Origin of the sequence: Brevundimonas sp. UYEF29 (genome assembly GCF_040546195.1) — a bacterium.
Taxonomy (GTDB): Bacteria; Pseudomonadota; Alphaproteobacteria; order Caulobacterales; family Caulobacteraceae; genus Brevundimonas; species Brevundimonas huaxiensis.
On record NZ_JBEPNH010000001.1, the window covers coordinates 1 to 108,572 of the forward strand.

Here is a 108,572-nt window from a genome sequence, read left to right on the forward strand (position 1 = left end):
ACCCCGATCGCGATGGACCAGGGCCTGCGCTTCGCCATCCGTGAAGGCGGCCGCACCGTCGGCGCCGGCGTCGTGGCCAAGATCATCGCCTAAGCCAAACGGCCTCAAGCCGTGCGCCTCCACGAGGCGCGCATAGGCCAAAGACAAAGTCGCGTAACAGAGCGGCCTCCGGAGCCATCCGGGGGCTGTTTTGCTGTTTGGGAAGCATACACGCCCGCAACGGGCCGGACGCTCGGGCGTTGATATCGTCTGCCCAACAGCCAAGGTTCACGATGCGTCTGATTTCGTTGCTTGCGTGCCTTGTCGCCCTGTCGGCCTGCGCCACCCATCCCGGCAAGGTCGATCAGGTCCGGTTCGCCAAGGACGCCGAACCCGTGTTGGCGGCGACCGAATCCGGGACGGTGCGCGGCGTCGACGGGGCGGGGACGCGCGCGTTCCTCGGCGTGCCGTTCGCGGCGCCGCCGGTCGGCGATCTGCGCTGGCGCGCGCCGCAGCCCGTCCAGGCCTGGCAGGGCGTTCGGGATGCGACGCGGATTGGATCGGACTGCACCCAGGCGCTCGGGCGTCGTTCGATCCTGGGCGGCGGCGGCGGGATCGTCGTCGGGTCAGAGGACTGTCTGTATCTGAACATCTATGCGCCGGGCGGAGACGCGGCCGAGGCGCGGCCGGTGATGGTCTATATTCCCGGCGGCGCCTTCACCGTGGGGGCGGGCGCCAACTACGATCCGTCGAAACTGGCGCGCGAGCAGGGGCGGGTGGTCGTGACGATGAACTATCGGCTCGGCGCGCTGGGCTGGCTGGCGCATCCCAGGTTTCAGGCGACTGGCGAAGGCTTCGGCGGCAACTTTGGCCTGATGGATCAGCAGGCGGCGCTGAAGTGGGTGCATCGAAACATTGCGGCCTTCGGCGGCGACCCGGGCGACGTCACCCTGTTCGCCGAAAGCGCCGGGGCCTGGACGGCCTGTTACCTGATGGCGTCGCCGCAGTCGGAAGGGCTGTATCAGCGGGTCATCATGCAGAGCGGCGGATGTCTTGAGCCGTCGTCCCTGGTCAGGGCGCAGGACGCGGCCCAGTCGGGGCCGATGTTCGCCGAAAGGCTGGGCTGCACCGGCGAGGATCAGATCGCGTGCCTGAAGGCGCTTCCGGCCTGGCGGCTGTCGCGGGCGGCGTCATTGAGGGCGGGCATCAACGGGCCGGGGTCGTGGGGACCGGTGCACACAGACGCCACTGTGCCGGAAAGCCCGGCGGTCGCGATCCGCGAAGGGCGGTTCACGCGCGTGCCCGTCCTCGTCGGGACGAACCTCGATGAGGGGCGGCTGTTCGCCAACGAGGTGCAGGACATGGATCGCTATCAGAAGGAGACGATCTGGATGTACGGCGACCAGGGTGAGCGGGTGCTGGCGCGCTATCCCGTGGGTGAGGACGGGCCCGCCTATGCCATAGCTGCCAACTTCACGGACCAGAGGTTCGCCTGTCCGTCACAAGCCTTGCGACGCCTTTTGGCTCGGCATGTGCCGGTGTGGGGCTATGAGTTCGCCGATCGCGAGGCGCCATTCGTGCTGCCTGACTGGATCGTCGGTCTGGACCTGGGCGCCTATCACGCCAGCGAACTGGCCTATGTGTTCGGAACGCGCTGGGTGTTCGCAGATCCCAAACGGTTCACGCCTGAGCAGAAGGCGCTGTCGGAGCGGATGCAAAGGCTGTGGGCGACGTTCGGCCGTTCGGCCTTCGCCGCCGAATGGCCCCGCGTCGAGGGTGCGGGGCCGGTGCGGGTGTTCAAGCCGGAGGGCGATATCCTGGACGACGGCTTCTTCGAGCGTCACCACTGCGACTTCTGGGATGGGACGCCGTTTGGCGCCGTCCACTAGATAAAGCGGACGGTGACGCCCGGCTTGACCTTGTCGGCCAGCATCCAGGCGTCCCAGTTGGTCAGGCGCACGCAGCCGTGCGAGGCGGTCTTGCCGACCAGATGCGGGTCCGGCGTGCCATGGATGCCGTAGCTGGGTTTGTTCAGATCAATCCAGACGACGCCCACCGGATTGTTCGGACCGGGTTTGACGACGACCTTCTTCTTGCCGTCGCCATAGCTGAGTTTCGCCGGGTCGTAGGTGTAGTCCGGGTTTCGCGCCACGCCGTTGACCTTGACCGTGCCGGTCGGCGTCGGGTTGTCGCCGCTGCCGATGGTGGCCGGGAAGTAGGCGATCAGCTTGCCGTCGGCGTCGAACGCCTTGACCGAACCTTCACTCTTGTCCACGTCGATGTGGTCCACGTCGGCGGGCAGGGGGGCGGTGTTGACGGCGGGGACAAGCCGGCCCTGGCCCACGCGATTGAAATCGGCGCCGGGGTTCATGGCGCGCAGCAAGGCCTCGGTGACGTGGAAGCGTTCGGCCAAGGCCTCGACGATATTGGCGTAGCCCATGTGGGCCGCCTGACCCTGAGCTTCCAACTCAGTGGGAACGACGCCAAGGTAGGGTCCGGCGATGTCCTGCTGGGTGATGGTGTAGGTGGTGGTCACAGCGCCCGGTCCGGCGGCGGCGCGCAGTCGGCCCATCACGTCGGCGTTCAACTCGCCGTTCACCGTCATGCCGTTGGCCTCCTGAAACGCCGAGATCGCCTGACGCATGTTCGACCCCGCCAGCCCGTCGATCGCGCCGGGCGAGAAGCGGGCGCGTTCCAGAAGAACCTGGGCGCGGATCAGGGCAGGCTGCGGCTGCTGCTGGGCGGCATTAGGGGCGGCGGGCTGGCCTTCTTGCGCGCCAGACGACGGCGCATAGGCGGTGTTTTCGATAGCGTCTCGAGAAAGCGGGCCGGTTTGGCCCACTCGCGCGGCCTCGGTCGTCTGCGCCGCTGGGGCGGCTGTGTTCTCTTCCTTCGGCGAACAGGCGCCCAGAGAGAGAACAGCGAGTGCGGCGAAGTAGGCGGGACGGTTCATAAGAGACTTTCGAGACGGTAAGTGCAGGCGGGCAGCGTTCAGTTGGGTTCGCCGGTCGCGGGGTCGGTTTCGGTCTTGTCGGAGTTGGACGACTCCTTCGAACCCTTGGGCTCGGTCGCCGGGCGCGGCGGCTGGCCGTCAGCGTCCGGCCGTAGGTTTTCGTTCTCGACGGCTTGGCTGTCAGGACGTTGATCGGTCATGGTCTTCTCCTTGGGTCACTCAAACGCGCCAGGGCGACCGCGGCTCCGTCAACGCGCGTTCACCATGCCGGTGAACCCTGATGAAACGCGCATGGGGCAGGGTGCGGTCTGGAATGGACCTTGCTGCGCAGGGCCCTAAGAGGATGCGTATGGCCGGAATGCTGCAGGTCGAGATCATGGACGCGGCGGCGATGGACGCCGCCGCCGTCGCCCTGTGGCGTGCGTGGACGGCTGGCAATCCTGATCTGGCCAGCCCGTATTTCCGCTGGGACTATGCCGGGATCGCCTCGCGGGTCTGCCCCGGCGCGGCGATCGCCGTGTTCCGGCGAGATGGCGAGATCGTCGGCTTCTTCCCGCATCAGCGACGCGGCGGAGCGGTGCAGCCGCTGGGCGCGCCCATGAACGACTATCATGGCGTCATCGCCCCGGCGGACGAGACGATCACGCTGGAAGAGGTGGCGCGGCTGTTGAAAGCCAAGCGGCTGAACGTGCCCGGCTGGATCGGCGCGGGCGAGACGGGGCAGGCGCGCGAGACGGTGCAGGTCGCGATGCCCGAGACGGGCTATGACGACTGGTACGCCGAGCGGCGCAAGACGTTCGCCAAATACTTCAAGGATAAGGAGCGGGCGCGCCGCAGCCTGGAGGCCGAACTGGGCCCGATCCGGGTGGAGCGGGGTCTCAGAGATCCTGCGCTGCTGGATCATCTGATCGCGCTGAAGGCGGCGCAGTATCGCCGCTCGGGCCTACATGACATCTTCGCCTGCGGCTGGACGCGCGACCTGCTCCACGCGCTGATGAGCGAGCCGAGAGAAGGCTTCGGCGCCTCCATGGCGGCGATGCATGCGGGCGACAAGCTGGTGGCGATCGAGTTCTCGCTGCACGCCGAGCGGCATTACCATTTCTGGTTCCCGGCCTATGAGCCGACGCTGGCGCGGTGCTCGCCGGGCATCCTGCTGAGCATGGATACGATGCGGCTGGCGGCGGCCGAGGGTTTCCGGGTGTTCGACTTCGGCTTCGAGGGCGAGACCTACAAGAAATATTTCGTCAACGCGCGGCAGACGGTGCGCGAGGCCGTAGTGATGCAGCCGGGCGTGACCCAGGCGCTGGGCGACATCACGGTGGCGGCGTTGAACAGGGCGGGCGGGCGCGGCGAGGCGGTGCGGGCGTCGCTGCGTCGGCGCTGGGCTACCATCGAAGCCTGCGAGGCGACGCCGGTCGGGCGGCTGAGGGGCGCGGCGGTGGCCGCACGGTCGGCCGTGCAGAAGGCGGCTGCGAAAAAGAAGACGCCAGCGCGCGTCGCCCACGTTTGAGGACATCGGCATGACCCAACGTCGCACACGCTATCCGGGCCCGATCGCCGAGGCCAAGACCCACGCCCACACCCTGGTCGAGCAAGGGTTCGCCGAGGATGCGGCGCTGGCCGCGGTGCTGGATCGCTATCCGGCGGAGTTGTTCGACATCAACCTGTATGACTACGACGACGAGGGGCAGGTGTCGCTGCGCACCGGCGCGCGGGGGCGGCTGTCAGGCGAGGAACTGCTGGAGGCGATCAAACAGGGTCGGCTGTGGGTCAATCTGCGTGGTGTCGAGACGGGTTGGCCCGAGCTGTGGGCGGCGGCGATGAAGGATTTCGCCGCGATCCAGGCGACCTATCCGGGAATGCGGGCGGTGCGGAACGCGGGGCAGCTGATCCTGTCGTCGCCCAAGGCGCGGGTGCCCTATCATTTCGACGCGGCGGGCGTGGTGCTGTTCCACCTGCGTGGGCGCAAGCGGCTGTTCGTCTATCCCGGCGACGAGGGGCATCTGCCCGAGCGAAACATGGAACAGGTGGTCACGCGTCAGACGACCGAGGAACTGCCTTACACGCTGGCGTTCGAACAGGACGCGCAGGTGATGGATCTGGAGCCAGGCCGCGCCCTGACCTGGCCGTTCTATGCGCCGCACCGTGTGGAGAATCTGGATCGCTTCTGCGTCAGCCTGTCGATGGATTTCCAGACCTGGCCGTCGCGGTTCCGCAACGGGGCGCTGTTCACCAATGCGGTGATCCGCAGCCGGGGCGGACGGCCGCGCTTCACCGACGGGATGACGACGCCGGAGCTGGCGGCGCGCTGGGCCGCGTCGCTGGCGCTGAAGAAGGCGGGTGCGATGAAGAGCAAGATCGCCAACTTCGAACGTGACTTCGAGCCGGAGATCGGCGCGGCGGACGGCGCGGGCGCGCTGAACGCCTCGTCATGAGCTCGGGGCGTTAATTCGAGTTCATGACCTCGAGTTAAAATGACTTGGGCGCGGGCGGCGCGCACCTTCTCTTCACATTCGGGAAGGGAACACCGCTCATGAAAACCGCACTGATCGCCGCCGCCGCCGTCGCCACCCTGACCGGGTTCGTCGCCGCGCCCGCTTCGGCCGCCGAGGTCGAGATCCGCAACGCCGTCGCCCGCGTGGTGGTCATCGTCGAGGATCGTCAGGATATCGGCGTCGAGGTCACGCAAGGCCAGACGCGCTTGCCAGCCATCCAGGTTCGCCGCGACGGCAATGACGTCAAGATCGACGGCGGCCTGCGCCGCAACGGCATGTGGGGCGGCAATAGCGCCATTCGCGGCTGCAACTCCGGCCGCAGCGATTCGAGCCAGCCGGGGCAGGGCGCGACGGTCGAGGTGCGCGACCTGGGCCGCATCCGTCTGGAAGACGCGCCTCTGATCGTCGTGCGCACGCCGCGCGCGGTGGATGTCAGCGCCAGCGGCGCGGTCTTCGGCTCGGTCGGACGCGGCGCGCGGTCGGTCGAGTTGGACAATGGCGGCTGCGGCAACTGGAACGTGGCCAATGTGGATGGCGATCTGGAACTGGGACTTGGGGGCTCGGGCGCGATCCGCGCGGGAACGTCGCGATCGCTGAACGCTAGCGTCGGCGGATCGGGCTCCATCTCAGCCGGGGCGACCGGAGCCCTGAAGGCGGCTGTCGGCGGATCGGGCAATGTCGAGGTAGCCAGCGCCGGCGGACGCAGCGAACTGTCCATCGGCGGCTCGGGCGGTGTGAACGTACGGCAGGGCCGAATGGACAAGCTGTCGGTCGCCATCGGCGGCTCGGGCGATGTTCGCTACGGCGGCGCCACGCGCGACCTTGACGTGGCGATCGCCGGATCGGGCAGCGTCCGCGTCGCCTCGGCCACGGGATCGGTTTCTCGCTCCGTCGTCGGATCGGGAACCCTGCAGATCGGGCGATAAGACCCGAGCGACGAGAAGGCCCCCGGTCGTGGAACCCCGGGGGTCTTTTCCGGCCAAACAAAAAGCCCCGGCGGATCGCTCCACCGGGGCTTTTCGCATGGATCAGGTCCGAGACGCTTAGAAGACGCTCAGGACGCTGGAGATGGCCGAGACGCCCAGGTTGGCGCCGGCGCGGTCACGCGCTTGCAGACCGCCGCCGAACGAGTAGCGCAGGCCGACCGACCAGGTGTCGACGTCCAGCGAATCGATGTCGGCGCGGGTGTAGGCGGCGCCCAGCGAGAACGGGGTGTTCTCGAACTCGTATTCGGCGCCCACGCCGTAGGTCCAGGCGTCGGTGTCGCCGCCCGAGAAGTCGACGTTGTTGTAGGCGACGCCGGCGTTCAGGCGCAGGTTCGGCATGACGTAGAAGGCGGCGTCGGCGCCGACGGTCCAGATGTCGGCGTCCACGTTGTCGGCGGTCGTGTAGGCGACTTGGCCGGTCAGGGTGGCGTTCGACAGATACTTCTGCGCTTCAGCGCCGACGGTCCAGATCGGCTCGTTGCCGCTGCCGATGCCGTTGGCGGCGACGAAGGCGCCGGCGCGGACGTCGGAGGACCACATCTTGGTCAGGTGAGCGGCGGCGGCGCCGGTGACGTCTTCTTCGCCAAAGGCCTTGGTGTAGTCGATCGCGCCGTTCAGGGTCACGGTCCAGTCCTGGGCCGGCAGGGCGACCGAGCCGTCAACGGTCCAGACGTCGGCGTCGACGTCGTCGCCGGCGACTTCGATCGACGGGTTGGAATAGGTCACGCCGACCGAACCGATGGCGTCTTGGGCGAAGGCCGGGGCGGCGAACAGGGCGGCGGCGGCCGTGGCGAGGAGGATCGTCTTCATTTTTCTTTTGTCCTTAGCAGTCTGCACCCGGATGGGGGTCCGGGGAGGGCGCCTGCTATCAGCCTAAGACGAAGCGGAGCAATAAACCGACGTTCGATTGGCCTGAGATGGCAAGGTTGTTGCGCGACAGCCACGCGTTGCGGCCAGAATGTGTCACGACTTGGCGCTCTGTGGGGCAAGTCGTTAATCGCGCGCCGCAGTCGCGCTCGTGCACTATGCCGCAGTCGCGCTCGTGCACTATAAAGAGGCGTTCACTGCCGCCGACATCGCCGGCGAATGTCCCGCCGCACCGTGCACGAAGATCGCGTCGAAATCCTGTGTCAGCCCGGGTTTGCGCGCTTGACGAAATCAGAATCGATAGGCATAAGCCACCACTCTTGTTGGACCGGCTGTGCAGTTCGCTGCAAACGCGGTTCGCAAGAACGACCTAAGTCACTGTTCTTTGCAGCTTCTTGGGATATCAACGGCCTTCGCGGGCAACTGCGTGGGCCGATCGTTTTTGCGGATTTGCGTTCCCTGAGGGCTTTTTGCCCGAAGGCCTTCGGTCTTTGAAATGGTTCACAGGGACGCGGTCCTCCGACCGCATTGGAAGTAAGCACCGATATGGATCAAAGCATCCGCATCAGGCTCAAGGCCTTTGATCACCGCGTCCTCGATTTTTCGACGCGCGAGATCGTTAATACCGCCAAGCGCACCGGCGCGACCGTTCGCGGTCCGATTCCGCTGCCGACCCTGATCGAGAAGTTCACCGTGAACCGCTCTCCGCACGTCGATAAGAAGTCGCGTGAGCAGTTTGAAATCCGCACGCACAAACGCGTGCTCGACATCGTCGACCCCACCCCGCAGACCGTGGACGCGCTCATGAAGCTCGACCTGTCCGCCGGCGTGGACGTCGAGATCAAGATTTAAAGTAGAAAGAGGCGGGATCCGATGCGCACGGGCGTGATCGCCAAGAAGCTGGGCATGACCCGCGTGTTCGCCGATGACGGCGCGCACGTACCGGTCACTGTGCTGCAGCTCGACGGCTGCCAAGTCGTCGGCCAACGTACCCAGGAGCGTGACGGCTACGTCGCTCTCCAGCTGGGCGCTGGCACGAAGAAGGCTAAGAACACTAACAAGGCTCAACGCGAGACCTTCGCCAAGGCGGAAGTCGAACCGAAAGCCTATGTGACCGAGTTCCGCGTCGATGCGGACGGTCTGCTGGACGTGGGCGCCGAACTGTCGGCCGAACACTTCCTGGTGGGCCAGAAGGTCGACATCCAGGGCGAGACCATCGGTAAGGGTTTCGCCGGCGCCATGAAGCGCTGGAACTTCGGCGGCCTTCGCGCCACCCACGGCGTTTCGGTCTCGCACCGTTCGCACGGTTCGACGGGTAACCGTCAGGACCCGGGTCGCACGTTCCCCGGCAAGAAGATGGCCGGCCACTACGGCGCCGAGACTGTCACCACCCAGAACCTGACCGTCGTCCGCGTGGACGCCGAGCGTGGCCTGATCCTGATCAAGGGCGCTGTCCCTGGTCACGACGGCAGCTACGTCAAGGTTCGCGACGCCATCAAGAAGGCTCGTCCGGCCGACGCTCCGTTCCCCGGCGCGCTGAAGTCGAGCAAGTCTGCTGCTCAACCCGCCTCGACCCCGGCTGAAGAAGCCCCCGTCGAAGCGACCGAAGGCGGTGAAGCGTAATGAAACTCTCTGTCATCCAACTCGACGGCAAGGCTGCTGGCGACGTGGAGCTGTCGGACGCCGTCTTCGGCATCTCCGACATCCGCGGCGACATCCTGGCCCGCACCGTCAACTGGCAACTGGCCAAGCGCCGCGCCGGTACGCACAAGGTTCAAACCCGCAACGAGAACTCTCGTACGGGTAAGAAGATGTACAAGCAAAAGGGCACCGGCGGCGCTCGTCACGGTTCGCGCCGTGCACCGCAGTTCGTCGGCGGTTCGCGCGCCTTCGGCCCGATCGTTCGCGATCACGGCTTCTCGCTGCCGAAGAAAATCCGCGCCCTGGCTCTGCGTCACGCCCTGTCCTCCAAGGCCAAGTCGGGCGACCTGATCGTGGTCGACACCGTCTCGGTTAAGGAAGCCAAGACCGCTTCGCTGCGTGAAACGCTCGGCAAGCTGGGCTGGACCAAGGCGCTCATCATCGCGGGTCCCGAAGTCGACACGAACTTCGGCCTGGCCGCACGCAACATCCCGCACATCGACGTGCTGCCGAACGCCGGCCTGAACGTCTATGACGTCCTGCGGGCTGACAAGCTGGTGCTGACGAAGGCCGCCATCGAGGCCATCGAAGCCCGCTTCAGCGATAAGGAAGCCGCGTAATGGCCGCTCAACCTACCGCCAAGCACTACGACACCATCCTGGCACCGGTGATCACCGAAAAGGCCACGATCCTGTCCGAGCAGAACAAGGTCGTCTTCCGCGTCGCCGACACGGCGTCCAAGGACGAGATCGCCGCTGCGGTCGAAAGCCTGTTCAAAGTCAACGTCGTCAAAGTCAACACCCTGGTTCAAAAGGGCAAGACCAAGCGCTTCCGGGGCATCCTGGGTCGTCGCGTCGACATCAAAAAAGCGATCGTGACGCTGGCCGACGGCCAGTCGATCGACGTCACCACGGGGCTCTGATCAGATGGCCTTGAAAACCTACAATCCGACTTCGCCGGGCCGTCGCGCCCTCGTGCTGGTCGACCGTTCGGAACTCCACAAGGGCCGTCCGGAAAAGTCGCTGACCGAAGGCCTGACCAAGTCGGGCGGACGCGGGCAGGGCGGTCGCATCGCGGTCCGCTTCCGTGGCGGCGGCGCCAAGACTCTGTACCGCAAGATCGACTTCAAGCGTCGCAAGTGGGACATGGTCGGCACGGTCGAGCGTCTGGAATACGATCCGAACCGCACGGCCTTCATCGCCCTGGTCACCTATGCCGACGGCGAGAAGACCTACATCATCGCGCCGCAACGCCTTAAGGCGGGCGACACGATCGTCGCAGGCGAAAAGACCGACGTGAAGCCGGGCAACGCCATGCCGCTTCGTTCGATGCCGGTGGGTACGATCATCCACAACATCGAAATGAAGCCGGGCAAGGGCGCTCAGCTCGCCCGTTCGGCCGGCGCCTACGCCCAGCTGGTCGGTCGCGATCAGGGCTACGCCCAGATCCGTCTCGGCTCGGGCGAACTGCGCATGGTCCTGGACGGCTGCATCGCCACGGTGGGCGCGGTTTCGAACCCCGACCACATGAACCAGAACCTGGGCAAGGCCGGTCGCAAGCGTCACATGGGCTGGCGTCCGCACGTTCGCGGCGTCGCCATGAACCCGATCGACCACCCGCATGGTGGTGGTGAAGGCCGGACCTCTGGTGGTCGCACCCCCGTCACGCCGTGGGGTAAGGACACCAAGGGCACTCGTACCCGCAAGAACAAGGCTACGGACAAGTACATCATCCGTACCCGCCACGTTAAGAAGGCTCGCTAAGAATGGCCCGCTCCTCCTGGAAAGGCCCGTTTGTCGACGGGTATCTGCTCAAGAAGGCCGACGCCGTTCAATCGTCGGGCCGCAAGGACGTGATCAAGACCTGGTCGCGCCGCTCCACCATCCTGCCGCAGTTCGTCGGTCTGACGTTCGGCGTCCATAACGGTCAGAAGCACGTGCCCGTGTCGGTCTCGGAAGAGATGGTCGGCATGAAGCTCGGCGAGTTCGCCCCGACCCGGAACTTCCCGGGTCACGCGGCGGACAAGAAGGCCAAAAGGAAGTAACCGATGGCCCAGACAAAAAACGAGCGTCGGGTCGCCCCGACCGAGGCCCGCGCCAAGCTGGTCAACGTGCGCATCAGCCCGCAAAAGCTGAACCTGGTCGCCGCTTCGATCCGCGGCATGCCGGTCCAGAAGGCGCTGAACGAGCTGGAATTCAGCCGTAAGCGCATCGCCGGCGACGTCCGCAAGGTCCTGTATTCGGCGATCTCGAACGCCGAGAACAACCACAACCTCGACATCGACAATCTGGTCGTCGCCGAGGCGTTCGTGGGCAAGAACCTGGTGATGAAGCGTTTCGCGAGCCGTGCTCGCGGTCGTTCGTCGCGCATCCTGAAACCGTTCAGCGAGATCACCATCGTGGTCCGTGAAGCCGGCGAGGCCGCCTGATGGGACAGAAAATCAATCCGGTCGGTCTGCGCCTCGGCGTGAACCGCACGTGGGACAGCCGCTGGTTCGCCGCCGGCGCCGACTATTCCCGCCTGCTGCACCAGGACCTGAAGCTGCGCGAGTGGCTGCGGGAACGCCTGGCCGCCGCCGGCGTGTCGCGCATCATCATCGAGCGCCCGCACAAGAAGTGCCGCATCACCATCTACGCCGCCCGTCCGGGCGTCGTGATCGGCAAGAAGGGCGCTGACATCGAGAAGCTCCGTAAGGACATCTCGGCGCGCACCGAGGGTGAAGTTCACCTGAACATCATCGAAGTCCGCAAGCCGGAAACCGATGCGCAGCTGATCGCCGAGAACATCGCGCAGCAGCTGGAGCGCCGCGTGGCCTTCCGTCGCGCCATGAAGCGTTCGATGCAGTCGGCCATGCGTCTGGGCGCCAAGGGCATTCGTATGAATGTCTCGGGTCGTCTGGGCGGCGCGGAAATCGCACGTATGGAATGGTACCGCGAAGGTCGCGTGCCGCTTCACACGCTGCGCGCCGACATCGACTATGGCTTCTACGAAGCCAAGACGACCTACGGCATCATCGGCGTGAAGGTCTGGGTCTTTAAGGGTGAAGTGCTGGAGCACGATCCCATGGCGCAGGACAAGCGTTGGGCCCAGGAAGCGTCGGGTCCGTCCTCGAACGAAGGCCGCGAACGCGGCGGCCCCCGTGGCGACCGCGGTCCGCGTCGCGACCGGGGACGTGAGAACTAAGTCATGTTGCAACCGAAGAAGACCAAATACCGCAAGGCCTTCAAGGGCCGGATCCATGGCTCGGCCAAGGGCGGTTTCTCGCTGAACTTCGGGTCGTATGGCCTGAAGACGCTGGAGCCGGAACGCATCACCGCGCGTCAGATCGAAGCGGCTCGCCGCGCGATCACTCGCCAGATGAAGCGTCAGGGCCGCGTCTGGATCCGCGTCTTCCCCGACCTGCCCGTCACGGGCAAGCCGGCCGAAGTCCGGATGGGTAAGGGCAAGGGTGCCGTGGACCACTGGGCCGCGCGTTGCCACCCGGGCCGCATCCTGTTTGAAATCGACGGCGTGCCGGACGATGTCGCCCGCGAAGCACTCCGTCTCGGCGCCGCCAAGCTGCCGGTCCGCACCAAGGTCGTGACCCGTATCGACGCCGGCGTCGCGCATGTGGAGGCTGCCGCCTAATGACCAAGATCGCCGATCTGCGGTCGCAAACGACCGACCAACTGTCCGACGAGCTGCTGAAGCTCAAGAAGGAACAGTTCAACCTGCGCTTCCAGGCGGCCACCGGCCAAATGGAAAAGACTCACCGCGTTGGTGAAGTCCGCAAAGACATCGCTCGCATCTCGACGCTTCTGCGCGAGAAGCGTGCGGCCTCGTAAGGAAACGAATATGCCCAAGCGAATTCTTGAAGGCGTGGTCGTGTCCGACAAGGGCGAGAAGACTGTCGTTGTGAAGGTGGAGCGCACCCTGCTTCACCCGCTTCTGAAGAAGACCGTCCGGTCGTCCAAGAAGTACCACGCGCACGACGAAGCCAACGCGCTCAAGGTCGGCGACATCGCTCGCATCGTCGAGTGCGCCCCCAAGTCCAAACTGAAGCGCTGGGAAGTTCTTTCCAACGCCTCCGCCTCGTAATCAGAAGGATCTGATCTTATGATCCAGATGCAAACTAACCTGGAAGTGGCCGATAATTCGGGCGCCCGCCGGGTCATGTGCATCAAGGTGTTGGGCGGCTCCAAGCGCCGCTACGCCTCGATCGGCGACACAATCGTCGCCTCCGTGAAGGAAGCCATTCCGCGCGGCCGTGTGAAGAAGGGCGACGTCGTTCGCGCCATCGTCGTGCGCACCGCCAAGGACATCCAACGCAAGGACGGCTCGGTCATCCGCTTTGACAAGTCGGCCGCCGTCATCGTCAACAAGCAGAACGAGCCTGTCGGCACGCGGATCTTCGGCCCGGTTCCCCGCGAACTGCGCGCCAAGAACCACATGAAGATCATCTCGCTGGCTCCGGAGGTCCTGTAACATGGCCGCCAAGATCAAGAAGGGCGACCGCGTCGTCGTCCTCACCGGCAAGGACAAGGGCCGCACGGGCAACGTGCTGAAGGTCCTGCCCACCGAAAACCGCGTCCTCGTCGAAGGCGTCAACATGGTTCAGCGCCACACGCGCCCGAGCCAGGCTGACCCGCAGGGCGGCATCAAGAACAAGGAAGCTTCGCTTCACCTGTCGAACGTCGCGATCGCCGACGCCAACGGCAAGGCGACCCGCGTCGGCTTCAAGATCGATGGGGACAAGAAGGTCCGCATCGCCAAGACGACGGGAGACGTCATCTGATGGCTACCGAGAAGTACACCCCGCGCCTCAAGGACGAGTATCACGTTCGCATCCGCCAGGTGATGAAGGAAAAGTTCGGCTACACGAACGAAATGCAGGTGCCCAAGCTGGACAAGATCGTCCTGAACATGGGCATCGGCGAAGCCGTCGCGGACTCCAAGAAGGCGAACACCGCCCTCGAGGATCTGACCGCCATCGCCGGTCAGAAGGCCGTCGCCACCAAGGCCCGTAACTCCATCGCCGGCTTCAAGCTGCGCGAAGGCATGGTCATCGGCGGCAAGGTCACCCTGCGCGGCGACCAGATGTACGAGTTCCTGGACCGGTTCATCACGATCGCGCTGCCGCGCGTGAAGGATTTCCGTGGTCTGAAGGGCACGTCCTTCGATGGTCGCGGCAACTACGCCACGGGTCTGAAGGAGCACATCGTGTTCCCGGAGATCAACTACGACCAGATCGATCAGATGTGGGGCATGGACATTGTCGTCTGCACCACGGCCAAGACCGATGAGGAAGCCAAGGCTCTCCTCACCGAGTTCAAGTTCCCGTTCGTGAAGAACTGAGCGGGAAGGGAAGAGCACAATGGCTAAGAAAAGCGCCGTAAACCGCAACGAAGCCGTCAAGGCCCTGGTTGCGAAGTATGCCGCGAAGCGGGCCGCCCTGAAGGCGACCGCCAACGACGAAAACCTGCCGCTGGAGGAGCGCTTCGAGGCGCGCCTGCAACTGGCCGCCCTGCCGCGCAACTCCGCGCCGAGCCGCATTCGCAACCGCTGCGAAGTGACGGGTCGTCCGCGGGCGTTCTACCGCAAGCTCAAGATGAGCCGTATTGCGCTGCGTGAACTGGGCAACCTGGGCCAGATTCCCGGCCTGACGAAGTCCAGCTGGTAAGGGGAGCGAACAGACATGATGATCAACGATCCCCTGAGCGACATGATCGCTCGCATCAAGAACGCGGCGACCCGCAAGCGTTCCAAGGTGCTGACCCCGGCCTCCCGTCTGCGCCAGCGCGTCCTCGACGTGCTGCAGGACGAAGGCTACATCCGCGGCTACAACCTGGTTCAGAACCCGGGTGAGTTTCCGCAGTTCGAGATCGAGCTGAAGTACTTCGACGGTCAGCCCGTCATCGCTGAGATCGCGCGCGTGTCCAAGCCGGGCCGCCGCGTCTATTCGGCGATCGGCGATCTGAAGCCCGTCAAGAACGGCCTCGGCATCTCGATCCTCTCGACTTCGAAGGGCGTCATGTCCGACGCTTCCGCCCGCGACGCTAACGTCGGCGGCGAAGTCCTCTGCAGGGTCTACTGATATGTCCCGTATTGGCAAGAAAACCATCGCCGTGCCGAAGGGCGTGACTGTCACGCTCGACGGCCAGAACATCACCGTCAAGGGACCCAAGGGCGAACGCGCCTGGACCGTCGCCGACGAGATCGAAGTCAAGCAGGAAGGCGACGAGGTGTCGCTGACCCCGCGTTCGGACACGCCTCGCGCTCGCGCGATGTGGGGTCTGTCGCGCACCCTGGTCGACAACATGGTCACGGGCGTCACCTCGGGCTTCGAGAAGTCGCTGGAGCTGGTCGGCGTGGGTTACCGCGCCGCGATGAAGGGCGACGCCCTGTCGCTGCAACTCGGCTTCTCGCACGAAGTCGACATCGCTCCGCCGTCGGGCGTCAGCTTCGCCGTGCCGAAGCAGACCGAGATCAAGATCTCGGGCGCTGACAAGCAAGCCGTCGGTCAGATCGCCGCGGTCATCCGCAAGCTGCGTCCGCCGGAGCCCTATAAGGGCAAGGGCGTCCGTTATGCGGGCGAGACCGTCCGTCGCAAGGAAGGCAAGAAGAAGTAAGTCATGGCTCTTTCTCTTCGACAACAAGCCAAGCGTCGCTCGGAGCGCACGCGTCGCCGCCTGAAGGCTGTCGCCAACGGTCGTCTGCGCCTGTCGGTCTACCGTTCGGACAAGAACATCTCGGCCCAGATCATCGACGACGCCCAGGGCGTGACCGTCGTGGCTGCCTCGTCGCTGGAAGGCGGCAAGGGCAAGCGCGGTTCGGACACGGCTGCGGCCGCCGCGATCGGCAAGCTGATCGCCGAACGCGCCATCGAGAAGGGCGTCAAGGACGTCGTCTTCGACCGTGGCGAGTACATCTATCATGGACGGGTGAAGGCGCTGGCGGAAGCCGCGCGTGAAGCCGGCCTGAACTTCTAAGGGACGCGACAGATGGCGCAACAACCCCAACGCGGCGGCGGCGGCAACGATCGCAACCGTCGTGACAACCGCAACGGTCCCGCTGTCGATGGTCCGGATTCCGACATCGTCGAGAAGCTGGTTCACATCAACCGCGTCGCCGCCACCGTCAAAGGCGGCCGTCGCTTCAGCTTCGCAGCCCTGATGGTCGTCGGCGACGGCAAGGGTCGCGTCGGCTTCGGTCACGGCAAGGCGCGCGAAGTGCCGGAAGCCATCCGCAAGGCGACCGAAGAAGCCAAGAAGACGATGATCCGCGTTCCGCTGCGCGAGAACCGCACCCTGCACCACGACGGCAACGGCCGTTGGGGCGCCGGCAAGATCATGATGCGGGCCGCCCCTCCCGGGACCGGCGTCATCGCGGGCGGTCCGATGCGCGCCGTGCTCGAAACCCTCGGCGTCCAGGACGTCGTGGGCAAGTCGACCGGTTCGTCGAACCCCTACAACATGATCCGCGCGACGTTCGAAGCGCTGAAGGTCCAGTCCTCGCCCCGCCAGGTCGCGTCCAAGCGCGGCAAGAAGGTCGCGGATCTGATGGGCCGCCGCAACGACGGCGCCTCGGCGCCCGAAGCCGTGGAGTCCTAAGTCATGGCTGAGAAGAAAACCCTCACCGTCAAGCAGACCGGTTCGCCGATCCGCCGCAAGAGCGACCAGCGCGCCACTCTGGTGGGCCTGGGTCTGAACCGCCTGGGTCGTGAATCGACCCTGGAAGACACGCCTTCGGTTCGCGGGATGATCGCCAAGGTCGCCCACCTGACCGAGATCGTCGAGAAGTAAGCCGTTTCGCCCTCTCCCGAACCCGGGGGAGGGCGTTTCTGCACTTGCGAATACCCGAGGGGTCGCTTATCAGCGGCCCTTCATTTTTTCCAAGCCGAGTCCGGACAATGTCCGGGCGCTAGCACCCGAAAGGATCAGGCACATGAAACTGAACGAAATCCGCGACAACGAAGGCGCCCACAAGAAGCGCATGCGCGTCGGCCGTGGCCCCGGATCGGGCAAGGGCAAGACCGCCGGCCGTGGCGTCAAGGGTCAGAAGTCGCGTTCGGGCGTCGCCATCGGCGGGTTCGAAGGCGGCCAAATGCCGCTGTACATGCGCATGCCCAAGCGCGGCTTCAACAACGCCAATGCTCTGAAGCTGGCTGAAGTGAACCTGTGGCGCCTGCAAGACGCCGTCGACGCCGGCAAGCTGGACGCCAAGTCGGAACTGAAGGGCGACGCCCTGGTCGCCGCCGGCGTGATCCGTCGCGTCAAGGACGGCGTGCGTCTGCTGGGCACCGGCGAGCTGAAGCAAGCGCTGAACCTGGTCGTCTGGTCGGCCACCGCCGGCGCCAAGAAGGCCATCGAAGCGGCTGGCGGCTCGGTCGTCGAGCAACGCATCGAAGCCGAAGCCAAGGCCGCCGCGCGCGTCGAGAAGCGCAACGCCGCCAAGGGCAAGGCTCCGGCCGCCAAGGCGCCGCGCGGCGACGAGAACAAGATCTCGGCCCGCACCAAGCGCACCGCCGCCAAAGCCTAAGTCACGCGTCGTCGCGGCGATTAGGTCGTGACCTGATTACATCTGCGACGACGAAAGAACGGAAGCGGCCCTCGCATGAGGGCCGCTTTCCGCCTATCTGACGACTCAATCAGTCGTGGGGACGCATAATGGCTTCGGCCGCAGAACAACTCGCCGCCAATATGAACATGGGCTCGTTCGCGAAAGCGACCGAGCTGCATAAACGCCTGCTGTTCACGCTGGGCGCGCTTCTGGTCTATCGCATCGGCACCTATGTGCCGATCCCGGGCATCAACTCGCAGGCCTTCCTGCAGTTCTTCCAAAACCCGGACGGTCAGCGCGGCATCCTGGACATGTTCAACATGTTCTCGGGCGGCGCGGTCGAGCGTATGGCCATCTTCGCCCTGAACGTGATGCCCTACATCTCGGCCTCGATCATCGTGCAGCTGATGGGCACGGTGTATCCGCCCTGGGAGAAGCTGAAGAAGGAAGGCGGCGAAAGCGGCCGCAAGCAGCTGAACCAGTACACCCGTTATCTGACGGTGTTCCTGGCGCTGGCCCAGTCCTTCGGCATCGCGGCGGGTCTGAACAGCACGGCCGGTCTGGTCGACAACCCCGGCATCTTCTTCATCATCTCGACGGTCGTGACCCTGACCGGCGGCACCATGTTCCTGATGTGGCTGGGAGAGCAGGTGACGGCGCGCGGCGTCGGCAACGGCATCTCGCTGATCATCTTCGCCGGTATCGTGGCCGTTCTGCCGTCCACCATCGCCCGCCTGCTGGGCCTGGCCCAGCAGGGCCAGATGTCGGCCTTCGCCCTGCTGTTCATCGCCATCCTGGCCGTGGCCACCGTGGTCTTCATCGTCTTCATGGAACGCGCCCAGCGCCGTCTTCTGATCCAGTATCCGAAGCGCCAGGAAGGCAACCGCATGGCGGGCGGCGAGCGTTCGTTCCTGCCGCTGAAGGTCAACACCGCCGGCGTGATCCCGCCGATCTTCGCCTCGTCGCTGCTGATGCTGCCGACGACGGTTGCGACCATGACGGCCAACGCCGACCTGCCCAGCTGGATGAGCTGGCTGCCGCTGGTGACGGCGCAGCTGACGCACGGCCAGCCGCTGTTCATGGCGCTGTATGCCGCCCTGATCGTCTTCTTCTGCTTCTTCTACACCTCGATCACCTTCAATCCCGAAGACACGGCCGAGAACCTGCGCAAATACGGCGGCTTCCTGCCGGGGATCCGTCCGGGCAAGCGCACGGCGGAATATCTGGACTATGTCCTGACCCGCCTGACCGTGATCGGCGCCGCCTACATCACTGCAGTCTGCCTGCTGCCCGAGTTCATCGTCAGCCAGTTCGGCAACAGCCTGTATTTTGGCGGAACGTCTATCTTGATCGTCGTCTCGGTCACCATGGACACTGTGGCGCAGATCCAGTCCCAACTGCTGGCGCACCAGTACGAAGGCCTGATCAAGAAGGCCAAGCTGCGTGGTCGTGGCGGTCGCGGCGCTCCCACGCCCGTCCGCCGCTAAGTCTTAGGTTGTCAGACGCCCAGGGGAGGGCTGAAGCATGAACTTGATCCTGTTCGGACCGCCGGCGGCGGGCAAGGGCACCCAGGCCAAGCGGCTGGTGGAAGAGAAGGGCATGGTCCAGCTTTCCACCGGCGACATGCTGCGCGCGGCGATCGCCTCGGGCTCGGAGCTGGGGCTCAAGGTCAAGGACGTGCTGGCGCGCGGCGATCTGGTCACCGACGAGATCGTCATCGCCCTGATCGAGGATCGCCTGACGGAGGCCGAGGCCGCCGGCGGCGCCATCTTCGACGGCTTCCCCCGCACCGTGGCCCAGGCCGAGGCGCTGGACGAGATGCTGGCCAAGCGTGGTGTTCAGATCGACGCCGTCGTCCGCCTGAAGGTGGACGACACCGCCCTGACCGAACGGATCGCCAAGCGCTTCGCCGAACAGGGCCGTCCGGACGACAATCCGGAGTCCTTCAAGGTCCGGCTCGAGGCCTACAACCGCAACACCGCGCCGCTGCTTCCCTACTACGAAGCCCAGGGCAAGCTGACCGAAGCCGACGGCATGGGCTCGATCGAGTCCGTTGCCAAGGCGATCGACGAGGCCTTGGCCTGATTTGCGTTTTCGGGCGTTGATCGCCTGATGACTGAATTAGACGACCCCAAACCTGAGAAGACCCGTCTGCGTCGATGGCGCATGGCGGGCATATTCGTCGCCGTTGCGGTCGCCGAAATCGGCTTGTTTCTGTTGCTGGGGCAGGTGAGGGGGCCGACGCAGACGCCTGTGGTTGAGCCGCCGCCGTTCGAGGTCGTGCTCTACGATCCGCCGCCGCCCATTTCCAACGAACCCCCGGCGCCCAAGACCGGCGGCGGCGCACCCGCTGCGCCATCCGTCATTCACACGCCGCCGCCTCCGCCCAAGGAACGCCCGCGCGAAGTTCCCGCACCGCCTGTCAAGGCGCCGGAACCCGCGCCCGTCGTCGGGGTCGCGCCGGCGCCGTCGCCGCAACCCGGCTTCGGCCAGGGCGGGCAGGGGACAGGCAGCGGATCCGGCGTCGGCTCTGGATCCGGCCCCGGCAGCGGCTCGACCGGACCGCGTCTGGTCACCGGTCCCACCATCGGCCAGATTCGCGCCAATCACCCGCCGGGCGCCCGCAGCCGTTACGGCCGGGTCGAACTGTCCTGCGTCATTCGCCAGGACAGTAGGCTGGACGGTTGCCGCGTCGTTCAAGAGACACCCCCCGGCCTGGGCTTCGGCGCGGCCGGCTTGCAGGTGTCCGGCTATTTCCGCTTCCAGCCGCCGACCGAAGACGGTCGACCGGTCGAGGGCCAACGGGTCACCGTCGGCGTCGATTTCGGCCGCCCGCCACGCTGAAGCGGCGCCGTGCGGGAGCGGATGTTGACGCCCGGTGAATCATCTGTATAAGGGCGCCTTCCCGCGAAGGGCGCCACGCTCCTGGTTTGTTAACCGGAGCGTTTGTTGCGTCTGAATAACGCGTATCTGGAGAATTTCGTGGCCCGTATTGCTGGCGTCAACATCCCGACCAACAAGCGCGTAGAGATCGCGCTTCAGTATATCCATGGCATCGGCCCGGCCGCCGCCAAGGACATCACCGAAAAGGTGGGCATCGAGCCCGCCCGCCGGGTGAACCAGCTGACGGACGCCGAAGTCCTGTCGATCCGCGAAACGATCGACAAGGATCACACCGTCGAGGGCGACCTGCGCCGCGAGACGTCGATGAACATCAAGCGTCTGATGGATCTGGCCTGCTATCGCGGCCTGCGTCACCGCAAGGGCTTGCCGGTCCGCGGTCAGCGCACCCACACGAACGCCCGCACCCGCAAGGGTCCCGCCAAGCCGATCGCCGGCAAGAAGAAGTAAGACAGACACATGGCCAAGGAACCGGGTCGCGTAAAGAAGCGCGAGCGCAAGAACATCACCTCGGGCGTCGCCCACGTGAATGCTTCGTTCAACAACACCATGATCACGATCACCGATGCCCAGGGCAACGCGATCTCGTGGTCTTCGGCGGGTCACATGGGCTTCAAGGGTTCGCGTAAGTCGACTCCTTACGCCGCTCAGATGGCTGCGGAAGACGCTGGCAAGAAGGCCCAGGAACACGGCGTGAAGACGCTGGAAGTGAACGTTTCGGGTCCGGGCTCCGGCCGTGAATCGGCCCTGCGCGCGCTGCAGTCGGTCGGTCTGACGATCACGACGATCCGCGACGTCACCCCGATGCCGCACAATGGTTGCCGTCCGCCCAAGCGTCGTCGCGTCTAAGCGATAGCGTTTTAAGGCACCCCCAATCTCCGTCCGCTCCATCATGGCCTCGTCGACAAGGCCGGAGCAGGCGAAACCCGTTCGAGGGACAAAATGATCGAAAGAAACTGGCAAGAGCTGATCCGTCCCGAGAAGCCGCAGATCGAGACCGGTTCCGATGCCCAGCGCAAGGCGCGCCTGGTCGCCGAACCCCTCGAGCGTGGCTTCGGCGTGACGCTCGGCAACGCGCTTCGTCGCGTTCTGCTGTCCTCGCTGCAAGGCGCGGCCGTCACGGCCATCCAGATCGACGGCGTGGTCCATGAGTTCTCGTCGCTGGAAGGCGTGCGCGAAGACGTGGTCGACATCGTCCTGAACATCAAGCAACTGGCGCTGCGCATGCACGCCGAAGGCCCCAAGCGCATGACGCTGCGCGCCACGGGCCCCGGTCCGGTGACGGCCGGTCAGATCGACGTGCCAGCGGACATCGAGGTTCTGAACCCCGATCACGTCATCTGCACGCTGGACGACGGCGCATCGGTGCGCATGGAACTGACCGTCCAGAACGGCAAGGGCTATGTCGCCGCCGAGCTGAACCGTCCGGAAGATGCGCCGATCGGCCTGATCGCCGTCGACGCCCTGTATTCGCCGGTCAAGAAGGTGGCTTACCGCGTCGAGCCAACCCGTCAGGGTCAGTCGCTGGACTACGACAAGCTGCTGCTGGAAGTCGAAACCAACGGCGCGGTCACGCCGGTTGACGCCGTGGCCTACGCCGCGCGCATCCTGCAGGACCAGCTCCAGATCTTCATCACCTTCGAAGAGCCCAAGAAGGCTGTCGAGCAGTCGGACGGCAAGCCCGACCTGCCCTTCAACCCGGCGCTGCTGAAGAAGGTCGACGAGCTGGAACTGTCGGTTCGTTCGGCCAACTGCCTGAAGAACGACAACATCGTCTACATCGGCGACCTGATCCAGAAGACCGAGGGCGAAATGCTTCGCACCCCGAACTTCGGCCGCAAGTCGTTGAACGAGATCAAGGAAGTTCTCACGACGATGGGCCTCAGCCTCGGCATGGACGTGCCGAACTGGCCGCCCGAAAACATCGAAGATCTGGCCAAGAAGTTCGACGACCAGATCTAAGTTCAACCCTCCGCCCGTCTCCTTCGGGAGAATGTCGGGGCGGTTAGAAGATTACGGTTCCAGGTCCCTGTCGGGATACCGGTTCCGGAGTAGGAGAGACCCAGATGCGCCACGGCGCCGCCCATCGTAAACTCGGTCGCACGACCAGCCACCGCACCGCCATGTTCGCCAACATGGCCGCCTCGCTGATCAAGCACGAGCAGATCACCACGACCCTGCCCAAGGCGAAGGAACTGCGTCCCTTCGTCGAGAAGCTGGTCACCCTCGCCAAGAAGGGCGACCTGCACGCGCGTCGTCAGGCCATCAGCCAAGTTCGCGACGTGCCGCAAGTCGGCAAGCTGTTCGAAACGCTGGGCCCGCGCTACAGCGAGCGTAACGGCGGCTATATCCGCATCATGAAGGCCGGCTTCCGCCACGGCGACAACGCTCCGATGGCCGTCATCGAGTTCGTCGACCGCGACGTCGAAGCCAAGGGCAAGGACTCCGGTCCGGTCCTGGCCTTCGAAGGCAACGACGAAGACTAAGATTTGGTCGTTTGACCAAACGCCGGAAGGGCGGTCGGAGTGATCCGACCGCCCTTTTGCTTTGCGTTCAAACCAGTCATGACGGTTGAATGACCGTCGCCATCGTCGATTTCCGTCCCGATCACGCCGCCGCCTGGGCGCGGTTGAGCATCGCCTGGCTGGTCGAGGGCGGGTTCGCCATCGAAGCGAAGGATCGGCTGGCGATCGATGATCCGCAGGGCGTGTTCCTGGACAAGGGCGGGCGCATCTTCATCGCGCAGAGGGATGGGGAGGCCGTGGGCTGCTGCGCCATGGTCCCGACCCATGACGGGGTGGAGGTCTGCAAGATGACCGTCGCGCCCGCCGCGCGCGGCCTGGGGCTGGCGCGACGCCTGCTGGAGGCCTGTGAAGCGGCGGCGCGGCAAGCGGGCTCTGACCGCCTCTATCTGGAAACGAACAGCGCCCTGAAGCCCGCGATCGCGCTGTATGAAAGCGCCGGCTTCGTTCACCTGCCGCCACGTCCTACGACCTATGTGCGCGCGGACGTCTTCATGGAGAAGCGGCTTTAGCCGTCCCAGAGCGCGGCGATCGCCATGCTCCATATGAGCAGAATGCACAGGCCATAGGCGATCTGATCCTGAGGCGAGCGGCGGGGCGGCTTGGGCGGTGGGTTCGGGAGCGGCATCGCCAAGCTTGAACCTGATAGGCGACGACCGCGAAATCGATTAAGCGGGTGACGGTCTGTGAGGAGAGGTCACATGTCGGGTCGCGCGCCGCCGCCGCTGAATGCGCTGCGAAACTTCGAAGCGTTCGCTCGGCACGGCAGCATGACGCGTGCAGCGGCCGAGTTATGTGTCACCCACGGGGCGGTCAGCCGTCAGATCGCGGCCTTGCAGGCCTCGCTGGGCGTGACGTTAGTCGTCGGGCCGCGCCATGCGCTGACGTTGACCGAGACCGGCGCCAAACTAGCCGAAGGCCTGACGCCAGCGTTTAGCGCGATCGGCGATGCGGTCGAGGGCGCGCGGCAGGGCGCGGTTCGGGAGATCGAGATTTCCTGTCTGGGGACCTTCGCTCTGAAATGGCTGATCCCGCGCTTGCCGTCCTTTCTGGAGACGCATCCTGAGGTGCGTGTGAAGCTGTCGGAATCTTATGCGTTGGTCGATTATCGGCGCGACCGTTTCGACGGCGCCATCCGCATCGTGGAGCCGGATCAGGTTCATGCGCGAACCGAAACGACGCCTTTTCTGGCTCAACATCAGGGACCTGTCGGATCGCCATCCATGATGGCCCAGCTGCCAACGATAGACGCCTTAGCCCGCGCGCCGCGGCTGCATTCGGCGACCTTCCGTCGGGCGTGGTCGGTTTGGGCTGAACGGGTCGGCGTGACCCTGCCGCCGGCGACGATGGAGCGGGAGTTCGCGCACAATCATTCGCTGGTGGAGGCGGCCATCGCGGGATTGGGCGTCGCCATCGCGCCCTGGGCCTTCGTGGCGCCCGATGTCATGGCCGGTCGTTTGGCCGCGCCGTTCGGTTTCGTCGAGCGGCCGTCCCGGTTCATCTTTCTGCGGCCGGAAGGTCGCAAAGATGCGGCGGTGGACGCCTTCCGCGACTGGCTGGTCGCGGAAGGCGCGCGCAGTCCGTCGCCGCCTATTCCTTCGACAGATCCTGGCGGTTGAACCAGACGATGGAGGCGATGAGCGGCACGAGTGTCCACAAGGCCAGGCTGACTGTGCTGGGCCACAACGAGGGAGCATTCGGCACATTCGAAACCATGGCTTTCAGCGTGTCGTAGGCCAACCCGGGCAAAAGCAACTGAGCCTTCCAACTGGCGTGATCCCATCCGATCATGGGCAGAACGGTTCCGAAAAGGGACTGGGCGAAGCCCAGCGCCCAAGGAACGAACAGGGCGGCTATGAGCGAACGGGTCAGCACACCGGTCAGCAGGGCGATCAGCGTGAATTGAATGATGCGCACCCACGACAGCAGCCAAAGTAATGCGAACTCAGCCCATGCCGACCCGTCTGCCGAAAATGTCAGGCTCCGCTCGAAGATGCCGGCCTTCATCAGGTTGAATATGATCGCAGCGATCAGGAATGCGACCATGCCGGCAAAAGCCAGAGCTTTCATGACGGCGATCTTACCCAACAGCAGGGAGGGGCGGCTGTTGCGCGCGCTGATCAGACGCCAGGTTTCCCAGCGATAGTCGCCAGCGTAGAGGGTCGCGGCTGCGACCAACATGAAGATCAGCAGCAGGCCGTTGGCGCCCTTGTCTGCGCCGAACGTCAGCGCTTCCATCAGATTGACGGGCGTGCCGGGCATGTTTGGGTTTATGCCCGCAGCTATCGCCATAGGACCGCCCTTCTCCTTGGCTTGGAATAGAAAGAAGGTCCCTCCGGCGATGAAGAGAACCGGAACGATCAAGGTGGCCAGGACCACTTGGACCCAGTTCTTGGACAGGCGGTAGGTTTCGGAACGGATCGCGTCAGCCAGCACGGTTTTGCTCCTGCACGCCGGTCCAGCCGGTTTCGCTCATGAAGATGTCTTCCAGGTCCGCGCCGATCCAGCGGGCCTCTTCGATATCGACGCCGCCCTCGACCAGGGCCTTGATGGCGGCGGCAGCTTCGCTACGGGGCACGGCGGCCACGACCGCGTCGCCCTCGAGCGTCGCGCGGTCGCCCAGCACGGACATGGCCTTGGCCAGAGGCGTGACCGACAGGCGCAGACGCTCGCCCGAGGCAGTCAGGTCGGAGACGCGGCCCTCGGTGATCACCTTGCCCTTGTTGAAGATGGCGACGCGGTCGCAGACGCGCTGGACCTCCTGAAGCTGGTGGCTGGCCAGGATGACGGTCACGCCGTCATGGTCGGCCAGGCTGCGGATCAGGGCGCGCATCTCCTGGATGCCGGGCGGATCCATGCCGCTGGTCGGTTCATCCAGGATGACCAGGTCCGGCTTGGTCATCAGGGCGGCGGCGACGCCCAGGCGTTGCAGCATGCCGACCGAAAAGCCCTTCACGCGCCGGTTGGCCGCCTCGGTCAGGCCGACGCGTTGCAGCCAGTTGTCGATCTCGGCCGAGGACACGCCGCCGTGGGCGCGGGCCAGCCATTCCAGCACCTGGCGGGCGGTCATGAACGGCGGAAAGCGCGGCGTCTCGATCATCGAGCCCATGCGACGCATGGAGGCCGGATCGCCGATCCGACCGCCCATCACCGTCGCCTCGCCCTCGGTCGGCCGAATCAGACCCAGCAGGGTGCGAAACAGCGTCGATTTGCCCGCCCCATTGGGACCCAGAATGCCGTAGACCCCGCCGCGCGGGATCGACAGGGTCAGGCCGTCCAAGGCCTTTACCGTCCCGTAGGTCTTGGTCAGGCCGCGAATGTCGATGACGGTTTCCATCCGCCAAGCTTGGCGAGTGAACGCCGGTCGCACAAGCCGTCGCGTGGCTGTCGTCCATTAAGTTTAGGCAATGGTTCAGTGTCGCCTTGGAGTAAGTTCATGTCTCGTTTCGTCGCCGCCAGCCTGGCCTTAGCCGCCGCCTTCGCCGTCGCGTCCTGCGCCGGGGCCCCGCAATCCGCCCGCACATCGCCGGTGGTCGAGCAGGCCGCGCAAACGACCCGTCCCGATCTGGTCATCCTGGTGTCGATCGACGGCTTCTCGCCGGGTTATCTGGGCAAGGGGCAGACGCCTGTGCTGGATGGACTGGTCGCCGGCGGCTCGTTCGGACCGATGCGGCCGTCGTTCCCCAGCGTGACCTTCCCCAACCACTATACGCTGGTGACGGGGCTGCACCCGGACCACCACGGCGTGGTCGGCAACCGGTTCACCGACGTGAAACTGGGCGCCTTCACCATGGCCAGCAAGGAAAGCGGCTTCTGGGATCAGGGCGAGCCGATCTGGGTCACGGCCGAAAAGGCGGGCGTGCGCACCGGCACCATGTTCTGGCCGGGATCGGAGGTCGAGATCCACGGCGTGCGGCCCAGCCAGTGGGCGCCGTTCGACCAGGGAATGCCGGGCGATGCGCGCGCAGATCGTCTGCTGTCGTGGCTGGACCTGCCAGTGGCTCAGCGACCGAAGCTGGAGACGCTGTATTTCGACATCGTCGACACCGCCGGTCATCGCAACGGCCCCGATGCGCCCGAGACCCGCGCCGCCGCCGCATCGGTCGACGCCTCGATGGGACGGTTGATCGAGGGGCTGAAGGCGCGGGGGCTTTATGATCACACGATGCTGGTCGTGGTGTCGGATCACGGCATGGCGGCGACCTCGCCGGACCGGGTCGTGTGGATCGACGACATCATCGATCCGGCGGCGCTGAAGATCGGCTATGGCGGAGCGGTCCTGACCGCCGATCCGGCGCCGGGCCGCGAGGCCGAGGTGCAGGCCAAGCTGGTCGGGCGCCATCCGCATATGGAATGCTGGAACAAGGCCGATGTGCCGGCGCGGCTGGCCTATGGCTCCAATCCACGCGTGGCGCAGATCGTTTGTCTGGTCGAAACCGGCTGGCTGACGGCGACGCGGGATCGGCCGGTGACGCGGGCGGGCGGCGCCCACGGTTATGATAACCAGGCGCCGGAAATGGCGGCGATCTTCATCGCCCATGGGCCGGGCGTGGTCGCCGGGCGTCGGCTAAACGATCTTGACAGTGTCGATGTGCAGCCCTTCCTGGCGCGGATGCTTGGGATCGTGGCGCCGGCCGGCGACGGGCGGGCGCAAGACACCTTGCCCGTAACCATGCCCTGAGGGGGTGATTGGCGAGCCGACGATTTGAGCGCACACTGGTCGCCAGAGGGGGAGGCGAAGATGCGCAAGAGTCTGTGGATCGCGACGGTTTCGGTCGCCTGTCTGATTGCGCCCGTGGCGGTCGCCGACGCCACAGCGACGGCGGCGACCGTGGCCCTGATCACCAATCCGCAGGTCTGCGGTCGGGTCGGGGTCGTCGGCGATGTCCAGCCGACACGCGACATGGTCATGGCGCCGGGCTTTGGCGACGCGGTTTTCGCGGTCGACACAAAGAACCCCGAGGCCCAGGCCTGGTTCGACCACGGGGTTCGACTGCGCTGGGCGTTCGAGCATTCGGAATCGGTGCGGGCGTTCAGGAAGGCGAGGCAGTTGGACCCGTCGTGCGGCATGTGCGCCTGGGGCGAGGCCTGGGCGATCGGGCCGAACCTGAATGGCGGCGGCGGCGATCCCGAATCGATCGCCACAGGCCTGAGCGTTGCACGCGATGCACGGCGTCTGGCCCGCGACGCCACGCCGATGCAGCGCCAGATGATCGACGCCTTGATCCAGCGCTATTCCGGCAAGGAGAAGACCCGCGCGCTACGCTTCGCCCGCGCCATGGACCGGATCGCAAGGCGTCACGCCGACGACGTATCGGTCGCCTCGATCACCGCAGACGCCTGGTTGCTGCAGCCCGAGGGCGAATGGTGGGACAAGGACGGCAAGGCGACCGATCCGGCCGTCACCCGCGCGATGGCGATCCTGGAGCACGCCCTGACGGTCAAGCCGAATGATCCGGGCGCCATCCACCTGTACATCCACCTGACCGAATGGTCGGACGATCCGCACAGGGCGCTGGCCTATGGCGAGCGGCTTGCCCTGCTGGCGCCGGGCGCCAGCCATCTGGTGCATATGCCGTCGCACACCTTCTATCGGGTCGGGCGCTACAAGGACGCGATGATGTCCAACGTCAACGCCGTGGCGCTGGACAAGAGCTACGTCCAGCTGGTCGGGCCGCCCGGCGGCATTCGCGGCATGCGGCTGCATGCCCACAACATCCATTTCGGCATGGGCGGCGCCCTGATGGCGGGCGGGGCCGAGCGCGGACTGGAGCTGGCCGACTGGTATATGGCGACCTATCCGCAGCTGGCGGGACCGCCGGAGGCGGGCGAGGACGGCTATGTCGTCTATCGTCAGGTGATGGCGGCGGACGCCTATGCGCTCTACGGCCGGTTCGGATCGGACGCTCAGGTCGCGGCGCTGGCCGAGCCGGACGCAGGCCGTCCGCTGATGCGGGTCGGCTGGCGTTATGCGCGGGGCGAGGCGGCGGCACGGCGCGGCGATGCGGCGGCGGTTCGGATCGAAGCCCAGGCGATCGCCGCCCTGCTGGCGGACAAGGCGTTCAAGGGTCCGATGGCGGATCGTCAGACCGGTTTCGCCGAACTGTTCCAGAAGGTGCTGGAAGGCCGCGCGGCCATGATTGATCAGGACTATCCCGCCGCCATCGCCGCCTATGGGCGGGCGGCGGCGATTCAGGCCATGGCGCCCGAGGGCGGCGATCCGCCGATGATCTGGTATCCGACACGCCGAAGCCTGGCCGCCGCCATGCTGGCGTCCGGCGATGCGGCGGGGGCCAAGGCCAAGATCGGCGAACTGCTGAAGGATTGGCCGAACGATCCCTACAGCTATTACGTTCTCTACCGCGCCGAACAGGCGCTGGGCGACGAGACGGCGGCCAATGACGCCCTGCGCCAGGCCGGCGTCGAATGGATCGGCGGTCAGATGAGTTTGGCCGAGGCCTGACGCCTCGGCCGCGGGTTGATCAGCGCTTGGCCGCTTCGATCAGTTTGCCGATCTCAGCCGGGTCGATGCCGGGGCTGGCCTTGCCGTTGACAAAGAAGGTCGGCGTGCCGCGCAGACGCAGGGCGGCAGCCGTTGTGTGGATGTCGGCGATGTGGCGGGTGGTGTCGGGCGCGGCGATCGCGGCCTTGGCGCGGGCCATGTCCACGCCATGCGCGGCCAGGATGGCGTCGATCGCTTCGATCGATAGCGCCCGCTCGGTCATCAGGGCGTCATAGACTTCCAGATACTTGCCCTGCTGGTGCGCGGCCAGGGCGGCGCGGGCGGCGTATTGCGAGGTGATGTCGTCGCCACGGTCCAGGATGGGCCAGTCCTTGAAGACGAAGCGAACCTCGGGATGGGCGGCCATCAGGGCGCGATAGTCGTGGGCCACGGCCTTGCAGCCGGGGCAGCGGAAGTCGAAGAACTCGATCACCGTGACCTTGGCGTTCGCCGGACCGAAAGCCGGATCGCGGGCGTCGGGCGCCAGAAGGCCGGCGTTGGCGGCGGCGGCCTGGTTCGTCTCCTCGACGGCGGTCTCGGCGTCCTTGGTCTGAAGCGCCATCTGCGCCTCCTGCAAGACCTCGGGATGCTCCAGCAGATACGCACGAACGTTCGATCCGCCGGTCAGATAGGGCGCCGCTGAAAAGCCCAGCGCGATGACCGACAGGCCCAGCGCCAGATAGCCGGCGCGGCCGCCGCTGAGCCATCCCGGCTTGGCGGTCTTGGGTTCGGGCGCAGGCGTGGGGGCGTCGTCGGTCATTCAGGCTCGCAGTCGGCGTAAGGGGTCAGTTGAGGGTGGCGGGCCGGCGCGCGGCGTCGCGGCGGTCCAGGTCGTTGAGATCGTCGGGCGTGGCGCCCGAGGCCAGGACGATATCGACGGCGCGGCGCCATTCGATCGAGCCGGGATTCAGCATGGAGCGGGCGCGCAGAGCGAACTGGGTGGCCTGTTTCTCGTCCCCGCCGGCGAAATAGTATTCGGCCGAGGCCAGCCGCGCCTCGCCCTCCTTGCCCTGAGAGGCATAGGCCTGGGCCAGAAGGCGCCAGGCCATGGTGTTGTCCTTCTCGGCGACGACGGCGTGTTTCAGCTGGTCGATCGCCTCGTCCAACTTGGCCTTGTCATTGGTTTCGATCAGGGCGTGGGCCAGGTTGACGCGCAGGAGAGGGGCATCGGGCTTCAGGCGGACCGCCTCGCGGTGGGCGGCGACGGCCTCGGCCGGGCGACCTTCCTCGAACAGGATCTGGCCCTTCAGTTCCTGGAAATAGGGGTTGTTCACGTCGCCGGCGATCAGCGCGTCTACCGCCGTCAGCGCCTTGTCGGTCTGGCCGTCTCGATACCAGGCGATGGCCCGCGCATAGCGGCCGGGCAGAGAGGTGTCGGTCGACGGATAGTCGCGCAGGGTGGCGTTCGGCGGATCCATGAAGGCGTGAATCTTGGCCAGGATCAGCGCGTGCTGCGCCATACGTTCGGGGCTGTCGCGATGGTCGTAGTGCGGCTGTTCCTGCACATAACGGCGCAGGCTCTCGATCCGGTTCGACGACAGGGGGTGGCTGCGGAAATAGGGATAGCGGCGGGCGTCGGAGAAGACCTCCTGCGAGCGGAAGTTCTCGAAGAAGGACACCAGCCCGGCGCCGGATTCGCCGGCCGCCTCCAGCGCCCGAGCGCCCGAGATGTCGGCCTCGCCTTCCTGGCTTTGCATGTAATGCAGCGCGCCCAGAGCGCCGAAATACTGGCTGGAGCCGAGCAGGGCGACGCCTGCGTCCGGCGCGCCGGCGGCGATGGCCAGGGCGCCGAGCGCCATGGTCATGAACATCGGCTGTTTGCCGGCGTTCTCGGCCCCGTCTCGCAGAGTGTGGCGGTTTTTGATGTGGCCCGCTTCGTGCGCCATCACGCCCAGCAATTCGCCGGGCGTCTTGGTGCGCAGGATCAGGCCGGTGTTGACGCCCATGATCCGCCCGCGTGTCGCAAAGGCGTTCAGGTCGTTGTCGTTGACCAGCAGGACTTCGATATCGTTCGGGTTCAGCCCCATGGCCACGAAGACCGGGTCGGCCCATTCGCGCACGATGCCCTCGACCTCGGTGTCGCGGATCAGGCTTTGCGCGGAGGCCTGGCCGGCGACGGAAACAGCCATCAAGGCCGTCGCCGCCGCCGCCAGAACGCGGGATGCAGATCGGGGAAGCCACCTCATGGCTCTACTCCAACAACGACCGGCCCCCGCCTGTATCCAGACAGTCTAATCGTGACCGATCAGCGGCGCCACCACCCGCGCTTGGGCTTTTCGGGCGGTGCGACGATCTGGTTCGGGTCTTCGGCGATGATGGCCTGAACGTCGATCTCCGGCGTGGGGGCGACGAAGGGCTCGGCCAAGACGGCCTCGGTCACCGGAACCGCCGTCGGCGCGGCGACCGGGGCGACTTCGGCCGGTTCGGCGGCCAGCGCCTCGTGCGGGGTCACGTCCAGCTCCACCGCCGCGCCTTGGACCGTAGCTTCGTTCGACTCGATGGCGGTGTCGGGATGCGGTTCGGTCGCGATCTCGACATTGGCGCTGGCCGACTTGCGGCGCACGCGACGACGCTGAGGCTCAGGCGCGATGGCCGGGGCGGCGGTTTCGACGGCCTCGGTCGGCTCGACCATGACGGCCATCGGCGTCTCGGGCGACCCGTCAGGCGGCATGCCTTCGTTGGTGGCGCGGTTCTCGACCTTGATCTCATGGCTGACGGAACCTTCGCCACGGCCGCGACCGCGACGACGGCGACGGCGCGAACGCCCGCCTTCCTCGCCAGAGCCTTCGCCGGCGCCGCTATGGGCGACGGCATCCAGGCCTTCGCCCTCGGACTGAGCGAAGGCGGGGCGTTCAGACCGCTCATGGCGCTCGCCGCGTTCCGGGCGACCTTCCGAGCGGCCGGGGTTTAGCGGGTCGAACCAGACATAGGGGTCGTCCAGCGACGGCGTGCGGCCGCGAACCCAGGTGTAGACGTCGCGCTCGCCATCCTCGCGGACGCGGCGACCGCCACGGCGGCCACGGCGACGGCGGCGGCCGTTTTCGTCTTCCTCATCGTCCGAGGCGTCGTCGGCGCTGACCGTATCGACGGCCTCGACGTCGGAGGTTTCCTCGTCGCGACGACCGCCGCGACGGCGACGGTTGCGCCCACGACCCCGATCGCGACCACCGTCATGACGCTCTGAGCGTTCGCGCGGTTCGTCGTCGTCGCTGTCTTCGCGATCCAGGGATTCGACCGTGTCGTCATCGTCGTCGGCGATGATCTCCTCGTCGTCGTCCTCATCCTCGTCTTCGTACAGCGAGGCGTCGAAGTCGTCGTCGAGGTTGGGCATCTCGATCTCGGGCGCGACGAAGTCCTCGTTGGTCTCGGTGCGCTCGATAGTGTGCTCGCCCTGGCCCAGGCTGTCGTCGATCTGGACGATAACGTTGAGGCCGCGACGTTCCAGGAGCGACTGCAGATAGGCGCGCTTGTGGTTCAGGATATACAGGCCGACGGCGGTGCAGACCTTCAGCACCACGACGCCTGCGCCGTTCTTGCCGGCCTCGATGTCGACCGCGCGCAGGGTCATCAGGGCGGCGGATTCGGCAGAGCGGATGCGGCCCGTGCCCTGGCAATGCGGGCAGGCTTCGGTCGCGCCCTCGATCACGCCCAGGCGGCGACGCTGACGGCTGATCTCCATCAGGCCGAAGGGCGAGATGCGGCCCATCTGGATGCGGGCGCGGTCGGAGGACAGAGCCTCCTTCAGCACGCGCTCGACGGCGCGGTTGTTCTTGCCCTCATCCATGTCGATGAAGTCGATGACGACGAGGCCGGCGAGGTCGCGCAGGCGCAGCTGGCGGGCGGCTTCCTCGGCCGCTTCCATATTGGTCTTGAACGCTGTCTGTTCGACGTTGCGTTCTTTGGTGGCGCGGCCCGAGTTGACGTCGATGGCCACCAGGGCCTCGGTCTGGTTGATGACCAGATAGCCGCCGGACTTCAGCGGCACGACCGGTTGGTGGATCTGCGTCAGCAGTTCCTCGATGCCGTTGGCCGCGAACAAGGGGCGCGAGCCGCGATACAGGTGAACCTTCTTGGCCTGGGCCGGCATCAGCACGCGCATGAAGTCGCGTGCCTCCTTGAAGCCCTCGACCCCCTCGACCTGGATGCCGTCGAAATCCTTGTCGAACATATCGCGCACGGCGCGGCGGACCAGGTTCTCTTCCTCGTAGATCACCGAGGGGGCGTGAGAGGCGAGGGTGGTCTCGCGGATCGTCTCCCACAGGCGCAGCAGATATTGATAGTCGCGCTTGATCTCGGCCTTGGTGCGCTTGGCGCCCGCCGTGCGGATGATCAGGCCCATGCCCTTGGGCACTTCCAGGGCCGAGACGGCGCTTTTCAGGCGACGACGGTCCGAGGTGTTGGTGATCTTGCGCGAAATGCCGCCGCCCTTGCCGGTGTTGGGCATCAGCACGCAATAGCGGCCGGCCAGCGAGAGCCAGGTGGTCAGGGCCGCGCCCTTGGCGCCGCGCTCATCCTTGACGACCTGGACCAGCAGGATCTGGCGGCGCTTGATCACGTCCTGGATCTTGTAGCGGCGCATCAGGCGGCGCTTCAGACGCTCCTCGTCGGCCAGCGCCGATTCGGGATCGACGTCGTCGCCGGTCGATTCGCGGTCGAGATCGTCCTCGTCCTCATCGTCGTGCGCCTCGGCCATGATGGCTTCGCGGTCGGCGACGGGGATCTGGTAGTAGTCGGGGTGGATTTCGTTGAAGGCGAGGAAGCCGTGACGATTGCCGCCGTATTCAATGAAGGCGGCCTGCAGGCTGGGCTCTACGCGGGTGACCTTGGCGAGGTAGATATTGCCGCGAAGCTGGCGCTTCGCACGGGATTCGAAATCGAATTCCTCAATCTTGCGCCCGTCCACGATGGCGACCCGGGTCTCCTCGGGATGCGCCGCATCGATCAGCATTGTCTTTGACATGGAAAGTCTCTCTCTGGCGCGCGCAGGCCGACCGTCCCGGATCTCCGGACAGGGTCATGGCGGCTCGCCGAATGAAGGTGAGGGCCGGCGCGCGCGACATCCCCTCGCCGAGAACGGCGAAGAAGGCTTGATCAAGCCGTTGGGGAACGCAGGCGGAAAGGCCCATTAAGTCGTCGGTCCTGAACCGGGCGCGCCAATCCCTTGGGAAGGCCGCGTCCCTGGTCCACTCTTCGAACCATCGGCCAGGCCGGGGCGGTTCTAGGATTGGTGAAAGTCAACGCCGCGAGGAGGGCGCGCCAAGATCCGCAAAGGCGAAATCGGCGCGATCGGTTCGCGAGCGGTCACAGCATAGTCATGCAACGGGAGAATTAAAAGGCGCTCGCCTTAACCCCCTGAATACGAGCCTCTGTCATGATGAGGTTCAAGTAGGCTTAAACCGGGTTCGCCGACGCAGATGAGCGGTCGCGTTTTGACAGGTCTGATGCGCTGGGGCGCGAAGGAGTGGGCGATGACCGCCCTGGCCTTTGTGGTCATCTGCATGGTCGGTCTGTCTGCAACGCGCGGTTTCGCCTGGGGCGCGCAGGGCGATGTGCTGGCGGTGCGCTTCGGCGCCGACGGCGATCGGACCCGCGTCGTCATCGATCTGGACAAGACGGCGCAGGGACGCGTCATCGACGCGGGCGGCGAAGGCCTGGTGGTGCTGGCTCTGAGCGGCGTCGCGCCGGGGCGTGGTCTGAATGGCGGCGGTTCGGGTCTGGTGCGCTCCTACGAGGTCACGTCGTCCGGCGGTTCGTCGCGGGTTCAGCTGGAACTGGCGCGCGGCAGCGAGATCGAACGGCGCTTCCTGCTGCCGCCCGGCGACGGTGTCAGCCATTATCGTTATGTCGTCGATCTGAAGGCGACAGGGACCGCCGCGCGCGCCACGACCACGCCGGCGCCGCGCGCCAGCGCGCCGCCGCGCCGCGCCGAGCGCCCCCTGATCGTCATCGACGCCGGCCATGGCGGCAATGATCCGGGCGCCAGTGGCGCAAGCGCTCAGGAAAAGCAGGTTACCCTTGCCGCCGCCCTGGCGTTGAAGGCCGAGCTTGAGAAGAACGGCCGCTATCGCGTCAGGCTGACCCGGACCGACGACCGCTACGTCGACCTCTATCGCCGCGTCTCCATCGCGCGTCAGGCCGACGCCGATCTGTTCATTTCCTTGCACGCCGACGCCGGCTCTGACCCGGCGCTGCGCGGGGCCAGCGTCTATACCTTGTCGGAGCAGGGCGCCGGCCGGGCCGTGCGCGAGTTCACGCGCGGCGACAACTGGCACCGCGAACTGCACCTGCCGGGGCGCGACCCGTCGGTGGATCGCATCCTGCTGGACATGACCCAGCGCGCGACCCAGAACCGCTCGGCCCAGTTCGCGCGCGTCTTGCTGACCCATCTGGAAGGGTCGGACCATCCTCTCTTGCGCCGCAGCCATCGCGATGCGGGTCTGGCTGTCCTGTTGGCGCCCGACGTGCCGGCCGTGCTGCTGGAAATGGGCTTTATCACCAATCCCGAGGACGAACGGCTTCTGACCGACGAGCGCGCGCGCCGTCGCCTGATGAAGTCGGTCGCGGACGGAATCGATCGTTATTTCCGCGAGCCGTCGAGCCCGATGATGGCCGCCGCGAACAGCCAGGCCGCCGGTCAGCCCTGACCCCGCGCAACCAAGCCGGCCCTCGCCGGTTTCCGGACCATGAAAAAAGCGATTGTCACAGGCGGATCAGGCCTGATCGGAACGGGCGTTTGTGACGCCTTGCTGGCGAAGGGATGGGAGGTCGCCTCCTTCGATCTGAAGCCGGGTGAGGGCGAAGCCCGTCATATCGACTGCGATCTGGGTGATGAGGACTCGGTCACACAGGCGTTCGAGACCTTGGGCTGGTCGTCGCTGGACCTGCTGGTCAACAACGGGGGTATCGCCGATCCGGTGAACGGCCCGCTGGCTGAACTGTCGCTGGCGGACTGGCGCAAGACGATCGACAGCCATCTGACCGGCGCCTTTCTGATGAGCCGCGCCGCCATTCCGCTGCTGAACGAGGGCGGCGCCATCGTGAACATGATCTCGACGCGCGCCTTCATGTCCGAGCCGCACACCGAGGCCTATGCGGCGTCCAAGGGCGCGCTGTTCGCCTTGACCCACGCCCTGGCGATCAGCGAAGGCCCTCGAATTCGCGTCAACGCCATCGCCCCCGGCTGGATTTCGGACGGCGAGGATTTGCGTCCTGTCGATCACGAACAGCATCCGGTCGGCCGCGTCGGCCGCGCCGAGGATATCGCCGGGGCCGTGCTCTATCTCGCCGAAGCGGGCTTCGTCACGGGCCAGGTGCTGACGGTTGACGGCGGCATGACGCGCAAGATGGTCTACGCCGACTAGGCCGTCAGGCCAGGCCGGCCTTCTTCAGCGTCTTCCAGGCCTTGATGACGCGTTGCAGCTTGGCCTCAGCGCTGCGGTCGCCGCTGTTGGTGTCGGGGTGAAACCGCTTCAGCAGCTCATGATATTGAGCCTTGATCTTCGCCTTGTCCGCGCCCGGATCCAGATCGAGGTCGGCGAGGGCGGCGCGTTCCAGCTTGCCGATGCGGCGGTCCTCGGTCGCGGACTGCGGCGCCTGATCGCCCTTGCGCCCGAACAGGCCGAAGCTGTCGCGCCATGAGCCGGCGCCAGTGGTGTTCGAGGTGCCCATCTTGGCGGCGAAGGCGGCGGCCTCGCGCGTGAACTTGCCGGCCTGCATCTCCCAGGTCGGGCGGCCGCCGGTCATGGCCTCGTTTTCCTGAGCGGCGCGAATCTCACCCTCGGTCATGCCGGCGTAGAAGTTCCAGCCCTTGTTGTATTCGCCGGCGTGCGGCTGGCAGAACTCATAGAAGTCGTTCAGCCGTTCGCGCGACTTGGGCGCCTTGGCCGCAGCAGCCCGGCGACAGTCGGGCCACTGGCACGGCTTTTCGCCAGGCTTCAGGTGCAGGACGTCGGCTTTCGCCGCCTCTTCCTCGGGCTTGGGCGGCTTCACCCGAATGTCGGTGAAGCGCGGCTTGTATTGAAAGGAGGCGGACATCAGCCGAAGTGTAAGCCCGATTGGGACAGCATCAAGGAATCGATCATGTCTGAAGGCCCGGTGGCGACGATTATTCGTGCAAAACTGACGGCAGGGCTGTCGCCCCTGCGTCTGGAGGTCGAGGACGACAGCTGGCGCCACGCCGGTCATCATCATGAAGGCGGAATGGACGCCAAGCCTGGCGGCGAAAGCCACTTCAATCTGGTGATCGTGTCCGCTGCTTTCCAGGGGCAATCGCGGCTGGCGCGACAGCGCGCGGTGAACGCCCTGCTGAAGGACGAGATGGCCGGACCGGTCCACGCTCTTTCGATCAAAGCGCTGACGCCGGAGGAGGCAGGCTGAGCGAAAGAACTGCGTTCACATCGTCTTAGAACCTTCGTCCTAGCGTCATCCAACCAAACAGAACGTGGGGATCTGGGCTTATGGTGGAATCAGACGGCGTCGCGAAGGCGCTCGAAGGCGAGCAACGCGCCGGAGACGCGGCCCAGGCGCTGACCGCCATCCTGCAGACGCAGTATCTCCGCTACATGATCATCGCTTCCTGGGCCGTGGGTCTTCTGGGCACCGTCGGTTTGTGGCCGGCGCTTCTGTGGTTCGGCGGCACGCTGGCGGCCGGGTCGCTGCGGGGACTGGTCGAACATCGTCTTAGCCATCGCGTCGACACCAACTGGGGCGTGATCTTCCCGATCGTGGCCACGGTGACGACCGGCGCATGGGCCATTGCGCCTCTGATGGCCTGGTTCTCGCCCGCCGAGTTCGGACGCCCCCTGGCCCTCGCCCTGCTGATTTCCGGCTATGTGCTGGTCTTCGCCCAGCTTCGCAGCTCGCCGCGGCAGGCCCTGATCATCTCCTCGCCCTATGGCGCGGCGGCGACGATCATTCTGTTCAGCCTGTGGGGCAACAACGCCTTCTGGTCGATGCTGGCGGTCCTGCCGTTCACGGCGGCGGGTCTGTTCGTGCTGGTGACCATGACCTTGCTGCGTGAAGACCGCATCCGGGCCTTCCAGTCGCACCAGGCGCATCTGATCGAAGAGTTGGAAGCGGCCCGCGACAAGGCCAATGCGGCCAGCGAGGCCAAGTCGAACTTCCTGGGCGTGATCTCGCACGAACTGCGCACGCCGATGAACGGCGTGCTCGGCGCGGCCCAGCTGTTGAGCGCAACTCGTCTGGAGACGACGCAGCGCGAATATCTGTCAATCATCCGCAACTCAGGCGACAATCTGTTGTCCCTGCTGAACGACATCCTCGACATGACCAAGATCGAGGCGGGCAAGATGAACTTCGAGGTCGTCGATATCGTCATCGACGGTTTGAACAAGCGCATAACCGGTCCCTTCGAGGCCCAGGCCGAAGCCAAGGGCCTGACGTTCGTCACGACCATGGAAGGCGAGATTCCGACGGTGGTGCGCGGCGATCCGCTGCGCGTCTGTCAGGTGGTGCAGAACCTGCTTTCCAATGCGGTCAAGTTCACCGAGACCGGCGAAATCCACTATCTGGTGCGCGGACACCGCATTTCGGATCAGCGCGTACGGTTCGAATTCGTCGTCCAGGATAGCGGCGCGGGGATTGCGGCGTCCGATCTGGAGCGGCTGTTCATGCCCTTCACCCAGGTGGATACCTCCTCGACGCGGCGGTTCGGCGGCACGGGCCTGGGTCTGACCATCGCGCGGCGCATGGCCAACATCATGGGCGGCGACATCACCGTGACGTCCAAGCTCGCCGAGGGCTCGTGCTTCACCCTGGAAATCGAGGCCGAGGTCGTGGAATGGGCCAAGCCCGTCGCGGCGGCTGAGGTTCATGCCGAGATCGAAGGCGGCGAATCGTTGCGCGTCCTGGTGGTCGAGGATCATCCGGTGAACCGCATGATTCTGGAGGCCTGGATGAGCTCGGCCAGCCACGTCACTTCGACGGCCGAGAACGGGCAGGTCGCGGTCGATATCGCCAAGGATCAGCCGTTCGACCTGATCATCATGGACGTGAACATGCCGGTCATGGACGGACTGACCGCAACGCGCATCATCCGCGAAGGCGGCCAGAATGCGAATACGCCAATCGTGGTCCTGTCGGCATCGGCGCGTCATGAGGATCATGAGGCTGGTCTTCAGGCCGGCGCCGACGCCTATCTGAACAAGCCGATCGATTTCGGCGCTTTGGCCGCCCTGATGGGTCACGTCAGCGGCGGTCGCGACGCGGTTGCGCAGATGGCCGCACCGCCATCAGAGGCCTCCGTCGCCGCCTGATTGCGGCGATCCTGTGTTCCCGACATGAACCTGGGCCGAGGACGCCGGTTCAGGCGCGCCTCAGTCGCCGTGCTCCATAACTGCACCCAAGCCGATGGTCTTCGGCGCAGATGGAGACACGATCATGAAAAAGATCCTGACCACCGCAATCGCTTCGGTCATGGCCGCCGGCGCGCTGGGCGCAGCAGGCGCAGCCTCGGCTCAGCCCGTACCGCCCCACGGTCCGCATGGTCCCGCCGCACGTCACGGTCCGGGTCCTGACCACTACGATCGTCGGGACTATCGCCAGGATCGCCGCGATTACCGCCGCGAGCTGCGCGAGGATCGTCGGGACTATCGCCAGCAGCAACGCGCCTATGAACGCTGGCAGCGTGCGGAACGTCGTTACAACGCCCCGCGCTACGTCCCGCCGCGCGGCTATGCGGTTCGGACCTGGAGCTATGGCCAGCGGATGCCGTCCTACTACCGCACCAACGCCTATGTGGTGCACGACTATAACCGCTATGGCCTGCGCGCGCCGCCCCGTGGCTACCAATATGTCCGCAGCGGCAATGACGTGGTGCTCGCCGCCGTCGCCGGCGGCCTGATCACCGCCGTGATCGCCGGCCTGTTCAACTGATCCGTCAAGGATTTGAGATGCGCTCCGGAGGGAAACCTCCGGGGCGTTTTTCGTTCTGAAGAGGACGGCGACGCTTCCGGCGCCCAAGATGGATGACGATGCGCGCCTTCGCCGAGCTTCTGGACCGCCTGTCCCTGACGGCTTCGCGCAATGCGAAGCTGGTGCTGGTGCGCGACTATCTGAGAGCGACGCCCGATCCGGACCGGGGATGGGCGCTGGCGGCCCTGACCGGCGACCTGACGTTCGACGCGGCCAAGCCGGCCATGATCCGAAAGGCGGTCGAAGGCCGGGTCGACAGTGTGCTGTTCGGCTGGTCCTACGACTATGTGGGCGATCTGGCGGAGACCGCGGCCCTGATCTGGCCCGTGACGCCGGACCACCGGCCAAACCGTGAGCCCGAGCTGGCCGAGGTCGTCGAGGCGCTAAGGACCGCCACGCGGACGGAGGTGCGCGGCCTTCTGGAAGGCTGGCTGGATGCGCTGGAGCCGAAAGGGCGCTGGGCGCTGCTGAAGCTGATGACCGGGGCCTTGCGCGTCGGCCTGTCGGCGCGGCTGGCCAAGACGGCGGCGGCCATGATGCGCCCGGACGCGGTGATGGCGCCGCCCTCGCCGGACGGGGACGAGGCGCAGATGACGCTGGAGGCGTTGGACGCCTCTGCCATCGAGGAAGTTTGGCACGCGGTCGAGCCGCCCTACGCCGACCTGTTCGCCTGGCTGGAGGGCAGGGCGGAGCGGCCCAGCCCGGATGCGCCCGGCCGGTTCCGACCCGTCATGCTGGCCGTCGCCATCGATGAAGCCGTGGATCTGCCCAAACTGTCGCCGGCCGATTATGCGGCCGAATGGAAGTGGGACGGCATTCGGGTTCAGGCGGTGCTGGAGGGCGAGGTCCGCAAACTCTATTCCCGAACCGGCGACGAGATTTCGGCCGCCTTTCCCGATGTGATGGAGGCCTTGGCGTTCGAAGGCGCGATCGATGGTGAGCTGATCGTCTGGCGCGACGGGGCGGTGGCGCCGTTCGGGGATCTGCAGCAGCGGCTGAACCGCAAGTCGGTGGACGCCAAGGCGATGCAGGCCTTTCCAGCGGCGGTCGTCGCCTATGACCTGCTTGCTCAGGATGGCGAGGATCTGCGCGGCCTGCCGCTGCGCGAGCGGCGGGCGCGCCTGGAGGCCTTGGTCAATGGTCATACCGGCGAGCGACTGTACCTGTCGCCGGTGGTCGATTACGCCGATTGGGATGAACTGGCGCGGCTGCGGGCCGATCCGCCGGTCGGGGCGGCGGCCGAGGGACTGATGCTGAAACGCTGGGACAGCCCCTATCTGGCGGGGCGACCCAAGGGGCCGTGGTTCAAGTGGAAGCGCGACCCGCACGTCATCGACGCCGTCCTGATGTACGCCCAGCGCGGCCACGGCAAACGCTCCAGCTTCTATTCCGACTACACCTTCGGCGTCTGGACGCCGGAAGGGGCGTTGACGCCGGTGGGCAAGGCTTATTTCGGCTTCACCGACGAGGAGTTGAAACAGCTCGACAAGTTCGTGCGCGACCACACCATCGACCGGTTCGGGCCGGTGCGGTCGGTGCGGGCCGAGCGGGATTTCGGCCTGGTGCTTGAGATCGCGTTCGAGGGACTGAATCGCTCGACGCGGCACAAGTCGGGCGTGGCCATGCGCTTTCCGCGCGTCAGCCGCATTCGCTGGGACAAGCCGGCGCGAGAGGCCAACACTATCGACGATGTGATGGACCTGCTGGACGCCATCGAAAGCGGCGGCGGACGGATCGCAAAGGCCTGAAATCGGGCTTTCAGGGGTTCCAATCGTCGCGTCAGGCGTTAGACCCGGCCTCATGTCTCTGCCTCTTTCCAACGATGTCGCCGAAGCGGTCGCCGCAGGGCGCAAGGCCGTTTCGATCGACGCCGCCGTGATCGCCAAGCTGACCGACATGGCGGGTGATTTCGCGATCAATCTGACGATCGCCATCCTGATCTTCGTCCTGACGGTCTTTGCGGCGAAATGGGCGGCGCGGGCGGCGCGCAATACCCTGTCGCGGGTCAAGGGCTTCCGCCACGATCCGACGGTCCTGAGCTTTGCGGTCCAGGTGGTGCGGGTGGTGGTCTTCATCGTCGGCATGATCGCCGTGCTTCAACGCCTGGGCGTTCAGACCACTTCGATCATCGCCGTGCTGGGTGCGGCGTCCTTGGCGGTGGGCCTGGCTTTGCAGGGCACGTTGTCGAACGTGGCTTCGGGAATCATGCTGCTGGTGCTGCGGCCCTACCGCGTCGGCGACGTGGTTGATGTCGGCGGGATGAGCGGCACGGTGCAGCGACTGGACCTGTTCACGACCCAGCTGTCCAACGCCAACAACCACAAGATCGTCATTCCGAACTCGAAGGTCCTGAGCGACCCGCTGACCAATCTGACCGGCCAGCAGACCCGCCGGATCGAGATCAACTTCACCGTCGGCTATGGCGACGATCTGAACCAGGCGCGTTGCGTGCTGGCGGATATGGCCGCCGCACACGACAAGGTGCTGCAAGATCCCCATCCGTGGACCGGCGTGACGGGCCTGTTGGACAGCTCGGTGCAGGTGACGCTGCACGCCTGGGTCAAGGTCGGCGACTGGTGGCAGACCCAGGCCGATCTGATGCAGGGCGGCAAGGAGGCGCTGGACGCCGCCGGGATCGAGATTCCGTTCCCGCATCAGGTCGCCGTTCCCTATGGCGATCACGAGCCGTCGTCGGTCGTTCCGGGCGCGACGACCCCCGATACAGCTTTCAAGGCCAGTTGATGCGTTACGATTTCGGCTCCGACAACACCGCCGGCATGGCGTTGAGCGCCATCGAAGGCCTGGTGCGGGCCAACAAGGGATTCGCCCGCGCCTATGGCGCAGACGAGGTCACAGCCCGCGCTGCCGACCAGATTCGCCAGCGTCTGGATGCGGACGCCGAGGTGCGGTTTGTTTTCAGCGGGACGGCGGCCAACGCCATCGCCCTGTCGATGCTGGCCCAACCCTATGAGGCGGTGCTGGCGCACCATGCGGCGCATATCTGCACCGACGAGACTGGGGCGCCGGGCTTCTTCGGTCACGGCGTCGGCCTGATCGGGCTGCCGGGCTTCTCGGGCAAGATCGATCCATTGGCCCTGCAGGCGCAGTTGGGCGAACCCGAAGTCGGGCATCGTCAGCCGCCCGCCGCCCTGTCGCTGACCCAGGCCACGGAATATGGCTCGGTCTATACCGAGGAAGAGCTGCGCCACCTGATCGAACCGGCCAAGGCGCTGGGCTACGGCGTTCACATGGACGGGGCGCGCCTGACCAATGCGGTCGCCGCCGGTTTCGACCTGAAGGACATTCCTCGCCTGGGCGTGGACGTGCTGGTGTTCGGCGGGGCCAAGGCGGGCGCCAACTGCGCCGAGGCGATCGTGCTGTTCGACAAGAGCCTGGCGCGGCGACTGGACAACCGGCTGAAGCAGGCGGGCCAGACGTCGTCCAAGACGCGTCTGCTGTCGGGTCCGATGCTGGGCTTGCTGGAAAGCGGCGATTGGGAATCGGGCGGCGCCCACGCCAATCTGATGGCGCAGCGCTTGGCGGCCGGCATTGCGGGGCGGTCGCCCTTCGTCCTGGCCCATCCGGTGGAGGCGAACGCCGTCTTCGTGCGGATGCCGAAAGAGGCGCACGCCCGCCTGAACGAAATGGGCTGGGCCTGCTACGCCTTCGATGACGGTTCGGTGCGCTTCGTCTGTTCGTGGGCGACGCAGGAAGCGGCCGTGGACGAGTTGATCGAGGCGGTCGCCGGTCTGGGCTGAGCGACGAATCCCCGCTTGCGCGCCAGCGTGGCCTTTCCCCTGTCGCATTGGCTTTCCATATGCGGATCATGGCGATGCGAGGCGAACGCTCCGGCGGCAGGCGTGATCCGATGGTCAAGGCGCAGCAGGCAGGGAGCCCACAGGACAAGACGGACGGACCCCCGACGCTGGCGGCGCTGGCGGACCTTGCGCGGCTGGTGGCTAGATCCGGCGCGCCGCACCTGAAACTGCGGCTAATCTCGGCCATTCTGCTGACGCTGGCGGGCAAGGGGCTGGGCGTCTTGGCGCCGCTGGTGCTGGGCGCGGCGGTCAACCGTCTGGCGGCGGGGCAGGGTGCGGCGACCGCCGTCGGCCTGGGCTTTGCAGCCTTCGCCATCGGTTGGGCCCTCGTGCGGTTTCTATCGGCGGCCTCGCCCCTGGTGTCGGACGTGGTGTTCGCGCCGGTGCGCGCCGCCGCCCAGCGCGCAACGGCGGCCGAGGCCTTTGCTCATGCGCTGAGCCTGTCGCTGGATTTTCACCAGACCAAACGCTCCGGCGCCCTGTCGCGAACGATGGATCGGGGATCGCGCGCGGTCGATTTCCTGCTGCGCATCCTCGCCTTCAACCTGGTTCCGACGGGGGTGGAGCTGGTGCTGGCAGCCGGGGTGCTGGGGGCAAAATACGACTGGCGTTTCGCCGCCGTCGCGGTGGTCGTGGTCGTCATCTACACCGCCGCCACCTTCGCCATGTCCAACTGGCGGCTGGAGCATCGCCGGATCATGAATGCGGCCGATTCCGAAGCCGCCGGCGTCTCGGTCGACGCTCTACTAAATTATGAGACGGTCAAGTCGTTCGGGGCCGAAACGCGCGCGGCCCAGACCTATGATCGCGCGCTGGGCGATTATGCCGAGGCGTCGCTGAAGGCCAACAGTTCGCTGAACATGCTGAACGGGATGCAGGCCCTGGTGATGAACCTGGGCTTGGGCGTCATGGCGGTGATGGCCGGGTTCGAGGCGGCGGCCGGAAGAATGGGACCGGGCGACGTGACGGCGGCGGTGCTGATCATGATCTCGCTGTATGCGCCGCTGAACATCCTGGGCTTCGCCTATCGGGAGATCCGTCAGTCCTTCATCGACATGGAGGAGATGCTGAAGGTGACGCGACAGACGCCGCAGGTCGCCGATGCGCCGAACGCCGTCGCGCTCCCGCGGCCGGTCGATGCGCGCGGGGCGTCGGTGGCGTTCGAGGCCGTCGGCTTCCGCCACGACGCGCGGGCCAATGGGCTGGAGGACGTCAGCTTCTACGCCGCGCCGGGCACGACGACGGCGCTGGTCGGGCCCTCTGGCGCGGGCAAGTCCACCATCGTCAAACTGGCGCTGCGCCTGCTCGATCCGCAGGAAGGGCGCGTGCTGATCGACGGCCATGATGCGCGCGAGGTGACCCAAGCCTCGCTGCGGTCGGCGGTGGCGCTGGTGCCGCAGGATGTGGCGCTTTTCAACGACACCCTGGCCGCCAACATCGCCTTCGCCCGGCCAGAGGCGGATGAGGCGCAGGTGTGGGCGGCCTCGGAGGCGGCGGAACTGGCCGACTTCATTCGCGGCTTGCCGGACGGCATGCAGACCAAGGTCGGCGAACGGGGGCTGAAGCTGTCTGGCGGCGAACGTCAGCGAGTGGGCATCGCCCGCGCCCTGCTGGCCGATCCGTGCATCCTGATCCTGGACGAGGCGACCAGCGCCCTGGACAGCCGCACCGAGGCCGCGATCCAGAAGACGCTGCGCAAGGCCAGGAACGGCCGCACGACCCTGGTGGTCGCACACTGGCTGTCGACCGTGGCGGACGCGGACCAGATTCTGGTGCTGAAGGCCGGGCGGATCGTCGAACGCGGCGGTCACCACGAACTGGTGGCCCGACAAGGCGGGGAATACGCGGCGCTGTGGCGCAAACAGACGCGCGGCGGCAAGACGCCTCAGATGGCCGACTGATCGGCGGTCGGGAGCTTCTTTCTCAGAACCTCGTGCAGGTTCGTCAGGATGGCGGTCCGCGCGGCCTGCTCTTGCGGCGGCAGCGCCAGCAACAGCTTCATCGCCTGGGCATGGACCGTGGCGATGCGCCAGTCGAAACCGCCCTGACGCGGCGCGGCGTCCAGCAGGTCGCACAGGCCCTTGGCCGCCGTGCACAGGTCGTCCATCTCGAACGGGCTGGCGGCGTCGATGATCTGGCTGGAGGCGGAATAGGCCAGGTCCAGCCGCATCGGCTCGATCAGGTTCGGATCGGGCTTGGCCAGCAGGGCCGCGATATTGTCGCCGATGATGGCGCGGGCCTGATCCTGAAGTCCGTCCAGATTGGCGCGGGCCTGGGCCAGGGCGACCCCGACGCTGACGCCGCCGGGGCGATCCAGCATCTCTGCCAGGCGCGACTTGCGCTGAGTGTGGGTGATGACGGTCATAGGGCCAGACTCTCCATCCCCTTCGCCTTGCGAATCATGTCGGCGCGGCGTTCCACGCCTTCATAGCCGGTGTGCCGGAACCGGCGATCCGGCCCCAAATAGTCCCCGACCTCCAGGAAGGGCCGGCTGTCGCGCGCCACCCACAGGATGCGCTCCAGCAGAAGCGCCGGGCTGAAGGGCTTGGTGACGACGAAGTTGGCGCCGCAGTCTCGCGCCTCGGCGACGCGCCCGCGACGAATGTGGCTGGCGGTCATGATGACGGGGGTGAAGGCGTTGGGATTGGGGCCGGAGCGGCGCAGCCAGCGCACCAGTTCGAACCCGTCGATGTCGGGCATGTCGGTATCGACGACCAGCAGATCGACGGGCTTGTCGGTCAGCAGCTTCTTGGCTTCCATACCCGTGCCGCACGCATAGGTGGGTCGGATGCCGAAACCGGTCAGGGCGTTGGACGTCAGGGTCAGGGAGAACGGCGAATCGTCGACGATCATCGTGATCGCCCCGGCCAGGTTGAAGACGGCGCTTTCACGCAGGGACTCGCCGCCGCTCATGGCGCAAAGGCCCCCGTCTGTCGCGCCGCTGAACTCATGGCCGGTCGCAAACCCCGATGCCCCTGAACGAAGCGCCGAGCTTGGCAGACGAGGGTGGATGCTGCGTTAACGCTGGTCGCCGGAGCGGCCGGGCGTCAGAGCGACCGGGCGTCAGAGCGACCGGGCGTCAGAGGGCGCCGATAGCGTAGAAGCGATCCGCGCGACGCTTCTTGATCTGCTGCGGCGTCAGGCCGTCGAAGCCCTTCAGCTCTTCGGCCAGCACGTCGCCGACATTGGCCATGGCCGTGTCGCGATCGGTATGTGCGCCGCCGACAGGCTCATCGATCAGGCGATCGACGATCTTCAGCTGCATCAGGTCCGGGCCGGTGATCTTCATCGCCATGGCCGCGTCCTTGGCCCGCGCGCCGTCGCGCCACAGGATGCCGGCGGCGCCCTCGGGCGAGATGACCGAATAGATGGAGTGTTCCAGCATCAGCACGCGGCTGGCTGCGGCGATGGCGATGGCGCCGCCCGAGCCGCCTTCGCCCGTGATGGTGGCGATGGAGGGCACGCCCAGGGTCAGGCAGCGCTCGGTCGAGCGGGCGATGGCCTCGGCCTGGCCGCGCTCCTCGGCGCCCAGGCCCGGATAGGCGCCGGCGGTGTCGATGAAGCTGAGGACCGGCAGGCCGAACTGCTCGGCCATGTCCATCAGGCGCACAGCCTTGCGATAGCCCTCGGGCCGCGCCATGCCGAAGTTGTGGGTGATGCGGGTCGCGGTGTCGTGGCCCTTTTCGTGGCCCATGATGACGACGGGCCGGCCGCGGAACCGGGCCAGACCGCCCAGGATGGCCTGGTCGTCGCCGAACTGACGGTCGCCGTGCAGCTCGTTCCAGTCGGTGAACAGGCTCTGGACATAATCGATGAAGTGCGGGCGCTGCGGATGACGCGCGACCTGGGTCTTCATCCAGGGGTCGAGGCCGGCGTAGGTCTTCTTGCGCAGTTGGTCGGCCTTTTTGCGCAGGCCCTCGATCTCATGGTCGATGTCGCCCGAGGTGTCGGCCAGCAGCGACAGCTCCTCGATCTTGGCTTCCAGATCGGCGATCGGCTTTTCGAAGTCGAGATAGTGCGTGGCCATCAAGGCGTCCGGGAACTGCAAACGGGCGAAAGCGCCCTTGGGGAAGGCGCGCGAACCTAGAGAGGTCAACGCCGCCGGGCAAGCGGGGGTTCAGTCGTCGCGCGCCAAGGGGTGGTTTTGGTGGACGACCTGGGCCAGGCGATCGGTGGCGACGTGGGTGTAGATCTGGGTGGTGGCGATATCGACGTGGCCTAGCAGGGTTTGGACGACGCGCAGATCCGCGCCGCCTTCCAGCAGGTGGGTGGCGAAGGCGTGGCGCAGGACGTGGGGGCTGACGCGGGCGGGGTCGATGCCGGCCGTGATCGCCGCGTCGTCCAGCAACTGGGCGAAACGGCGTGGGGTCAGATGGCCGGTGCGGCCGGAGGAGGGGAAGAGCCAGGGACTGTCGGGCGCCTCAGGCTTGCGCTTCGCGTCGCGCGCGACGAGCCAGGCCTTGATCGCTTCGCGGGCGGCGGTGTTCAGGGGCGCGAGCCGTTCCTTGCCGCCCTTGCCGCGCACGATCAGATAGGCGGGGTCGCGCCGAACGGCCTCGACTTTGAGCCCCAGCAGTTCGGACACCCGCAGGCCGGAGGCGTAGGCCATCTCGACAAGGGCGACCAGGCGCAGGCCCGCCGCCGCATCGCGGGCGGCCGAGGCGGCCAGCAGGGCGTCGATCTCGGCGCGGCTCAACACCTTCGGCAGCGACCGGCCCTGTTTGGGGGCGTCGAGACGGCGTGACGGATCGTCGGTGCGCCACCCCTCGGCCAGGGCGAAGCGGTAGAACTGGCGCGCGGAGGAGCGGCGACGGGCGGCGGTGGCGGCGGACAGACCGCGCCGCGACAGGTCCGCGAACCAGGCCTCGACCGCCTCGGCGTCCGCCTTCATCAGCCCGCCGGCGTCCGACAGCGCCGTCTCCGCGTCCGCCAGATCGCGGCCATAGGCGGACAGCGTATGGGGCGAGGCGTCGCGTTCGACCGCCATCATCTCCAGAAACGCCTCGATCTGGGGCGTCATGCGGCGATCCGCAGCCTGAACGACTGGCGCAAGGTCAGGCTTGGTGTAGAGGTTTTCTGGATCATGCCTGCCCGCGCCGCCGCCTTCGCCTTCCTCTCGACCGACCGTTCCGCCGGAGCCGCCGGATGAGGCGGCGCGCGAATCCGGGTCCGACCCGCACCATAGCCCTGGTCGGCCTGATGGGGGTGGGCAAATCGTCGGTGGGTCGTCGGCTGGCCAATCGGCTGCGACTGCCGTTCGCGGACGGGGATGTGGAGATCGAGTCGGCGGCCGGGATGACGGTGTCGGAAATCTTCGCCGCCCTGGGCGAGGCCGAGTTCCGCGCGGGCGAGGCGCGGGTGATCCGCCGTCTGCTGGAGGGGCCGCCCATCGTGCTGGCGACCGGCGGCGGGGCGATGATGAACCCGGAGACGCGGGCGCTGCTGAAGGCCAAGGCCGACACGGTCTGGCTGAGGGCCGATCTGGCGGTCATCGCGGAGCGGGTGGCGCGGCGCGACACGCGGCCCCTGCTGCGGGGCAAGGATCCGCTGGAGGTTCTGACGGGCCTGGCCGAGGCGCGCTATCCCATCTACGGCGAGGCCGATGTGGCCGTGGACGTCGGGCAGGGCTCGCACGGCCAGGCGGTGGACGCCATTCACAAGAACCTGCGCCGACACTGGCGCCAGAGACGACGCACGGAGACCCCGCAATGACGATCATTCCGGTCAGCGGCGGGGCCTTTGCCGCTTATGACGTCGTGGTGGGACGCGGGCTGCTGGCGCAGGCGGGCGCACGCATCGCGCCGCTGGCCAAGGGGCGGACGGTCATCGTCACCGACGAGACGGTGGCGGCGATCCACGCAGAGACCCTGACCGCGTCGCTGACGGCGGCGGGCGTGACTAGCGAGATCGTGGCGGTGCCGGTAGGCGAGGGCTCCAAATCCTTCGCCGAGCTGGAGCGCGTGCTGGACCGGCTGCTGGAGATTGGGCTGGACCGCAAGGACGTGGTCATCGCCTTGGGCGGTGGTGTTGTCGGCGATCTGGCCGGCCTGGCGGCGGCCCTGTTCATGCGCGGCATCGACTTCGTGCAGATCCCGACGACCTTGCTGGCCCAGGTCGATTCCTCCGTCGGCGGCAAGACGGCCATCGACACGCCGCGCGGCAAAAACCTGGTCGGCGCCTTTCATCAGCCGCGTCTGGTGCTGGCGGACATCGACGTGCTGGCGACGCTGCCGGAACGCCAGGTGAGGTCCGGCTGGGCCGAGGTGCTGAAGCACGGGCTGATCTGCGACGCGGCCTTCTTCGACTGGCTGGCGGGCGAGGGGGCTGCGGGCGCCAAGGGCGATCCGGCGGCGCTGGAACGGGCGGTGATCCGCTCGGTCGAGATCAAGAGCGCGGTGGTCGGCGAGGACGAGAAGGAGGCGGGGCGGCGCGCCCTGCTGAATCTGGGCCACACTTTCGGCCATGCGATCGAGACCGAGGTCGGTTTCGACGAAGGGGCGCTGGCGCACGGCGAGGCGGTCGCCTTGGGCTGCTGCATGGCCTTCCGGTATTCGGCGCGCGAAGGGCTGTGTTCAGCCGCCGATGTCGAACGGGTCGAGGCGGTGGTCGCGGCGGCGGGTCTGCCGACGCGGCTGGATCAGGCGGGATCGTTCGCGGCCGACCGTCTGCTGGCCCTGATGGCGGGCGACAAGAAGGCCGAGGGCGGGGCGCTGACCCTGATCCTGTCGCGCGGCATCGGCCACGCCTTCGTCGCCAAGGGCGTGGATGCGGCCAAGGTACAGGCCTTCCTGATCGCGGAAGGCGCGACCGCGTGATGCGTATCGCCGCGGTGCCGCTGGAGGACCGGTTCGTGCGGCTGGAGCCGTTCGAGGAAGGACTGAAAGCCGAGGTCAAGGCCGCGCTGGATTGCGATCCTGAGGCCTGGGACATCATGGTCGCGCCGGCCTATGGCGATCATTTCGAGGTCTGGTGGAATGCCGCGCAGGCGGCGATGCAGGCGCAGACGCGGATCGCCTATGCGGTGCGGCGGCGCTCGGACGGGGCGGTGGTCGGGACGACCAGCCTGTATGAGATCAACCCGGCCTATCGCCGCTGCGAGATCGGCTCGACCTTCTATCGGCCCGAGGCGCGCGGCGGGGCGATCAACCCGGCCTGCAAGCGGCTGTTGCTCGGTCATGCCTTCGACGCGGGCGCGGTTCGGGTCGAAATCATCACCGACGCCGTCAACGCCCACAGCCAGGCCGCCATCCTGAAGCTGGGCGCCAAGGCCGAAGGCGTGCTGCGCAAGCACAAGATCACCTGGACCGGCCGGGCGCGCGATACGGCGGTGTTCGCGGTCATCGACGACGACTGGGCGGAAGTGCGCCAGACGCTGGACCGGCGGTTAGCGGCCTTCGATTAGTCCACCGCCCGGCATTCCGTCGGCTGGCGGCCTTCGACGGACCAGGTGGCGAGGACGCCCTTGCCGCGCAGTTCGACATTGGAGGCGCGGTACCAGATGCCGTCGGCGGCGCGCTCCTGATACAGGTCGATGGCTTCGCCGGAAGAGTTGCGGATGGTGGCCATCTGGCGCGGGTTGTCGAAATCGACCGACAGGCGCTCGCCATTGTCGCAAAGATAAACGGTGTGGACGACGCGGTTCAGGGTGCGGTCCTGGATTTCGGCGCCGGTGCGCTGGCGGGCGGTCTGGGCCTCGATGGCGCGTTCCTTGACCTCGTCGCCAGTGCGCGGCGCCTTGTCGGGATCGGCGCCGCAAGCGGTGAGGAGGGCCAGGGCGGCCAGGCCGCTGAACACGATCGACTGCGGCAGATCCGGCTTGAACAAGGTCTTTTCCCTCCACGGCCCCGCCCAACGGCGCAGCTTTTCGCGGCGTTCTAACGTGCGCCGCCTGTCGCCGTTCCCCGTCTTTGACGGAAGAAGGATTTGAGCAGCGACGACGCCTCGTCCGCCAGAAGGCCTGAGTCCGTGCTGGGACGCCAGTGGCATGTGGGTTGTTCGAACAGGCGCGGGCCGTGGATGACGGCGCCGCCCTTGGGATCGTCGGCCGCCCAAACGACGCGGCCGATGCGGGCGTGGCTGATGGCGCCGGCGCACATGGCGCACGGCTCCAGCGTCACATAGAGGGTCAAGCCGGTCAGGCGGTAGTTGTCCAGCGCCGTCGCCGCGCGCCGCATGGCGACGATCTCGGCATGGGCGGTGGGGTCGCGAGCCGCAATCGGACCGTTGGCGCCGGTCGAAATTACTTCACCAGAGGCAGGATCGACAAGAATTGCGCCCACGGGCACCTCTCCTGCGTCCGCCGCCGCTTGCGCTTGGTCCAGCGCCATGCGCATGAACCGCTCATCATGGTCCGCCATACAGACGACAACGACAAGAAGCCCCGCGCCCGTCAAGACGAACGGTCGCCCCGGCCCTTTAAATCTTCCGGTCCCCGCAAGAGCGGCGACGGGACGAGATCATTCGGCGACAAGCCGCGCGGCCCTCGCGAAGACGGCGCCAAGCGGTTCGGCGACAAGGCCGACCGCCAACGCAGCGACAAGCCGCGCAGCGACCGGCCCCGCACCGACAAGGGGGGCAAGGACGGCAAGTCCAAGACGCCTGAGACGCCTCTACGCGCCGAGCGAATCGCCAAGACCATGGCGCGCGCCGGCATCGCCTCGCGCCGCGAGGTCGAACGGCTGATCGGCCTGGGCAAGGTGGCGGTCAACGGCCGCATCCTGGATACGCCCGCGACGCTGGTGACGCGCGACGACGTGATCACTGTGGACGGCAAGCCCATCGGTTCGACCCAGGCGACGCGCGTCTGGCGCTATCACAAGCCGGCGGGCCTGTTGACCAGCCACAGCGATCCGACGGGCCGCCCGACGGTGTTCGACGCCCTGCCGGCCGGTCTGCCGCGCGTGATCTCGGTCGGACGGCTCGATCTGGCGACCGAAGGCCTGCTGCTGCTGACCAACGACGGCGAGCTGAGCCGGGCGCTGGAGCTGCCTTCGACCTCGCTGGTGCGTCAGTACCGGGCGCGGGCGCGGGGCAAGATCACCCAGGAGCAGTTGGACGCGCTGAAGGACGGCGTGGTCGTGGACGGCGTCTCCTATGGTCCCATCGAGGCCAAGTTGGACAAGGCCAAGGAGTCCAAGTCCGAAGACGGCAAGGCGCCGGCGAACCTGTGGATCTCGGTGTCGATCACCGAGGGCAAGAACCGCGAAGTTCGAAAGGTGCTGGAGTCCGTCGGCCTGACGGTCAACCGGCTGATCCGCCTGGCTTACGGCCCGTTCCGCCTGGACGTGCTGCCGGTCGGGTCGGTGGAAGAGGTCGGGCCGCGCGTGATTCGCGAGCTGCTGGCCGATTACATCCGCCCCGAGAACCTGCCGACCGGCAACACCGTCGAGACGCCCGCGCCCATACCCGGCCGTCGGGTCTCGACGCCCATCGTCAAGGGCCGGTCGGGTTCGGCCATGTCGGATCCGTCGCGCAAGCCTAGCCGCGTCCGCGCCGCCGAAACGGCCCAGGCGGATGCGGTCGAGCGCCGCGAGCGTCCGCCCAAGAAGGACGGCTGGGCCAAGGCCAAGCCGAAGTTCGAACATTCCAAGAGCTTCAAGCCGCGCGAGCGGACGGCGCCCGCCGGTGATCGTCCGGCGCGTGAGGATGGAGATCGGCCCAAGCGCGCCTTCAAGCCGCGCGACGACCAGTTCATCGACGATCGGCGCGGCAAGCCCGGCGCCAAGCCGACGGGACGCACGGGTTCCGGCCCTCGCGTAGGCGGTCCTGGCGGAAAGCCGAGCGGCGGCCGCGACTTCAAGCCTCGCACGGGCGGCGGCGGCAAGCCGGCCGGTCCGTCCGGAACGAGCGGACGCGGGCCAGGCGGCAAGCCGCGCACGCCCCGCTGAGGATCGCCGACGAGGACTGAGCGATGACGATTTCGACCGGGCGGTGCCTGTGCGGCGCCGTCACCTTCACCGCGACGCCGAACGGCGGGATGCACGCCTGCCACTGTCCGACCTGCCGGCGGCAGTCGGGCGGCATCCTGTTCAGCGTGGACTGCGGCGACAGCGTCGTGGTCCAGGGCGAGGTGGCGACCTATGTCTCGTCCGAATGGGCGACGCGGCAGTTCTGTCCCGCCTGCGGGACGGGCCTGTTCTGGCGATCCAACGATGGGGCGATCACCATGGTCTCGGCCCAGGCGTTCGACGATCCATCGGTCTTCACCCTTGAAGACGAATTCTGCATCGAGAGCAAGCCGGCGACCTATGCGCTGGCGGGCGAACGGCCGCGCCTGACGACGGACGAGCTATGGGCGCAGTTCGCGCCGCCGCAGGATTGACGCCAAGGGTTGCGACAGGGGGAATGGCGATGACGACGACGACAGCGGACCTGAGCCCGGCGAAGGGCGATCACAGCCTGGAGCGGCTGCTGCTGTTCTCGGACGGGGTGTTCGCCATCGCCATCACCCTGCTGGCCATCGAACTGCATGTGCCCGAAGGCTGGAACGGACAGTGGGCGACACTTTGGGCCGAGCGGTGGCCGATGTTCACCGCCTTTGCGCTGAGCTTCGCCATCATCGGCGTCTTCTGGAACACGCACCGGCGAGTGTTCGCCCGCATGACCGGGTTCAGCAACGGGGTGATGCTATTCAACATGTTGGCCCTGGCCGGGGTGGTGCTGATGCCGTTCGCCACGACCCTGCTCTACGAACAGCCGCGCAACGGCGAGGGGGCGTGGATCTATCTGAGCCTGGTGGCGCTGGTCGGGGTGATGCACGCCGGCGCCTATGGCTGGGCCGCCTTCGTCACCGATGCGATCCGGCCGCGGCCGCATTGGGCGGTGCGCGCCACGGTGGTCGTGACCCATGCCCTGATGCCGGGACTGGCCTGCGCGCTGAGCTTCTTCCTGATGGCGCGGGGCGTGGGGCTGCTGGCGGCCGTGACGGCGCTGGCGCTGGGCCTGCTGATCGCCGGCCGGGTCTGGGTCGGACGCCGCTTTGGCGGAGCGGCCTGATGCGGATCGTCGCCGGAAGCCTGAAGGGCCGGGCCATCGTCGCGCCGGAGGGGCAGGGCACGCGCCCGACCTCGGACCGCGCGCGCCAGGCCGTGTTCAACGTGCTGGAACACGCCGCCTGGGGCGAGAGCCTGCAAGGCCTGCGGGTCATCGACCTGTACGCCGGTTCGGGCGCCCTGGGGTTCGAGGCGGTCAGCCGGGGGGCGGGCTTCTGCCTGTTCGTCGAGACGGACGACGGGGCGCGCGGCGCGATCCGCGAGAACGCCGACGCCTATGGGCTAATGGGACGCACGCGGGTGCATCGCCGGAGCGCGACGGACCTGGGATTGCGGCCCGGCCCCATCGCTGAGGCGTTCGACCTGGCGTTTCTGGACCCGCCCTATGGCAAGGGGCTGGGGGAACAGACGCTGGCGCGGTTGCTCGAGGGCAGCTGGCTCAAGCCCGGCGCCCTGGTGGTGTTCGAGCGCGGGTCGGACGAGCCGGAGATCGACACCCCCGGCTATCAGCGGCTGGACGCGCGCGATTACGGTGCGGCGCGGGTGCTTTTTCTGAAGGTGGCGGACCCCGCCGCCTGAGCGGAAAATGTGCACTGTGCGTTTTCACAGTGCACTTTCGTGCAGATTTTTGCGAGAGGGTCGCAACGGCCTCAGTCCTCGGGCGGCGGCCCCAGCAGGGCCTCGTCTTCTTCCTCGATCTCGCGCCGCATGTTTTCCATCGAGGCGGCCACCTCCTCGCGGCTCATGCCCCGGAAGAAGTCCCGGTCGAAGGCGCGGGCCTCGCGGGTCAAATCGTCGGCCAGGGCGCGCCAGCGGCGGGCGTCCGACGCGCGCCCGCCCTCGACCGCCTCGGCGAAGCGCAGGCGCGCGGTGCGGGCCAGGTCGTCCATGTCCAGGTCGGAATAGACGTTCAGGTCCAGCTCTCCGGGCGGCGGTTCGACCTGATCGCTGCGCCGCCAGCCGTATTTGCGGGCGCGGCGGCGAAAGGCGGACAGGCCTAGGTCGTGGCGACGACACACGGCCTCGGCGCTGAGACCCGACAGATAGTCGGTGCGGGCCTGGGCCCAGATGGCGGCTTCACGGATGCGATAGGGCTCGGTCATGATCCCAGCCATAGACCGGCGCTACGTCAGATGCGGACGTGGATCAGAGTTTGGCGACCAGGCCGCGCGCGGCGGCCGTCACCTCGGCCCAGGTGATTTCGAATCCGTCGTCGTCGCCGAAATAGGGGTCGGCGACGGCCTGACCCTCGCGGCCGGGGACGTGGTCGAGCAGCAGGCTGAGCTCGGCGGTCGCGTCGTCGGGCCGCAGGCGGCGCAGGTTCTTCAGGTTCTCGTGGTCCAGGGCGATCACATGGGTGAAACGGCGAAAGTCCGCCTGCGTCACCTGCCGCGCCTTCAACCCCGAAATCTCGACCCCATGCCGCCGCGCCGTCGCCTGCGCCCTCGGGTCGGGCGGCTCGCCCGCATGCCAGTCCCCGGTCCCGGCGGAATCGACGATTAGGTCAAGGTGCAGCCGCTCCGCCTCAGCGCGCAGGGCGGCCTCGGCGAGAGGCGAGCGACAGATGTTGCCGAGGCAGACGAAGAGGACGGAGGGCATGGGGTTTGTCGAGGCGCTTTGGCTCAGTCGTTAGTGTCGTCAGGTTGAGCTTGTCGGGCAGCTTCTCGTTTAGCTGCCTTTTCTTCTCGTTCCCGTTCGATCTCTGCAAGAGACTTCAACTGCTCCAGACTTTCAAATTGCCCGGTTAGCGATATCGGTATCCGGAAGTGAGCGCCGGCTTCTGCTTCATTTGCAAGCCGCATGATGGCTGGAAACCAAGCTAAGAAGAACGCTGCCTGGCCCCATTTGCCCAAACTTCCATACCATTTCATGTGTGGAAACACGGCTACAAGACCAGACGCTTCTAGGGCTGCTCGTTCTAGCTGGACACGGCGCATATTGCCGTCGCCTGAAACTACTAAACGACCGCCACGAGCGGCGAACTCTTCAATCCAGTTGACGTCCGGCTGGCCTCGCTGTGCAAGCTCCTGAGGCGTCTCAAGTTGGAAATTCTGCGGAACCCTAATGGCTCTTAAAGCATCGACGATGCGGGGATTGATGCACTCGTCGAAGCGGATAAGGGTCAAGCAGCAATACGCTGTTCAAATGCAACGGCTTGGTTGACCGCTGCTTCGCTGACTCCGAACCAGTCGGCAGCCTCTGTTAATCCGTCCACTTCTGCGGATGTGGCCAAAGTCTCGGTAGGAATGGCCGCTGACTCTTCGACGATTACGGGTCGTCCAAAGGCCTTCGCCGGGTCAATTCGAACGAGCGGCATTTCCTCTGGGTAAGGCTCAAGCCATGCTGCACGCCCACTTTTGAAGACCACTCGTCCAGCTAAAGCTGGTCTGATCACTTCGGGGTGCAAGTATGCTTCGGTTAGAAGATCGACGATCTTTTCGCCCTTGAGTTCCAAGACTGAGGCACCGTCAGTTATCAGCTGGCGTTCACGAGCTAGAGGATGCGGGTCGCTCCAACGCTGTCGCATGGCCTTCATGGCCTGAGCGAGTTTTCGGCGGGAAATCCCTTCGACAAGGAGATAATTGATCGCCCTTGCTTCGATTAAACCATCGAAAGAAAGCGCCAGACGGCCAGCGACTGAAGGCAAATCGGTCTTAATCAGGGGTGGAATGCCCGATAGCCAGGAGGCCACCTTAGGGGCATCGACGTCGAGCAACACGGCAACTTGTGTTGTCGTGAAGGCGCCGCGTCGCCCAAGCTCAATCCAGTCAGATGGTGTGTGCACTGCTACCTCTGAGCGCATATGCGTTGCAATGTGGGTTGTTGGCAATTGGACTTTTGTGCTCACCTCCTCCCGAACAGCTTCTCCAGATCGTGCAGCTTCAGCTCCACATAGGTCGGGCGGCCGTGGTTGCATTGGCCGGAGTGGGGGGTGGCTTCCATCTGGCGGAGAAGGGCGTTCATCTCCGGCGCCGAGAGGACGCGGCCTGATCGGACGCTGCCGTGGCAGGCCATGGTGCCGCAGATGGCGGCGAGGCGTTCCTTGAGCGACAGGGCCTGGCCGTGTTCGGACAGATCATCGGCGATGTCGCGGATCAGGCCCTGGACGTCCGTGTCGCCCAGCATGGCCGGGGTCTCGCGCACCAGAACGGCGCCGGCGCCGAAGGCCTCGACGATCAGGCCCATCTCGGCCAGTTCCTCGGCCCGCCCGGCGACGCGTTCGGCCTCGGCGGGGTCCAGATCGACCACTTCGGGCGTCAGCAGGGCCTGGCGGGTCACGGCCCCCTCGGCCATCTGGGCCTTCATCCGCTCATAGACCAGCCGCTCGTGCGCCGCGTGCTGATCGACGATGACCAAACCATCGCGGGTCTGGGCGACGATATAGTTGGCGTGGAGCTGACCCCGCGCGGCGCCCAGGGGGTAGTCAAGGGGATCGGCGGGGGCGTGAGCGGTGAATCGTGACTCGTGACTGATCGAGGCGGCATCGGCGGGTTGCGACGGCCATGACGGGCCGTCCCAGCTGGGTTCGACGCGGGCGCTGCGTTCGTTGAGGCCGGGCAGGACCTGGGCGGCGGCGGCGGGCTGGGACCAGCCGGTCCAGCCGCTGAAGCCTTGCGCCGACGGGGCGCTCGGGCTGTAGGCGGGGCCGGAGGCGACGCCGGTATGGGGCTGGAAGCCCGCCTGAAAACTGGATAGGGCGTCGGCGGCGACGGTCGTCGAGGCGCGGTGGCCTGCGGCGTGGAGCGCGTGCCTCAAGGCGCCCACGATCAGCCCGCGCACCAGGGCCGGATCGCGGAACCGGACCTCGGCCTTGGCCGGGTGGACGTTGACATCGACATAGAGCGGATCGATGTCGAGGAAGAGGACGGCGGCCGGGTGCCGGTCGCGCGCCAGGAAGTCGGCGTAGGCCCCGCGCAGGGCCCCTTGCAGCAGCCGGTCCTTCACCGGGCGGCCGTTGACGAAAAGATACTGATGCGCCGCATTGCCGCGTGAATAGGTGGGCAGGCCTGCATAGCCGGACAGGCGCACCCCGTCGCGCGCCTGATCGATCAAGAGGGCGTTGGCCTCGAAGTCGCGGCCCAGCAGGGCGGACAGCCGCTTCAGACGACCTTCGTCGCCCGGATGTTCGGCGGGCAGGCGCAGCGTGACCTTGCCGTCCAGCGACAGGGTGAAGGCGACGGCCTCGTGCGCCATGGCCTGGCGCTTGATCTCTTCGGAGATAGCCATGGCTTCGGACCGCTCGGACTTCATGAACTTGAGCCGGGCGGGGGTGGCGTAGAAGAGGTCGCGCACCTCGACCCGCGCGCCATGCGGGCCGGGGAAGGGGGCGGGGGCCAGGGGACGGGTCTCGCCGCCCTCGACCGTGATGGCCCAGGCGTCGGTTGCGTCACGCGATCGGGTGGTGATCGACAGGCGGGCGACCGAGCCGATCGAAGGCAGGGCCTCGCCCCGGAAGCCCAGGGTGTGGATGCGCAGCAGGTCGACGTCGCCGGCGTCGTCCGGCTCCAGCTTGGACGTGGCGTGGCGCTCGATGGCCAGCGGCAGTTCCTCGCGCGGAATGCCCTTGCCGTCGTCGGCGATCAGGATGCGCGACAGGCCGCCGCCGTCGGCCTGGATCTCGATGTTGCGGCCGCCCGCGTCCAAGGCGTTTTCGACCAGTTCCTTGATGGCGCTGGCCGGCCGCTCGACCACCTCGCCGGCGGCGATGCGGTTGACGGTTTCGGGAGAAAGGCGGCGGATGGGCATGAGCAGGCGAAGATAGGGCGCGGGGGGGATTCGCGCCATGCGTCAGGCGTCCTTCTCCCCGTGGGGGAGAAGGTGGGGCCGCAGGCCTCGGATGAGGGGGTTCTTTCGGCCTCTGGATGGTGAGGGGGATACGGCGTCCGGCAGCCCCCTCATCCGTCTCGCTCCGCGAGCCACCTTCTCCCCCGAGGGGAGAAGGGATTAGTCGGCGGTCTTGGCCTTTTTCGCCGGAGCCTTCTTGGCGGCTGGTTTCTTGGCGGCGGCCTTTTTCGGAGCCGCAGCCTTCTTGGCGGGCGCCTTCTTCTTGGGCGCGGCGCCGGCCTTGGCGGCGAGCAGGGGCAGGGCGTCTTCCAGGGTCAGGTCCTCGGGCGCCGTGCCTTTCGGCAGGGTGGCGTTGATCTTGCCGGACTTGACGTAGGGACCGAAGCGGCCGGCCATGACGTGGATCGGCTCGCCCGTTTCCGGGTGGGCGCCCAGGTCCTTGAGCGGAGCCGCAGCCGCGCCGCGACCGGGACGACCGGCGCGCTTTTCCGCCAGCAGGGCTACGGCGCGGTTCAGGCCGACCTCGAACACTTCGTCGATGTCCGAGACATTGGCGTAGGTGCCGGCGTGCAGGACGAAGGGGCCGTAACGGCCCAGGCCCGCCGTGATCATCTTGCCGTCCTCGGGGTGGACCCCGACCTCGCGCGGCAGGGCCAGCAGGCGCAGGGCTTGGTCCAGCGTCAGGGAGGCAGGCGACCAGCCCTTGGGCAGGGACGAGCGTTTGGGCTTGTCGCCCTCGGGCGGAGTGATTTCGACATAGGGGCCGAAACGGCCGATCTTCAGCTGGACCGGCTGACCCGTTTCCGGGTCGATGCCCAGTTCGCGGTCGCCGCTCTCGGCCGAGCCGTCTTCAGCCGAGGGGCTGGCGACGGGGCGGGTGTATTTGCACTCGGGATAGCGATCGCAGCCGATGAAGGCGCCGAAGCGGCTGGTCTTCAGGCTGAGCTGGCCCTGGTGGCACAGGGGGCATTCGCGCGGATCGGAGCCATCGCCCTTGTCCGGGAAGATGTGGGCGCCGAGGCTTTCGTTGAGGGCGTCCAGAATGGCGGTGGTGCGCAGTTCGCCGGCGGCTTGTGTCGCGGCGTGGAAGTCCTGCCAGAAGTTGCGCAGCAGCACCTTCCAGTCCAGTTGACCGGCCGAGACCTCGTCGAGCTGGGTCTCCAGCGCGGCGGTGAAGTCGTATTCGACCCACTTCCTGAAGAACTGCTCCAGGAAGGCCGTGACCAGCCGTCCCTTGTCCTCGGGATAGAAGCGGTTCTTGTCGACGCGGACATATTCGCGATCGCGCAGGGTCGACAAGGTCGAGGCGTAGGTCGAAGGGCGGCCGATGCCCAGCTCTTCCAGCTTCTTGACCAGGGTGGCTTCCGAATAGCGCGGAGGCGGTTCGGTGAAATGCTGGTCGGTGCGGATGGCGTCGACCTTGGCCTTGGCGCCTTCCTTGAGCGCGGGAAGGCGGCTGGTGTCGTCGCTCTCGTCGTCTTCGGCGCCCTTCTGCTTTTCGTCGCGGCCTTCCTCGTAGACGGCGAGGAAGCCGTCGAAGGTGACGACCTGGCCGGTGGCGCGCAGACCCGTCTGGCCGTCGGCGGTCTCGATGTCGACGGTGGTGCGGTCCATCCGGGCCGCCTCCATCTGCGAGGCGACCATCCGTTTCCAGATCAGTTCATACAGGCGCTGAAGATCGGATTCGAGGCGCAGGCTGTCGGGATGGCGGGCGATGTTGGTCGGCCGGATCGCTTCGTGCGCTTCCTGAGCATTCTTGGCCTTGGTCTTGTAATAGCGCGGTTCCTGCGGGACGAAGGCCGGACCGAACGCCTGATTGATGACCTCGCGCGCCTGGGCGATGCCCTCGGGCGTGGTCTGGACGCCGTCGGTCCGCATATAGGTGATCAGGCCGCCGGTCTCGTCGACGCCTTCATACAGTTTCTGCGCCGCCTGCATGGTGCGCTGGGCCGAGAAGCCGAGCTTGCGCGCCGCCTCCTGCTGCAGGGTAGAGGTGGTGAAGGGCGGGGCCGGATTGCGTCGGACGGGCTTCTTCTCCACCGCATTGATGGTGAAGTCGCCGGCCGCGATGGCCGCGCGGGCGGCGGAAGCCGTCGCCTCGTCCTTGATGTCCAGACGCTGGATGCGCTTGCCGGCGTGCTTGACCAGGCGGGCGGTGAAGGGCGGGCTGTCGGCGTTCAGGTCGGCCTCGATGGACCAGTATTCCTGAGCCTGGAACTTCTCGATCTCCATCTCGCGATCGACGACGATGCGCAGCGCCACGGATTGGACGCGGCCGGCCGAGCGGGCGCCCGGCAGCTTGCGCCACAGGACTGGCGAGAGGGTGAAGCCGACGAGGTAGTCCAGCGCGCGGCGGGCCAGATAGGCCTCGACCAGTTCCATGTCGATTTGACGTGGATTGGCCATGGCGTCGAGCACGGCGGACTTGGTGATGGCGTTGAAGGTGACGCGCTGGACCTCTGTGTCCTTCAGCGCCTTTTTCTTGTTCAGCACCTCCAGCACGTGCCAGCTTATGGCTTCCCCTTCGCGGTCGGGGTCGGTCGCCAGGATGACGCGGTCGGCGCGCTTGGCGGCCTCGGCGATTTCGGACAGGCGTTTGGCGCCCTTGGCGTCGGCCTCCCAATGCATGGAGAAGTCGTCGTCGGGCAGGACCGAGCCATCCTTGGACGGCAGATCGCGGACGTGGCCGTACGAGGCCAGGACCTCATAGTCCGAGCCCAGATACTTATTGATGGTCTTGGCCTTTGCGGGGCTCTCGACGATGACGAGGTTCATAACGGTCCGGTCTCGGGAAGGGGCGCGAACGTGGTTGGAGCGGAGCCGTGAGTCAATCGCACCTGTTGTCTTACATCTCTAGATAGTGCCTTTGATGCTAACTAGTTGTGCTACTCTCTCGCTGAGATTGATCCGTCTTTCAGAGGAGGTGCGACATTGGGTAAGACGCAACCTAACCAAGCCGTTCACGGCGAGGCCGACACGAAGCCTTTTGCTGTAAGAAAATACATCGGCGCCATGGCGCTGGAAATGGCGCGGCTGGCGCGGGACGAGGGCGACGTGCGGCTGGCCGGCTTGCTGGAACAGGCGGCGGCCGTGGCGGGTCATCCGCAGGCCTAAAGAGAAGCCAGGCCGCCGGGCAGCAGGTCGGCGCGGCCGGTCAGGCTGAGCTCCAGCAGGGCGGCGGCGACCTGGGACACCGGAGCGTTGAGGGCGCGGGCGATCTCGTCGCGCGGCGTGGGGGTCGGCGACAGCAGAGTGGCGACGCGGTCGAGGAAGGCGTCGTCGATGTCGCCGTCGAATCGCATCGGATCGGCAGGCGGCTCGCGCAGGATGCGCAGGGTGTTGAAGGCGCGGTCGATGTCCTCGATCCCCTCGCACAGGATGGCGCCCTGACGCAGCAGTTCGTTCGGACCGCGCGCGCGGGGATCCAGCGGCGATCCGGGCACGGCGAAGACATCGCGACCCTGTTCGGCGGCGAGACGGGCGGTGATCAGGGAGCCGGACCGGACCTCCGCCTCGACCACCACGACCCCGCGCGACAGGCCCGAGATGATGCGGTTGCGGCGCGGGAAGTCGCGTGCCTGGGCGCGAGCGCCGACCGGGCTTTCGGAGACGACGCAGCCTTGTTCCGTCAGGCGGGCGTAGAGGTCGGCGTGTTCAGACGGATAGATGTCGTTCACCCCGCCCCCCAGGACCGCGACGGTCCCGGTCGCCAAGGCGCCTTCGTGGGCGGCGGCGTCGATGCCGCGCGCCATGCCCGAGACGACGACATGACCGGCCTGACCGAGTTGCTGCGCCAGACCGCGTGCGATCCGCTGGCCGCCCGCCGAGGCGATGCGGGCGCCGACGATGGCGACCGAGGGCTGATTCAGCAGATCGACGCGACCGCGCGTCCACAGGATCGGGGGCGGCGGGTCGACTGCGGCCAGCATTTCGGGATAATCGGGATCGCCCAGCACCAGCAGGCGCGCGCCGATGGCGTCGCCGGCGGCGATCTCGCGTTCGACCGTCTCGACGGGGGGCGGAATGGAGGCGGCGCCGAACTTGCGCACCAGAGCGGGCAGGGCGTCCAGCGCACCGAGGGCCGAGCCGTAGCGGCCGATCAGTTGGGTGAAGGCGACGGGGCCGATGCGGTCGGTGCGGGCGAGCCGCAGCCGGGCGAAGCGTTCGGCCGGGTCCAGGCTCACGCCTTCTTGGCCCCGATGCGCGGTTCCTCGCCCTTCAACAGTCGGGCGATGTTCTGGTGATGTCGAACCCAGATCAGGACGGCGGCGAAGACGGTCAGGGCGAGGATGGGCAGGCTGACCGGCAGGCCGACGACGGCGAGCGGCAGAAGCGCCAGCAGCGGCGCGGTCGCCGATGAGATGAGCGCCGCCAGCGACGAATAGCGGAACAGGAAGGCGCAGAGCAGCCAGACCGCCCCCGCCATCAGGCCCAGCGGCCAGGCGGCGGCCAGCAACAGGCCGTAGAAGGTGGCGACGCCCTTGCCGCCCTTGAAGCCCAGCCAAACAGGAAAGAGGTGGCCCAGGAAGGCCGCGCCGCCGGCGATGGCGCCGGCCAGTTCGCTGCCGAACAGATGACGGGCGATCAGCAGGGTGACCGCGCCCTTGCCGGCGTCCAGCAGCAGGGTGGCCAGGGCCAGATCCTTGCGGCCGGTGCGCAGGACGTTTGTCGCGCCGATGTTGCCCGAGCCGATGTTGCGCACGTCGCCGGCGCCGGCTGCACGCGTGATCACCACGCCGAACGGAATCGAGCCGAGCAGATAGCCGCCCAGCGCCACCAGCGCCAAGGTCCCGATCGCGGGGCCCACCAGATCCTGCACGTTGATTCGCTCCCCGCGTGTCGTTGCGGCAAAATGCGTCGCGGGGCGGTCGGGAGCAAGGGCGATCCGACCTCTTGACCCGATGATCGGCGCAGCGTTTGGTCCGCGCGTCTTTCCGGAGCCGATCCATGACCCGTATTTCCGCCGCCGCCGCGACCCTGCTGCTGCTTTCGACGACAGGTTGCGTGGGTGCGCCGCCGATGGCGTCTGCGCCGTCGTCGGGGCCGGCGATGGCGGCCTATTTCGACTGCGTGCGGGACGGCGGCGTGGCGATCTCGGCGCACCGGGCGGTTTCGGCTCTGGACCAGCCCGAGAACTCCATCGCCGCCATCGAGGCGACGGGCCGGGCGATCCCCAATGCGATCCTGGAGCTGGACGCGGTCCTGACCAAGGACCGGCAGCTGGTTCTGATGCACGACGACACCATGGACCGGACGACCACGGGACGCGGGCGGGTCGCGGACCTGACGCTGGCCCAGGTGAAACAGGCGCGGCTGAAGGCGTCGAACGGCGCCCTGACGCGCGCTGCGCCGCCGACGCTGGGCGAGGCGCTGGACGCCGCCGGACGCGTGGGCGCGATCGCCAGCATCGACCTGAAACCCGCGGACGGCGAAACCACGGTCGATCTGGCGCGAGCGGTGATCGATCAAGTGCGCCGGTCGCGGGCCGGCAACCGGGTGATCCTGATCACCTACAATGACGCCGACGCGCGGGCGGTGGCGGCCATGGCGCCGGAGATGATGATCTCGGCCGGGCTGAGCGGTGTGGATAAGCTGAGCGGGCTGAACCCGGCGCAGATCCTGGCCTGGACCGGCACGCGCGAGGAGCGTCCGGCGCTGTGGCGCGCCCTGCGCGAGGCCGGCGTCGAGGTTCAGTTCGGCACCTTGGGCGCCGAGGGCGTGCGCCGCGACGATCGCTACGCCGCCGACGGGGACGTTTCGGAATATCGCGATCTGGTGCGCCAGGGCGTCACGGTGATCGCCACCGACACGCCGCTGGCCGTCAAGTCGGTGCTGGGCGCCGAGGTGGCCAAGGCCGCGACGTGCGCGCGGCCGCGCTGATCTGAGCCTTAGAAGACCTTTCGACCGCCCACCCAGGTTCCGATCAGCTTGCCCTGAAGCCGGCGGCCATCGAAGGGCGAGTTCTTGGACTTGGAGTGAAGGGCGTCGGCGTCGATGATGACGGGGGCGCCGGCGTCGAACAGGATGAAGTCAGCAGGGGCGCCCTCGGCCAGGACGCCCGCGTCGAGGCCGAGCAGGGCGGCGGGGCCCTGGGTCAGCGGACGCAGGACGTCGAGCAGGTCCAAACCGTCTTCGTGATGCAGGGTCAGGGCGGCGGGCAGCAGGGTCTCCAGGCCGATCGCGCCCGGCGCTGCCTCGGCGAAGGGGCGGCGCTTGTCCTCGGCCGGAGCCGGGGCGTGAGCGGAGGTGATGACGTCGATCAGGCCCTCCCGCACGGCTTCGATCAGGGCCTGGCGGTCGGCTTCGGAGCGCAGCGGCGGATCCAGCCGGTAGAAGGTGCGGTAATCGCCGATATCCACCTCATTGAAGCACAGGTGGTTGATCGAGACGCTGACGGCGACCTCCAGCCCCTTGGCGCGGGCGCGGGCCAAGGTCTCCAGCGCGCCTTCGGTCGAAATCTGATCCACCAGGAACCGCGCGCCGGTCTGTTCGACCAGGGCCAGATCACGCTCCAGCCCGATCCGCTCGGCGATGGCGGGGCTGCCGGACAGGCCCAGGCGCGTGGCCAGTTCGCCGGAGGCGGCCACGGCGCCTTCCGTCAGCCAAGGGTCGGCCGGGCGGCACGCGATCAGGGCGTTGAAGGCGGCGGCGTAGCTCATCACCCGTTGCAGGGTGCGGCTGTTGACGATGACCTTGTCGCCGTCGGTGAAATACAGGGCGCCCGCCTCGTCCATCAGGCCGATCTCGGCCATGCGCTGACCGTCCAGGGCCTTGGTCGCGGCGCCAGCGGCGCGGACGTTGACCAGGTTCAGGGCCGCGCCGCGCCGCTGGATGAAGTCGATCATCGCCGGGTCGTCGACGGCGGGATCGGTGTCGGGTTGGACCACGATGGTCGTCACGCCCCCGGCGGCGGCGGCCAGGTTGGCGGACTTCAGCGTCTCCTTGGGCTCGGCGCCCGGTTCGCCGGTCTTGACCCGGATGTCGATCAGGCCGGGCGCGAGGCACAGACCGTCGGCGTCGATGATCTGATCCGCCGCCAGGTCCGGCATCGGACCATGGATCACGCGGCTGATGCGGCCGTCCTGAATCAGCAGGCCGCCGGGGCCGTCATAATCGGACGCGGGGTCCAGCAGACGGGCGTTGATGATGGCGACGGTGGTCATCGGGCGTCTCCCCAACGAGCGGAGAGGGAGGCCAGCACGGCCATGCGGGCGGCGACGCCCATCTCGACCTGATCCTGGATCAGGGAGACGTTCAGGTCGTCGGCCACGTCGGAATCGATCTCCACGCCGCGGTTCATGGGCCCGGGGTGCATGACCCGGGCGCCGGGATTGGCCCAGGCCAGCTTCTCGCGATCCAGGCCCCAGAAGCGGAAATATTCGCGGGTCGAGGGGACCAGGGCGCCGGCCATCCGCTCCAGTTGAAGCCGCAGCATCATGACCACGTCGCAGCCCTTCAGACCCTCGCGCATGTCATGGAAGACCTCACAGCCCCAGCGATCGGCGTCGCCGGGCACCAGGGTCGGCGGGCCGATCAGGCGGACACGCGCGCCCATCATCTGCAGCATGGCGACATTGGACCGCGCCACGCGGCTGTGGGTGATGTCGCCGCAGATGGCGACGGTCAGGCTGGTCACATCGCCGAAGGCGCGGCGCATGGACAGCAAATCCAGCAAGGCCTGGGTCGGATGTTCGTGGCGGCCGTCGCCGGCGTTGACTACGGCGCAGCCGACCTTCTGGCTCAGCAGTTCGGCCGCGCCCGAGGCCGAATGACGGATGACCAGGATGTCGGGCTTCATGGCGTTCAGGGTGACCGCCGTGTCGATCAAGGTCTCGCCCTTCTTCACCGAGGATGAGGCGACCGGCATGGTGACGACGTCTGCGCCCAGCCGCTTGGCGGCGATCTCGAAAGAGGAGGAGGTGCGGGTCGAGTTCTCGAAGAACAGGTTCACGACCGTGCGGCCGTGCAGCAGGTCCAAGGCCTTGGACGACTGACGATTGAAATCGACGAAGGCGTCGCCGAGATCCAGCAACTGCGGCGTCACATATGGATCGAGGTCCGATGCGGCCAGGAAGTGCGGTTTGGGGAACGGAACCAGCCGGTCGCGGATGGTCTGATCGGTGACTTGAGCGGGCTGGGTCATCGAGACGCGGCTATAGGCGTGACTCGCCCTGAACGCCAGTCAGGTGAAGTGGAACAGGGCCAGCAGGATGGGAATGACCACGGCGCTGCCCACCGTGGTCAGGGCGATGACGCCGGCGATCAGCGGCGCATCGCCGCCCATCTGACGCGCCAGGATGTAGGAGGCGGCCGAGCCGGGCGCGGCGCCGCAGATCAGGGCGATGCCCTGCGCCAGGCTGTCGCCGCCCAAAGCCCAGGCGATGAACCACATCAGCGGCGGCATGACCCCGAGTTTGACCAGGCTGACAGCGGCGATGGTGGTGCGGCGGCGTTTGACCTCGGCGAAGGACAGACCCGCCCCGGCGACGATCAGGCCCAACGGCAGGGCGGCGGCGCCCAGCAGGTCCATCGCCTCCGACAGGCCCGGGATCAGCGGCACGCGTAGCAGGTTCAGCGCCAGGCCGATCAGACAGGCCAGCAGGATCGGATTGGCCAGCATCGACTTGATCAGGCCGACAACGGAAGGCTCGCGCCGCAGCGAACCCCATTTCGCCAGCACGGCGACGCAGGCGATGTTGGTGACGGGAATGATGAAGGCGATGGCGACCGCGGCCAGCGCCGTGCCTTCCGAGCCATAGACCGACTGGATCACCGGCACGAAGACGAAGCTGTTCCAGCGGATCACGCCCTGAAAGACGCTGGTGTAGGCCGGGCCATCCAAAGTGATCAGAGGCTTGGACGCCAGGGTCGCGGCCGCCACGATCAAGGTCGCGCCCACCGCCGCTGCGCCTGCTACGGTCGCGCCGCCGCCGGCGAGGTCGGCGTGCCAGATCGCGGGGATCAGGAAGCTGGGATAGAAGATGTTGATCGACAGCTTCTCGATCGGCCGCCAGGCCTCGTCGGGCAGGAAGCCGGACTTTCGCAAGCCGTAGCCCAGGGCGATCATTAGAAAGACCGGCAGGACGCCGGCGATCAGGGCCGTCAAACCCAGGTCGCCTGATCCCGAACCCGGTCCAGCGCCCCTTGCAGGATCCAGGCGGCGGCGGTGCGGTCCACGACCTGGGCGCGGCGTTTGCGGTTCAGGTCCAGATCCTCGATCAGGAAACGCTCGACGGCGCTGGTGGACAGCCGCTCGTCCCAGAAGGCGATGTTGACGGGCCGCAGCCGCTCCAGATTGCGGGCGAAGGCGCGGCACGACTGGGCGCGCGGGCCTTCCGTGCCGTCCATATTGGCGGGCAGGCCGATGACCAGGGCCGAAACCTTGCGATGCGCCATCAGCTTGAACAGGTGTTCGGCTTCCTGCGTGAACTTGGACTTGCGGATCAGCTCCAGCGGCGAGGCGATCAGGCGGGTGGAATCCGACACGGCGACGCCGATGGTCTTTTCGCCCAGATCCAGCCCCATCCACGGCGTGTTGGGCGGGCAGGCGGCGGGCAGGTCGAGGAGGTCGAGGACGGGCACGGCCTGCGGTTAGGACTGGCGCGCACCGAAGTCAAAGGCGATGGTGACGATGATGGACAGGAAGGATGATGACATGCGCATAGCGACAGCAGCGATGACGGCTCTCGGGCTTGTGCTGAGCGGTTGCGGACAGTCCGACGCGCCGGCCAAGACCAAGACCGCACAGGATACTCAGATCGCGGCAGCCGCGCCGACGCCGAGCCCGATCACGCGCGCGGCCCCGTCACCGACCACCAAGCCGGTCGGGCCTGCCGAACGGCGCGCGGCTGCTGCACGCGAAGAGATCGGCACGGCGGCCGACGTGTCGCAGTTGCAGGCCCTGCCGGATCAGAGCGCCAAGGTCTTCAGCCTGTCGGGCGGCGATCCGGCGGTGAACGGTCTGGTGACCTATTTCGCCCTGTTCGGCGGTTCAGCCGAGGGCTGGCGCGCCTATCCTTTGGGCGACTACGCCGAATGGAAGGTCGTCGAGGCGAAGGCCGGGCGCGTGGTCCTGGCGGTGCGTCAGGACACGGCGGGGCCAAACGGCGACATCCTGAAGGTGGAGCGCACGGTTCAGATCGACTTCCCCTCAAACGGCGAGACGCCGCCGGACGCGGTGTCCGTCAGCACGTCGCAGTGAGATCACGCCTGACGACGGGCGGCTGATCCTTGTGAATCCCAAAGCGTGCGGCTAATCCGACCGCTTCGTTTTCATTTTGTGTGTTGGAGGGCCGCATGGCCATCGACGCTGCGACGGTGCGCAAGGTTGCGCATCTCGCCCGCATCAAGACCCCCGAGGACCGGCTGGAGCCGCTGGCGCAGGAGCTGAACGGCATCCTGGCCTGGATCGAGCAGTTGGATCAGGTGGATGTCGAAGGCGTGGAGCCGATGACCTCGAACGTCGCCCAGCCGCTGCGCCTGCGCGACGACGTCGTCACCGACGGCGCCAAGGTCGATGCGGTCCTGTCGAATGCGCCCAAGTCGGCGGACGGCTTCTTCGTCGTGCCCAAGGTGGTCGAATAGTCATGAGCGACCTGACCAAATTGACCCTGAAGGGCGCCGTCGACGGGCTGAAGGCCAAGGACTTCACATCGGCGGAAATCACCCAGGCCTTCCTGACTACGATCGAAGCCGCCAATCCGACCCTGAACGCCTATGTCGAGGTGACGGCGGACAAGGCCATGGACATGGCGCGCGCGTCCGACGCCCGCATCGCCTCCGGCCAGGGCGGGGCGCTGGAAGGCGCGCCGCTGGGGATCAAGGACCTGTTCTGCACCGAGGGCGTGCAGACGACGGCCGGCTCCAACATGCTGCGCGGCTTCACGCCCCCCTATGAATCGACCGTCACCGCCAATCTGTGGCGCGACGGGGCGGTCATGCTGGGCAAGCTGAACATGGACGAGTTCGCCATGGGCTCGTCCAACGAGACCTCGGCCTTCGGTCCGGTCAAGAACCCGTGGAAATCGACCGGCTCGAACGCCGAGCTGACACCGGGCGGTTCGTCGGGCGGTTCGGCCTCGGCCGTGGCGGCCGACCTGTGCCTGGCCGCCACCGCATCGGACACCGGCGGTTCGATCCGCCAGCCCGCCGCCTTCACCGGCACGGTCGGGATCAAGCCCACCTATGGCCGCGCCAGCCGCTTCGGCATGGTGGCCTTCGCCTCGTCGCTGGACCAGGCCGGGCCGATCACCAAGACGGTCGAGGACGCGGCCCTGCTGCTCCAATCCATGTGCTCGTTCGACGCCAAGGATTCGACCAGCCTGGACATCGCCACGCCCGACTGGACCCAGTCGGTCGGCCAATCGGTCAAGGGCCTGCGCATCGGCGTGCCGCGCGAATATGTCGTGGACGGGATGCCGGCCGAGATCCAGGCCCTGTGGGATCAGGGCGTGGCCTGGCTGAAGGACGCCGGCTGCGAGATCGTCGAGATCAGCCTGCCGCACACCAAATACGCCCTGCCGACCTACTATATCGTGGCCCCTGCCGAAGCGTCTTCGAACCTGGCCCGCTACGACGGCATGCGGTTCGGGCATCGGGCGGAGGACTTCAAGTCGCTGGACGATCTGTATGCGACCTCGCGCGCCGAAGGCTTCGGCAAGGAGGTCCAGCGTCGCCTGACCATCGGCGCCTATGTGCTGTCGGCCGGCTTCTATGACGCCTACTACGTCAAGGCGCTGAAGGTGCGGCGTCGCATCGCCGAGGACTTCGACAACGTCTGGGGCCAGGTGGACGCCATCCTGACGCCGTCGACGCCGTCGGCCGCCTTCGCGCTGGGCGACAAGCAGATCGACCCGCTGACCATGTATCTGAACGACGTCTTCACGGTGACGACCAATCTGGCCGGCCTGCCGGGCATTTCGGTGCCGGCGGGCGTGGACGCCGGCGGCCTGCCGCTGGGGCTTCAGGTCATCGGCAAGGCGCTGGACGAGGCGACGGTCTTCCAGGTCGGCGCGGCGCTGGAACGGGCGGCGGGCTTCACGGCCAAGCCGGGCAAGTGGTGGTGAGCATGAGCGACAATACCAAGACCATCAAAGGCCGCACCGGCGATTGGGAAATCGTCATGGGCCTGGAAATCCACGCCCAAGTGGCGTCGAAGGCCAAGCTGTTCTCCGGCGCCGCCGTCGGCTTCGGCGCGGGGCCGAACGAGCAGGTGTCGCTGGTCGATGCGGGCTTTCCCGGCATGCTGCCGACGCTGAACAAACACTGCGTCGAGCAGGCGGTGAAGACGGGCCTGGGCCTGCGCGCGCAGATCAACCGCCGCAGCCAGTTCGACCGCAAGAACTACTTCTATCCCGACCTGCCGACCGGCTATCAGATCAGTCAGCTCTATTACCCCATCGTGGGGGAAGGCGTGGTCGAGGTGGAGGCCGAGGACGGCAGCTTCTTCAACGTCGGCATCGAGCGGCTGCACCTGGAGCAGGATGCGGGCAAGCTGATCCACGACCTGTCGCCGACCGAAAGCTACGTCGATCTGAACCGGGCCGGCACGGCGCTGATGGAGATCGTGTCGCGGCCCGACCTGCGCACGCCGGATGAGGCGGTGGCCTATGTGAAAAAGATTCGGACCATCCTGATCTATCTGGGCACCTGCGACGGCGACATGGAGAAGGGCAACCTGCGGGCCGACGTGAACGTGTCGGTCTGCCGGGCCGGCAACTACGACAAGTTCAAGGAGACGGGCGACTTCAGCTATCTGGGGACGCGCTGCGAGATCAAGAACGTCAACAGCTTCCGCTTCATTTCTCAGGCGATCCAGTATGAGGCGCGCCGCCAGATTGAAATTCTGGAGGACGGCGGTTCGATCACCCAGGAGACGCGCCTGTACGACCCGACGGCCGGCGAAACGCGCTCGATGCGGTCCAAGGAGGAGGCGCAAGACTATCGCTACTTCCCCGATCCCGATCTGCTGCCGCTGGATCTGGAAGAGGCGTGGATCGCCGAGATCAAGGCGTCGCTGCCCGAGCTGCCGGACGACAAGCGCAAGCGTCTGATGGCGGACTATGGCCTGTCGCAATACGACGCCATCGTGCTGATCTCTGAACAGGCCAAGGCCGACTATTTCGAAGCCGCCGCCAAGGGTCGGGACGCCAAGCTGGTGTCGAACTGGGTCACCAACGAGGTTTCGGCGCGCCTGGCGGCCGAGGGCAAGGACTTCAGCGAGAATCCGCTGCCGGCGGCGCACGTCGCGCAGCTGGTCGAGTTGATCGAGACGAACGTCATCTCTTCCAAAATCGCCAAGGAGGTCTTCGATCACGTCTGGAACGGCGAAGGCTCGCCGGCCGAGGTGGTCGAGAAACACGGGCTGAAACAGGTCACGGACACCGGCGCCATCGAAAAGGCCGTGGACGAGATCATCGCCGCCAATCCGGACAAGGCGGCGGCGGTGGCTGAAAAGCCCCAGGCCATCGGCTGGTTCGTCGGTCAGGTCATGAAGGCCACGGGCGGCAAGGCCAACCCGGCGGCGGTCAACGACATCCTGAAGACCAAGCTGGGGCTCTGATGCTTGGGGGCTGCGGCCCACAAACCCCGGCTTGTCGCTAACGCTCGCGACGCGGTCGCTCGCTGGTTGAGCGACAAACTGCACGATAAAGGCCCGGAGATTGCTCTCCGGGCCTTTGTTCTCACCAGCGCCAGGCGTCGCGGATGACGTCGATAATATAGCCGTCGTATTCGTCGATCAGATACAGGGTGTTGTCGACGGAGACCCAGCGCGTGCCCTCGGGCGGATAGCCCAGGCCGTAGGTGCGCCAGTCGTTTATTTGGTAGCGCCAGAAGACGTCCGGCAGATACTGGCCGACCGACCACGACCGACCCCAGTAGGACCGCGGCACGCTGTAATAGCCCCAGCCGGGCGCGAAGTAGAAGCCGACGCGCACGCCGTTGTAACCCCTGAAGCGCCGATCGTTGCGCCACCAGTCCGAGCGGTGGCCGCGATAGAAGTCGCGCCGCCATTGATCGCCGTTGAAACGCTGGCGGAACTCGCGGTGCTGACGGTCGCGGTCACGACCGTTGTTCCAGCCCGAGCCCGGACGGTCGGGACGGTTCCAGCTGTTTCCGGGACGGTCGGGGCGTTGACCGCCTGCATTTGGGCGGTCGGGCCGATCGGGTCGGTTCCAGCCGCCTTCGGGTCGGTCTGGACGTTGGCCGCCGGTGTTCGGGCGATCGGGTCGGTTCCAGCCGCCTTCGGGCCGGTCTGGGCGTTGGCCGCCGGTGTTCGGACGATCGGGACGGTTCCAGCCGCCTTCTGGCCGGTCGGGACGCTGGCCGGCGGCGTTGGGGCGATCGGGCCGGTTCCAGCCGCCTTCGGGCCGGTCCGGACGTTGGCCGCCAATGTTCGGACGATCGGGCCGGTTCCAACCGCCTTCGGGACGATCCGGACGCTGGCCGCCCGCATTCGGACGTTCGCCACCCGACGGGCGCTCGGGACGGGGCGTATCGTTTGCGGGGCGGCTGGGACGTTCGGGGCGAGGCTCAGGCGGTCCGTCCTCACGACCCATCTGCGGACGCTCGGGCCGGTTCATGCCGCGGGCGCGACCTTCGCGCTGCGGGCGTTCCTGCTGAGCCTGGTCCTGTTCCTGGGCGAGGGCCTGCATCGGGACTGCAAGCGGGCCTGCGACGGCGGCGATGGCGGTGAAAGCCATCAGGAGGCGTTTCATGGTCTTTGGTTCCTGCACGCCGGGTCTCCGGCGGCTTGAGACGATCATCGATCCGTGGCGATGAACCCAGGCTGAACACTGTTCGCAATCAAGGGGCTGTCCGAAAAAGCAGAACCCCGCAGGCAAGACCTGCGGGGTTCGATCGTCCGGTTATGACGAGGCTTAATAGACGCCCGACAGGACGCTGGCGATCAGGCCGCTGGCCACGGCGATCAACAGGATGTCGTTGCCGGCGTGGACGTAGCGATAACCGCGCGGCGCTTCGCGAAGACCGTAAACATAGGGGTCTCGGACATAGTAGTTGCGATACTGGTAGGGCAGATAACCGCCGGTGCGCCAGCGATAGTTGCTGTAGCGCGGCTCGACCCGATAGTAGCCATAGCTTGGCGCGTACCAGTAGCCTGCGCGCGGACCGTTGTAGCCACGGAAGTCCGAGCGGCCGCGCCACCAGTTGCTGTTGTTGCGGTCCCAGCGGTCGTTGCGCCAATCGCGACGGTCGTCCCGGCGTTCGTCGCGATAGTCACGACGGTCGTCGCGGCGGTCCCGGCGATAGTCCTGACGGCTGTCGTAGCGACCGTCGCGCCAGTCGCGGCGATCTTCCCGACATTCCTGGCGGAAGTCGCGGCGGTCGTCACGGCGATCCTGACGATACTCGCGGCGGTCGCGGTCCTGGGCCTGGACGAGCATCGGCACGGCCGTGGTCGACAGGGCGAGGGCGACGACGGCGGCCTTGGTGAGGCGGTTCATCTTCGTGCTCCATTCTGGGCCGCCGACGGATGTGCCGATCCGACCCGTTAATGATGAGCAAGGTCGTGTTTCGCGTCTGAATGCCGGCTGAACGATCCCGGCAGGTTTGCGGAGCGCGCGTGGACCGCGCCGACGAGGCGTCAACGAGAGATTTATCAGAGATTTCCGAGATCTGAATCGCGTCGGAAGTATTCATTTCCGCTTTACTCAAAAGTCCGTTCGAGGCCTTTCGTCGTTAACTTTAACTTCAAACCACCGGTATTTGATGGCGTCTCAGAGGCGGGTCCAGAAGGGCGCCCGTTGAGGAGATACGGTGATGAACGCGCAAGAAATGGCGCACGACCTGCAGGCCCACGACGACGGACTGCCCCTGCCGACCCCGGACATGTCCGGCGACGACCTTTTCAAACTGGGCATGATGTATTCGGCTGGATCGGGCGGTTGTCCGATGGACCGGGTGTCGGCCCACATGATCTTCAACCTGGCGGCCATGAAGGGTTCGATCGAGGCGCGCGTCTATCGCCGCGAGATGAGCCTGGAGATGGAACGCGAGGAGATCGCGGAAGCCCAGAAGGCCGCGCGGCGCTACATCGATCAGGGCGTGGTTCAGCTGGTCGCCTAAGCGGCTGGCTCAGAACTGGGCGTAGCCGTTGCCGTTCGATCCGTTGATCGAATAGCTGAAGCCGATCGGCAGGGCGGCGCGCACCTGGGTGAAGAAGGCCGCCAGTTCGCCCAGCGTCGAACGCGGCACGAAGACGATGTCGCCACGCCGCAAGGGCACGACCTCGCCGCGACGCGGACGCAGGTCCACCACCCGCATCATGCGTGATCCGCCGGGACCGCGACGGATCAGGGCCACGCTGTCCTGACGCGAAGTCGGGGCAAACCCGCCGGCTTGGATCACCGCCTGATAGGCGTCCAGATCGCCGATCATTTCGAAGACGCCCGGGTTGCGCACTTCGCCGTCGACCCAGACGCGGATCGGCCCGGCCTGGCGCAAGGTGACCTCGACAACAGGGCGCACCAACTGGGTCGCATAGGCCGCAGAGACGACCTGCTGAAGCTGCGGCAGGGTGCGATCCGCCGCCATGACCGATCCGATCAGGGGCAGGACGATGCGACCGTCGGGACCGACCTTGAGCGTGCGTGTCAATTCCGAGGCGGTAGGCGTCGCCACCTCGATCTCGTCGCCGGGATACAGCAGATATTCCGGCTCCTGGTCCGTCCACGGAGCGAAGGACACCCCGGAGAGCGCGTCGTAGGGCGACCGATCGACGCGCCGGGGATCGCCAGCGCCGCCGGCGCCGCCGCAGGCCGCCAGCGACGCGGCGATGGAGGCTGAACCTAGGGTCAGCAGAAACAGGCGGCGATCGGTCAGCATGGGAATCGGTCGGCCTCGACGAGGGATATCGGGCAACCTCGCCGGTTATGGGTAATCATCGGTTAACGCCGGTGGGCGAAGGGTGAGGACCACACGCCTTTCAAGGGATTCGGCCCGCCCGATGCGCTCCACCGCCCACGTCACCACAAGGCCGCGCTACGGCGCTCTGGACGTGATCGGCCTGTTGTTCCGCGAACTGCTGCTGATGATCGTCGTCTTCGTGGTGATCCTGGGGCTGGGGTTCGCCGCCGCCATGACGCTGAAGAAGAGCTACACCGCCACCGGCTCGGTGTTCGCAGGCGTGGGTCAGGAATACGTCTATCAACCGCGCGTCGGCACGGCCGAGCGGGGCCAGGCGCCGCAGGGCGACGAGGTCGCCAATTCCGAAGCCGCCATCCTGGGCTCCAGCGCCGTGCGCCAGAAGGTGGTCGATGTTCTCGGGCCGGCCGCCATCCTGGGAGAGCCGCCCAAGGGCAGTCAGCAAGCCGCGCGGTCCGCTGCGCTGAAGGCCGTCGGCGGCGGCCTGGGCGTCGCCACGGCGCCGGGCAGCGCGGTCATCCATCTGACCTACAAGGCCGACGATCCCGAACGCGCGGCCCGGGTCCTGAACACCATCATCGAGCAATATCTGATCTATCGCCGCGAAGTTTTCCAGGACAAGACGCCGGCCATCGCCAGCCAGCGCATCGCCTTCGAGGATGAACTCGGCAATGCGGACCGCGCTTACGAGGCCTTCCTTGCGTCCAACGACATCGGCGACTTTACTGCGGCCAAGGCGACGTTGGCGGCGACCTATCAGACGGTCTTCACCGACCGGATGTCGACACAGAGCCAGCTGAACCAGACCGCGCAGCGTCTGAACACCCTGATCGCGCAGCAGGCGGCAACCCCGGCGGAGGTGGCGCTGCAGCAGGATCTGAACATTTCGGCCCAGGATCAGGTGCTGCAACTGCGCACCGAGCGCGAGCAACTGTTGTCGCGCTATCAGCCCGACGCCCAGCCGGTGAAGGACATCGAGGCGCGGATCAACCAACTGCAAGCCTATGTTGCGACCGGCACAGCCGTCGGAGCTAAGGAGGTCCGCACCGGACCGAACCCCGTCTGGACCGAGCTGGAAACCACGCGGATCAACACCCGGGCCGAGCGCGACTCGCTGGCGGCGCGTCTGGCGGTGCTGGACCGGCAGCTGGCCGACATCCGTTCGCGGCAGGCGCGGTTGACGGCGCTGGAATCCGAGAACACGACCCTGGCCGGCAATCGCGAAGTGCTGAGCGCCTCTATCCGGGAGTTTCAGCAACGCGAAACCCAAAGCCGCGCCGACAACGCCCTGGTCGCCGCCGGCGCCGACAACGTCACCGTCATCGAGCGCGCCCAGCCGCCGGCGACGGGCAAGAGCCTGAAGATCCCGCTACTGGCGGCGGTCTTCCTGTTCGCGGGTTTCACCGCCCTGTGCGTCGGCCTGTTGCGGGTGTTCACGCGCCGCGGCTTCACGACCCCGGCCTCGGTCAGCCGCACGCTGGACATGCCGGTTCTCGCCGTCGCGCCGGCCAAGGCGGCCTAGCGAAACTCGTGCTAGGCTGAGGGCTTAGGGAGCGCCTTGGCGATTCGATGGTCGATCTGACTTCAGAAATGGCGGGCCTTTGGGCGACGCTGGGACCGGCGCCGGCGCACCGCGCGCGCGTGATCCAGTTCGCCTCCGCCGTCACCGGCGAGGGTGTCTCGACCGTGGCTCGCGAGTTCGCGCGGCTGGCGGCGGTGCGGGCACGCAAGCCCGTCTGGCTGATCGACGGCGATCTGGCGCAACAGGGGCAGCTGGAGACGGTGTCGGCTGAACCGGATCGTTTCGGCCAGGTCGGCAAGGCCGCGCAAGGCTCGCCCGACGGCTCAAGCTTCTACGCCGTGACGCCGCGCGTGACCGGTCGCGACGGCAAGCCGGTGCCGGATTCGCGGCTGCTGACGGCGCGGTCCTGCCTGGGCGGACGGCTCTGGGTCACGCATTTCCACATGGAAGCGCTGCGGTCCGGGCACCGGGTCGAGGCCGTCGGCGAGCCCCGCTACTGGGAGGCTCTGCGGCCCCACGCCGACACCATCGTCATCGACGCGCCCGCCGCCGACCGCAACGACATGGCGATCATCCTGGCGCCTTTTGTGGACATGACGGTTCTGGTGATCGCCGCCGAAAGCACCGCGGCCCATGCGCCGGTCATCCTGCGCGACGAGATCGAAGCCGTCGGCGGCAAGATCGCCGGCGTGGTCATGAACCGCTCGACCTACAAGGCGCCGGGGTTCCTGCAGCGATTGATGGGCTGAAGCCGCTTCTGAGGCGACGTTTTCGGCGTCCGATTTCGCACATTCGGCAAGAAAATGAAGCGGTTGCGTCGAAATCGAGCGCGGATGCGGCGCCTTTGCGTGCGTCGCGCATTGTGTGGCCATGACAAAGTCCGTCGCATTCGTCGGCGCGGGGCCGACGACGCTTTACGCCCTTCATGCCCTTCTGTCCCAAGGCGTCGTCTCGGCGCGGGTCACGGTGTTCGAGGCGCGCGAGACGGCTGGCTGCGGCAGCCCCTACAGCCCGGACTGGAACGACCCGGCGATGCTGTCCAACATCGCCAGCATAGAGATCCCGCCGTTGCAGGAGACGCTGGCCGACTGGCTGTCGGCACGAACGCCCGCCGAACTGGCAGAGCTGGACGTGGATGGGGCGTCGCTCGATGAGCGCACGTTCGTTCCACGTGTTGCCCTGGGGCGGTATTTCGAAAGTCAGTTCGCCACCTTGGTTCAGCAGGCTCGCGCCAAGGGCGTCGATATCAATGTGCGGACGGGATGCCGGGTCATCGATGCGGCGAACCGCAGGGATGGGATCGAACTGACCTTCACATCGCCGCCGTCGCGGAAGATCGCCAGGGCTGTGTTCGACCATGTGGTTCTGGCGACGGGTCACCAGTGGCCGTCGCGGCCGGACGCGCAGCCCGGATATTTCCTCAGCCCATGGCCTCATCCGACCTCGCGGATGTTCCGGCGACACGCATCGGCATTCGGGGGTCGTCGTTGACGGCCATCGATGCGGCCGTCGCCTTGGCCACGTCGCACGGGGACTTCGTTCGGCAGGATGATCGGCTGATCTATCAGCCGGCGCCGGATACCGAAGATTTTCACATCGACATGATGTCGCGAAAGGGGCTGTTGCCCGAGGCGGACTTCTATTTTCCGCTGCCGCATGGGCCGCTGACCTATTGCACGCCCGAGGCCGTCGCTGCGGCTGTGGCGCGCGGTCCTGACGGGCTGCTGGACGCCGTGTTCGACCTGTTTCGAACCGAGCTGATTCATCTGGATCCCGGCTATGCCGCCGAGACCGGATTGCATGAGGCGACGCTGGAAACCTTCGCCGAGGCCTATTTCGCGCGGCGCGCGGCGGTCGAGCCGTTCGTCTGGGCCGCCGCAAACCTGAAGGAGGCGCAGGCGAACCATGCCGCACAGGTGACGGTGGCCTGGCGCGACGGCATCCTGCGCATGCACGAGATCGTCGCCGTCATCGTGCCGCATCTGGACAGCGCCGAGTTCGAGCGGTTCAGCCGCGCCTTCAAGCCGATCTTCGTCGATATCTACGCCGGCGTGCCGCACGAATCGATCGAGCGGATGCTGGCGCTGCACGCCGCCGGGCGGCTGGACGTCATCGCCTTGGGCGACGACTACGACGTCGATACGCGCTGTCCCGAAGGCGGCGGGCGCGTGACCATCGGCGATACGACCCGCCACTATCCGATCTTCATCGAGGCGACGGGTCAGGCGGCCCTGAGCGGCATCCAGTTTCCGTTCTTGTCGCTGCTGGAGCAGGGGATCGTTCGAGATCAGGTCGCCAACGATGCGCCCGACGTGGTCCGGGGGATTGCTGTCGATGACCTGTTCCGGCCGGTCGATGCGCCCCTGCCGACGGATCGGCTGTTCTGTCTCAGCCTGCCGTTCATCATGGGGCGGCATCCCTTCGCGCAAGGGATCACCAGTTCGCACGAAATGGGCGGGATCGTCGGTCGGCGACTGGCGTTGATCCTGAATACCGCAAAGCCTGCGGTCGATCACGCCGATACGGCGGCCTGACGCGAGGACGAATGAAGCTGTTTGCGATTTACATCGGCGGGGAGCACCCCGGCGCCAATATCGAGATGCACGATATGCGCTTCCTCGTCGCCCCCACGATCGAAGCGACGAAAGACGCCTTGCTGGCGCAGTGGTGGGGACGCGAAGGGACGTTGCACATCGATTGCTGGTCGGAGATTTCGCAGGCGGACGGCTATGAGGTCAGCCTGTCGCCTACGCCTTATGAGGGCAAGGAAAAGCTCTACTACGTCAATCTGGGCGGCTATGATGGGGTGGCGTTCGCCGAGCAGCACCGCAATGTTTTCGTCGTCGCCGACAGTCTGCCGGCGGCCAAGGCGCGGGCTATCAGACGGGCCAAGGGTTGGACGGACGCGCATCGCGACGAGATGTATGAGGCCGAACAGGCCTTTGCGCTGGACGACGTTGCAGGCGCCGAACGCCTGTATATCCACCTCGAGCCCAGCCTGATGAGCGGCGATCCGGACTTCACCTGCCGCTACATGCCGATCCGCTGATTAGGCCGTGGGGCGCTTCAGCATTGCCGCGCCGTAAAGTTTCGGCTCGAAGCCTTTGGTCCAGAAGACCTTGCCGAGGCCTCGGGCGCAGCGGTCGTACCTTTGAGCGCGGTTTGGGCGACGCAGGATGGCGGCGATCAGGGAAGTGACGCCCCAGACGCCGGTCTGGACCAGGCCGACCAGCATCCATTTGACGACGCCGGGCCAGTCGCGGCGGTCGGCGGCCATTTGGGTCGGGCTCTGGCCATAGGCGAAGGCGCGGGTCAGGGCGTAGGTCAGAGTGGCGCGGTGGGGCGGTGCGAACTCGTCCACCCATGCCTCGGCGGCCCAGCCGAACCGACCGCCGCGCGCCGACAGGGCGGTGAACAGCCGGTCGTCCTCGCCGCCCGTCTCGTTCATGGCGACGTCAAACGGGGCCTCGCCGGGCAGGGCGGTCGCCCGCACCATAAGACTGTTGCCGCAGCCGTGGATCTCGTCGGTCAGGCCGGTTTCGCGCGGGCCGTCGCGACCAAAGAACCGCTCGAGATAGTCGGTGGTCCAGCCGGTGTTTTCCGGCACCCGCCCGCGAATGGGGCCAAAGACGACATCGGCGCCGGTCTGGGTTTGGGCGCTCAGCAGGGCGGCGAGCCAGCTGGGAGAGGCGGCTTCGTCGTCGTCCAGAAAGGCGATCAGGGTCGCGTCGGTAGCGGACAGGCCCACGTTGCGCGCCGTCGCCACACCGGGGACGGGGACGTGGGCATAGGTGAGGGGGACGGCCGCCTCGGCGCTTAGGCGCTCAATCAGGGGCGCGGCCGATCCGTCTGGGTCGTTGTCGGCGACGACGATGGCGGCGACGCGGTGCAGAGATCCGGTCTGGGCGAAGACGGAGCGCAGAGCGCGCTCCAGGCTGTCGGGGCGGCGCAGGGTCGGGATGATGACGGCGACATCGCGCATGGTCATACGGCGTCCGCATAGACGGCGGCGCGGTAGAGCCTGAGCGCGAAGGCGCGGGCCTTGACCGGCAGGGCCGTCGTCAAGGCGGCCTGTTTCATCAGGCGGCGCGCCAGCGGCAGGGCGGGCAGGCGTTTCAGGGCGCGCGCGGCCTTGTAGCTGGGATAGGTCTGGACGATGGCGGGATGCAGAGCGACGACGCGGGCGAAGTTGTCGGCGCCCTGATCGAACTTGCGCGCCAGATCCTCGACCGTGTCCAGGCCCATATGGGTGGCGGGATTGTCGATGTGGACGACGGGAAAGCGGCGCGAGACGCGCATGGCCCACTCCACGTCCTCCCAGCCCCAACCGCTGAAACCGGGATCGAAGGATTCGGCGGCGAACACGTCGCGGCGCACCAGCAGATTGGAGGTGTAGACGTATTTTTCGGGCGTCAGGGCGCGCTGGGACGCCGGCAGGCATTCCGAGGCGCCGGACAGGGCGCGGTGGACGGTGAACCGGGCATCGGTCGGCGCATGGTCCAGCGAGAAACCGCCGAACGCGACGGCGGGCGCGCTGTCGGTGACCAGTCGCAGCCAGTCTTGCAGGAAGGCCGGCGTGTCGGGCCGCATGTCGCTGTCGAGGAACAGATAGGCCTCGCCGCGCGCGGCGGTGGTCAGCCGGTTGCGGCCCTTCGCGCGACCCTCGTTGGCGGCCAGGGTGATCAGCCGGACGGGCAGTCGCAGGGCGTCGATGGTCGCCTGAAGCCGAGTCGTCAGATCAGCGTCGGCGGTGCCGTCGTCCAGCAGGATCAGCTCGACCGCGCCGGACAGGGCCGTGGCCTCGCTGTCCAGCTGACGCAGCAGTTCTTGCGGATCGTCGCGCAGGAAGGGGATCAGGACCGAGATCGTCGGCGTCGCCTGAGACCAGGCGGCGTTGTCGTGAATATGGGCGCTCATGCCGGCACGCTCCGGCGCGCGCGGATCAGGCGCAGCAGCACATCACGCACCCCGGCGGCGTTCAGCGTCAGGGCCACGATGGCATAGACGAAGCCGCCCACGCTCGCGTCCATCATCAGCTCCAAGAAGCCGCCAAGCGGCGGCAGCAACCCGACGACTCCGGCCATGACGGCGGAGGCGATCCCGCAACGGATCAGCGCGTCCCACGGCATCGGCAGGGCGATGGCGCGGCGGCTGAGCAGGATGCAGGCGATCAGGCCGATGGCGAAGCTGGCGGCGGTCGAAACGGCCGCGCCGGTTACGCCCATGCGGGGGATCAGCACCAAGTTCAGCATGACGTTGCAAAGCGCAGGAATCGCCATCGTCACCAGCAGCAGGCCGGTCTTCTTGCCCAAGGTGAAGCCGAAGCCGAAGTAATAGGCGATCATGCCTGACAGGAAGGACGAGGCCGCGATCCACGGCGTCACCAGCGCAGCGGCGGCGCGCAGATCCTGGCCGATCATCAACTCCGCCAGCGGTCGCGCGACCAGCGACAGGCCCACGGCGGCAGGCAGGCCGATCAGGATCAGGGTCGAACCCTGTTCGATGGCGGTCTGACGCAGCGCCTCGCGTCCACCGCGCTCCAGCGCCATGACCATGGCCGGCGCCCCGGCCGCCCCCAGCCAGATGAAGATGACGTCCAGCGTCCGGTTCGCCAGGCTGTAGCTGGCGTGATAGGCGCCGACCGCCGCCGCATCCATGAAGGCTGCCAGCAGAAACCGGTCCGTCGAGGCCAGCACCAAGGCCAAGGTCAGCGACGCCGCAATGGGATAGCCATAGAGGGCATAGGCCTTCAGCCGCGTGCGATCCACGGTTCCGCCACCGGCCTGACGCAACTCGCCCGGCAGGATGAAGGGCAGGGCGAACAGGGGCGCGATGGCCAGACCCAGCAGGGGTGAGGCCGCGCCGGCGCCGGCCAGGGCGAACCCGGCCCCGACCAGGAACCCCAATACGGCGACCCCGATGTCCACGGCGGCGGATTTCGACACCTCGCCCGCCGCGCGATACCGTTCCTGCGCCAGCTTGGCGAGATTGCGCACCGGCGCGCCGGCCAGGCCGAAGGCGACGGCGATCTTGAACGCCGGCGTCAGCGGCGCCAGCCACACCACCAGGGCCGCGATCGGGGTGAAGACGGCGATGATGGTGAAGGACGTGCGGTACAGACTGGCGAGATGGGTCGCCATGCCCTCGGGCGTGCGCTCGGCCGCCCAGAAGCGCGCCATTGACGCCTCCAGCCAGGTGAAGGTGACGGTGTGGGCCAGGGTCGTCACCGAAAAGGCCAGGGCGTAATGGCCGAAATCGTCGGCGCTGAGCAGGCGCGTGAAGACGAAGATGGTCAGGAAACCGACGACCCCCTGGACGATCTGGGCCGGCAGATAGCCCCAGACGCCGCGCCAGAACATGCGCTTCTCGCTCAACGCACGGCCGCCCGGTCGCCCAGCAGGACGGGAATGGTGATGGCGATGACCCAGAGGTCCAGCCAGAAGGACTGGCGCTCGATATATTCGATGTCCAGCTGAACGCGCTCGCGCACCTGGGCCTCGGTATCGACCGGTCCACGCGAGCCCTTGATGGCGGCCCAGCCGGTCATGCCCGGCTTGATGCGGTGGCGGTGGGCGTATTCGGCGACCAGCAGGGCGGATTCGGTCTCGCCGGTCTTCATGCCGATGGCGTGGGGGCGGGGACCGACCAGGGACATCTCGCCCGAAAGGACGTTGAAGATTTGGGGCAGCTCATCCAGGCTGGTGGCGCGGATGAAGCGGCCGACACGGGTCACGCGGTCGTCGTCGGCGCAGACCTGGCGGCTGGCGGTGGCGTCGGCGGCGGCGTGGCGCATGGAGCGGAACTTCCACACCACGATGGTCTCGTGATTGAAGCCATGGCGGCGCTGGCGGAAGAAGACGGGGCCTGGGCTGTCCAGCTTCACCGCCAGTGCGACCAGGGCCATGATGGGCGCAGCAACCACCAGAGCGACGGCGCCGATCAGCAAATCCTGCATCCGCTTGTTGAAAGCTCGCCTGTCGGGATCGACGGGACCGTCCAGGGACGCAAGCGGCGCATTGGCCAACCTGTTCAGCACCCCGTCGCGACCCAGTTCCGAATCGACCAAGACCGTCAGCGGATTGGGCAGGGCGTTCAAGGTTTGCGTCAGGTCGCGCACGCGCTGGCCCGCCTCCGGATCGATGGCCAGGACGATGCGATCGACATAGGGCGTCAGCCGGTGGGTCAACAGGGCTTTGGCGGTCCCAAGCACAGGCACGCCGGCGACGCTGTCGGGCGACCGGGCCAAGCGGTCGTCGAACACGCCCAGCACATTCATGTCGCGTCGCTCCAACGCCTGTTCGATCAAACGTCGTGCGTGTCGTGTCGCGCCGACGATGACGATGTTGGGCGACAGCACGCCCAGCCGACGCCACCGCGCAATGACGACCAGCCACAGGCCGTGCAACAGCGCCAAGGCGGCTGTCGTCGTCACCGCCCAGGGCGCAATGACGTCCAGCGCCGGTCGGTCCAGCAGCCAACCCAGCACGAGCGCCACGCCGGCCGAGACGACTCCCACGCCCACAACGCCCGTCATGTGCAGAGGCCAGGGCGTGTCGCGTCCGAATCGATAAAGCTGAAGCGCGCGCATCAGAGCCAGGACAAGCATAGCGCCGACGACCACGGGCGCGGCGTCGCCGACCGTGATCGAGGCCAGACCTGTCGGCTGGATCGCCAGAACCGCGCTAAACGCCAATCCGCAGACCATCAGCACGTCGATCAGCCGGAAGTAATGCGCCGACAGGCGCACGGATGACCGCTCGCGCGCATTCAGCCAGATCTCCGGGCGGAACGGCCCGCGCGACGGCCGGCTCTTCAGCGGCGTGTCGGCGGCGAGACTGGCGGGACGGTCGAGCAACAGGCGATCCAGGAGCGAATGACGGCCGCGATTCTGCCGCTTCGGCCTCTATGTCGCGTTAACGTGGACGCTTTCTCTCGAACCGGATTGCGCGACGCATCAGCCTCCGCTATCGACGCCCTCGCAGGAGACGTGGCCGAGTGGCTGAAGGCAACGGTTTGCTAAATCGTCGTACCCCGTAAGGGGTACCGAGGGTTCGAATCCCTCCGTCTCCGCCATTCCTCTTAGAATATGGGCCGACAGCAGCCACCCGCCGCGCAAAGGGTCAGTTGGCTTCGCGCGTCATGTCGCCGTTGAAAACGACCACCGTGTACGACTAGCTGAAAAGACGCCACCAGGGCTTCCAGGGGGTCAGGTGGTGTTCGTGGTGGCGGCCGAAGTGGAAGCAGGTCAGCAGCGACAGGACCGGGCCGAAGGGGCTGGTGCGGGCGTTGTGATGGTCGGGGAAGGCTTCGTTGGTATGCCGGTGGGGCAGCCAGGTGCCGAAGGTGAACAACTGAAGCGCCGAGAGCAAGGCGGGCGCGGCCCAGAAGACCAGAAGATTGGGTGTGCGGGCGCCGAGGATCAGCACGGCGACAGCCACGAGCACCGTCAGAACGGCCAGTTCTCGCCAGCCGAAATAGGTGCGGAAGAAGCCGTAGAACCAGGGCAGGAAGGCGCGGGGGGCGTCGGCTTGAAAATCGGGATCGTCCGCCGTGCCGGGCGCCGCGTGATGGGCGTGGTGGGCCGTCTTCAAGGGCGCGAACCGAAAACCGGCGTAGAGGGCCAGCGCCAGGCTGCCGATCGCGGTGTTCAGCCGGGGGCGGCCCGGCGCCAGGGAGCCGTGCATGGCGTCGTGGGCGACGATGAACAGGCCCACGGACAGCCAGGTCTGGACGGCGACGATCAGCGGAACGGTCAGGACGCTCCAGATCGTCCAGCGATGAAAATAGACGCCGTAGATGTGCAGGATCAGCCAGGCCGCCGTGATCAGGCCAGCCAGCGTCAGGCCAATCAGGGCCTGGTTCGGGACGACCCGTGACATTGGCGTGACGGCGGACATGGCGCGACACTTAGCGCATCGCGGCCCTGTAAGCATCCTGTTCGCTTGCCGCATGCTTCGGCGCATGTCACCTGTCAGGAATGCAGGTCGACGCCTTTGACACTTCCGCGCCGGACCTTCTGCTGGTCGGCGGCGGTCTGGCCAATGGCCTGCTGGCGCTCCGGCTGTCGCAGTTGCGGCCCGAGCTGGACGTGCGAATCGTCGAGGCGGCGCAGACCCTGGGCGGGGTCCACACCTGGTCCTTTTTCGACAGCGACCTGACGCAGGATCAGCGCGACTGGATCGCGCCCCTGGTGGTGCATCGCTGGCCGGGATACGGCGTCCGTTTTCCCCAGTTCGAACGCGCGCTGTCGACGCCCTATTGCAGCGTCACGGCCGAACGGTTCGCGGCGGTGGTCGAGGCGGCCTTGCGCGGACGGATCATGCTGGGTGCGCCAGTCGCCTCAGTGTCGCCGACCGAGGCGGTGCTGGCTGATGGGCGGCGTCTGAGCGCCAAGACGGTGATCGATGGGCGCGGGCCGACCGCGACGCCGGATCTGGCGCTGGGGTTCCAGAAGTTCGTCGGGCTGGAGGTGCGGCTGGCGGCGCCGCATGGCCTGACCACGCCCATCGTCATGGACGCCTGCGTCGACCAGGCCGGGGGCTATCGGTTTCTCTACACCCTGCCGTTCGATGATCGCATTCTGCTGATCGAGGATACGCGTTACACCGATGGCGATGCGCTGGATCGCGCGGCGTTACGGCAGGGCGTGCTGGATTACGCCCGCGGGCACGGCTGGGAGATCGAGACGGTCTTGCGCGAGGAGGACGGCGTCCTGCCCGTGGCGCTCGACGGGGACATCGGCGCGCATTTGTCGCGGATGGGGCCGACGGCGCTCAGCGGCCTGCGCGCCGGGCTGTTTCACCCGACCACCGGCTATTCCCTGCCGGACGCGGTGCGCCTGGCCGACCGGCTGGCGCGGGATTTCGAGCCGGCGACGGTCGCCGTAGCCATCCGCCGCCATGCGCATGACGTATGGGCCGGACGAGGCTTTTATCGGTTGCTGAACCGGATGCTATTCCGTGCGGCGCGGCCCGATGAGCGATACAAGGTGCTGGAGCGGTTCTATCGCCTGCCCCAGCCTTTGGTCGAACGCTTCTACGCCGCTGGATCCACACTCGCCGACAAGGCACGGATCCTGAGCGGAAAACCCCCGGTGCCGATCGGCGCCGCACTGACCTGTCTGGTCGAAAAAGGACGTGCGTGATGCGGGCTGCTGTAATCGGATCGGGCTTCGGAGGCTTGTCGCTGGCCATACGGCTGCAGTCGGCGGGCATTCAGACCACGGTGTTCGAGGCCCGCGATCTGGAGGGCGGCCGGGCCTATGTGTTCAAGGACAAGGGCTATACCTTTGACGCCGGTCCCACCGTCATCACCGACCCGTCGGCGCTGGAGGAATTGTTCGAGGCCAGCGGGCGCAAGCTGTCGGATTATGTCGAGCTGCTGCCGGTGGCGCCCTTCTATCGACTGTGCTGGGAAGACGGCGACGTCTTTGACTACGTCAACGATCAGGATGAGCTGGACCGCCAGATCGTGGCGCGCAATCCGGCCGACAAAGAAGGCTATCGCAAGTTCCTGGCCTATTCGCAGGACCTGCTGAAGGAAGGCTATCTGAAGCTGGGAGCCGTGCCGTTCCTGGACTTCGCCAGCATGGTGAAGGCGGCGCCGGAGCTGATGCGGCTTCAGGCCTGGCGATCGGTCTATGACAAGGTCGCCAGCTACATTCAGGACGAGCACCTGCGTCAGGCGTTCAGCTTCCACTCCCTCCTGGTCGGCGGAAATCCGTTCGCGACCTCGTCGATCTATGCCTTGATCCATGCGCTGGAGCGGCGCTGGGGCGTGTGGTTCCCGCGTGGCGGCACCGGCGCCCTGATCCAGGCCATGGTGCGTCTGCTCAAGGATCTGGGCGGGGAAGTCCGACTGAACAGTCCGGTCGAGCGGATCACCATGGCGAACGGTCGTGCGACCGGCGTGGTGGTGAACGGCGAGACGCTGGCCTTCGACATGGTCGCGTCCAACGCCGACGTGGTGCACACCTATCAGCGCCTGTTAGGTCAGGAACCACGCGGTCAGAAGGAAGGCGCCAAGCTGGCGTCGCGGCGTCACTCCATGTCGCTGTTCGTCATCTATTTCGGCCTGAAGCGGGTTCACCCGGAGGTGCGCCACCACACGGTGCTGTTCGGGCCGCGCTATCGCGAACTGATCGCCGAAATCTTCAAGGGGCCGGATCTGCCCGACGACTTCTCGCTGTATCTGCATGCGCCGACGCGGACCGATCCGTCACTGGCCCCGGAAGGCTGCGACGCCTTCTATGTGCTGGCGCCCGTGCCGCATCTGGCCTCTGCGGATATCGACTGGGAGGTCGAGGGGCCGCGCTATCGCGACCGGATTCTGGCCTATCTGGAAGAACGCTACATCCCCGGCCTGACGGCGGACCTGGATACCTGCCGCATCTTCACGCCGGTCGATTTCCGCGACCAGCTGAACGCCCACCAGGGTTCGGCCTTCTCGCTGGAGCCGATCCTCACTCAGAGCGCCTGGTTCCGGGTGCATAACCGCGACGACCAGATTCCCAACCTGTATTTCGTGGGCGCCGGCACCCATCCCGGCGCGGGCGTGCCGGGCGTGGTCGGATCGGCCAAGGCCACCGCCGCCCTGATGATCGAGGACGCGAGGCAGCCGGCATGACCGACGCCGTCCTGGATCACAGCCGCCAGTCGATGGAGCAGGGGTCCAAGAGCTTCGCCGCCGCCGCGCGCCTGTTCCCGGCGGCGATCCGGGACGACGCCTGGATGCTGTATTCCTGGTGCCGGCATTGCGACGACGAGATCGACGGCCAGGTGCTGGGCCACGGCGCGGTCGGCATCGATCCGGTGCTGGCCGGCGAGAAGCTGGACGAACTCCGTTTGCGCACCGCCGCAGCCCTGGCCGGAGAGCCGCAGACGGACCCGGTCTTCACCGCCTTCCAGCGCGTGGCCATGCGTCACGGCATTCCTGCCGACGAGGCGATGGACCTGTTGCAAGGGTTCGAGATGGACGTGGTCGGCCGGCGTTACGATACGCTGGAGGACACGCTGGACTATGCCTATCACGTCGCCGGCGTCGTCGGGGTGATGATGGCGCGGATCATGGGGGTGGACGATGCGCCGACCCTGCGTCGCGCACAGGACCTGGGGCTGGCGTTCCAGCTGACGAACATCGCCCGCGACGTGGTCGAGGATGCGAAGGGCGGGCGCGTCTATCTGCCCGGCGCCTGGCTGGATGAGGCGGGCGTGCCGCGCGATCAGGTCGATCAGCCCCAGCACCGCGCCGCTGTGGCCCGGACGGCGCAGCGTCTGGTGGCGGCGGCCGAGCCCTTCTACGCCTCTGCGCGGTGGGGTTTGCGCGATCTGAACCCGCGTTCGGCCTGGGCCATCGCGACGGCGCGCGGCGTCTATCGTTCGATCGGCCGCCATGTGTCGCGCGCCGGCGTGACCGCCTGGGACGGACGGACGTCGGTCGACAAGGCTGGCAAGCTGATGCTGCTGGGGCGGGGCGGTCTGATCGCCCTGTGGTGCAAGACGCTGGATGCCTGGCGCGAGCCGCCGCCGCGCCCGGCCTTGTGGACGCACGTCTGACGATCAGCGAGCCGCGCGCCGCCTCTCCAACATCAGGGCGACCGCAAGGCCCCCTGCGCCCAGACCGGCCATGACCGCCCAGGCGGCGATGACGGTCGAGGTGAACTCACCGCGCCAGATCACGGCCTGATAGGCCTCGATGGCCCAGGCGTGGGGCGTGATCCAGCCGAGGTCGCGGAAGGCCTCGGGCATCAAAAAGCGCGGCGCCATCGATCCGCCCAGAGCGGCCAGAAGCAGGACCACGAAGGTCGTCAGCGGTTGGGCTTGCTCGCGCGATCGACACGCCGCCGTCAGAGCCAGGGCCAGGCCGGCGGCGCAGCAACCGACCGCCAAGGCAGTGACCGTCGCCGCCGCCATCTGCCAGGGCTCCAGGGCGGGCAGCTTGACCCAGGCCGCGACGAAGACCGTCGCCGACTGCATCACGCCGACCGCCGTCAGCCAGACGGCCCGCCCGCCAAGGATAGGCGCGAGGCTGCCGCGGGCCAGGGCCAGGCGTGATTGGAGGCCGGATCGCCGCTCGTCCAGCCCACCCATGGCCCCATGCATGGCGGCGAAAAAGACGAACATGACGCTGACCGCGCCCGCATAATAGGTCGCCTGCACATCACCCTGGGGACCGATCTGCAGGGTCTGAACGCGCGGTGCGGGTCGTGCGCCCTGACCCGACAGGGCGGCGGCCATCGGCTCCAGCCGCGCCTGAAGCGCCGATGCCGCCACGTCGCGGCCGGCGGCGGAAACGATCACCAGCTTCGGCGGTCCCTGCGTCGAGGGACGGATCAGTATGCCCGCGTCGGCGCGACCGTCGATGACGGCGCGGTCGAAGGCCTCGCGATCTTCGACAATGCGAAGACGATCGCCCATGTCCTTCGACACAGCCTCGCGGATCGCCGCCGTCGCGGGCGTGCGCGACGCGTCATGCAGGACGACTGTGGTGTCTATGTCGCCCCGTGCGCCCGCGCCGAAGATCGCCGCGAACAAAAGATAGACCAGGGGCGGCAAAAGCAGGGTCAGGATCACACCTGCGCGGTCGCGCCAAAATCCTCTCGCCCAGGCGCCCGCCACGGCCATCATGACGGAGCCTGCGATAAATGTGCGACCAGATCGTCCAGGCCGGGGCGGCGCACGGCGACCTCGCCATCCTCGCCATCGACGACAGCGGCCAGCATCTGGGCGATGGCCAGCGCGTCCTCGCAGAGCCGACGCCACTCCAGCCCATCCTCGGACGCGGTCAGCCCCGCCTGGGCGAACCATTGGGCAGCAGGGTCCGACGCCGGTCGGGTCAGGCGAATGCTGAGCAGCCGGGCTGAGCCAAACGCGCGATGAAGCAGGGCGTTCGGGGCGCCTTCGGCCAGCAGACGCCCCTGCGCCAGGACACCGATCCGGTCGGCCGTATCGGCGACGAAGACGGCGTCATGGCTGATCAGAAGGCAGCCGGCGCCGGCCTTTGCGGTTTCGCGCAGGGCGACGGACAGGACGCCGCGGGTCGCCGCATCCACCCCTTCCGTCGGTTCGTCGGCGATCAGCAGCCGCGGGCGCCCGACCAGGGCGGCGCTGAGGTTGGCGCGCCGTTTCCAGCCGCCGGACAGGGTGCGCACCGGCTGGTCCGCGCGCGGGCCGCACCCGGTCAGGTCGAGCGCGCGGTTCACCGCCGCGCCGCGATCCCGCTTGGGTACGCCGCACAGGCGCGCCGTGACATCGACGTTCTCGCGCGGCGACAGGGCCGGGAACAGGGCGCTGTCCTGCGGCGCCAGCCCGATGCGCCCGCGTGGTCCGCCGCCTTCGCCCAGGACGACGCGCCCGCGCCGCGCGGGCAGCAGACCCGAAGCGACACGCGCCACCGTGGACTTGCCCGCACCATTCGCCCCCAGCAGGGCATAGACTTCGCCCGGAGCGATGCTCAGGCTGAAGTCGCTCAGCACGGATCGGCCGTCATAGCCCGCATGGATCCCGCTCAGCGACAGGGCCGGCGCGACGTCAGACCCCAAGTTCGGCCTGCTGGAAAAGGTCCAGGACATACAGGGCCAGGGGGCTGTCATGGCCGACCGCCTCGACCGCCTTGGTCAAGGATTGCCGCACCGCCGCGCGGGTCCGGCATTCACCCCACAGATCGACGAAGGTGGTGGTGTCGTCGTCCTGGCCCACGTCCTTGCCGACCGCATCGACGGTCGAACAGACATCCAGCAGATCGTCGCAAAGCTGGAAGGCGAAGCCGATCGCCTCGCCGAAAATCGACAGCCGCGCCAGATCCTGTGCATCGCCCCCGCCGAGCAGGCCGCCGCCGCGCACGGTGGCCACGAACAGGGCGCCGGTTTTCAGATCGTTGATCTGGCGCAGGGCGGTTTCGTCGCGATCCCTTGCGTCGTCGCGCAGGTCGCGCATCTGACCCTCGGACAGACCATCAAAGCCGATCGCCTGCGTCAAAAGGTCCAAGGCCGCCAGACGCGTTTCCGCCGGCGCAGGCGTCTGCAGCACCAGACGCGTCGCCTGGTTCAGCAGGGCCACGGCCGCCAGCACGGCAGTATCCTCCCCATGGCGACGGTGCAGGGTCGGTTGGCCCCGACGCAGCGAGGCGTCGTCCATGCATGGCAGATCGTCCAAAACCAGCGACGCGGCATGGACCATTTCCAGGGCGCAGGCGTAGTCCAAGGCGTCTTCCGGCTCGCCGCCGACATGCGCCGCCGCCAGCATGGCCAGCACCGGCCGGACGCGTTTTCCCTGTCCCAGCAAGGCTTCGCGGGCGGCCGTGGACAACAGGCCGTCATGCGCCGGGGCGACCTCGGCCAGACGCGCCTGAACCTGCAGACGCAGATCGTCGGGGTCGCAGGATGCGCCCGCCAGAGGCGGTTGGCGCCGGATGCCGACGATGGCCATACAGATCTCCCATAGTCGCCGACGTCGCGTTGCGACCACGCGCCGAACCCTTATGATGCCATACGGCATCACGACCGCGTCGGATGCAACCCGCCAGGAGCCGTTTGCGATGTCCACCGACGCCGATGCCTTGATCCGGCGCAAGGACGAACACATCGACCATGTGCGGGCCGGTCGGGGCGTCAGCCAGACGACATCGGGTCTGGACGCCGTCCGTTTTGTTCACGACGCCCTGCCGGATATCGATCACGACGCCATCGATCTGGCGACGCGCTTTCTGGGGCGACCGGTCGCCTTGCCGTTCCTGATCAGTTCGATGACCGGCGGGCCGTCGCGGGCCGAGGCGATCAATGCGCGTCTGGCCGAGGCCGCCCAGGCTCTAGGCGTCGTTCTGGCGGTCGGCTCGCAGCGCGTCGCGCTGGAGACGAAGGGCGGTTTGGGCCTGGGGCTGGATCTGCGACGCCGGGCCCCCGATGCGATGATCCTGGCCAATCTGGGCGCCGTGCAGTTCGCCTTGGGTTATGGCGTCGACGAGGCGCGTCGGGCCATGGAGATGATCGGCGCCGACGCCCTGATCCTGCATCTCAACCCATTGCAGGAGGGCGTTCAGCCCGAGGGCGATCGCGATTGGCGCGGCGTGGCGAGAGGCATCGAGCAGGTTGCGGCGGTCTTCCCGGGCCGTCTGATCGTCAAGGAGACGGGCGCCGGCCTGTCGGGCGCGGTGGCGCGTCGCCTGGCGGACATGGGCGTCGCCGCACTGGACGTCGCCGGGGCGGGCGGCACCAACTGGGGCCTGATCGAGGGTGCGCGAGCCACGGGCGGTCGCGCGGAAGCACTGGCCGCGCCCTTCGCCGGCTGGGGCGTACCGACGGCGCGCAGCCTGGCAGACTGCGCCCAAGGCGCGCCGGAACTGGATCTGATCGGGTCGGGCGGCATCCGTGACGGTTTGGATGCGGCGCGCGCGATCCGGCTGGGCGCCTGTCTGGTCGGCCAGGCGGCGGGCGTGCTCGAGGCGGCGCTGACGTCGACCGAGGCCGTGGTGGATCATCTGGATCTGATGGCGGCCCAACTGCGGCTGACCTGCTTCTGCACCGGATCGGCGGACCTTGCCGCCCTGGCTCAGGCGCCGTTGCTGGAAGCGCCGCGTTTCTGAGACAGTTCGGCCTTCAGCGCGCGCGCCGAACGCACCCACAGGAAGCCGAACGACACGCAACCCTCGCGCGTCCGCACTGCGTGGTGGAGCCGGTGGGCTTGAATGCGTCGCGTCCAGAACCCCGAGCGCCCAACGATTCCCGTTGGAAACCGGCGATGCACCAGTCCGTCGTGAAAGAAGAAATAGATCAGTCCATAGGCTGTGACACCCAGGCCGATCGGCAGCGCCCAGGGCCAGACGTGCAGCCCGAGCGCCACAAAGACGATGGCCGGGGCGGCGAACACCACGGCGAACAGGTCGTTCTTTTCCAGCACGTCGTCGTGCGGCTCATGATGGCTGCGGTGCCAGGTCCACAGCAGGCCATGCATGACATAGCGATGCATCGCCCAGGCGAAGACCTCCATCCCCAGGAAGGTGGCGAGGAACAGCAGGATCATCGTCGGCCAGGACATGACCCATCATAGGCGCTTTGCGGCCTGCGCGTCACGACTTGACCCGGCGCGACGTTTCGCCGTCTGTGCGCCCATGTTGAAGGATCTGGTCGTCACCACCCTTGCGCTCAGCCTGATCATCGGCGTGCGCTATCTGCTGGTCGGTGTCGTGACCCATGGCTTGCTGTGGGGCGGACCGGGACGGGGGCGTCAGCTGAACCACAGGCCGCCGGCGGCGAAACGAATCCGCGCTGAAGTCATCGCGTCCCTGATCGCCTGCCCGATCTACGCCTTGCCGGCCGCATTCGTCATCGAACTCTGGAAGCGCGGCGGCACGGCGATCTACGACGATATCCATGCCTGGCCGCTGTGGTGGCTGCCCGCCAGCTTCATCGTCTATATGCTGGCCCACGACGCCTTCTACTATTGGGTCCACCGCGGACTGCACCATCCGCGCATCTTCCCCTGGGCCCATGCCGAGCATCATCGGTCGCGCGACCCCAGCGCCTTCGCCTCCTTCGCCTTCGATCCGGCCGAGGCCATCGCAACCGCCTGGTTCCTGCCGGCCCTGACCCTCTTCATCCCGATTCACTGGGGCGTGGCGCTGGCGCTGCTGACCCTGATGACCGCAACCGCCGTGTTGAACCACGCCGGACGCGAAGTCTGGCCCGCGTCCTGGCTGAAACGCGCCCCGCTACGCTGGATGATCACCGCCACCCACCACGACGCGCACCACAAACGCTTCAACGGCAACTACGGCCTGTATTTCCAGATGTGGGATCGATGGGCAGGCAGCGAGATTTCGTCCGCTCGGCGGAGAAACGAGGGGACGCCACCGCTTTGATCCAGGATGGTGGGGCGTTCTCAGCGGAAATCGGCGGGCTTTAGGCCATGCCGCTGCAGCTTGTCGTACAGCGTCTTCCTCGGAACCTGCATTTCGGCGAGCACTGCGGATATGTCCCCACGATGGGACTGTAGCGCGTCGCGCAGCAGTTCGCCTTCGAACCTGTTGACGCGGTCGGGAAGACTTAGGCCGTGATCGGGCGCGCGGGTGTTGTCATCGAGTGACAAGGCGACGCGTTCCGCAAAATGCGCCAGTTCGCGGATATTGCCGGGCCAGTCGGCCTCGACCAGCAGGCGTCTTACGCTGTCGCTTATAGAGGGAATATCGATGCCGTGGCGGTCCGCCGCGCGACGCAGGAAGTGGGCGAACAGCAGCGGAATGTCTTCTCGCCGTTCGCGCAGGGGCGGTACGCGGAGTCTCACCACGTTCAGACGGTAATAGAGGTCTTCGCGAAAGGCGCCCCCACGTGCGGCCTCGCCGAGATCGATCTTTGACGAGGCCAGTACACGCAAATCTAAGGCGCGGGGCTCGTTGGCCCCGATGGGATGGACCTCGCGTTCTTCCAGGACACGCAAAATCTTGACCTGAACGGCCAGAGGCATGCTCTCGACCTCGTCCAAAAACAATGAGCCGTTGTGTGCGCGTTCGACGTGCCCGACCCGGCGGCGCAAGGCTCCGGCGAAGGCGCCGAGTTCGTGTCCGAACAGTTCGCTCTCGATCAGCCCGTCAGGCAGGGCGCCGCAGTTGACGGCGACGAACGGGGCCAATCGTCGCCGGCCGCCGTTGTGCAGGGCGCGCGCAACGGCCTCCTTTCCTGTTCCGGTTTCGCCTTCGATCAGCACGTCCATTCGGGCATCGGCGATCTGAGCGATGGTGGCGCGGAGGGCAATGATGGCGCGAGACGATCCCGCCAGGGGCAGCTCCTGTCCGCTGTCCGAGGCCATCGCCAGCAAGCGACGGTTTTCCAGGACCAGACCGCGTTTTTCCAGAGCGCGGTTCAAGCTGTCTTGAAGGCGCTCAAACGGAAAGGGCTTGGCGACGAAGTCGTAGGCGCCGTCCTTCATCGCTGCGACGGCGTCGGTGATGTCGCCATGGCCAGTGATCATGATGATCGGCAGGGTGGCGTCCAACGCTTGCAGGCGGCTGAGCAACTGGCGGCCATCAAGGCCAGGCATCCGCAGGTCGGTGATCACGACGCCCGGAAAATCGGCATCGATCGCTCTCAGCGCGGGTTCCGCCCCTGGAAAAGCGCGAATGTCATAACCTTCCAGGGTCAGGCGCTCGACCAAGGCATGGCGGAAATCGGCGTCGTCCTCGATCAGGGCGACGGCAGTGGGGCGGGCAAATTCCATCACGCGATCCTCAGGGTGGCGACAAAGGTCGCTCCGATGTCCTCGTCGACCAAGTCGAGCTCGCCACCGAACCCGGCGATCAGATCTCGACAGATGACCAGACCCAGGCCGAGCCCATTTGCGCGTGTGGTGACAAAGGGGGTGAACAGTTGGGCGCGCACAGCGGGCGGCACGCCTGGACCATTGTCGGAAATACTCAATCGAACACGGTCTTTTTCGCGCAAGACCTTCAGCGTTAGGCGTGGCCGATCGCAGCCTTCCAGCGCTTCTGAAGCGTTCTTGACCAAGTTGACGATCACCTGTTCCAGACGAAAGCGGTCGGCGCGTACTGTGACGTCTGCGTCGCCCTCACGGATCAACTCGACGCCGCCCTCGTCCAATCGGCCGCGCGTCAGCAGCAGGGCGCCGTGGATGGCGTCCTCCAGACGGACGATGCCGATTTTGGGATCTGACTTTCTGGAAAAGACCCTGAGGCCTTCGGTGATGGCCCCGATGCGCTGGGTCAGGTCGCTGATCCGCGCCAATGCCCCACGCGCCTTAGCGGCCTCGTCGCGATCAAGCAGAACGCCGGCGGTCTCTGCCTGGGTCTGGATGGCGGCGACGGGTTGATTGATCTCGTGCGCCACGCTGGCGACGATCTGCCCCAGCGCGGCGAGTTTGCTGGCTTGAACCAGCTCGTCACGCAGCAGTTCGCGTGCGGTCTCGGCTCGGCGGCGTTCCTCGATCTGGCGATTGAGGGCGGCGTTAGCGTTACGAAGCTCGTGGGTGCGTTCGTCGATCAGCCTTTCCAGTTCCAGCCGCGCCTCTTCCTCGGCACGGGCGCGGACAAGGGCCTGATGGCGACGACGCAGAAGCACGACGATGACTCCTGCCAGCAGGGTGACGATCAGGGCCGCAAGCGCCCGCGCGGTTGCGACGGCCATCCCAATGGATCCACGATCCGGCGACAGCAGGTGCAGAGTCCAGCCGGGCGTTTCCGTTGGGATCGCCGCATGCATCCAGCGCTGCTCGCGGCCATCGACTGGAGCTTGGATCAGACGCGGTCGATCATTGGGAGGCGTTACGAAGGGGAGGGGGCGCAACGCCTCGGGTTGGAGCGTCTGATCGGTCAATGTCAGCCGCCGTCGAAGTTCGTCCTGCGCTTCTGTGGTGCGGAAACGCCATGCCGGCACGCTGGTTATCAGCACGACGCCGCCGGGGTCGACAACATAGGCCGGCTCACCAGACGCGCGCCATTCGGCCTCGAGAGCGGCGAACTCGACCTTGACCACGACGACGCCCACGGCGGAGCCGCTCGACCCGTCAACACGCCGCGCCAGATAGAGTCCGGGCCGGCCGGACACAGTGCCCAAGGCGAAGAACTCCGCCTGGCCTTGGCGCATGGCGTTGATGAAATAAGGCCGAAACCCGTAGTCGGCGCCGACGAAACTGGTCGGCAGGCGCCAGTTGCTGGCAGCGCGGGTTCGTCCGCTGGCGTCGATGATATAGATGGCGGCGGCGCGTGTCTGACGCGCCAAGGTTTCCAGTTTAAGGCTGACTGTATCGCCTTTGGCAGTCTGCGGGGCGCTCAGCAGGTCGGCGATGTCGGGATCGCTCGCCAACGCCAGGGGCAGGGAGCGGTGCTTTTCCAGTTCGCTGCGTAGCACGGCCGCGTGCAGGGCGGCGGCGGCCTCTGTCTGCCGAGCCAGTTCGATCTTGGCATCACGCCGAGCGACCTCGCCTGCGCCGAAAGCCGCCAAGGCTGCGATCATGAACCAGCACACTGTCGTTACCAGCCAAAGGGAGCGCCAAGGTTTTCGAGCCGAGTCTGTGACCTGTGCATCCTGCATGTTCGCAGTGTGCGGATAATCGCACGATAGGGCCAGCCTTGTGGGTGAAAAACCGCACAAATATCTTAACCGATCCTCACGCTTTTCCAGAAAGTGCCTGATTTTCATAGAGAACGAGGCGTTGGATCAATCGCTTTCGCGATGATGGTTCTCGTTGGAAGCTCTATCCAACGGAGCGTGGCGAAGATCGCGCCCATCGAGGAGACTGCGGGATCACCCCCCGCACATCAGGAGCCCTTCGTGATCTCAGTCCCGTCAGAGGCCGCGCCGGTCGTTCGCCGGCCGTTCTATCGCCACCTGTATTTCCAGGTGCTGATCGCCATCGCGCTCGGCGCCTTGATCGGTCACTTCTGGCCGACGTTCGGCGAGAGCCTGAAGCCGCTGGGCGACGGATTCATCAAACTGGTGAAGATGGTCATCGCGCCGGTGATCTTCCTGACCATCGTGACCGGCATCGCCGGCATGCGCGATCTTGGTAGCGTCGGTCGCGTCGCCGCCAAGGCTTTCGCCTACTTCCTAGTCTTCTCGACTCTGGCTCTGATCGTGGGCCTGATCATCGCCAATCTGGTGCGTCCGGGCCATGGCTTGAACATCGACCCGGCGACGTTGAACGCCGGCGCTGTCGAGCAGTATGCGGCGGCCGCGCACGAGAGCACGATCGTCGGCTTCCTGATGGGCGTCATTCCCGACACGCTGGTCAGCGCCTTCTCGACCGGCAACATCCTGCAGGTTCTGTTCGTGTCGATCCTGTTTGGCCTCGCCCTTGCGTTGGTGGGCGAACGGGCCCAGCCGGTGGTCGATCTGTTCGAGACCCTCAGTCTTGCTGTGTTTAAGTTGGTCGCTATCGTGATGAAGGCTGCGCCCATCGGCGCCTTCGGGGCCTTCGCCTTTACGATCGGCGCCTATGGCATCGCATCGATCGCCAATCTGGCCGCCTTGATCGTGACCTTCTACGTCACTGCGATCATCTTCGTCGTCGGCGTGCTGGGTCTGGTGGGCGTCGCCAACGGCTTCAACATTCTCAAGCTGATCCGTTACCTCAAGGAAGAGCTTCTGCTGGTGCTGGGCACTTCCAGTTCAGAGGCGGCCCTGCCCAGCCTGATCTCCAAGATGGAACGCGCGGGCGCCGCCAAGTCGGTCGTCGGCCTGGTCGTGCCGACCGGCTATTCGTTCAATCTGGACGGCACCAACATCTATATGACGATGGCGGCTCTGTTCATTGCTCAGGCGCTGAACATCGAACTCACCATCTGGCAGCAGATCACGCTTCTGCTGGTCGCCATGCTCAGCTCAAAAGGCGCAGCGGGCATCACGGGCGCGGGCTTCATCACCTTGGCGGCGACCCTGTCGGTCGTGCCGGATGTGCCAGTCGCCGGCATGGCCCTGATCCTGGGCATCGACCGCTTCATGAGCGAATGCCGGGCCCTGACCAACTTCATTGGCAACGCCGTGGCCACCATCGTCGTGGCCCGCTGGGAGAACGCGCTGGATCGCGACGCTCTAGCGGCCGCGCTGGACGGACATCCCTTGCCGGTGGCGGCGCTGCCTGACCCTGCGGCGGGGCCTGGAGACGATCTGGTTCTCGCCAAGGACTGACGGCGAGAACGACTTTTGAATGACGGGACCGACGACATAACGACGGCCCGGGAGGAGGAAACATGAAGATGCAATCCAAGTTCGCACTGATGGCGGGCGCGGCCTCGGCTGTCCTGCTGATCTCGGCGGGAGCGGCTCTGGCTCAGGACGCCGCGCCTCAGTCCACGCCAGCGCCGGAGGGCGAGGCGGCGCAGGTCGAGGACATCGTCGTCGTCGGCTCTCAGATCCGCGGCGCCTCCACCACGGCGGCTCTGCCGGTGACCGTCGTCACGCAGGAAGAAATCATCGCGACCGGCGCCGTCAGCGGCGATGATCTGCTGCGGTCCATTCCCCAGATGGGCGATGTGCTGTTCTCCAGCGCCAACAATCCTCAAACCTCGAACGCAGCGCGAGGCGACGTCAACTCGGTCAATCTGCGCTCGCTCGGGGTGGGCAACACCCTGGTGCTCTTGAACGGACGTCGGATCGTTCAGCACCCCACCAGCCAAGGGACGTCAGACACCGGCACGGTGCCTGTGCTCAGCTACAACTCCAACGCCATTCCGGTCTCTGGGTTGGAGCGGTTGGAGGTTCTGCTGGACGGCGCCGCCGCCATCTATGGCGCGGACGCTGTCGCAGGCGTCGTGAACACTGTGCTTCAGCAGGATTTCGATGGCTTGGAGATGAAGGCCCAGTACGGCGGCGCGGAGGGCACGCATCGTCGAGAGTTCACCTTCGGGATGTTCGCAGGCAAGGATTTCGAGCGGGGCAATCTGTCGGGCTTCCTCGACTACACCAACCGCACCGCCCAGCAGGCCAGCGACGAGCCCTATACCGCCTCGGACGACCGCCGCAGCCTGTTCGCCAACGTGCCGGGCTATGAGAATTCGACCGACACCGACGGGCGCTCTTCCTATACAGCCTGGGCCAACTTCCAGACGCCGTTCCAAGTCCGTCGGGGCACAACGGCCCTGACGACCGGCGCCGGCGCCTTCCACAATCAGCCTTCCAGCTTCGGCTGCACCGCGCCGGTTGGGGGTGATGTTTGCCTGGCCAGCGGCAACATCAGCTACAGCGGCGCTGGCCGCGAGTTGCGCTACGACGGGGCGCGGGGCACCACCCAATCGCCGGACATCGAACGGTTGAACCTGTTCGTGTCGGGTCACTTCGATCTCGACAACGGCGTCACGGTCTTTGGCGAACTCGGCTATTACACGGCATCGACCCAAAACCTTCAGCCGCCGACCATCCTGCTGAACCCGCTCTGGATTCCAGCCAGCAACTACTGGAATCCGTTCGGTCCCGTCACCTTTGCCGACGGCACGCGCAATCCCAATCGTCTCGCTGGCCTGACAAACGTCCCCACAGCCGGGACGGCCGTTAAGCTGGTTCGGTATCGCTTCAACGATCTGGGCGCCCAGGTGGTGGATGTCGACAACTGGCAGTCCCGATTCCTGGGCGGCCTGCGGGGCGAATGGCGCGGCTTCGATTGGGAAAGCGCGCTGCTGTATTCGGAAGCCGAGGCCACCGACAGCTCGAACGCCGTCAATCTGACCGCGCTTCAGGCCAATCTCGCCCTGTCGACGCCCGACGCCTAAAATCCGTTCAGCGGCGGCTGTGTGAACGATACCAGCTTCGGCGATTGCACGCCCAGTTCTCAGGCCGCGATCGACGCCATCACGACCGACCTGACACGGGTCTCCAAGACGACGCTGGCGCTGTGGGACTTCAAGCTCAGTCGTGCGGATGTCTTCGCGTTACCGGCCGGACCCGTCAGTATGGCCCTGGGCGTCGAGGCGCGTCGGGAAACTCAGCGTGACGACCGCGACGCCGATCTGGACGGCACCAACGTCTTCCGCGACAGCGTGTCGGGCGAGATCAGCCAGTCCAACATCGCCGCGGTTAGCTCCAACCCCGACACCTACGGCAAGCGCGAGGTTTATTCGGCCTATGTCGAGTTTGCCGTGCCCGTCGTGTCGCCGGAGATGAACATTCCGCTGGTTCGCAGTCTCGATTTCCAACTGGCCGGTCGATACGAGCACTATTCCGACTTCGGCGATGTGGCCAAGCCCAAGATCGCCATGGCCTGGGACCTGGTCGAAGGCGTGCGCGTCCGGGGCTCGTATTCCGAGGGTTTCCGCGCCCCAAACTTGGAACAGACCAACGCGGCGCAATACGGGCGTCTATCGACCAATAACGATTACATCCGCTGTGAGGCCGATCTACGCCTGGGTCGGATCACCAACTTCAACCAATGTTCGCAACCCGCCAGCGCCTCGCTGCTGGTGTCGGGCAATCCCGAGCTTCAGCCCGAGGAAAGCACCAATCAGTCCATCGGCCTGGTTTTGCAGCCCTGGTTCATTCCCGAGCAGTTTGGCCGGTTCACCTTCACGCTGGACCGCTGGAAAATCGAGCAGGAGAAGATCGTCGGTCTGCTGGGCGCGCAGTCGAACGTCGTGCTGGACTATCTGAACATCCTGCACGGCACGCGGAACGACAACGTCAACCGCGCGGCGGTGACGGCCGACGACATCGCCTTCTTCCAGGGCAGCGGAATCACTCCTGTCGGACAGATCGTCTCGGTCGAAGACCAGTTCATAAACTTGCTGCCGCAGACGGTGGAGGGGCTCGACATCGGTCTACATTGGCGGCTGCGCGGCACACCTTGGGGCAACTTCCGCGCCAGCGTTAATGCGGCGCATCTGACGAAGTTCGACCGTTCTCCCGGCCCCTTGGTCGAGTCGCTGTTCGCAGCGCGTGAAGCCGGCCAGATCAATGCGAACACGCCGCTGCCGATCTCTCAGACCCTGTTGGCTCGCAACGGCCGGCCGGAATGGCGGGTGACGGGCTCGTTCACGTGGTCGCAAGGGCCATGGCAGGTAGGCGCATTCACCCAATACAACAGCGCCGTCACCGAAGCCGGCTTCCTCAGCGCCCAAGGTGACCCCTGGCAGGTCGATAGCCAGATCACTGGCAATCTGTATGGTCAGTATGAGTTCGGCGACAACACCGGCTTTGCGTCCGGCACAACGGTGCGCCTGGGGGCGCGCAACATCACTGACGAGCAGCCGCCGTTGACTTCGTCGGGCTATCTGGGCGCGCTCTACAATCCCTACGGCCGCTACTGGTACGCCAACATCTCCAAGACGTTCTGAGAGGGAGAGGCGCGATGACCGACCGTATTGTTCGATCTCTGGGGGCGCTGGTCGCCGCCTGGGCCGGCATCGCGCCGATGACGCAGGCGCAGGAAACGCAGACGGCCGTCGCGGCGCCTGTCGATCCTGCGCCCGCGCCAGCCGATTGCCCGGACTTCGTGCCGCGGCAGACGCGGTGCTGGTCGGGCAGGGCGGTCAAAGGCGGCTATTATTGGATCGCCGTGCCTCAGGACTGGAATGGCGCCCTGATCGTTCACGCACATGGCGGACCTCGCACCAGCGCGCCAGAACCGAACGATCCGCTGGAGGACATGGAGCGGTTCTCCATGACGGTGAAGGAAGGTTTCGCATGGGCGGGCTCGACCTATCGCCGTGGCGGCTATGGCGTACGGATGGCGGCGGAAGACACGGACGATCTGCGCCAGATTTTCTGGAACGCCTTCGGCAAACCACGTCGAACTCTGGTGCATGGCCAGTCCTGGGGCGGAAATGTCGCGGCCAAGACGGCTGAGCTCTACGCCCGCGATGCCGAGGGACAGGTCATGTGGGACGGCGTCGTCCTGACCAACGGCGTAATCGGCGGCGGGACCCGCACCTACCGCTTTCGCGCCGATTTGAGAGCGGTGTATCAGTTCTACTGCAACAACCATCCGCTTCCGAACGAGCCCCGGTATCCGCTTTGGCAGGGGCTGCCGCTAGACAGCGATCTGAACCGGGCGCAGTTGGCCGAGCGGGTCAAAACCTGCACGGGCGTGGGCCTGCCGCTTGCCGAGAGGTCGGCTGAGCAGAAGCGCAATCTGGCGGATATCCTGGCCGTGACGGGCGTGAACGAGGAACAGTTGGTTCCGCATCTGGCCTGGGCGACCTTCCTGTTCCGCGACATGGTTTTGCGCCGTCTTGACGGGCTGAACCCCTTCGACAACAGCCATACGGTCTATCAGGGTTCGCACGACGACGAGGCGTTGAACGCTGGCGTTCAGCGGTTCGCGGCTGATCCGATGGGTGTGGCGCGCTTGGCCTACGACGCGGATCTCAGCGGTCTGATCGTGGCGCCGACGCTGACGATCCACGCCAAAAACGATGCGACAGCCTTCGTCTCCAACGACGCGCTTTACAGGGAGACGGTCGCCGCAGCGGGACGATCGGACCTATTGGTCCAGACGTTCACAGACGAGTCCGAACATAGCCGCCTATCGCCGCCAGAGTACGTCGGTCTTTTCCAGGCGATGATGCGCTGGCTGGACGAGGGCGTGAAGCCGACGCCCGCTGACGTTGCCACGCTGTGTCAGGTGGCGGCTTCACGCTACGAGGACGGCTGTCATTTCGACACCACCTTCAAGCCGTCGACGGACAGCCGCGCCAACTGAAGCTGCCGCTGCGGCTCACAACGATCTGCTCCAAACGCAACACGGCCCGCAGGCGACTGCGGACCGTGTCTGTTTGTGCGTGACCTGAAAGATCAGGCCGTCTTGGCGCGGTCCTTGTCGGAGGAGCTGCGGGCCAGTTCGCGGTTCAGCCACAGGGCCAGCAGCGTGCAGATCGCGCCCGACAGCAGATAGGCGCCGGCGGCGATCAGGCCGAACTGGCTGGAGATCCAAAGGGCCGCCAGGGGCGCGAAGCCGGCCCCGACCAACCAGGCCAGGTCCGAGGTCAGGGCGGACGAGGTGTAGCGATTGGTCAAGCTGAAGCTGGAGGCCACCGGGCCTGAGGCCTGTCCGAACGACAGGCCCAGCAGGATGAAGCCCGAAATCATGAAGGTCAGTTCGCCGACGGGGCCTCCGTTCAGCAGTTGCGGTGCAAATCCCGAGAAGATGGCGATACCGACGGCCGTGATGGCCAGCAGTGTGCGGCGACCGTAGCGGTCGGCCAAAATGCCTGAGGCCAAGATCGCCAGCAGGCCGAACACGGCGCCGACCATCTCGATCAGAAGGAACCGAACCGGCGTTTCTTTCGTGAACAGGAACACCCACGACAGTGGGAAGACGGTGACCATGTGGAACATGGCGAAGCTGGCCAGCGGCGCGAAGGCGCCGATGGCGATCTTGGGGCCTTCCTCGCGCACGGCTTGGGAAACCGGCGTGGGTTGAAGCTCACGCGTCTCGAACAGCTTTTGGAAGGCGGGCGTCACCACGATGCGCAGCCGGGCGAACAGGGCCACGACGTTGATGGCGAAGGCCACGAAGAACGGGTAGCGCCAGCCCCAATCCAGGAAGTCCGGGGCCGACAGGGTGTTGAGGAAGAAGGCGAACAGGGCAGAGGCCACCAGCAAACCGATGGGCGCGCCGAGCTGCGGGATCATGGCGTACCAGCCACGCTTGTTTTCGGGTGCATTCAGCGCCAGCAGCGAAGCCATACCGTCCCAGGCGCCGCCCAGGGCGACGCCCTGGCCGATGCGGGTTAAGGCCAGCAAAACCGGCGCCCACATGCCGATGCTGTCATATCCGGGAATGAGGGCGACAGCCACGGTGGAGGTGCCGAGCAGCAGCAAGGCCGTCGTCAGCTTCGCGCCACGCCCGAACCTGCGGTCGATGGCGATAAAAAACACCGTGCCCAATGGCCGGAACAGAAAGGCCAGAGCGAAGACCGAAAAAGACAATAGTGTGCCGCCGACCGGACCGGCGAACGGGAAGATGAGTTGCGGCAAGACGACCACCGAAGCGATGGCGTAAACAAAGAAGTCGAAAAACTCGGAAGTTCGGCCGATAATGACGCCGATGGCGATCTCGCCGGCGTCAACCTTGCCATGACCCGTCTGAAGGGCGGCGGCGTCGCGTTCCAGCGACTCTGACGAAGGGGTCGTCGAGGCGGACATGGGCTTGGTCGCTCCGTGTGAGACTGAATTATCGGCCGTACGGCAGGTCGCCGCATTATGACCGGGCGCCCTTTGCGATGAAAGCGGCCTCGTGAGGATAGGACATATTGCCCAATGTCGTTCCTGATTGAGCTTGAGTATCCCGCCGCCTACGAACGCCAACCGTCGCGGCGCCTCCCCCTCGCCCGACGCTTTTCGATTGGATCCGCCTTGCGCCGTCTGCGCCTACTTTTGCTCGCGCCCGTCGTGGCCCTGCTGTCGGCCTGCAACCTGGTCGTCCTGAACCCTGCCGGCGACGTCGCGTCCCAGCAGGGCGATCTGCTGATGATCTCGACCCTGCTGATGCTGATCATCATCGTGCCGGTGATGGGTCTGATCGTCTTCTTCGCCTGGAAGTATCGGGCGTCGAACAAGGCGTCCGAGGCCGACTACCGTCCCGACTGGGATCACTCCACCTCGCTGGAGCTTGTCATTTGGGCCGCGCCGCTGATGATCATCATCTGCCTGGGCGCCCTGACCTGGGCCGGCACCCACCTGCTGGACCCCTATCGTCCGATCGACCGGATCAAGCCGGGGCAGGCCGTCGAGGAAAGCGCCGAGCCGTTGCAGGTCAATGTCGTCGCGCTCGACTGGAAGTGGATGTTCATCTACCCGCAGTACGGCGTCGCCACGGTCAATGAGCTGGCCGCGCCGGTTGACCGCCCGATCCGCTTCCACATCACCTCGTCATCGGTGATGAACAGCTTCTACATTCCCGCCCTGGCCGGCCAGATCTACGCCATGCCGGGCATGGAGACGAAGCTGCACGCCGTCATCAACCGTCCGGGCGAATACGAAGGCTTCTCGGCCAACTATTCCGGCGACGGCTTCTCGCACATGCGCTTCGCCTTCCACGGTCTGGATCAGTCCGGGTTCGACCAATGGATCGCCGGCGTGCGCCAGGGCGGCCAGACGCTGGACCGCGACCGCTATCTGGAGCTGGAAAAGCCCAGCGAGAAGGTGCCCGTCATGCGCTTTGGCGCCGTGGACGGCATGCTGTGGGACGCGATCCTCAACATGTGCGTCGAGCCGGGCAAGATGTGCATGGGCGAGATGATGGCCATCGACAAGCAGGGCGGTCTGTCCATGGCGTCGGTGCGCAACACCATGCCGCTCGTCTATGACAAATATGCCGGTCGCGGAAAATCGCCCGCCTACTTCGGCTCCAACGACAGCTACGTCATGACGATCTGCACCCCGCTGCAGGCCGAGGCCGCCGCCGCCGACCGCATGCGCCGCGCCGAACTGGATACGGTCGCCGGACCGACCAGCCTGGAGCGCCTGACCGGGCAGGGATTGTCGCCGGGCCAGACGCCGATGGCCTCGCTGACGACGCTGGCCCGCAATCCTTTCGCCACGGGGCCGGTTCCGACCGACGTCCGTTCCGCCCCCACCGCCTGAGCGAACACAGTCGATGAACGCTGATCAACTCATTCCGCTAATCTTCGGGCGCCTTACGCTTGAGGCTCTGCCGCTGCACGAGCCGATCCTGGTCGTGACCATGTCGGTCGTGCTGCTGGGCGGTCTCGCCCTGTTCGGCGCCCTGACCTATTTCAAGCTGTGGGGCTATCTCTGGAAGGAGTGGTTCACCACCGTGGACCACAAGAAGATCGGGATCATGTACATGATCCTGGGTCTGAT

General features: G+C 66.6%; 117 protein-coding genes, 1 tRNA gene and 1 pseudogene (1 of these 119 running past the window's edge). 77 read left to right on the top strand and 42 right to left on the bottom strand.

The genetic code is table 11. The features are described from left to right. A partial coding sequence (locus ABIB58_RS00005) for an EF-Tu C-terminal domain-related protein (protein ID WP_354038969.1) occupies positions 1-93 on the top strand: 93 nt, incomplete at its 5' end. Between the two features lie 179 nt (positions 94-272). Further along, on the top strand, positions 273-1,868 hold the full coding sequence (locus ABIB58_RS00010; RefSeq protein ID WP_354038411.1) for a carboxylesterase/lipase family protein: 1,596 nt from the start codon (positions 273-275) through the stop codon (positions 1,866-1,868). On the opposite strand, the gene ABIB58_RS00015 is transcribed toward ABIB58_RS00010, so the two are convergent. Both ABIB58_RS00015 and ABIB58_RS00020 read right to left on the bottom strand, forming a co-directional pair. Then, positions 1,865-2,932, bottom strand: coding sequence for a L,D-transpeptidase family protein (locus ABIB58_RS00015; protein WP_354038413.1), 1,068 nt, complete (start codon positions 2,930-2,932; stop codon positions 1,865-1,867). The two genes, ABIB58_RS00010 and ABIB58_RS00015, sit on opposite strands and share 4 nt — an antisense overlap. A gap of 38 nt (positions 2,933-2,970) precedes the next feature. Beyond that, complete coding sequence (locus ABIB58_RS00020; protein ID WP_354038415.1) at positions 2,971-3,132, bottom strand: hypothetical protein; 162 nt, start codon at positions 3,130-3,132, stop codon at positions 2,971-2,973. A 149-nt stretch (positions 3,133-3,281) separates the two neighbouring features. Between ABIB58_RS00020 and ABIB58_RS00025 the strand changes: the two genes are divergently transcribed. The 3 genes from ABIB58_RS00025 (at position 3,282) to ABIB58_RS00035 (ending at position 6,353) form a co-directional block, all read left to right on the top strand. Next, entirely contained in the window at positions 3,282-4,442 is a 1,161-nt protein-coding gene (locus ABIB58_RS00025; protein ID WP_354038417.1) for a GNAT family N-acetyltransferase, read from the top strand. A gap of 10 nt (positions 4,443-4,452) precedes the next feature. Continuing rightward, entirely contained in the window at positions 4,453-5,367 is a 915-nt protein-coding gene (locus tag ABIB58_RS00030; RefSeq protein WP_354038419.1) for a transcriptional regulator, read from the top strand. A 98-nt stretch (positions 5,368-5,465) separates the two neighbouring features. Continuing rightward, complete coding sequence (locus tag ABIB58_RS00035) at positions 5,466-6,353, top strand: GIN domain-containing protein (protein WP_354038421.1); 888 nt, start codon at positions 5,466-5,468, stop codon at positions 6,351-6,353. A gap of 117 nt (positions 6,354-6,470) precedes the next feature. On the opposite strand, the gene ABIB58_RS00040 is transcribed toward ABIB58_RS00035, so the two are convergent. After that, a complete protein-coding gene (locus ABIB58_RS00040; protein WP_039248539.1) occupies positions 6,471-7,223 on the bottom strand; it encodes a porin in 753 nt (250 codons plus the stop codon). A 603-nt stretch (positions 7,224-7,826) separates the two neighbouring features. Between ABIB58_RS00040 and rpsJ the strand changes: the two genes are divergently transcribed. From rpsJ to ABIB58_RS00190, 30 genes are all read left to right on the top strand, one after another. After that, positions 7,827-8,132 (top strand): 30S ribosomal protein S10, encoded by a 306-nt coding sequence (gene rpsJ, locus ABIB58_RS00045; protein WP_003164367.1) that lies wholly within the window; start codon positions 7,827-7,829, stop codon positions 8,130-8,132. 21 nt (positions 8,133-8,153) lie between these two features. After that, positions 8,154-8,903, top strand: coding sequence for a 50S ribosomal protein L3 (rplC, locus tag ABIB58_RS00050; RefSeq protein ID WP_039248546.1), 750 nt, complete (start codon positions 8,154-8,156; stop codon positions 8,901-8,903). Beyond that, positions 8,903-9,541, top strand: coding sequence for a 50S ribosomal protein L4 (gene rplD / locus ABIB58_RS00055; RefSeq protein ID WP_354038427.1), 639 nt, complete (start codon positions 8,903-8,905; stop codon positions 9,539-9,541). The genes rplC and rplD overlap by 1 nt, the downstream gene beginning before the upstream one ends. Beyond that, a complete protein-coding gene (locus ABIB58_RS00060; protein ID WP_017506057.1) occupies positions 9,541-9,843 on the top strand; it encodes a 50S ribosomal protein L23 in 303 nt (100 codons plus the stop codon). The genes rplD and ABIB58_RS00060 overlap by 1 nt, the downstream gene beginning before the upstream one ends. 4 nt (positions 9,844-9,847) lie before the next feature. Then, the gene (gene rplB, locus ABIB58_RS00065) at positions 9,848-10,684 is read left to right on the top strand and encodes a 50S ribosomal protein L2 (RefSeq protein ID WP_017506056.1); all 837 of its coding nucleotides are present in this window, start codon (positions 9,848-9,850) and stop codon (positions 10,682-10,684) included. A 2-nt stretch (positions 10,685-10,686) separates the two neighbouring features. Further along, positions 10,687-10,965, top strand: coding sequence for a 30S ribosomal protein S19 (rpsS, locus tag ABIB58_RS00070; RefSeq protein WP_017506055.1), 279 nt, complete (start codon positions 10,687-10,689; stop codon positions 10,963-10,965). A gap of 3 nt (positions 10,966-10,968) precedes the next feature. Beyond that, the gene (gene rplV, locus ABIB58_RS00075) at positions 10,969-11,349 is read left to right on the top strand and encodes a 50S ribosomal protein L22 (RefSeq protein WP_017506054.1); all 381 of its coding nucleotides are present in this window, start codon (positions 10,969-10,971) and stop codon (positions 11,347-11,349) included. Beyond that, positions 11,349-12,104 carry a 30S ribosomal protein S3 gene (gene rpsC / locus ABIB58_RS00080; protein ID WP_017506053.1) on the top strand — a complete coding sequence of 252 codons (756 nt, stop codon included), beginning with the start codon at positions 11,349-11,351 and terminating at the stop codon, positions 12,102-12,104. Before rplV ends, rpsC begins: the two co-directional genes overlap by 1 nt. Positions 12,105-12,107: 3 nt before the next feature. After that, the gene (gene rplP, locus ABIB58_RS00085; protein WP_017506052.1) at positions 12,108-12,548 is read left to right on the top strand and encodes a 50S ribosomal protein L16; all 441 of its coding nucleotides are present in this window, start codon (positions 12,108-12,110) and stop codon (positions 12,546-12,548) included. Then, positions 12,548-12,745, top strand: coding sequence for a 50S ribosomal protein L29 (gene rpmC / locus ABIB58_RS00090; RefSeq protein WP_008263673.1), 198 nt, complete (start codon positions 12,548-12,550; stop codon positions 12,743-12,745). Before rplP ends, rpmC begins: the two co-directional genes overlap by 1 nt. 10 nt (positions 12,746-12,755) lie before the next feature. After that, positions 12,756-12,998: a 30S ribosomal protein S17 gene (rpsQ, locus tag ABIB58_RS00095; RefSeq protein ID WP_017506051.1), complete on the top strand. Its 243-nt coding sequence runs from the start codon at positions 12,756-12,758 to the stop codon at positions 12,996-12,998. 18 nt (positions 12,999-13,016) lie between these two features. After that, a complete protein-coding gene (gene rplN, locus ABIB58_RS00100; protein WP_003164378.1) occupies positions 13,017-13,385 on the top strand; it encodes a 50S ribosomal protein L14 in 369 nt (122 codons plus the stop codon). A 1-nt stretch (position 13,386) separates the two neighbouring features. Continuing rightward, entirely contained in the window at positions 13,387-13,695 is a 309-nt protein-coding gene (rplX, locus tag ABIB58_RS00105; protein WP_039248554.1) for a 50S ribosomal protein L24, read from the top strand. After that, positions 13,695-14,255, top strand: a complete 561-nt coding sequence (gene rplE / locus ABIB58_RS00110; protein WP_354038434.1) for a 50S ribosomal protein L5 — start codon at positions 13,695-13,697, stop codon at positions 14,253-14,255. The genes rplX and rplE overlap by 1 nt, the downstream gene beginning before the upstream one ends. Before the next feature lie 19 nt (positions 14,256-14,274). Beyond that, positions 14,275-14,580, top strand: a complete 306-nt coding sequence (gene rpsN, locus ABIB58_RS00115) for a 30S ribosomal protein S14 (RefSeq protein WP_017506048.1) — start codon at positions 14,275-14,277, stop codon at positions 14,578-14,580. A 15-nt stretch (positions 14,581-14,595) separates the two neighbouring features. After that, a complete protein-coding gene (gene rpsH, locus ABIB58_RS00120) occupies positions 14,596-14,994 on the top strand; it encodes a 30S ribosomal protein S8 (protein ID WP_008262310.1) in 399 nt (132 codons plus the stop codon). Between the two features lies 1 nt (position 14,995). Beyond that, on the top strand, positions 14,996-15,529 hold the full coding sequence (gene rplF, locus ABIB58_RS00125; protein ID WP_039248561.1) for a 50S ribosomal protein L6: 534 nt from the start codon (positions 14,996-14,998) through the stop codon (positions 15,527-15,529). Between the two features lie 3 nt (positions 15,530-15,532). Next, positions 15,533-15,889: a 50S ribosomal protein L18 gene (rplR, locus tag ABIB58_RS00130; RefSeq protein WP_008259637.1), complete on the top strand. Its 357-nt coding sequence runs from the start codon at positions 15,533-15,535 to the stop codon at positions 15,887-15,889. Positions 15,890-15,901: 12 nt separating this feature from the next. Continuing rightward, positions 15,902-16,510 carry a 30S ribosomal protein S5 gene (gene rpsE / locus ABIB58_RS00135; protein ID WP_017506046.1) on the top strand — a complete coding sequence of 203 codons (609 nt, stop codon included), beginning with the start codon at positions 15,902-15,904 and terminating at the stop codon, positions 16,508-16,510. Positions 16,511-16,513: 3 nt separating this feature from the next. Beyond that, positions 16,514-16,702 carry a 50S ribosomal protein L30 gene (gene rpmD / locus ABIB58_RS00140; protein ID WP_017506045.1) on the top strand — a complete coding sequence of 63 codons (189 nt, stop codon included), beginning with the start codon at positions 16,514-16,516 and terminating at the stop codon, positions 16,700-16,702. A 142-nt stretch (positions 16,703-16,844) separates the two neighbouring features. After that, positions 16,845-17,438, top strand: coding sequence for a 50S ribosomal protein L15 (rplO, locus tag ABIB58_RS00145; protein ID WP_017506044.1), 594 nt, complete (start codon positions 16,845-16,847; stop codon positions 17,436-17,438). A gap of 128 nt (positions 17,439-17,566) precedes the next feature. Continuing rightward, the gene (gene secY / locus ABIB58_RS00150; protein ID WP_017506043.1) at positions 17,567-18,946 is read left to right on the top strand and encodes a preprotein translocase subunit SecY; all 1,380 of its coding nucleotides are present in this window, start codon (positions 17,567-17,569) and stop codon (positions 18,944-18,946) included. 37 nt (positions 18,947-18,983) lie between these two features. Continuing rightward, on the top strand, positions 18,984-19,544 hold the full coding sequence (locus ABIB58_RS00155) for an adenylate kinase (protein WP_045811679.1): 561 nt from the start codon (positions 18,984-18,986) through the stop codon (positions 19,542-19,544). A 27-nt stretch (positions 19,545-19,571) separates the two neighbouring features. Next, the gene (locus tag ABIB58_RS00160) at positions 19,572-20,303 is read left to right on the top strand and encodes an energy transducer TonB (RefSeq protein WP_045811680.1); all 732 of its coding nucleotides are present in this window, start codon (positions 19,572-19,574) and stop codon (positions 20,301-20,303) included. A 138-nt stretch (positions 20,304-20,441) separates the two neighbouring features. Then, positions 20,442-20,810, top strand: coding sequence for a 30S ribosomal protein S13 (gene rpsM / locus ABIB58_RS00165; protein WP_026108555.1), 369 nt, complete (start codon positions 20,442-20,444; stop codon positions 20,808-20,810). 9 nt (positions 20,811-20,819) lie between these two features. Next, positions 20,820-21,209, top strand: coding sequence for a 30S ribosomal protein S11 (gene rpsK / locus ABIB58_RS00170; protein WP_013268944.1), 390 nt, complete (start codon positions 20,820-20,822; stop codon positions 21,207-21,209). Between the two features lie 93 nt (positions 21,210-21,302). Then, complete coding sequence (locus ABIB58_RS00175) at positions 21,303-22,322, top strand: DNA-directed RNA polymerase subunit alpha (RefSeq protein WP_039248576.1); 1,020 nt, start codon at positions 21,303-21,305, stop codon at positions 22,320-22,322. Positions 22,323-22,426: 104 nt separating this feature from the next. Next, positions 22,427-22,846: a 50S ribosomal protein L17 gene (gene rplQ / locus ABIB58_RS00180; protein WP_017506039.1), complete on the top strand. Its 420-nt coding sequence runs from the start codon at positions 22,427-22,429 to the stop codon at positions 22,844-22,846. Between the two features lie 89 nt (positions 22,847-22,935). Next, positions 22,936-23,394 (top strand): GNAT family N-acetyltransferase, encoded by a 459-nt coding sequence (locus tag ABIB58_RS00185; protein WP_354038443.1) that lies wholly within the window; start codon positions 22,936-22,938, stop codon positions 23,392-23,394. Positions 23,395-23,583: 189 nt separating this feature from the next. Next, positions 23,584-24,501 (top strand): LysR substrate-binding domain-containing protein, encoded by a 918-nt coding sequence (locus tag ABIB58_RS00190; RefSeq protein WP_354038445.1) that lies wholly within the window; start codon positions 23,584-23,586, stop codon positions 24,499-24,501. Here the strand turns inward: ABIB58_RS00190 and ABIB58_RS00195 are convergent. Beyond that, the gene (locus ABIB58_RS00195) at positions 24,473-25,318 is read right to left on the bottom strand and encodes a DUF2705 family protein (protein ID WP_354038447.1); all 846 of its coding nucleotides are present in this window, start codon (positions 25,316-25,318) and stop codon (positions 24,473-24,475) included. The genes ABIB58_RS00190 and ABIB58_RS00195 overlap by 29 nt on opposite strands. Next, on the bottom strand, positions 25,308-26,219 hold the full coding sequence (locus ABIB58_RS00200; protein WP_354038449.1) for an ABC transporter ATP-binding protein: 912 nt from the start codon (positions 26,217-26,219) through the stop codon (positions 25,308-25,310). The genes ABIB58_RS00195 and ABIB58_RS00200 overlap by 11 nt, the downstream gene beginning before the upstream one ends. 99 nt (positions 26,220-26,318) lie before the next feature. Here ABIB58_RS00200 and ABIB58_RS00205 point away from each other — a divergent pair, with 99 nt between their 5' ends. Together ABIB58_RS00205 and ABIB58_RS00210 are read left to right on the top strand one after the other, a co-directional pair. Beyond that, entirely contained in the window at positions 26,319-27,563 is a 1,245-nt protein-coding gene (locus ABIB58_RS00205) for an alkaline phosphatase family protein (RefSeq protein ID WP_354038451.1), read from the top strand. 60 nt (positions 27,564-27,623) lie between these two features. Continuing rightward, a complete protein-coding gene (locus ABIB58_RS00210) occupies positions 27,624-29,345 on the top strand; it encodes a hypothetical protein (protein ID WP_354038453.1) in 1,722 nt (573 codons plus the stop codon). A gap of 19 nt (positions 29,346-29,364) precedes the next feature. On the opposite strand, the gene ABIB58_RS00215 is transcribed toward ABIB58_RS00210, so the two are convergent. Genes ABIB58_RS00215 through ABIB58_RS00225 form a run of 3 tightly spaced genes read right to left on the bottom strand, consistent with a single transcriptional unit; the run spans position 29,365 to position 34,344 of the window. Continuing rightward, positions 29,365-30,144 carry a DsbA family protein gene (locus tag ABIB58_RS00215; protein WP_354038455.1) on the bottom strand — a complete coding sequence of 260 codons (780 nt, stop codon included), beginning with the start codon at positions 30,142-30,144 and terminating at the stop codon, positions 29,365-29,367. A gap of 25 nt (positions 30,145-30,169) precedes the next feature. Further along, positions 30,170-31,570: a M48 family metalloprotease gene (locus ABIB58_RS00220; RefSeq protein ID WP_354038457.1), complete on the bottom strand. Its 1,401-nt coding sequence runs from the start codon at positions 31,568-31,570 to the stop codon at positions 30,170-30,172. A gap of 59 nt (positions 31,571-31,629) precedes the next feature. Then, entirely contained in the window at positions 31,630-34,344 is a 2,715-nt protein-coding gene (locus tag ABIB58_RS00225) for an Rne/Rng family ribonuclease (RefSeq protein ID WP_045811687.1), read from the bottom strand. Positions 34,345-34,852: 508 nt separating this feature from the next. On the opposite strand from ABIB58_RS00225, the gene ABIB58_RS00230 reads away from it, so the two are divergent. Together ABIB58_RS00230 and ABIB58_RS00235 are read left to right on the top strand one after the other, a co-directional pair. After that, on the top strand, positions 34,853-36,028 hold the full coding sequence (locus tag ABIB58_RS00230) for an N-acetylmuramoyl-L-alanine amidase family protein (protein ID WP_354038460.1): 1,176 nt from the start codon (positions 34,853-34,855) through the stop codon (positions 36,026-36,028). A 39-nt stretch (positions 36,029-36,067) separates the two neighbouring features. Continuing rightward, a complete protein-coding gene (locus tag ABIB58_RS00235; protein WP_354038462.1) occupies positions 36,068-36,745 on the top strand; it encodes an SDR family oxidoreductase in 678 nt (225 codons plus the stop codon). Positions 36,746-36,749: 4 nt separating this feature from the next. Here the strand turns inward: ABIB58_RS00235 and ABIB58_RS00240 are convergent, their stop codons facing one another. After that, entirely contained in the window at positions 36,750-37,418 is a 669-nt protein-coding gene (locus ABIB58_RS00240; RefSeq protein ID WP_039247646.1) for a J domain-containing protein, read from the bottom strand. A gap of 45 nt (positions 37,419-37,463) precedes the next feature. On the opposite strand from ABIB58_RS00240, the gene ABIB58_RS00245 reads away from it, so the two are divergent. From ABIB58_RS00245 to ABIB58_RS00275, 7 genes are all read left to right on the top strand, one after another. Then, on the top strand, positions 37,464-37,760 hold the full coding sequence (locus ABIB58_RS00245) for a BolA family protein (RefSeq protein WP_039247647.1): 297 nt from the start codon (positions 37,464-37,466) through the stop codon (positions 37,758-37,760). A gap of 80 nt (positions 37,761-37,840) precedes the next feature. Next, a complete protein-coding gene (locus tag ABIB58_RS00250; RefSeq protein ID WP_354038465.1) occupies positions 37,841-39,658 on the top strand; it encodes a response regulator in 1,818 nt (605 codons plus the stop codon). Between the two features lie 124 nt (positions 39,659-39,782). After that, positions 39,783-40,277 carry an RcnB family protein gene (locus ABIB58_RS00255; RefSeq protein WP_039247720.1) on the top strand — a complete coding sequence of 165 codons (495 nt, stop codon included), beginning with the start codon at positions 39,783-39,785 and terminating at the stop codon, positions 40,275-40,277. Between the two features lie 98 nt (positions 40,278-40,375). Next, entirely contained in the window at positions 40,376-42,064 is a 1,689-nt protein-coding gene (locus ABIB58_RS00260; RefSeq protein WP_045811708.1) for a cisplatin damage response ATP-dependent DNA ligase, read from the top strand. 52 nt (positions 42,065-42,116) lie between these two features. Beyond that, positions 42,117-43,058, top strand: a complete 942-nt coding sequence (locus ABIB58_RS00265; protein ID WP_045811692.1) for a mechanosensitive ion channel family protein — start codon at positions 42,117-42,119, stop codon at positions 43,056-43,058. Then, entirely contained in the window at positions 43,058-44,074 is a 1,017-nt protein-coding gene (locus tag ABIB58_RS00270) for a threonine aldolase family protein (RefSeq protein ID WP_045811693.1), read from the top strand. Before ABIB58_RS00265 ends, ABIB58_RS00270 begins: the two co-directional genes overlap by 1 nt. A gap of 74 nt (positions 44,075-44,148) precedes the next feature. After that, entirely contained in the window at positions 44,149-46,035 is a 1,887-nt protein-coding gene (locus ABIB58_RS00275) for an ABCB family ABC transporter ATP-binding protein/permease (RefSeq protein ID WP_354038469.1), read from the top strand. Here the strand turns inward: ABIB58_RS00275 and ABIB58_RS00280 are convergent. The 4 genes from ABIB58_RS00280 to ABIB58_RS00295 all read right to left on the bottom strand — a co-directional run bounded on the left by ABIB58_RS00280 (position 46,020) and on the right by ABIB58_RS00295 (position 49,154). Further along, positions 46,020-46,499 (bottom strand): hypothetical protein, encoded by a 480-nt coding sequence (locus ABIB58_RS00280; RefSeq protein ID WP_045811695.1) that lies wholly within the window; start codon positions 46,497-46,499, stop codon positions 46,020-46,022. The genes ABIB58_RS00275 and ABIB58_RS00280 overlap by 16 nt on opposite strands. Next, positions 46,496-47,047 carry a response regulator gene (locus ABIB58_RS00285; RefSeq protein WP_039247653.1) on the bottom strand — a complete coding sequence of 184 codons (552 nt, stop codon included), beginning with the start codon at positions 47,045-47,047 and terminating at the stop codon, positions 46,496-46,498. Before ABIB58_RS00285 ends, ABIB58_RS00280 begins: the two co-directional genes overlap by 4 nt. Positions 47,048-47,213: 166 nt before the next feature. Beyond that, the gene (locus ABIB58_RS00290) at positions 47,214-48,161 is read right to left on the bottom strand and encodes an acetyl-CoA carboxylase carboxyltransferase subunit alpha (protein ID WP_039247728.1); all 948 of its coding nucleotides are present in this window, start codon (positions 48,159-48,161) and stop codon (positions 47,214-47,216) included. Between the two features lie 90 nt (positions 48,162-48,251). Then, on the bottom strand, positions 48,252-49,154 hold the full coding sequence (locus ABIB58_RS00295; protein WP_045811696.1) for a site-specific tyrosine recombinase XerD: 903 nt from the start codon (positions 49,152-49,154) through the stop codon (positions 48,252-48,254). Positions 49,155-49,279: 125 nt separating this feature from the next. On the opposite strand from ABIB58_RS00295, the gene ABIB58_RS00300 reads away from it, so the two are divergent. Genes ABIB58_RS00300 through ABIB58_RS00310 form a run of 3 tightly spaced genes read left to right on the top strand, consistent with a single transcriptional unit; the run spans position 49,280 to position 51,536 of the window. Then, the gene (locus tag ABIB58_RS00300; RefSeq protein ID WP_045811697.1) at positions 49,280-49,846 is read left to right on the top strand and encodes a shikimate kinase; all 567 of its coding nucleotides are present in this window, start codon (positions 49,280-49,282) and stop codon (positions 49,844-49,846) included. Then, positions 49,843-50,949, top strand: coding sequence for a 3-dehydroquinate synthase (gene aroB, locus ABIB58_RS00305; RefSeq protein WP_354038473.1), 1,107 nt, complete (start codon positions 49,843-49,845; stop codon positions 50,947-50,949). Before ABIB58_RS00300 ends, aroB begins: the two co-directional genes overlap by 4 nt. Further along, positions 50,949-51,536: a GNAT family N-acetyltransferase gene (locus ABIB58_RS00310; protein ID WP_354038475.1), complete on the top strand. Its 588-nt coding sequence runs from the start codon at positions 50,949-50,951 to the stop codon at positions 51,534-51,536. The genes aroB and ABIB58_RS00310 overlap by 1 nt, the downstream gene beginning before the upstream one ends. Here ABIB58_RS00310 and ABIB58_RS00315 read toward each other — a convergent pair. Beyond that, the gene (locus tag ABIB58_RS00315; protein ID WP_084140420.1) at positions 51,533-51,958 is read right to left on the bottom strand and encodes an MliC family protein; all 426 of its coding nucleotides are present in this window, start codon (positions 51,956-51,958) and stop codon (positions 51,533-51,535) included. The genes ABIB58_RS00310 and ABIB58_RS00315 overlap by 4 nt on opposite strands. Positions 51,959-52,008: 50 nt before the next feature. Beyond that, on the bottom strand, positions 52,009-52,467 hold the full coding sequence (gene tadA / locus ABIB58_RS00320) for a tRNA adenosine(34) deaminase TadA (RefSeq protein WP_354038971.1): 459 nt from the start codon (positions 52,465-52,467) through the stop codon (positions 52,009-52,011). A 12-nt stretch (positions 52,468-52,479) separates the two neighbouring features. On the opposite strand from tadA, the gene ABIB58_RS00325 reads away from it, so the two are divergent. Genes ABIB58_RS00325 through rsmD form a run of 4 tightly spaced genes read left to right on the top strand, consistent with a single transcriptional unit; the run spans position 52,480 to position 55,704 of the window. Next, a complete protein-coding gene (locus tag ABIB58_RS00325; protein WP_045811701.1) occupies positions 52,480-54,021 on the top strand; it encodes a pseudouridine synthase in 1,542 nt (513 codons plus the stop codon). A 23-nt stretch (positions 54,022-54,044) separates the two neighbouring features. Then, on the top strand, positions 54,045-54,455 hold the full coding sequence (locus tag ABIB58_RS00330) for a GFA family protein (protein ID WP_045811702.1): 411 nt from the start codon (positions 54,045-54,047) through the stop codon (positions 54,453-54,455). 29 nt (positions 54,456-54,484) lie between these two features. Beyond that, a complete protein-coding gene (locus tag ABIB58_RS00335; RefSeq protein ID WP_354038478.1) occupies positions 54,485-55,129 on the top strand; it encodes a TMEM175 family protein in 645 nt (214 codons plus the stop codon). Next, positions 55,129-55,704: a 16S rRNA (guanine(966)-N(2))-methyltransferase RsmD gene (rsmD, locus tag ABIB58_RS00340; RefSeq protein ID WP_045811703.1), complete on the top strand. Its 576-nt coding sequence runs from the start codon at positions 55,129-55,131 to the stop codon at positions 55,702-55,704. The genes ABIB58_RS00335 and rsmD overlap by 1 nt, the downstream gene beginning before the upstream one ends. Before the next feature lie 71 nt (positions 55,705-55,775). Here the strand turns inward: rsmD and ABIB58_RS00345 are convergent, their stop codons facing one another. The 6 genes from ABIB58_RS00345 to topA all read right to left on the bottom strand — a co-directional run bounded on the left by ABIB58_RS00345 (position 55,776) and on the right by topA (position 62,685). Beyond that, complete coding sequence (locus ABIB58_RS00345; protein WP_156146844.1) at positions 55,776-56,228, bottom strand: hypothetical protein; 453 nt, start codon at positions 56,226-56,228, stop codon at positions 55,776-55,778. A 43-nt stretch (positions 56,229-56,271) separates the two neighbouring features. After that, positions 56,272-56,724, bottom strand: a complete 453-nt coding sequence (locus tag ABIB58_RS00350) for a low molecular weight protein-tyrosine-phosphatase (RefSeq protein WP_045811705.1) — start codon at positions 56,722-56,724, stop codon at positions 56,272-56,274. A gap of 23 nt (positions 56,725-56,747) precedes the next feature. Further along, a complete protein-coding gene (locus ABIB58_RS00355; RefSeq protein ID WP_354038482.1) occupies positions 56,748-57,251 on the bottom strand; it encodes a PIN-like domain-containing protein in 504 nt (167 codons plus the stop codon). Beyond that, a complete protein-coding gene (locus ABIB58_RS00360) occupies positions 57,248-57,973 on the bottom strand; it encodes a hypothetical protein (RefSeq protein WP_354038484.1) in 726 nt (241 codons plus the stop codon). Before ABIB58_RS00360 ends, ABIB58_RS00355 begins: the two co-directional genes overlap by 4 nt. Next, on the bottom strand, positions 57,970-59,871 hold the full coding sequence (mutL, locus tag ABIB58_RS00365) for a DNA mismatch repair endonuclease MutL (RefSeq protein WP_354038973.1): 1,902 nt from the start codon (positions 59,869-59,871) through the stop codon (positions 57,970-57,972). The genes ABIB58_RS00360 and mutL overlap by 4 nt, the downstream gene beginning before the upstream one ends. A 198-nt stretch (positions 59,872-60,069) precedes the next feature. Next, complete coding sequence (topA, locus tag ABIB58_RS00370) at positions 60,070-62,685, bottom strand: type I DNA topoisomerase (protein ID WP_354038486.1); 2,616 nt, start codon at positions 62,683-62,685, stop codon at positions 60,070-60,072. Between the two features lie 156 nt (positions 62,686-62,841). Here topA and ABIB58_RS00375 point away from each other — a divergent pair, with 156 nt between their 5' ends. Then, entirely contained in the window at positions 62,842-63,024 is a 183-nt protein-coding gene (locus tag ABIB58_RS00375) for a hypothetical protein (RefSeq protein WP_156146831.1), read from the top strand. On the opposite strand, the gene dprA is transcribed toward ABIB58_RS00375, so the two are convergent. Continuing rightward, positions 63,021-64,094 carry a DNA-processing protein DprA gene (gene dprA / locus ABIB58_RS00380; protein ID WP_045811601.1) on the bottom strand — a complete coding sequence of 358 codons (1,074 nt, stop codon included), beginning with the start codon at positions 64,092-64,094 and terminating at the stop codon, positions 63,021-63,023. The genes ABIB58_RS00375 and dprA overlap by 4 nt on opposite strands. Then, positions 64,091-64,729, bottom strand: a complete 639-nt coding sequence (gene plsY / locus ABIB58_RS00385; RefSeq protein WP_045811602.1) for a glycerol-3-phosphate 1-O-acyltransferase PlsY — start codon at positions 64,727-64,729, stop codon at positions 64,091-64,093. Before plsY ends, dprA begins: the two co-directional genes overlap by 4 nt. Before the next feature lie 128 nt (positions 64,730-64,857). On the opposite strand from plsY, the gene ABIB58_RS00390 reads away from it, so the two are divergent. Beyond that, positions 64,858-65,790 (top strand): glycerophosphodiester phosphodiesterase family protein, encoded by a 933-nt coding sequence (locus tag ABIB58_RS00390; RefSeq protein WP_045811603.1) that lies wholly within the window; start codon positions 64,858-64,860, stop codon positions 65,788-65,790. Between the two features lie 8 nt (positions 65,791-65,798). On the opposite strand, the gene pyrC is transcribed toward ABIB58_RS00390, so the two are convergent. From pyrC to ruvX, 4 genes are read right to left on the bottom strand one after another with little or no spacing between them, the layout of a single operon-like run. Beyond that, on the bottom strand, positions 65,799-67,073 hold the full coding sequence (gene pyrC / locus ABIB58_RS00395; RefSeq protein WP_354038490.1) for a dihydroorotase: 1,275 nt from the start codon (positions 67,071-67,073) through the stop codon (positions 65,799-65,801). After that, positions 67,070-68,053 (bottom strand): aspartate carbamoyltransferase catalytic subunit, encoded by a 984-nt coding sequence (locus ABIB58_RS00400; RefSeq protein ID WP_354038492.1) that lies wholly within the window; start codon positions 68,051-68,053, stop codon positions 67,070-67,072. Before ABIB58_RS00400 ends, pyrC begins: the two co-directional genes overlap by 4 nt. 39 nt (positions 68,054-68,092) lie before the next feature. After that, on the bottom strand, positions 68,093-69,016 hold the full coding sequence (locus ABIB58_RS00405) for an AEC family transporter (RefSeq protein ID WP_354038494.1): 924 nt from the start codon (positions 69,014-69,016) through the stop codon (positions 68,093-68,095). Next, complete coding sequence (ruvX, locus tag ABIB58_RS00410) at positions 69,013-69,492, bottom strand: Holliday junction resolvase RuvX (protein ID WP_354038496.1); 480 nt, start codon at positions 69,490-69,492, stop codon at positions 69,013-69,015. The genes ABIB58_RS00405 and ruvX overlap by 4 nt, the downstream gene beginning before the upstream one ends. A 73-nt stretch (positions 69,493-69,565) precedes the next feature. Here ruvX and ABIB58_RS00415 point away from each other — a divergent pair, with 73 nt between their 5' ends. The 4 genes from ABIB58_RS00415 (at position 69,566) to gatB (ending at position 73,471) form a co-directional block, all read left to right on the top strand. Beyond that, positions 69,566-70,111 carry a hypothetical protein gene (locus ABIB58_RS00415; RefSeq protein WP_156146832.1) on the top strand — a complete coding sequence of 182 codons (546 nt, stop codon included), beginning with the start codon at positions 69,566-69,568 and terminating at the stop codon, positions 70,109-70,111. A 95-nt stretch (positions 70,112-70,206) separates the two neighbouring features. Continuing rightward, positions 70,207-70,494 carry an Asp-tRNA(Asn)/Glu-tRNA(Gln) amidotransferase subunit GatC gene (gene gatC / locus ABIB58_RS00420; RefSeq protein WP_039247681.1) on the top strand — a complete coding sequence of 96 codons (288 nt, stop codon included), beginning with the start codon at positions 70,207-70,209 and terminating at the stop codon, positions 70,492-70,494. A gap of 2 nt (positions 70,495-70,496) precedes the next feature. Further along, positions 70,497-71,975 carry an Asp-tRNA(Asn)/Glu-tRNA(Gln) amidotransferase subunit GatA gene (gatA, locus tag ABIB58_RS00425; RefSeq protein WP_045811609.1) on the top strand — a complete coding sequence of 493 codons (1,479 nt, stop codon included), beginning with the start codon at positions 70,497-70,499 and terminating at the stop codon, positions 71,973-71,975. 2 nt (positions 71,976-71,977) lie between these two features. Then, the gene (gene gatB, locus ABIB58_RS00430; RefSeq protein WP_045811610.1) at positions 71,978-73,471 is read left to right on the top strand and encodes an Asp-tRNA(Asn)/Glu-tRNA(Gln) amidotransferase subunit GatB; all 1,494 of its coding nucleotides are present in this window, start codon (positions 71,978-71,980) and stop codon (positions 73,469-73,471) included. A gap of 121 nt (positions 73,472-73,592) precedes the next feature. On the opposite strand, the gene ABIB58_RS00435 is transcribed toward gatB, so the two are convergent. Both ABIB58_RS00435 and ABIB58_RS00440 read right to left on the bottom strand, forming a co-directional pair. Continuing rightward, positions 73,593-74,627: an RcnB family protein gene (locus ABIB58_RS00435; protein WP_231576684.1), complete on the bottom strand. Its 1,035-nt coding sequence runs from the start codon at positions 74,625-74,627 to the stop codon at positions 73,593-73,595. A 162-nt stretch (positions 74,628-74,789) separates the two neighbouring features. Further along, entirely contained in the window at positions 74,790-75,374 is a 585-nt protein-coding gene (locus ABIB58_RS00440) for an RcnB family protein (protein WP_354038501.1), read from the bottom strand. A 316-nt stretch (positions 75,375-75,690) separates the two neighbouring features. Here ABIB58_RS00440 and ABIB58_RS00445 point away from each other — a divergent pair, with 316 nt between their 5' ends. Then, positions 75,691-75,996, top strand: a complete 306-nt coding sequence (locus ABIB58_RS00445) for a hypothetical protein (protein WP_039247692.1) — start codon at positions 75,691-75,693, stop codon at positions 75,994-75,996. 9 nt (positions 75,997-76,005) lie between these two features. Here the strand turns inward: ABIB58_RS00445 and ABIB58_RS00450 are convergent, their stop codons facing one another. Next, on the bottom strand, positions 76,006-76,755 hold the full coding sequence (locus ABIB58_RS00450; RefSeq protein WP_039247693.1) for a polysaccharide biosynthesis/export family protein: 750 nt from the start codon (positions 76,753-76,755) through the stop codon (positions 76,006-76,008). Between the two features lie 121 nt (positions 76,756-76,876). Between ABIB58_RS00450 and ABIB58_RS00455 the strand changes: the two genes are divergently transcribed. The 5 genes from ABIB58_RS00455 to ABIB58_RS00475 all read left to right on the top strand — a co-directional run bounded on the left by ABIB58_RS00455 (position 76,877) and on the right by ABIB58_RS00475 (position 81,365). Further along, on the top strand, positions 76,877-78,316 hold the full coding sequence (locus tag ABIB58_RS00455) for a GumC family protein (RefSeq protein ID WP_045811612.1): 1,440 nt from the start codon (positions 76,877-76,879) through the stop codon (positions 78,314-78,316). Between the two features lie 47 nt (positions 78,317-78,363). After that, entirely contained in the window at positions 78,364-79,065 is a 702-nt protein-coding gene (locus ABIB58_RS00460; RefSeq protein ID WP_045811613.1) for a P-loop NTPase family protein, read from the top strand. Between the two features lie 121 nt (positions 79,066-79,186). Next, on the top strand, positions 79,187-79,807 hold the full coding sequence (locus ABIB58_RS00465) for an FAD/NAD(P)-binding protein (RefSeq protein ID WP_354038504.1): 621 nt from the start codon (positions 79,187-79,189) through the stop codon (positions 79,805-79,807). Then, positions 79,744-80,850 (top strand): Rossmann-fold NAD(P)-binding domain-containing protein, encoded by a 1,107-nt coding sequence (locus ABIB58_RS00470; RefSeq protein ID WP_354038506.1) that lies wholly within the window; start codon positions 79,744-79,746, stop codon positions 80,848-80,850. Before ABIB58_RS00465 ends, ABIB58_RS00470 begins: the two co-directional genes overlap by 64 nt. An 11-nt stretch (positions 80,851-80,861) precedes the next feature. Beyond that, entirely contained in the window at positions 80,862-81,365 is a 504-nt protein-coding gene (locus ABIB58_RS00475; protein WP_045811615.1) for a DUF1543 domain-containing protein, read from the top strand. On the opposite strand, the gene ABIB58_RS00480 is transcribed toward ABIB58_RS00475, so the two are convergent. Genes ABIB58_RS00480 through ABIB58_RS00495 form a run of 4 tightly spaced genes read right to left on the bottom strand, consistent with a single transcriptional unit; the run spans position 81,366 to position 86,171 of the window. Beyond that, positions 81,366-82,304, bottom strand: coding sequence for a glycosyltransferase family 2 protein (locus ABIB58_RS00480; RefSeq protein WP_231576685.1), 939 nt, complete (start codon positions 82,302-82,304; stop codon positions 81,366-81,368). Continuing rightward, a complete protein-coding gene (locus ABIB58_RS00485) occupies positions 82,301-83,233 on the bottom strand; it encodes a glycosyltransferase family 2 protein (RefSeq protein WP_185223998.1) in 933 nt (310 codons plus the stop codon). The genes ABIB58_RS00480 and ABIB58_RS00485 overlap by 4 nt, the downstream gene beginning before the upstream one ends. Beyond that, complete coding sequence (locus ABIB58_RS00490) at positions 83,230-84,675, bottom strand: oligosaccharide flippase family protein (protein ID WP_045811618.1); 1,446 nt, start codon at positions 84,673-84,675, stop codon at positions 83,230-83,232. The genes ABIB58_RS00485 and ABIB58_RS00490 overlap by 4 nt, the downstream gene beginning before the upstream one ends. Positions 84,676-84,686: 11 nt before the next feature. Beyond that, positions 84,687-86,171: an exopolysaccharide biosynthesis polyprenyl glycosylphosphotransferase gene (locus ABIB58_RS00495; RefSeq protein ID WP_354038511.1), complete on the bottom strand. Its 1,485-nt coding sequence runs from the start codon at positions 86,169-86,171 to the stop codon at positions 84,687-84,689. Between the two features lie 126 nt (positions 86,172-86,297). On the opposite strand from ABIB58_RS00495, the gene ABIB58_RS00500 reads away from it, so the two are divergent. Further along, positions 86,298-86,389 (top strand) — tRNA-Ser (locus tag ABIB58_RS00500). A gap of 98 nt (positions 86,390-86,487) precedes the next feature. Here ABIB58_RS00500 and ABIB58_RS00505 read toward each other — a convergent pair. Next, on the bottom strand, positions 86,488-87,213 hold the full coding sequence (locus ABIB58_RS00505; protein ID WP_354038514.1) for a fatty acid desaturase: 726 nt from the start codon (positions 87,211-87,213) through the stop codon (positions 86,488-86,490). Positions 87,214-87,293: 80 nt separating this feature from the next. Here ABIB58_RS00505 and crtY point away from each other — a divergent pair, with 80 nt between their 5' ends. Genes crtY through ABIB58_RS00520 form a run of 3 tightly spaced genes read left to right on the top strand, consistent with a single transcriptional unit; the run spans position 87,294 to position 90,870 of the window. Beyond that, positions 87,294-88,460, top strand: coding sequence for a lycopene beta-cyclase CrtY (gene crtY, locus ABIB58_RS00510; protein ID WP_354038516.1), 1,167 nt, complete (start codon positions 87,294-87,296; stop codon positions 88,458-88,460). After that, positions 88,460-89,941, top strand: a complete 1,482-nt coding sequence (locus ABIB58_RS00515) for a phytoene desaturase (RefSeq protein WP_055754144.1) — start codon at positions 88,460-88,462, stop codon at positions 89,939-89,941. The genes crtY and ABIB58_RS00515 overlap by 1 nt, the downstream gene beginning before the upstream one ends. After that, positions 89,938-90,870 carry a phytoene/squalene synthase family protein gene (locus ABIB58_RS00520; protein WP_295205240.1) on the top strand — a complete coding sequence of 311 codons (933 nt, stop codon included), beginning with the start codon at positions 89,938-89,940 and terminating at the stop codon, positions 90,868-90,870. Before ABIB58_RS00515 ends, ABIB58_RS00520 begins: the two co-directional genes overlap by 4 nt. 3 nt (positions 90,871-90,873) lie before the next feature. Here ABIB58_RS00520 and ABIB58_RS00525 read toward each other — a convergent pair whose 3' ends face one another. Genes ABIB58_RS00525 through ABIB58_RS00535 form a run of 3 tightly spaced genes read right to left on the bottom strand, consistent with a single transcriptional unit; the run spans position 90,874 to position 93,741 of the window. Continuing rightward, positions 90,874-91,941, bottom strand: a complete 1,068-nt coding sequence (locus ABIB58_RS00525) for an ABC transporter permease (protein WP_354038519.1) — start codon at positions 91,939-91,941, stop codon at positions 90,874-90,876. Then, entirely contained in the window at positions 91,938-92,855 is a 918-nt protein-coding gene (locus ABIB58_RS00530) for an ABC transporter ATP-binding protein (protein ID WP_354038521.1), read from the bottom strand. The genes ABIB58_RS00525 and ABIB58_RS00530 overlap by 4 nt, the downstream gene beginning before the upstream one ends. Beyond that, a complete protein-coding gene (locus tag ABIB58_RS00535) occupies positions 92,845-93,741 on the bottom strand; it encodes a polyprenyl synthetase family protein (protein WP_354038523.1) in 897 nt (298 codons plus the stop codon). Before ABIB58_RS00535 ends, ABIB58_RS00530 begins: the two co-directional genes overlap by 11 nt. A gap of 109 nt (positions 93,742-93,850) precedes the next feature. On the opposite strand from ABIB58_RS00535, the pseudogene fni reads away from it, so the two are divergent. Next, positions 93,851-94,816 (top strand): annotated as a pseudogene (gene fni, locus ABIB58_RS00540) (type 2 isopentenyl-diphosphate Delta-isomerase); the annotation flags it as partial. Between the two features lie 44 nt (positions 94,817-94,860). Here fni and ABIB58_RS00545 read toward each other — a convergent pair. Continuing rightward, complete coding sequence (locus ABIB58_RS00545; protein WP_295205225.1) at positions 94,861-95,346, bottom strand: sterol desaturase family protein; 486 nt, start codon at positions 95,344-95,346, stop codon at positions 94,861-94,863. On the opposite strand from ABIB58_RS00545, the gene ABIB58_RS00550 reads away from it, so the two are divergent. Further along, the gene (locus ABIB58_RS00550; RefSeq protein ID WP_354038526.1) at positions 95,345-96,169 is read left to right on the top strand and encodes a sterol desaturase family protein; all 825 of its coding nucleotides are present in this window, start codon (positions 95,345-95,347) and stop codon (positions 96,167-96,169) included. The two genes, ABIB58_RS00545 and ABIB58_RS00550, sit on opposite strands and share 2 nt — an antisense overlap. A 20-nt stretch (positions 96,170-96,189) precedes the next feature. Here the strand turns inward: ABIB58_RS00550 and ABIB58_RS00555 are convergent, their stop codons facing one another. Next, the gene (locus ABIB58_RS00555; RefSeq protein ID WP_045811651.1) at positions 96,190-97,521 is read right to left on the bottom strand and encodes a sigma-54-dependent transcriptional regulator; all 1,332 of its coding nucleotides are present in this window, start codon (positions 97,519-97,521) and stop codon (positions 96,190-96,192) included. Then, complete coding sequence (locus tag ABIB58_RS00560) at positions 97,521-99,272, bottom strand: sensor histidine kinase (protein WP_156146840.1); 1,752 nt, start codon at positions 99,270-99,272, stop codon at positions 97,521-97,523. Before ABIB58_RS00560 ends, ABIB58_RS00555 begins: the two co-directional genes overlap by 1 nt. A gap of 321 nt (positions 99,273-99,593) precedes the next feature. On the opposite strand from ABIB58_RS00560, the gene ABIB58_RS00565 reads away from it, so the two are divergent. From ABIB58_RS00565 to ABIB58_RS00580, 4 genes are all read left to right on the top strand, one after another. Beyond that, positions 99,594-100,946 carry a dicarboxylate/amino acid:cation symporter gene (locus tag ABIB58_RS00565; protein ID WP_369796290.1) on the top strand — a complete coding sequence of 451 codons (1,353 nt, stop codon included), beginning with the start codon at positions 99,594-99,596 and terminating at the stop codon, positions 100,944-100,946. A gap of 62 nt (positions 100,947-101,008) precedes the next feature. Further along, positions 101,009-102,523, top strand: coding sequence for a TonB-dependent receptor plug domain-containing protein (locus ABIB58_RS00570; protein ID WP_354038529.1), 1,515 nt, complete (start codon positions 101,009-101,011; stop codon positions 102,521-102,523). Between the two features lie 21 nt (positions 102,524-102,544). After that, positions 102,545-104,080, top strand: coding sequence for a TonB-dependent receptor domain-containing protein (locus ABIB58_RS00575; RefSeq protein ID WP_231576688.1), 1,536 nt, complete (start codon positions 102,545-102,547; stop codon positions 104,078-104,080). Between the two features lie 14 nt (positions 104,081-104,094). Beyond that, positions 104,095-105,447, top strand: a complete 1,353-nt coding sequence (locus ABIB58_RS00580; protein WP_052689611.1) for an alpha/beta hydrolase — start codon at positions 104,095-104,097, stop codon at positions 105,445-105,447. Positions 105,448-105,539: 92 nt separating this feature from the next. Here ABIB58_RS00580 and ABIB58_RS00585 read toward each other — a convergent pair whose 3' ends face one another. Beyond that, the gene (locus tag ABIB58_RS00585) at positions 105,540-106,892 is read right to left on the bottom strand and encodes an MFS transporter (protein WP_354038532.1); all 1,353 of its coding nucleotides are present in this window, start codon (positions 106,890-106,892) and stop codon (positions 105,540-105,542) included. 210 nt (positions 106,893-107,102) lie between these two features. Here ABIB58_RS00585 and cyoA point away from each other — a divergent pair, with 210 nt between their 5' ends. Together cyoA and cyoB are read left to right on the top strand one after the other, a co-directional pair. Beyond that, complete coding sequence (cyoA, locus tag ABIB58_RS00590) at positions 107,103-108,332, top strand: ubiquinol oxidase subunit II (protein WP_354038534.1); 1,230 nt, start codon at positions 107,103-107,105, stop codon at positions 108,330-108,332. A gap of 13 nt (positions 108,333-108,345) precedes the next feature. Further along, a protein-coding gene (gene cyoB / locus ABIB58_RS00595) for a cytochrome o ubiquinol oxidase subunit I (protein WP_354038536.1) crosses the window boundary here: on the top strand, positions 108,346-108,572 show its beginning. The gene runs 1,777 nt beyond the window's last position; only the first 227 of its 2,004 coding nucleotides appear in the window; it begins with the start codon at positions 108,346-108,348; its stop codon lies beyond the right edge, outside the window.

Bases quoted from the DNA above. Each gene is read 5' to 3' on its own strand.
- ABIB58_RS00265 (WP_045811692.1), top strand. From the start codon at position 42,117: ATGTCTCTGCCTCTTTCCAACGATGTCGCCGAAGCGGTCGCCGCAGGG.
- ABIB58_RS00485 (WP_185223998.1), bottom strand. From the start codon at position 83,233: ATGAGCGCCCATATTCACGACAACGCCGCCTGGTCTCAGGCGACGCCG.
- ABIB58_RS00250 (WP_354038465.1), top strand. From the start codon at position 37,841: ATGGTGGAATCAGACGGCGTCGCGAAGGCGCTCGAAGGCGAGCAACGC.
- ABIB58_RS00335 (WP_354038478.1), top strand. From the start codon at position 54,485: ATGACGACGACGACAGCGGACCTGAGCCCGGCGAAGGGCGATCACAGC.
- ABIB58_RS00290 (WP_039247728.1), bottom strand. From the start codon at position 48,161: ATGGCCACGCACTATCTCGACTTCGAAAAGCCGATCGCCGATCTGGAA.
- aroB (WP_354038473.1), top strand. From the start codon at position 49,843: ATGACGATCATTCCGGTCAGCGGCGGGGCCTTTGCCGCTTATGACGTC.
- secY (WP_017506043.1), top strand. From the start codon at position 17,567: ATGGCTTCGGCCGCAGAACAACTCGCCGCCAATATGAACATGGGCTCG.
- ABIB58_RS00515 (WP_055754144.1), top strand. From the start codon at position 88,460: ATGCGGGCTGCTGTAATCGGATCGGGCTTCGGAGGCTTGTCGCTGGCC.
- ABIB58_RS00240 (WP_039247646.1), bottom strand. From the start codon at position 37,418: ATGTCCGCCTCCTTTCAATACAAGCCGCGCTTCACCGACATTCGGGTG.
- ABIB58_RS00390 (WP_045811603.1), top strand. From the start codon at position 64,858: ATGACCCGTATTTCCGCCGCCGCCGCGACCCTGCTGCTGCTTTCGACG.
- ABIB58_RS00040 (WP_039248539.1), bottom strand. From the start codon at position 7,223: ATGAAGACGATCCTCCTCGCCACGGCCGCCGCCGCCCTGTTCGCCGCC.
- rplV (WP_017506054.1), top strand. From the start codon at position 10,969: ATGGCCCAGACAAAAAACGAGCGTCGGGTCGCCCCGACCGAGGCCCGC.
- ABIB58_RS00545 (WP_295205225.1), bottom strand. From the start codon at position 95,346: ATGTCCTGGCCGACGATGATCCTGCTGTTCCTCGCCACCTTCCTGGGG.
- rplN (WP_003164378.1), top strand. From the start codon at position 13,017: ATGATCCAGATGCAAACTAACCTGGAAGTGGCCGATAATTCGGGCGCC.
- ABIB58_RS00210 (WP_354038453.1), top strand. From the start codon at position 27,624: ATGCGCAAGAGTCTGTGGATCGCGACGGTTTCGGTCGCCTGTCTGATT.
- tadA (WP_354038971.1), bottom strand. From the start codon at position 52,467: ATGCGCATGGCGCTGGACCAAGCGCAAGCGGCGGCGGACGCAGGAGAG.
- ABIB58_RS00200 (WP_354038449.1), bottom strand. From the start codon at position 26,219: ATGGAAACCGTCATCGACATTCGCGGCCTGACCAAGACCTACGGGACG.
- rpsE (WP_017506046.1), top strand. From the start codon at position 15,902: ATGGCGCAACAACCCCAACGCGGCGGCGGCGGCAACGATCGCAACCGT.
- ABIB58_RS00020 (WP_354038415.1), bottom strand. From the start codon at position 3,132: ATGACCGATCAACGTCCTGACAGCCAAGCCGTCGAGAACGAAAACCTA.
- ABIB58_RS00325 (WP_045811701.1), top strand. From the start codon at position 52,480: ATGGTCCGCCATACAGACGACAACGACAAGAAGCCCCGCGCCCGTCAA.
- ABIB58_RS00465 (WP_354038504.1), top strand. From the start codon at position 79,187: ATGACAAAGTCCGTCGCATTCGTCGGCGCGGGGCCGACGACGCTTTAC.
- rsmD (WP_045811703.1), top strand. From the start codon at position 55,129: ATGCGGATCGTCGCCGGAAGCCTGAAGGGCCGGGCCATCGTCGCGCCG.
- rplE (WP_354038434.1), top strand. From the start codon at position 13,695: ATGGCTACCGAGAAGTACACCCCGCGCCTCAAGGACGAGTATCACGTT.
- rpmD (WP_017506045.1), top strand. From the start codon at position 16,514: ATGGCTGAGAAGAAAACCCTCACCGTCAAGCAGACCGGTTCGCCGATC.
- ABIB58_RS00060 (WP_017506057.1), top strand. From the start codon at position 9,541: ATGGCCGCTCAACCTACCGCCAAGCACTACGACACCATCCTGGCACCG.
- ABIB58_RS00155 (WP_045811679.1), top strand. From the start codon at position 18,984: ATGAACTTGATCCTGTTCGGACCGCCGGCGGCGGGCAAGGGCACCCAG.
- ABIB58_RS00330 (WP_045811702.1), top strand. From the start codon at position 54,045: ATGACGATTTCGACCGGGCGGTGCCTGTGCGGCGCCGTCACCTTCACC.
- gatC (WP_039247681.1), top strand. From the start codon at position 70,207: ATGGCCATCGACGCTGCGACGGTGCGCAAGGTTGCGCATCTCGCCCGC.
- rplO (WP_017506044.1), top strand. From the start codon at position 16,845: ATGAAACTGAACGAAATCCGCGACAACGAAGGCGCCCACAAGAAGCGC.
- ABIB58_RS00585 (WP_354038532.1), bottom strand. From the start codon at position 106,892: ATGTCCGCCTCGACGACCCCTTCGTCAGAGTCGCTGGAACGCGACGCC.
- ABIB58_RS00185 (WP_354038443.1), top strand. From the start codon at position 22,936: ATGACCGTCGCCATCGTCGATTTCCGTCCCGATCACGCCGCCGCCTGG.
- ABIB58_RS00560 (WP_156146840.1), bottom strand. From the start codon at position 99,272: ATGATCGCAGCCTTGGCGGCTTTCGGCGCAGGCGAGGTCGCTCGGCGT.
- ABIB58_RS00550 (WP_354038526.1), top strand. From the start codon at position 95,345: ATGACCCATCATAGGCGCTTTGCGGCCTGCGCGTCACGACTTGACCCG.
- ABIB58_RS00580 (WP_052689611.1), top strand. From the start codon at position 104,095: ATGACCGACCGTATTGTTCGATCTCTGGGGGCGCTGGTCGCCGCCTGG.
- ABIB58_RS00415 (WP_156146832.1), top strand. From the start codon at position 69,566: ATGCGCATAGCGACAGCAGCGATGACGGCTCTCGGGCTTGTGCTGAGC.
- ABIB58_RS00455 (WP_045811612.1), top strand. From the start codon at position 76,877: ATGCGCTCCACCGCCCACGTCACCACAAGGCCGCGCTACGGCGCTCTG.
- ABIB58_RS00505 (WP_354038514.1), bottom strand. From the start codon at position 87,213: ATGTCCGCCGTCACGCCAATGTCACGGGTCGTCCCGAACCAGGCCCTG.
- ABIB58_RS00475 (WP_045811615.1), top strand. From the start codon at position 80,862: ATGAAGCTGTTTGCGATTTACATCGGCGGGGAGCACCCCGGCGCCAAT.
- ABIB58_RS00525 (WP_354038519.1), bottom strand. From the start codon at position 91,941: ATGATGGCCGTGGCGGGCGCCTGGGCGAGAGGATTTTGGCGCGACCGC.
- rpsJ (WP_003164367.1), top strand. From the start codon at position 7,827: ATGGATCAAAGCATCCGCATCAGGCTCAAGGCCTTTGATCACCGCGTC.
- ABIB58_RS00440 (WP_354038501.1), bottom strand. From the start codon at position 75,374: ATGAACCGCCTCACCAAGGCCGCCGTCGTCGCCCTCGCCCTGTCGACC.
- ABIB58_RS00300 (WP_045811697.1), top strand. From the start codon at position 49,280: ATGAGGCGGCGCGCGAATCCGGGTCCGACCCGCACCATAGCCCTGGTC.
- ABIB58_RS00555 (WP_045811651.1), bottom strand. From the start codon at position 97,521: ATGGAATTTGCCCGCCCCACTGCCGTCGCCCTGATCGAGGACGACGCC.
- crtY (WP_354038516.1), top strand. From the start codon at position 87,294: ATGCAGGTCGACGCCTTTGACACTTCCGCGCCGGACCTTCTGCTGGTC.
- ABIB58_RS00260 (WP_045811708.1), top strand. From the start codon at position 40,376: ATGCGCGCCTTCGCCGAGCTTCTGGACCGCCTGTCCCTGACGGCTTCG.
- ABIB58_RS00205 (WP_354038451.1), top strand. From the start codon at position 26,319: ATGTCTCGTTTCGTCGCCGCCAGCCTGGCCTTAGCCGCCGCCTTCGCC.
- rplB (WP_017506056.1), top strand. From the start codon at position 9,848: ATGGCCTTGAAAACCTACAATCCGACTTCGCCGGGCCGTCGCGCCCTC.
- gatA (WP_045811609.1), top strand. From the start codon at position 70,497: ATGAGCGACCTGACCAAATTGACCCTGAAGGGCGCCGTCGACGGGCTG.
- ABIB58_RS00225 (WP_045811687.1), bottom strand. From the start codon at position 34,344: ATGTCAAAGACAATGCTGATCGATGCGGCGCATCCCGAGGAGACCCGG.
- rplD (WP_354038427.1), top strand. From the start codon at position 8,903: ATGAAACTCTCTGTCATCCAACTCGACGGCAAGGCTGCTGGCGACGTG.
- ABIB58_RS00270 (WP_045811693.1), top strand. From the start codon at position 43,058: ATGCGTTACGATTTCGGCTCCGACAACACCGCCGGCATGGCGTTGAGC.
- rpsC (WP_017506053.1), top strand. From the start codon at position 11,349: ATGGGACAGAAAATCAATCCGGTCGGTCTGCGCCTCGGCGTGAACCGC.
- topA (WP_354038486.1), bottom strand. From the start codon at position 62,685: ATGAACCTCGTCATCGTCGAGAGCCCCGCAAAGGCCAAGACCATCAAT.
- ABIB58_RS00450 (WP_039247693.1), bottom strand. From the start codon at position 76,755: ATGCTGACCGATCGCCGCCTGTTTCTGCTGACCCTAGGTTCAGCCTCC.
- mutL (WP_354038973.1), bottom strand. From the start codon at position 59,871: ATGCCCATCCGCCGCCTTTCTCCCGAAACCGTCAACCGCATCGCCGCC.
- rpsH (WP_008262310.1), top strand. From the start codon at position 14,596: ATGATGATCAACGATCCCCTGAGCGACATGATCGCTCGCATCAAGAAC.
- rpsS (WP_017506055.1), top strand. From the start codon at position 10,687: ATGGCCCGCTCCTCCTGGAAAGGCCCGTTTGTCGACGGGTATCTGCTC.
- ABIB58_RS00275 (WP_354038469.1), top strand. From the start codon at position 44,149: ATGCGAGGCGAACGCTCCGGCGGCAGGCGTGATCCGATGGTCAAGGCG.
- rplX (WP_039248554.1), top strand. From the start codon at position 13,387: ATGGCCGCCAAGATCAAGAAGGGCGACCGCGTCGTCGTCCTCACCGGC.
- ABIB58_RS00285 (WP_039247653.1), bottom strand. From the start codon at position 47,047: ATGAGCGGCGGCGAGTCCCTGCGTGAAAGCGCCGTCTTCAACCTGGCC.
- ABIB58_RS00280 (WP_045811695.1), bottom strand. From the start codon at position 46,499: ATGACCGTCATCACCCACACTCAGCGCAAGTCGCGCCTGGCAGAGATG.
- rpsK (WP_013268944.1), top strand. From the start codon at position 20,820: ATGGCCAAGGAACCGGGTCGCGTAAAGAAGCGCGAGCGCAAGAACATC.
- ABIB58_RS00310 (WP_354038475.1), top strand. From the start codon at position 50,949: ATGCGTATCGCCGCGGTGCCGCTGGAGGACCGGTTCGTGCGGCTGGAG.
- rpsN (WP_017506048.1), top strand. From the start codon at position 14,275: ATGGCTAAGAAAAGCGCCGTAAACCGCAACGAAGCCGTCAAGGCCCTG.
- ABIB58_RS00345 (WP_156146844.1), bottom strand. From the start codon at position 56,228: ATGACCGAGCCCTATCGCATCCGTGAAGCCGCCATCTGGGCCCAGGCC.
- ABIB58_RS00025 (WP_354038417.1), top strand. From the start codon at position 3,282: ATGGCCGGAATGCTGCAGGTCGAGATCATGGACGCGGCGGCGATGGAC.
- rplP (WP_017506052.1), top strand. From the start codon at position 12,108: ATGTTGCAACCGAAGAAGACCAAATACCGCAAGGCCTTCAAGGGCCGG.
- ABIB58_RS00295 (WP_045811696.1), bottom strand. From the start codon at position 49,154: ATGACGCCCCAGATCGAGGCGTTTCTGGAGATGATGGCGGTCGAACGC.
- ABIB58_RS00010 (WP_354038411.1), top strand. From the start codon at position 273: ATGCGTCTGATTTCGTTGCTTGCGTGCCTTGTCGCCCTGTCGGCCTGC.
- pyrC (WP_354038490.1), bottom strand. From the start codon at position 67,073: ATGACCACCGTCGCCATCATCAACGCCCGTCTGCTGGACCCCGCGTCC.
- ABIB58_RS00015 (WP_354038413.1), bottom strand. From the start codon at position 2,932: ATGAACCGTCCCGCCTACTTCGCCGCACTCGCTGTTCTCTCTCTGGGC.
- ABIB58_RS00215 (WP_354038455.1), bottom strand. From the start codon at position 30,144: ATGACCGACGACGCCCCCACGCCTGCGCCCGAACCCAAGACCGCCAAG.
- ABIB58_RS00160 (WP_045811680.1), top strand. From the start codon at position 19,572: ATGACTGAATTAGACGACCCCAAACCTGAGAAGACCCGTCTGCGTCGA.
- ABIB58_RS00400 (WP_354038492.1), bottom strand. From the start codon at position 68,053: ATGACCCAGCCCGCTCAAGTCACCGATCAGACCATCCGCGACCGGCTG.
- rpsQ (WP_017506051.1), top strand. From the start codon at position 12,756: ATGCCCAAGCGAATTCTTGAAGGCGTGGTCGTGTCCGACAAGGGCGAG.
- ABIB58_RS00570 (WP_354038529.1), top strand. From the start codon at position 101,009: ATGAAGATGCAATCCAAGTTCGCACTGATGGCGGGCGCGGCCTCGGCT.
- ABIB58_RS00520 (WP_295205240.1), top strand. From the start codon at position 89,938: ATGACCGACGCCGTCCTGGATCACAGCCGCCAGTCGATGGAGCAGGGG.
- rplR (WP_008259637.1), top strand. From the start codon at position 15,533: ATGGCTCTTTCTCTTCGACAACAAGCCAAGCGTCGCTCGGAGCGCACG.
- ABIB58_RS00460 (WP_045811613.1), top strand. From the start codon at position 78,364: ATGGTCGATCTGACTTCAGAAATGGCGGGCCTTTGGGCGACGCTGGGA.
- ABIB58_RS00035 (WP_354038421.1), top strand. From the start codon at position 5,466: ATGAAAACCGCACTGATCGCCGCCGCCGCCGTCGCCACCCTGACCGGG.
- rpmC (WP_008263673.1), top strand. From the start codon at position 12,548: ATGACCAAGATCGCCGATCTGCGGTCGCAAACGACCGACCAACTGTCC.
- ABIB58_RS00535 (WP_354038523.1), bottom strand. From the start codon at position 93,741: ATGGCCATCGTCGGCATCCGGCGCCAACCGCCTCTGGCGGGCGCATCC.
- ABIB58_RS00350 (WP_045811705.1), bottom strand. From the start codon at position 56,724: ATGCCCTCCGTCCTCTTCGTCTGCCTCGGCAACATCTGTCGCTCGCCT.
- ABIB58_RS00175 (WP_039248576.1), top strand. From the start codon at position 21,303: ATGATCGAAAGAAACTGGCAAGAGCTGATCCGTCCCGAGAAGCCGCAG.
- ABIB58_RS00235 (WP_354038462.1), top strand. From the start codon at position 36,068: ATGAAAAAAGCGATTGTCACAGGCGGATCAGGCCTGATCGGAACGGGC.
- ABIB58_RS00030 (WP_354038419.1), top strand. From the start codon at position 4,453: ATGACCCAACGTCGCACACGCTATCCGGGCCCGATCGCCGAGGCCAAG.
- ABIB58_RS00480 (WP_231576685.1), bottom strand. From the start codon at position 82,304: ATGACCATGCGCGATGTCGCCGTCATCATCCCGACCCTGCGCCGCCCC.
- ABIB58_RS00190 (WP_354038445.1), top strand. From the start codon at position 23,584: ATGTCGGGTCGCGCGCCGCCGCCGCTGAATGCGCTGCGAAACTTCGAA.
- ABIB58_RS00445 (WP_039247692.1), top strand. From the start codon at position 75,691: ATGAACGCGCAAGAAATGGCGCACGACCTGCAGGCCCACGACGACGGA.
- rplQ (WP_017506039.1), top strand. From the start codon at position 22,427: ATGCGCCACGGCGCCGCCCATCGTAAACTCGGTCGCACGACCAGCCAC.
- rplF (WP_039248561.1), top strand. From the start codon at position 14,996: ATGTCCCGTATTGGCAAGAAAACCATCGCCGTGCCGAAGGGCGTGACT.
- ABIB58_RS00435 (WP_231576684.1), bottom strand. From the start codon at position 74,627: ATGAAACGCCTCCTGATGGCTTTCACCGCCATCGCCGCCGTCGCAGGC.
- ABIB58_RS00470 (WP_354038506.1), top strand. From the start codon at position 79,744: ATGGCCTCATCCGACCTCGCGGATGTTCCGGCGACACGCATCGGCATT.
- ABIB58_RS00245 (WP_039247647.1), top strand. From the start codon at position 37,464: ATGTCTGAAGGCCCGGTGGCGACGATTATTCGTGCAAAACTGACGGCA.
- ABIB58_RS00490 (WP_045811618.1), bottom strand. From the start codon at position 84,675: ATGTTCTGGCGCGGCGTCTGGGGCTATCTGCCGGCCCAGATCGTCCAG.
- rplC (WP_039248546.1), top strand. From the start codon at position 8,154: ATGCGCACGGGCGTGATCGCCAAGAAGCTGGGCATGACCCGCGTGTTC.
- gatB (WP_045811610.1), top strand. From the start codon at position 71,978: ATGAGCGACAATACCAAGACCATCAAAGGCCGCACCGGCGATTGGGAA.
- ABIB58_RS00230 (WP_354038460.1), top strand. From the start codon at position 34,853: ATGACCGCCCTGGCCTTTGTGGTCATCTGCATGGTCGGTCTGTCTGCA.
- ABIB58_RS00255 (WP_039247720.1), top strand. From the start codon at position 39,783: ATGAAAAAGATCCTGACCACCGCAATCGCTTCGGTCATGGCCGCCGGC.
- ABIB58_RS00220 (WP_354038457.1), bottom strand. From the start codon at position 31,570: ATGAGGTGGCTTCCCCGATCTGCATCCCGCGTTCTGGCGGCGGCGGCG.